This is a genomic window from Amycolatopsis albidoflavus (assembly GCF_039525725.1).
GTDB lineage: Bacteria > Actinomycetota > Actinomycetes > Mycobacteriales > Pseudonocardiaceae > Amycolatopsis > Amycolatopsis albidoflava.
Window position 1 is genome coordinate 247,917 of the sequence record NZ_BAAAHV010000005.1, and the last position, 115,343, is coordinate 363,259.

108 protein-coding genes (1 of these 108 only partly in view) are annotated in these 115,343 nt (G+C 70.0%); 58 read left to right on the plus strand and 50 right to left on the minus strand.

The window, feature by feature from the left end; translation table 11 throughout:
- Positions 1-127: 127 nt before the first annotated feature.
- A complete protein-coding gene (locus ABD156_RS05655; protein WP_344267418.1) occupies positions 128-2,224 on the minus strand; it encodes a S9 family peptidase in 2,097 nt (698 codons plus the stop codon).
- Positions 2,225-2,245: 21 nt separating this feature from the next.
- Positions 2,246-3,100 carry a PPK2 family polyphosphate kinase gene (locus tag ABD156_RS05660; protein ID WP_344267420.1) on the minus strand — a complete coding sequence of 285 codons (855 nt, stop codon included), beginning with the start codon at positions 3,098-3,100 and terminating at the stop codon, positions 2,246-2,248.
- A gap of 183 nt (positions 3,101-3,283) precedes the next feature.
- Between ABD156_RS05660 and rocD the strand changes: the two genes are divergently transcribed.
- Positions 3,284-4,522, plus strand: coding sequence for an ornithine--oxo-acid transaminase (gene rocD, locus ABD156_RS05665; RefSeq protein WP_344267422.1), 1,239 nt, complete (start codon positions 3,284-3,286; stop codon positions 4,520-4,522).
- 60 nt (positions 4,523-4,582) lie between these two features.
- Here the strand turns inward: rocD and ABD156_RS05670 are convergent, their stop codons facing one another.
- Genes ABD156_RS05670 through ABD156_RS05680 form a run of 3 tightly spaced genes read right to left on the minus strand, consistent with a single transcriptional unit; the run spans position 4,583 to position 7,629 of the window.
- Positions 4,583-6,061, minus strand: coding sequence for a hypothetical protein (locus tag ABD156_RS05670; RefSeq protein ID WP_344267424.1), 1,479 nt, complete (start codon positions 6,059-6,061; stop codon positions 4,583-4,585).
- A 51-nt stretch (positions 6,062-6,112) separates the two neighbouring features.
- Entirely contained in the window at positions 6,113-6,463 is a 351-nt protein-coding gene (locus tag ABD156_RS05675; protein WP_344267426.1) for a hypothetical protein, read from the minus strand.
- 35 nt (positions 6,464-6,498) lie between these two features.
- On the minus strand, positions 6,499-7,629 hold the full coding sequence (locus tag ABD156_RS05680; protein WP_344267428.1) for a serine hydrolase domain-containing protein: 1,131 nt from the start codon (positions 7,627-7,629) through the stop codon (positions 6,499-6,501).
- Positions 7,630-7,706: 77 nt separating this feature from the next.
- Here ABD156_RS05680 and ABD156_RS05685 point away from each other — a divergent pair, with 77 nt between their 5' ends.
- The gene (locus ABD156_RS05685; RefSeq protein ID WP_344267430.1) at positions 7,707-8,288 is read left to right on the plus strand and encodes a phosphatase PAP2 family protein; all 582 of its coding nucleotides are present in this window, start codon (positions 7,707-7,709) and stop codon (positions 8,286-8,288) included.
- Here ABD156_RS05685 and zapE read toward each other — a convergent pair.
- Positions 8,230-9,273, minus strand: a complete 1,044-nt coding sequence (gene zapE, locus ABD156_RS05690) for a cell division protein ZapE (protein WP_043838301.1) — start codon at positions 9,271-9,273, stop codon at positions 8,230-8,232. The two genes, ABD156_RS05685 and zapE, sit on opposite strands and share 59 nt — an antisense overlap.
- 799 nt (positions 9,274-10,072) lie before the next feature.
- Here zapE and ABD156_RS05695 point away from each other — a divergent pair.
- The 7 genes from ABD156_RS05695 (at position 10,073) to ABD156_RS05725 (ending at position 15,397) form a co-directional block, all read left to right on the plus strand.
- Positions 10,073-10,528, plus strand: coding sequence for an Asp23/Gls24 family envelope stress response protein (locus ABD156_RS05695; RefSeq protein ID WP_344267433.1), 456 nt, complete (start codon positions 10,073-10,075; stop codon positions 10,526-10,528).
- A 391-nt stretch (positions 10,529-10,919) separates the two neighbouring features.
- Positions 10,920-11,096, plus strand: coding sequence for a hypothetical protein (locus ABD156_RS05700; protein ID WP_009075692.1), 177 nt, complete (start codon positions 10,920-10,922; stop codon positions 11,094-11,096).
- Positions 11,093-11,479 carry an Asp23/Gls24 family envelope stress response protein gene (locus tag ABD156_RS05705; RefSeq protein ID WP_344267437.1) on the plus strand — a complete coding sequence of 129 codons (387 nt, stop codon included), beginning with the start codon at positions 11,093-11,095 and terminating at the stop codon, positions 11,477-11,479. Before ABD156_RS05700 ends, ABD156_RS05705 begins: the two co-directional genes overlap by 4 nt.
- Positions 11,479-12,012, plus strand: a complete 534-nt coding sequence (locus ABD156_RS05710) for a DUF6286 domain-containing protein (RefSeq protein ID WP_344267439.1) — start codon at positions 11,479-11,481, stop codon at positions 12,010-12,012. Before ABD156_RS05705 ends, ABD156_RS05710 begins: the two co-directional genes overlap by 1 nt.
- A complete protein-coding gene (locus ABD156_RS05715; RefSeq protein ID WP_344267441.1) occupies positions 12,012-12,611 on the plus strand; it encodes an Asp23/Gls24 family envelope stress response protein in 600 nt (199 codons plus the stop codon). Before ABD156_RS05710 ends, ABD156_RS05715 begins: the two co-directional genes overlap by 1 nt.
- Before the next feature lie 26 nt (positions 12,612-12,637).
- Positions 12,638-13,711: an ATP-dependent DNA ligase gene (locus ABD156_RS05720; RefSeq protein ID WP_344267443.1), complete on the plus strand. Its 1,074-nt coding sequence runs from the start codon at positions 12,638-12,640 to the stop codon at positions 13,709-13,711.
- A gap of 117 nt (positions 13,712-13,828) precedes the next feature.
- Positions 13,829-15,397 (plus strand): alpha/beta hydrolase, encoded by a 1,569-nt coding sequence (locus tag ABD156_RS05725; RefSeq protein WP_344267445.1) that lies wholly within the window; start codon positions 13,829-13,831, stop codon positions 15,395-15,397.
- A 359-nt stretch (positions 15,398-15,756) separates the two neighbouring features.
- On the opposite strand, the gene ABD156_RS05730 is transcribed toward ABD156_RS05725, so the two are convergent.
- Both ABD156_RS05730 and ABD156_RS05735 read right to left on the minus strand, forming a co-directional pair.
- Entirely contained in the window at positions 15,757-16,344 is a 588-nt protein-coding gene (locus tag ABD156_RS05730) for a TetR/AcrR family transcriptional regulator (protein ID WP_344267447.1), read from the minus strand.
- Between the two features lie 73 nt (positions 16,345-16,417).
- Positions 16,418-16,657 (minus strand): DUF2630 family protein, encoded by a 240-nt coding sequence (locus tag ABD156_RS05735; protein ID WP_182890496.1) that lies wholly within the window; start codon positions 16,655-16,657, stop codon positions 16,418-16,420.
- 87 nt (positions 16,658-16,744) lie between these two features.
- Between ABD156_RS05735 and trxA the strand changes: the two genes are divergently transcribed.
- A complete protein-coding gene (gene trxA / locus ABD156_RS05740; RefSeq protein WP_344267449.1) occupies positions 16,745-17,116 on the plus strand; it encodes a thioredoxin in 372 nt (123 codons plus the stop codon).
- A 78-nt stretch (positions 17,117-17,194) separates the two neighbouring features.
- On the opposite strand, the gene ABD156_RS05745 is transcribed toward trxA, so the two are convergent.
- Positions 17,195-18,124 carry a proline dehydrogenase family protein gene (locus tag ABD156_RS05745; RefSeq protein ID WP_344267451.1) on the minus strand — a complete coding sequence of 310 codons (930 nt, stop codon included), beginning with the start codon at positions 18,122-18,124 and terminating at the stop codon, positions 17,195-17,197.
- 15 nt (positions 18,125-18,139) lie between these two features.
- Positions 18,140-19,768, minus strand: a complete 1,629-nt coding sequence (gene pruA, locus ABD156_RS05750; RefSeq protein WP_344267453.1) for an L-glutamate gamma-semialdehyde dehydrogenase — start codon at positions 19,766-19,768, stop codon at positions 18,140-18,142.
- 117 nt (positions 19,769-19,885) lie between these two features.
- Here pruA and ABD156_RS05755 point away from each other — a divergent pair, with 117 nt between their 5' ends.
- Both ABD156_RS05755 and ABD156_RS05760 read left to right on the plus strand, forming a co-directional pair.
- Positions 19,886-21,478 (plus strand): PucR family transcriptional regulator, encoded by a 1,593-nt coding sequence (locus ABD156_RS05755; protein WP_344267455.1) that lies wholly within the window; start codon positions 19,886-19,888, stop codon positions 21,476-21,478.
- A 41-nt stretch (positions 21,479-21,519) separates the two neighbouring features.
- The gene (locus ABD156_RS05760) at positions 21,520-22,176 is read left to right on the plus strand and encodes a maleylpyruvate isomerase N-terminal domain-containing protein (RefSeq protein WP_344267457.1); all 657 of its coding nucleotides are present in this window, start codon (positions 21,520-21,522) and stop codon (positions 22,174-22,176) included.
- Here the strand turns inward: ABD156_RS05760 and ABD156_RS05765 are convergent.
- From ABD156_RS05765 to ABD156_RS05775, 3 genes are all read right to left on the minus strand, one after another.
- Positions 22,173-23,168 (minus strand): MsnO8 family LLM class oxidoreductase, encoded by a 996-nt coding sequence (locus tag ABD156_RS05765; protein ID WP_344268494.1) that lies wholly within the window; start codon positions 23,166-23,168, stop codon positions 22,173-22,175. The genes ABD156_RS05760 and ABD156_RS05765 overlap by 4 nt on opposite strands.
- A 476-nt stretch (positions 23,169-23,644) precedes the next feature.
- Positions 23,645-24,037, minus strand: coding sequence for a DUF6221 family protein (locus ABD156_RS05770; protein ID WP_116206681.1), 393 nt, complete (start codon positions 24,035-24,037; stop codon positions 23,645-23,647).
- A 192-nt stretch (positions 24,038-24,229) separates the two neighbouring features.
- Complete coding sequence (locus ABD156_RS05775; protein WP_344267461.1) at positions 24,230-25,252, minus strand: DNA polymerase domain-containing protein; 1,023 nt, start codon at positions 25,250-25,252, stop codon at positions 24,230-24,232.
- Between the two features lie 37 nt (positions 25,253-25,289).
- On the opposite strand from ABD156_RS05775, the gene ABD156_RS05780 reads away from it, so the two are divergent.
- The 10 genes from ABD156_RS05780 (at position 25,290) to ABD156_RS05825 (ending at position 33,530) form a co-directional block, all read left to right on the plus strand.
- Positions 25,290-25,964 (plus strand): TVP38/TMEM64 family protein, encoded by a 675-nt coding sequence (locus ABD156_RS05780; protein ID WP_344267463.1) that lies wholly within the window; start codon positions 25,290-25,292, stop codon positions 25,962-25,964.
- Positions 25,965-26,081: 117 nt separating this feature from the next.
- The gene (locus ABD156_RS05785; protein WP_344268497.1) at positions 26,082-27,728 is read left to right on the plus strand and encodes a serine/threonine-protein kinase; all 1,647 of its coding nucleotides are present in this window, start codon (positions 26,082-26,084) and stop codon (positions 27,726-27,728) included.
- A gap of 70 nt (positions 27,729-27,798) precedes the next feature.
- A complete protein-coding gene (locus ABD156_RS05790; RefSeq protein ID WP_344267465.1) occupies positions 27,799-28,104 on the plus strand; it encodes a hypothetical protein in 306 nt (101 codons plus the stop codon).
- A gap of 19 nt (positions 28,105-28,123) precedes the next feature.
- Positions 28,124-28,552 (plus strand): peptide-methionine (R)-S-oxide reductase MsrB, encoded by a 429-nt coding sequence (gene msrB, locus ABD156_RS05795; RefSeq protein WP_344267467.1) that lies wholly within the window; start codon positions 28,124-28,126, stop codon positions 28,550-28,552.
- A gap of 111 nt (positions 28,553-28,663) precedes the next feature.
- Positions 28,664-29,593 (plus strand): TIGR04222 domain-containing membrane protein, encoded by a 930-nt coding sequence (locus ABD156_RS05800; RefSeq protein WP_344267469.1) that lies wholly within the window; start codon positions 28,664-28,666, stop codon positions 29,591-29,593.
- A 98-nt stretch (positions 29,594-29,691) separates the two neighbouring features.
- A complete protein-coding gene (locus tag ABD156_RS05805) occupies positions 29,692-30,639 on the plus strand; it encodes a TIGR04222 domain-containing membrane protein (protein WP_344267471.1) in 948 nt (315 codons plus the stop codon).
- Positions 30,640-30,699: 60 nt separating this feature from the next.
- Entirely contained in the window at positions 30,700-31,530 is an 831-nt protein-coding gene (locus ABD156_RS05810; RefSeq protein ID WP_344267473.1) for a TIGR04222 domain-containing membrane protein, read from the plus strand.
- On the plus strand, positions 31,523-32,326 hold the full coding sequence (locus ABD156_RS05815) for an MbnB/TglH/ChrH family RiPP precursor modification enzyme (protein WP_344267475.1): 804 nt from the start codon (positions 31,523-31,525) through the stop codon (positions 32,324-32,326). Before ABD156_RS05810 ends, ABD156_RS05815 begins: the two co-directional genes overlap by 8 nt.
- A complete protein-coding gene (locus ABD156_RS05820) occupies positions 32,323-32,649 on the plus strand; it encodes an SCO6045 C-terminal-like domain-containing protein (RefSeq protein WP_344267477.1) in 327 nt (108 codons plus the stop codon). The genes ABD156_RS05815 and ABD156_RS05820 overlap by 4 nt, the downstream gene beginning before the upstream one ends.
- Before the next feature lie 101 nt (positions 32,650-32,750).
- Positions 32,751-33,530 (plus strand): TIGR04222 domain-containing membrane protein, encoded by a 780-nt coding sequence (locus ABD156_RS05825; protein ID WP_344267478.1) that lies wholly within the window; start codon positions 32,751-32,753, stop codon positions 33,528-33,530.
- 366 nt (positions 33,531-33,896) lie between these two features.
- Here the strand turns inward: ABD156_RS05825 and ABD156_RS05830 are convergent, their stop codons facing one another.
- Genes ABD156_RS05830 through hemE form a run of 4 tightly spaced genes read right to left on the minus strand, consistent with a single transcriptional unit; the run spans position 33,897 to position 38,498 of the window.
- Positions 33,897-35,264, minus strand: coding sequence for a CoA transferase (locus ABD156_RS05830; RefSeq protein ID WP_344267480.1), 1,368 nt, complete (start codon positions 35,262-35,264; stop codon positions 33,897-33,899).
- Between the two features lie 6 nt (positions 35,265-35,270).
- Positions 35,271-35,963, minus strand: a complete 693-nt coding sequence (gene hemQ, locus ABD156_RS05835) for a hydrogen peroxide-dependent heme synthase (protein ID WP_101434650.1) — start codon at positions 35,961-35,963, stop codon at positions 35,271-35,273.
- A gap of 46 nt (positions 35,964-36,009) precedes the next feature.
- Positions 36,010-37,419, minus strand: a complete 1,410-nt coding sequence (gene hemG, locus ABD156_RS05840; RefSeq protein WP_344267484.1) for a protoporphyrinogen oxidase — start codon at positions 37,417-37,419, stop codon at positions 36,010-36,012.
- Positions 37,416-38,498 carry a uroporphyrinogen decarboxylase gene (gene hemE / locus ABD156_RS05845; protein WP_344267486.1) on the minus strand — a complete coding sequence of 361 codons (1,083 nt, stop codon included), beginning with the start codon at positions 38,496-38,498 and terminating at the stop codon, positions 37,416-37,418. Before hemE ends, hemG begins: the two co-directional genes overlap by 4 nt.
- A 605-nt stretch (positions 38,499-39,103) precedes the next feature.
- Here hemE and ABD156_RS05850 point away from each other — a divergent pair.
- The 3 genes from ABD156_RS05850 (at position 39,104) to ABD156_RS05860 (ending at position 42,403) form a co-directional block, all read left to right on the plus strand.
- Positions 39,104-39,667: a DUF3000 domain-containing protein gene (locus tag ABD156_RS05850; protein WP_344267488.1), complete on the plus strand. Its 564-nt coding sequence runs from the start codon at positions 39,104-39,106 to the stop codon at positions 39,665-39,667.
- Between the two features lie 673 nt (positions 39,668-40,340).
- Positions 40,341-41,057: a response regulator transcription factor gene (locus tag ABD156_RS05855; RefSeq protein ID WP_033291604.1), complete on the plus strand. Its 717-nt coding sequence runs from the start codon at positions 40,341-40,343 to the stop codon at positions 41,055-41,057.
- A gap of 71 nt (positions 41,058-41,128) precedes the next feature.
- Entirely contained in the window at positions 41,129-42,403 is a 1,275-nt protein-coding gene (locus ABD156_RS05860; protein ID WP_344267492.1) for an HRDC domain-containing protein, read from the plus strand.
- 251 nt (positions 42,404-42,654) lie between these two features.
- Here the strand turns inward: ABD156_RS05860 and ABD156_RS05865 are convergent, their stop codons facing one another.
- Entirely contained in the window at positions 42,655-43,419 is a 765-nt protein-coding gene (locus ABD156_RS05865) for an IclR family transcriptional regulator (RefSeq protein WP_344267493.1), read from the minus strand.
- Between the two features lie 51 nt (positions 43,420-43,470).
- Here ABD156_RS05865 and ABD156_RS05870 point away from each other — a divergent pair, with 51 nt between their 5' ends.
- Genes ABD156_RS05870 through ABD156_RS05880 form a run of 3 tightly spaced genes read left to right on the plus strand, consistent with a single transcriptional unit; the run spans position 43,471 to position 46,371 of the window.
- Positions 43,471-44,253, plus strand: coding sequence for an SDR family NAD(P)-dependent oxidoreductase (locus ABD156_RS05870; protein WP_344267495.1), 783 nt, complete (start codon positions 43,471-43,473; stop codon positions 44,251-44,253).
- Between the two features lie 37 nt (positions 44,254-44,290).
- Positions 44,291-45,403 carry an NAD/NADP-dependent octopine/nopaline dehydrogenase family protein gene (locus ABD156_RS05875; protein WP_344267497.1) on the plus strand — a complete coding sequence of 371 codons (1,113 nt, stop codon included), beginning with the start codon at positions 44,291-44,293 and terminating at the stop codon, positions 45,401-45,403.
- Positions 45,400-46,371 (plus strand): 3-hydroxyacyl-CoA dehydrogenase NAD-binding domain-containing protein, encoded by a 972-nt coding sequence (locus ABD156_RS05880; RefSeq protein WP_344267499.1) that lies wholly within the window; start codon positions 45,400-45,402, stop codon positions 46,369-46,371. The genes ABD156_RS05875 and ABD156_RS05880 overlap by 4 nt, the downstream gene beginning before the upstream one ends.
- Before the next feature lie 37 nt (positions 46,372-46,408).
- On the opposite strand, the gene ABD156_RS05885 is transcribed toward ABD156_RS05880, so the two are convergent.
- Both ABD156_RS05885 and ABD156_RS05890 read right to left on the minus strand, forming a co-directional pair.
- A complete protein-coding gene (locus ABD156_RS05885) occupies positions 46,409-47,464 on the minus strand; it encodes a tetratricopeptide repeat protein (protein ID WP_344267501.1) in 1,056 nt (351 codons plus the stop codon).
- 25 nt (positions 47,465-47,489) lie between these two features.
- A complete protein-coding gene (locus ABD156_RS05890; RefSeq protein ID WP_344267503.1) occupies positions 47,490-48,551 on the minus strand; it encodes a tetratricopeptide repeat protein in 1,062 nt (353 codons plus the stop codon).
- A gap of 206 nt (positions 48,552-48,757) precedes the next feature.
- Between ABD156_RS05890 and ABD156_RS05895 the strand changes: the two genes are divergently transcribed.
- The 3 genes from ABD156_RS05895 to ABD156_RS05905 all read left to right on the plus strand — a co-directional run bounded on the left by ABD156_RS05895 (position 48,758) and on the right by ABD156_RS05905 (position 53,876).
- Positions 48,758-50,011, plus strand: coding sequence for a thiolase family protein (locus ABD156_RS05895; protein ID WP_344268499.1), 1,254 nt, complete (start codon positions 48,758-48,760; stop codon positions 50,009-50,011).
- The gene (locus ABD156_RS05900) at positions 50,011-52,119 is read left to right on the plus strand and encodes a 3-hydroxyacyl-CoA dehydrogenase NAD-binding domain-containing protein (protein ID WP_344267505.1); all 2,109 of its coding nucleotides are present in this window, start codon (positions 50,011-50,013) and stop codon (positions 52,117-52,119) included. Before ABD156_RS05895 ends, ABD156_RS05900 begins: the two co-directional genes overlap by 1 nt.
- Positions 52,120-52,262: 143 nt before the next feature.
- Positions 52,263-53,876, plus strand: coding sequence for a PHP domain-containing protein (locus ABD156_RS05905; protein ID WP_344267507.1), 1,614 nt, complete (start codon positions 52,263-52,265; stop codon positions 53,874-53,876).
- Positions 53,877-53,922: 46 nt separating this feature from the next.
- Here ABD156_RS05905 and ABD156_RS05910 read toward each other — a convergent pair whose 3' ends face one another.
- The 5 genes from ABD156_RS05910 to ABD156_RS05930 are packed head-to-tail and all read right to left on the minus strand — an operon-like array spanning position 53,923 to position 57,988.
- Entirely contained in the window at positions 53,923-54,324 is a 402-nt protein-coding gene (locus ABD156_RS05910) for a PIN domain-containing protein (RefSeq protein ID WP_344267509.1), read from the minus strand.
- On the minus strand, positions 54,321-54,608 hold the full coding sequence (locus tag ABD156_RS05915) for a type II toxin-antitoxin system Phd/YefM family antitoxin (protein WP_344267511.1): 288 nt from the start codon (positions 54,606-54,608) through the stop codon (positions 54,321-54,323). Before ABD156_RS05915 ends, ABD156_RS05910 begins: the two co-directional genes overlap by 4 nt.
- Positions 54,609-54,651: 43 nt before the next feature.
- Positions 54,652-55,776 (minus strand): sensor histidine kinase, encoded by a 1,125-nt coding sequence (locus ABD156_RS05920; protein WP_344267513.1) that lies wholly within the window; start codon positions 55,774-55,776, stop codon positions 54,652-54,654.
- A complete protein-coding gene (locus tag ABD156_RS05925; RefSeq protein WP_344267515.1) occupies positions 55,773-56,444 on the minus strand; it encodes a response regulator transcription factor in 672 nt (223 codons plus the stop codon). Before ABD156_RS05925 ends, ABD156_RS05920 begins: the two co-directional genes overlap by 4 nt.
- A 59-nt stretch (positions 56,445-56,503) precedes the next feature.
- A complete protein-coding gene (locus ABD156_RS05930) occupies positions 56,504-57,988 on the minus strand; it encodes a PucR family transcriptional regulator (protein WP_344267517.1) in 1,485 nt (494 codons plus the stop codon).
- A 107-nt stretch (positions 57,989-58,095) separates the two neighbouring features.
- Between ABD156_RS05930 and ABD156_RS05935 the strand changes: the two genes are divergently transcribed.
- From ABD156_RS05935 to ABD156_RS05955, 5 genes are read left to right on the plus strand one after another with little or no spacing between them, the layout of a single operon-like run.
- Positions 58,096-59,556 (plus strand): sodium:solute symporter family protein, encoded by a 1,461-nt coding sequence (locus tag ABD156_RS05935; RefSeq protein ID WP_344267519.1) that lies wholly within the window; start codon positions 58,096-58,098, stop codon positions 59,554-59,556.
- Positions 59,553-60,506: an agmatinase gene (gene speB, locus ABD156_RS05940; protein WP_067579433.1), complete on the plus strand. Its 954-nt coding sequence runs from the start codon at positions 59,553-59,555 to the stop codon at positions 60,504-60,506. Before ABD156_RS05935 ends, speB begins: the two co-directional genes overlap by 4 nt.
- A complete protein-coding gene (locus ABD156_RS05945; RefSeq protein WP_344267522.1) occupies positions 60,503-62,146 on the plus strand; it encodes a thiamine pyrophosphate-binding protein in 1,644 nt (547 codons plus the stop codon). Before speB ends, ABD156_RS05945 begins: the two co-directional genes overlap by 4 nt.
- Positions 62,143-63,549, plus strand: coding sequence for an aminobutyraldehyde dehydrogenase (locus tag ABD156_RS05950; RefSeq protein ID WP_344267524.1), 1,407 nt, complete (start codon positions 62,143-62,145; stop codon positions 63,547-63,549). Before ABD156_RS05945 ends, ABD156_RS05950 begins: the two co-directional genes overlap by 4 nt.
- The gene (locus ABD156_RS05955) at positions 63,549-64,997 is read left to right on the plus strand and encodes a purine-cytosine permease family protein (RefSeq protein ID WP_344267526.1); all 1,449 of its coding nucleotides are present in this window, start codon (positions 63,549-63,551) and stop codon (positions 64,995-64,997) included. Before ABD156_RS05950 ends, ABD156_RS05955 begins: the two co-directional genes overlap by 1 nt.
- Here the strand turns inward: ABD156_RS05955 and ABD156_RS05960 are convergent.
- Positions 64,963-65,826 carry a LysR family transcriptional regulator gene (locus ABD156_RS05960; protein ID WP_344267528.1) on the minus strand — a complete coding sequence of 288 codons (864 nt, stop codon included), beginning with the start codon at positions 65,824-65,826 and terminating at the stop codon, positions 64,963-64,965. The genes ABD156_RS05955 and ABD156_RS05960 overlap by 35 nt on opposite strands.
- Before the next feature lie 55 nt (positions 65,827-65,881).
- Positions 65,882-66,508 (minus strand): cupin domain-containing protein, encoded by a 627-nt coding sequence (locus ABD156_RS05965; RefSeq protein WP_344267530.1) that lies wholly within the window; start codon positions 66,506-66,508, stop codon positions 65,882-65,884.
- 179 nt (positions 66,509-66,687) lie between these two features.
- Between ABD156_RS05965 and ABD156_RS05970 the strand changes: the two genes are divergently transcribed.
- Positions 66,688-67,323, plus strand: a complete 636-nt coding sequence (locus ABD156_RS05970; RefSeq protein ID WP_344267532.1) for a hypothetical protein — start codon at positions 66,688-66,690, stop codon at positions 67,321-67,323.
- Positions 67,324-67,719: 396 nt separating this feature from the next.
- Here ABD156_RS05970 and dxs read toward each other — a convergent pair whose 3' ends face one another.
- A complete protein-coding gene (gene dxs, locus ABD156_RS05975; RefSeq protein ID WP_344267534.1) occupies positions 67,720-69,636 on the minus strand; it encodes a 1-deoxy-D-xylulose-5-phosphate synthase in 1,917 nt (638 codons plus the stop codon).
- Between the two features lie 209 nt (positions 69,637-69,845).
- On the opposite strand from dxs, the gene ABD156_RS05980 reads away from it, so the two are divergent.
- The 4 genes from ABD156_RS05980 to ABD156_RS05995 all read left to right on the plus strand — a co-directional run bounded on the left by ABD156_RS05980 (position 69,846) and on the right by ABD156_RS05995 (position 75,417).
- Positions 69,846-71,315, plus strand: coding sequence for an aldehyde dehydrogenase family protein (locus ABD156_RS05980; protein WP_344267536.1), 1,470 nt, complete (start codon positions 69,846-69,848; stop codon positions 71,313-71,315).
- A gap of 31 nt (positions 71,316-71,346) precedes the next feature.
- Positions 71,347-72,873: an APC family permease gene (locus tag ABD156_RS05985; RefSeq protein ID WP_344267538.1), complete on the plus strand. Its 1,527-nt coding sequence runs from the start codon at positions 71,347-71,349 to the stop codon at positions 72,871-72,873.
- Positions 72,870-74,423 carry a GMC family oxidoreductase gene (locus ABD156_RS05990; RefSeq protein ID WP_344267540.1) on the plus strand — a complete coding sequence of 518 codons (1,554 nt, stop codon included), beginning with the start codon at positions 72,870-72,872 and terminating at the stop codon, positions 74,421-74,423. The genes ABD156_RS05985 and ABD156_RS05990 overlap by 4 nt, the downstream gene beginning before the upstream one ends.
- Before the next feature lie 574 nt (positions 74,424-74,997).
- Positions 74,998-75,417, plus strand: coding sequence for a hypothetical protein (locus ABD156_RS05995; RefSeq protein WP_344267542.1), 420 nt, complete (start codon positions 74,998-75,000; stop codon positions 75,415-75,417).
- Between the two features lies 1 nt (position 75,418).
- Here the strand turns inward: ABD156_RS05995 and ABD156_RS06000 are convergent, their stop codons facing one another.
- Complete coding sequence (locus ABD156_RS06000; RefSeq protein ID WP_344267544.1) at positions 75,419-76,609, minus strand: class I SAM-dependent RNA methyltransferase; 1,191 nt, start codon at positions 76,607-76,609, stop codon at positions 75,419-75,421.
- Positions 76,606-78,654 (minus strand): APC family permease, encoded by a 2,049-nt coding sequence (locus ABD156_RS06005; RefSeq protein WP_344267546.1) that lies wholly within the window; start codon positions 78,652-78,654, stop codon positions 76,606-76,608. The genes ABD156_RS06000 and ABD156_RS06005 overlap by 4 nt, the downstream gene beginning before the upstream one ends.
- A gap of 96 nt (positions 78,655-78,750) precedes the next feature.
- On the opposite strand from ABD156_RS06005, the gene ABD156_RS06010 reads away from it, so the two are divergent.
- Both ABD156_RS06010 and ABD156_RS06015 read left to right on the plus strand, forming a co-directional pair.
- Positions 78,751-79,416 carry a potassium channel family protein gene (locus tag ABD156_RS06010; RefSeq protein WP_344267548.1) on the plus strand — a complete coding sequence of 222 codons (666 nt, stop codon included), beginning with the start codon at positions 78,751-78,753 and terminating at the stop codon, positions 79,414-79,416.
- Positions 79,416-80,072 carry a potassium channel family protein gene (locus ABD156_RS06015; protein WP_344267550.1) on the plus strand — a complete coding sequence of 219 codons (657 nt, stop codon included), beginning with the start codon at positions 79,416-79,418 and terminating at the stop codon, positions 80,070-80,072. The genes ABD156_RS06010 and ABD156_RS06015 overlap by 1 nt, the downstream gene beginning before the upstream one ends.
- Positions 80,073-80,129: 57 nt before the next feature.
- Here the strand turns inward: ABD156_RS06015 and ABD156_RS06020 are convergent, their stop codons facing one another.
- Positions 80,130-80,798: a DUF3159 domain-containing protein gene (locus ABD156_RS06020; protein ID WP_344268501.1), complete on the minus strand. Its 669-nt coding sequence runs from the start codon at positions 80,796-80,798 to the stop codon at positions 80,130-80,132.
- A gap of 87 nt (positions 80,799-80,885) precedes the next feature.
- The gene (locus tag ABD156_RS06025; RefSeq protein WP_009075573.1) at positions 80,886-81,266 is read right to left on the minus strand and encodes an OB-fold nucleic acid binding domain-containing protein; all 381 of its coding nucleotides are present in this window, start codon (positions 81,264-81,266) and stop codon (positions 80,886-80,888) included.
- Between the two features lie 104 nt (positions 81,267-81,370).
- On the opposite strand from ABD156_RS06025, the gene ABD156_RS06030 reads away from it, so the two are divergent.
- Entirely contained in the window at positions 81,371-82,084 is a 714-nt protein-coding gene (locus ABD156_RS06030; protein WP_344267555.1) for an alpha/beta hydrolase, read from the plus strand.
- A gap of 275 nt (positions 82,085-82,359) precedes the next feature.
- On the opposite strand, the gene ABD156_RS06035 is transcribed toward ABD156_RS06030, so the two are convergent.
- Both ABD156_RS06035 and dut read right to left on the minus strand, forming a co-directional pair.
- Positions 82,360-83,025 (minus strand): DUF3710 domain-containing protein, encoded by a 666-nt coding sequence (locus ABD156_RS06035; protein ID WP_344267557.1) that lies wholly within the window; start codon positions 83,023-83,025, stop codon positions 82,360-82,362.
- Positions 83,025-83,528, minus strand: a complete 504-nt coding sequence (gene dut, locus ABD156_RS06040) for a dUTP diphosphatase (RefSeq protein ID WP_344267559.1) — start codon at positions 83,526-83,528, stop codon at positions 83,025-83,027. The genes ABD156_RS06035 and dut overlap by 1 nt, the downstream gene beginning before the upstream one ends.
- 24 nt (positions 83,529-83,552) lie before the next feature.
- Here dut and ABD156_RS06045 point away from each other — a divergent pair, with 24 nt between their 5' ends.
- Complete coding sequence (locus ABD156_RS06045; RefSeq protein WP_344267561.1) at positions 83,553-84,035, plus strand: DUF3093 domain-containing protein; 483 nt, start codon at positions 83,553-83,555, stop codon at positions 84,033-84,035.
- A 396-nt stretch (positions 84,036-84,431) separates the two neighbouring features.
- Here ABD156_RS06045 and ABD156_RS06050 read toward each other — a convergent pair whose 3' ends face one another.
- On the minus strand, positions 84,432-84,740 hold the full coding sequence (locus ABD156_RS06050; RefSeq protein WP_013224476.1) for a DUF4193 domain-containing protein: 309 nt from the start codon (positions 84,738-84,740) through the stop codon (positions 84,432-84,434).
- Positions 84,741-85,249: 509 nt separating this feature from the next.
- On the opposite strand from ABD156_RS06050, the gene cei reads away from it, so the two are divergent.
- Complete coding sequence (gene cei, locus ABD156_RS06055; RefSeq protein WP_344267572.1) at positions 85,250-85,933, plus strand: envelope integrity protein Cei; 684 nt, start codon at positions 85,250-85,252, stop codon at positions 85,931-85,933.
- Between the two features lie 38 nt (positions 85,934-85,971).
- On the opposite strand, the gene ABD156_RS06060 is transcribed toward cei, so the two are convergent.
- Positions 85,972-86,808 carry an inositol monophosphatase family protein gene (locus tag ABD156_RS06060; RefSeq protein WP_344267574.1) on the minus strand — a complete coding sequence of 279 codons (837 nt, stop codon included), beginning with the start codon at positions 86,806-86,808 and terminating at the stop codon, positions 85,972-85,974.
- 64 nt (positions 86,809-86,872) lie between these two features.
- Here ABD156_RS06060 and ppgK point away from each other — a divergent pair, with 64 nt between their 5' ends.
- The 7 genes from ppgK to ABD156_RS06095 all read left to right on the plus strand — a co-directional run bounded on the left by ppgK (position 86,873) and on the right by ABD156_RS06095 (position 96,767).
- Complete coding sequence (gene ppgK / locus ABD156_RS06065) at positions 86,873-87,634, plus strand: polyphosphate--glucose phosphotransferase (protein ID WP_344267576.1); 762 nt, start codon at positions 86,873-86,875, stop codon at positions 87,632-87,634.
- Positions 87,635-87,857: 223 nt separating this feature from the next.
- Positions 87,858-89,291 carry an RNA polymerase sigma factor gene (locus ABD156_RS06070; protein ID WP_344267578.1) on the plus strand — a complete coding sequence of 478 codons (1,434 nt, stop codon included), beginning with the start codon at positions 87,858-87,860 and terminating at the stop codon, positions 89,289-89,291.
- 614 nt (positions 89,292-89,905) lie between these two features.
- On the plus strand, positions 89,906-90,883 hold the full coding sequence (locus tag ABD156_RS06075) for an ABC transporter permease (protein ID WP_116205697.1): 978 nt from the start codon (positions 89,906-89,908) through the stop codon (positions 90,881-90,883).
- A complete protein-coding gene (locus ABD156_RS06080; protein WP_344267580.1) occupies positions 90,883-91,893 on the plus strand; it encodes an ABC transporter permease in 1,011 nt (336 codons plus the stop codon). Before ABD156_RS06075 ends, ABD156_RS06080 begins: the two co-directional genes overlap by 1 nt.
- Positions 91,890-94,022: an ABC transporter ATP-binding protein gene (locus tag ABD156_RS06085; protein ID WP_344267582.1), complete on the plus strand. Its 2,133-nt coding sequence runs from the start codon at positions 91,890-91,892 to the stop codon at positions 94,020-94,022. The genes ABD156_RS06080 and ABD156_RS06085 overlap by 4 nt, the downstream gene beginning before the upstream one ends.
- A 40-nt stretch (positions 94,023-94,062) precedes the next feature.
- A complete protein-coding gene (locus ABD156_RS06090) occupies positions 94,063-95,751 on the plus strand; it encodes an ABC transporter family substrate-binding protein (RefSeq protein ID WP_344267584.1) in 1,689 nt (562 codons plus the stop codon).
- 80 nt (positions 95,752-95,831) lie between these two features.
- Positions 95,832-96,767 (plus strand): DUF3592 domain-containing protein, encoded by a 936-nt coding sequence (locus tag ABD156_RS06095; protein WP_344267586.1) that lies wholly within the window; start codon positions 95,832-95,834, stop codon positions 96,765-96,767.
- Here ABD156_RS06095 and ABD156_RS06100 read toward each other — a convergent pair.
- Genes ABD156_RS06100 through ABD156_RS06115 form a run of 4 tightly spaced genes read right to left on the minus strand, consistent with a single transcriptional unit; the run spans position 96,750 to position 98,909 of the window.
- On the minus strand, positions 96,750-97,730 hold the full coding sequence (locus ABD156_RS06100) for a phosphotransferase family protein (protein ID WP_344267588.1): 981 nt from the start codon (positions 97,728-97,730) through the stop codon (positions 96,750-96,752). The two genes, ABD156_RS06095 and ABD156_RS06100, sit on opposite strands and share 18 nt — an antisense overlap.
- A gap of 21 nt (positions 97,731-97,751) precedes the next feature.
- Positions 97,752-98,129, minus strand: coding sequence for a hypothetical protein (locus ABD156_RS06105; RefSeq protein ID WP_344267590.1), 378 nt, complete (start codon positions 98,127-98,129; stop codon positions 97,752-97,754).
- Positions 98,130-98,139: 10 nt separating this feature from the next.
- Entirely contained in the window at positions 98,140-98,343 is a 204-nt protein-coding gene (locus ABD156_RS06110; protein ID WP_344267592.1) for a hypothetical protein, read from the minus strand.
- Positions 98,340-98,909, minus strand: a complete 570-nt coding sequence (locus tag ABD156_RS06115) for a hypothetical protein (protein WP_344267594.1) — start codon at positions 98,907-98,909, stop codon at positions 98,340-98,342. The genes ABD156_RS06110 and ABD156_RS06115 overlap by 4 nt, the downstream gene beginning before the upstream one ends.
- 124 nt (positions 98,910-99,033) lie before the next feature.
- Between ABD156_RS06115 and ABD156_RS06120 the strand changes: the two genes are divergently transcribed.
- From ABD156_RS06120 to ABD156_RS06130, 3 genes are read left to right on the plus strand one after another with little or no spacing between them, the layout of a single operon-like run.
- Positions 99,034-100,224 (plus strand): sensor histidine kinase, encoded by a 1,191-nt coding sequence (locus ABD156_RS06120; protein ID WP_377928221.1) that lies wholly within the window; start codon positions 99,034-99,036, stop codon positions 100,222-100,224.
- Entirely contained in the window at positions 100,221-100,874 is a 654-nt protein-coding gene (locus tag ABD156_RS06125) for a response regulator (protein ID WP_344267598.1), read from the plus strand. The genes ABD156_RS06120 and ABD156_RS06125 overlap by 4 nt, the downstream gene beginning before the upstream one ends.
- Positions 100,875-100,914: 40 nt before the next feature.
- A complete protein-coding gene (locus tag ABD156_RS06130) occupies positions 100,915-102,348 on the plus strand; it encodes an APC family permease (protein WP_344267600.1) in 1,434 nt (477 codons plus the stop codon).
- A gap of 76 nt (positions 102,349-102,424) precedes the next feature.
- Here the strand turns inward: ABD156_RS06130 and ABD156_RS06135 are convergent, their stop codons facing one another.
- Positions 102,425-103,573: an MFS transporter gene (locus ABD156_RS06135; RefSeq protein WP_344267602.1), complete on the minus strand. Its 1,149-nt coding sequence runs from the start codon at positions 103,571-103,573 to the stop codon at positions 102,425-102,427.
- Positions 103,574-103,727: 154 nt separating this feature from the next.
- Positions 103,728-104,477 (minus strand): NAD(P)-dependent oxidoreductase, encoded by a 750-nt coding sequence (locus ABD156_RS06140; protein WP_344267604.1) that lies wholly within the window; start codon positions 104,475-104,477, stop codon positions 103,728-103,730.
- Between ABD156_RS06140 and ABD156_RS06145 the strand changes: the two genes are divergently transcribed.
- The gene (locus tag ABD156_RS06145) at positions 104,441-104,848 is read left to right on the plus strand and encodes a winged helix-turn-helix transcriptional regulator (protein WP_344267606.1); all 408 of its coding nucleotides are present in this window, start codon (positions 104,441-104,443) and stop codon (positions 104,846-104,848) included. The genes ABD156_RS06140 and ABD156_RS06145 overlap by 37 nt on opposite strands.
- On the opposite strand, the gene ABD156_RS06150 is transcribed toward ABD156_RS06145, so the two are convergent.
- From ABD156_RS06150 to ABD156_RS06160, 3 genes are all read right to left on the minus strand, one after another.
- Positions 104,815-105,573, minus strand: coding sequence for a DUF6885 family protein (locus tag ABD156_RS06150; protein WP_344267608.1), 759 nt, complete (start codon positions 105,571-105,573; stop codon positions 104,815-104,817). The genes ABD156_RS06145 and ABD156_RS06150 overlap by 34 nt on opposite strands.
- Positions 105,561-106,913 carry a type I glutamate--ammonia ligase gene (locus tag ABD156_RS06155; protein ID WP_344267610.1) on the minus strand — a complete coding sequence of 451 codons (1,353 nt, stop codon included), beginning with the start codon at positions 106,911-106,913 and terminating at the stop codon, positions 105,561-105,563. Before ABD156_RS06155 ends, ABD156_RS06150 begins: the two co-directional genes overlap by 13 nt.
- Positions 106,914-106,977: 64 nt before the next feature.
- Complete coding sequence (locus tag ABD156_RS06160) at positions 106,978-107,778, minus strand: EamA family transporter (protein WP_344268504.1); 801 nt, start codon at positions 107,776-107,778, stop codon at positions 106,978-106,980.
- Positions 107,779-108,119: 341 nt separating this feature from the next.
- Between ABD156_RS06160 and ABD156_RS06165 the strand changes: the two genes are divergently transcribed.
- The gene (locus ABD156_RS06165; protein ID WP_037358805.1) at positions 108,120-108,299 is read left to right on the plus strand and encodes a DUF7455 domain-containing protein; all 180 of its coding nucleotides are present in this window, start codon (positions 108,120-108,122) and stop codon (positions 108,297-108,299) included.
- Between the two features lie 581 nt (positions 108,300-108,880).
- Here the strand turns inward: ABD156_RS06165 and ABD156_RS06170 are convergent.
- The 5 genes from ABD156_RS06170 to ABD156_RS06190 form a co-directional block, all read right to left on the minus strand.
- Positions 108,881-110,050 (minus strand): ROK family protein, encoded by a 1,170-nt coding sequence (locus tag ABD156_RS06170; protein WP_344267615.1) that lies wholly within the window; start codon positions 110,048-110,050, stop codon positions 108,881-108,883.
- A gap of 22 nt (positions 110,051-110,072) precedes the next feature.
- Positions 110,073-111,506, minus strand: coding sequence for a sugar ABC transporter permease (locus ABD156_RS06175; RefSeq protein WP_344267617.1), 1,434 nt, complete (start codon positions 111,504-111,506; stop codon positions 110,073-110,075).
- A gap of 17 nt (positions 111,507-111,523) precedes the next feature.
- On the minus strand, positions 111,524-112,297 hold the full coding sequence (locus ABD156_RS06180) for an ATP-binding cassette domain-containing protein (protein WP_116205952.1): 774 nt from the start codon (positions 112,295-112,297) through the stop codon (positions 111,524-111,526).
- A 96-nt stretch (positions 112,298-112,393) separates the two neighbouring features.
- Entirely contained in the window at positions 112,394-113,530 is a 1,137-nt protein-coding gene (locus ABD156_RS06185) for a sugar ABC transporter substrate-binding protein (RefSeq protein ID WP_344267620.1), read from the minus strand.
- A 351-nt stretch (positions 113,531-113,881) separates the two neighbouring features.
- Positions 113,882-115,343 carry the 3' portion of a DEAD/DEAH box helicase gene (locus ABD156_RS06190; protein WP_344268507.1) on the minus strand. Its footprint extends 284 nt past the window's final position, so 1,462 of the gene's 1,746 nt are visible here — the last part of the coding sequence; its start codon lies beyond the right edge, outside the window; it ends in the stop codon at positions 113,882-113,884.

A 115,343-nucleotide genomic window follows, 5' to 3' on the forward strand; every position in this document is an offset into this window, starting at 1 on the left:
CACGGCCCCCCGGGCCGGGCGCGCTGCTCCTCGACACGCCGACTTAAAGGCGATCCCGCCGCGACGGCGGAGCCGGCGCCATCAAACACAGTTCGCGGGCCGAGCCAGCGCAATCAAACCCGCGCCATCAACCCCTCGCCGCCATCAAACGCTCATGAATCCACTCAACCTGCATCCGCATGAGATTCTCCGCGACCTCCTCAGCCTGCGGCGTCATATGCGTCGCCCCCGCGAGCGGCAGAAAGCCATGCGCGCGCCCCTTCGCCAGCAGCGCCGACGAAAGCCGAAGTGCATGCGCCGGAAAGACATTGTCGTCAGCCAAACCGTGCACGATCAGCAGCGCTCGCTCGAGCGAACCCGCCCCCGCGATGAGCGAATTGTGCTCGTAGCTTTCCGGTTCGTCGTCCGGCTTTCCGAGGTAGCGCTCGGTGTAGTGGGTGTCATACAGCGACCAGTCGGTGACCGGTGCGCCCGCGACCGCCGCGTGGAACACGTCCGGCCGTCGCAGTACGGCGAGCGCGGACAGGTAGCCGCCGTAGGACCAGCCGCGGATCGCGACCCGCTGCAGGTCCAGCTCGGGGTGCGCCTCGGCGGCCGCGTGCAGGGCGTCGACCTGGTCGGCCAGCGTGACGTCGGCGAGCTTGCCGGCGATCTCCTTCTCCCACGCCGGTCCGCGGCCGGGCGACCCGCGACCGTCCACGACCAGCACGGCGAAACCCTGGTCGGCGAGCCACTGCGGCGTCAGGAAAGCGTTGCGGCTCTGGAGAACCCGCTGCGCGTGCGGGCCGCCGTACGGGTCGAGCAGCACCGGCAGCTTGCCCTCATCGGGCTCGTATCCGCGCGGCAGCACCAAAGCCCCGCGCAGCTGGCGTTCGCCGAGGGTGAGCCAGGTCAGGTTCGGCACGACCTCCGGGTCCACAGTGGACGATTCGATCGAACCGACCTCGATGCCGTCCCGCAGCACGGTCACCTTCGGCCCGCTGTGGTCGAGGCTCCACGAGGAAAGCACCGTGAGCGCCGCGCTGCCCGAACCGACGTGCACACCGTCCGTTGTGGACAGTCGGCTCACCGTGTCGCCTTCGGTGCGGTACAGGTGGATCTGCGTCGGGTCGTTTTCCGAAGCGGTGAAGAGGATTTCCTCGCCGACGTGCAGCACCATCCGAAGCTGCGTCCCCGGCGGCGTGACCGGCTTGCCGTCGACCAAGAGCCGGTGATCGCCGTCAGCCGAGCTTTCCACCACCAGCTTGCCGTCCGCGGTCCACGCGGGAACGCCCTGGAAGATCTCGACCCAATGCTCGTCAGTCTCGGTGTGCACCTCGGCGACCGAGCCGTCCGCCGGGTCCAGCGCGAGCACGGTGAGCTTCTTCTGGTCTCGCGGCTGCACGGCCAGCAGCGGCTGTCCGGCCGCCGACCAGTGCACGGTGACCAGGTACTCCCAGTCGCCTTGCGCCACGTCGACGCGGCTGCCGTCCAGGCCCAACACAGCCAGCGACACCACGGCGTTCGGCGAGCCGGCCGACGGATACGCGACAACGTTCGCCGGCTGCTGCGGGTTCGCCGGGTCGCCGATCGTCCAGCGCGGCACCGGTCCGCGGTCCGCGCGCTCCACGATCACACTGCGCCCGTCCGGCGCCCACCAGTAGCCGCGCGTGCGGTCCATCTCCTCGCCCGCGATGAATTCCGCGAGGCCCCAGGTGACGTCCTCGTTGTCCTCGCCGACGAGCACGCGGTCCTCGCCGGTCGCCAGCTCGATGACGTGCAGCCGCCGCTCGCGCACGTACGCGACGTGCGTGCCGGTCGGGTTCGGTCGCGGGTCGATCACGGACCCGTCGACCAGGATGCGCGTCTCGCCGCTCGCGAGGTCGAGCGTGTACAGCTTCCCCGACAGCGTGAAGGTGACGACGGTGAACGCGTCGTCGACGCCGAAGGCCACTACGCCGCCGCCGGTCTCCCGGGCCCGCTCGCGCCGCGCCCGCTCCTCCGGCGGCAGGTCCTCGTCGCCGGACACCAGCTCGGCGGCGTCGATCAGCTTCGTCTCCTCGCCGGTCGCGAGGTCGAACGACCACAGGCTGTGCCGCGGATCGGTGCCGGTGGCGCTGCGCAGGAACAGCACCCGCGAACCGTCCGGGGCGACCCGGAACTGCTTGGGCGCGCCGAGAGTGAACCGCTGGGTGCGGGCTTGCTGGCGGAGGAACGGAACGTCGTCGAGTGCGAAATCGGTCACGGCCAGCACTCTTTCAGATCATCAGCCGGGCATGCCAACACCCTGCAGCGCGGCCCGCTGCTCGTCGACGTCGTAGGCGGGCTCCGGGAACTGCGGGTCCATCTCGGTCAGCGTCTCGACCAGCAGCTCGGCGACTGCCCAGTTCCGGTACCACTTGCGATCGGCAGGCACCACGTACCAGGGAGCGTGCTCGGTCGACGTGCGCTTCAACACGTCGGCGTACGCCTTTTGGTAAGCAGGCCACTGGCGGCGCGCTTCGATGTCCGACGGGTCGAACTTCCACCGCTTCTCCGGCCGGTCCAGCCGCGCGGTGAGCCGGTTGAGCTGTTCCTCCGGCGAAATGTGCAGGAACACCTTCACGATGGCGGTGCCGGTGTCGGTCAGCTCCTTTTCGAACGCGTTGATCTGCGCGTAGCGCTGCCGTCGCTCTGCGGCAGGGAGCTGTCCGAGGACTCGCGGCACCAGGATGTCCTCGTAGTGCGACCGGTCGAACACGCCGAGGTGACCCGGCGTCGGGAGCTTCTTGCGGATGCGCCACAGGAAATCGTGCTTGCGCTCGGCGGCCGTCGGCTTCTTGAACCCGGAGTACTGCACGCCCATCGGGTTCACCAGGCCGAGCACGTGGCCGACGGTGCCGCCCTTGCCGGACGTGTCCATGCCCTGCAACACCAACAGGACACTGCGCGCGCCACCGCCGATGCCCTCCGCGTACAGCGCTTCCTGCAACCCGGCGAGCTGTTCCCCGGCGGACTCGAGCTTCTTGCCGCCCTTCGCCTTCTTTTCCGGCCCCACGGGCGACGAAGCCGGGTCCGGCAGCTCGTCGCCCGCCCGGAGCGCGTCGCGGACCCGGTTTCCGTTCTGCTGCTTCTTCGCCATCCCGGGACGATAACCGCACCGGCCGCCGATCCCGGGGACTTCTCCGCCGGAGCGGGCGGGTGTCATCCGGTCGAGCGAGCCGCGCAGCGAATCGCCGGGCAGACCCCCGATTGCGCAACGAACGACGAGGGAAAGCAACGTTTCCCGGCTGAACTCCCCGCGAACGGCCTCTAGCCTGAACGCATGACAGCGTCCGTCCAGCCTGCCGGCACCGCGCGTCCCGCCTCCTCCGACGCCTTCATCGCGCTCGACGAGCAATGGAGCACGCACAACTACCATCCGCTGCCGGTCGTGATCGCCGAAGCCGAGGGCGCTTCGGTGACCGACGTGGCCGGCAAGTCCTATCTGGACTTCCTGGCCGGCTACTCCGCGCTCAACTTCGGCCACCGCAACCCCGAGCTCATCGCCGCCGCGACCGAGCAGCTGGGCCGCGTCACGCTCACCTCCCGCGCGTTCCACCACGACCAGCTCGGCCTGTTCTGCCGCGAGCTGGCCGAGCTGACCGGCACCGAAATGGTGCTGCCGATGAACTCCGGGGCCGAGGCCGTGGAGTCCGCGGTGAAGGTCGCGCGCAAGTGGGCGTACCAGGTCAAGGGCGTTCCGGCGGGCACGGCGGAAATCGTGGTCGCGGCGTCGAACTTCCACGGCCGCACCACGACCATCGTCTCGTTCTCCGACGACGAAACCGCGCGCGCCGACTACGGGCCCTTCACGCCGGGCTTCGTCCAGGTGCCGTACGGCGACGCTGAAGCGTTGAAGGCGGCCATCACGCCGCGCACCGCAGCAGTGCTGATGGAGCCGATTCAGGGCGAGGCAGGCGTCGTCGTGCCGCCTGAAGGGTTCTTCGCCGCGGTGCGACGGCTGTGCGACGAGAACAACGTGCTGATGATCGCTGACGAGATCCAGTCCGGTCTCGCGCGCACCGGCACCGTGCTGGCGCTGGAGCACGAAGGCGTCCGCGCGGACCTGTACACGCTGGGCAAGGCTCTCGGCGGCGGCATCGTCCCGGTGTCCGCAGTGGTCGGCAGCCGGGACGTCCTGGGCGTGCTGAAGCCGGGCGAACACGGCTCGACCTTCGGCGGCAACCCGCTCGCATGTGCCGTCGGCCGCGCTGTGGTGCGGATGCTGCAGACCGGCGAGTATCAGAAGCGGTCCACTGAACTAGGCGCGCACCTGCACGAGCGGCTGGCGAAGCTGGTCGGCGACGGCGTCTCGGAGGTACGCGGACGCGGCCTGTGGGCGGGCGTCGACATCGCACCCGGCGGTCCGACCGGCCGGGCGGCGTCCGAGGCGCTGGCCGGGTTGGGCGTGCTGTGCAAGGAAACGCACGACCGCACGCTGCGCGTCGCGCCTCCGCTGGTGATCACCGAGGCCGAACTGGACCGCGGAGTCGACGCGATCGCTCAGGTCGTGCGCGGCTGACCTGCTCGGCTGGATTTGCTCAGCTGGCCTGCTCGGTGGCCGCCGTTTTCCGGGCGGCGGTCACCGGGTGGGCATCACCGCGACGGTCGATCCGTCCGGCGAGGCGGTCACGTCGATGCCGCGGCCGTACTCGTCCTGGACGGACGTGCTGAGGCTCCAGGTGCCGTCGTTCTCCCGCAGCGCCACCGAAACCTTGTCGCGCGGGAAGCCGGGCATGCGCTCGTCCACTTTCGCGAGGATCGCGGGCAGCGCCTTCGCCGACAGCTCCGACAACCTGAACAGCGGCGCGCCCGGATCCGGCTGAATCGGCGAGGGCCGGTGTTCGACGAGACGTCCGCGATGCCAGTCGTAGTCGTCCGAAGTGCCCGGGCCGGGGCCGGGCACCTGGAACTCGACGTGGTCGGTGCGGATGATCGCTTCGTACGCCTCCGGACGGCCGCTCAGCTTGATCAGCAGCGCGGCGACCTCCCGGAAACCGTTCTCCGTGAACGCATCCGTGGTGAGCGCCGGAACGCCCTTCGCGTCCGCGACCAGCTCGCGGCTGCTGTCCTTGCCCGACCGGACGGTCATCGTGATCCCGACGTCCTCGCGGCTGATGCGCACGAGCGCGTCCGCCGGGTCTCCGCCGAACCGCGCGACGAGGCCGGGTATCGCCGCGAAATTGACCTCGCTCGCGGCGAACTGCTTCGCTCGGGGGCTCACGCTGGTCGAGTCGCGCTTGACGGTGCCGCCGCGATAGCTGAGGTACGCACCGGTAATTGTGGCGCGCAACTGGTCCGATTCCACTGTCAGGTCTTCGAAACGCTCGCTCTCGGCGGACAGTTTCGCCACGCCAGCGGCTAAATCGTCCGCGGTGAACAGATCCGGCGGGGAGAGCAGCTGGCCGAGGACGTCGTCACGGATCGGCACGAGCAACGCCGCTGCGACAACGAGCGCACTGACTGCTGTCATCGCCAGCCGCCCGGCAGTATTCCCCAGCCGCGCTTCAGGTTCCGGCGTCCGCTCCTCGCCGATGACTCCGACTTGCCACGGCCGCTCAGCCCATTCTCGCGGCGGGTCAGCGTCCACTATGACCACCCCGGGATACCGCGGGCTGTGCTTGACCACGACGACCGCGCCCGGCTGGTACGCGCCGGAACGGAGTGGATGGATCAGCTCCCGGGCGGTCGCCCTATACGCAGTCTCATTCGGCGGCGCGACGACCAGCTGCAGCTCGGTGACGTACGCGTCGTCGATCTGCGTCCCGGTCGTTTTCAGGCGCTCGACCTTGGCGAGCGCGCGGTCGCCGTGCTGCTGGACGAAACGCATGCCCTGCGGGGAGGCGGTCCCGCGCAGTGAGCGGGCGGTGCTGCCGAGCGTCAGCACCAGAATGGTGAGACCGAGGCCGATCGACGCGGCGGCGAGATACCAGCCGTAGCCGAGGACGAACCCGCCGATGATGCCCGCGATCGCGAGCCCGAGCGGCAGCACGTACACCAGCCGCAGGAACCGGATCAGCCGGATCGCCGGAGACCGCCGCGGTTCTGGTGAATTGAGCACAATCGGTGTGTTTACTGCACTCCGGGCGAAGCCACCAGACAGGGCGCCCATTCAGGCCGACGTCACCTCGACGCCGCTCAGCCCGGTGTTGTCCTGCTGCTGCCCGTCGCCGCCCGGCACGGTGGGGATGTCGCCGGTGCTGAGGCCGGAGAGGTAAAGCCCGGCCTCGGCACCGGCTTCCGCGGACTGCCGTTTGCGGCGCGCCGTTTCGATCCTCGTCACCACGACCTCGCGGGCGCCGCCGGGCAGCCGCACCACGGCGTTCGCGCCGACCTGGACGGTGCCGTCGGTGACTGTGCCGGTGACCACGACCCCGCGCGTCGGGATCTGGTAGATCTCGGAGATCCGGAAGCGGAACGGGCCGGACGGGGTTTCAGCCGAGCGGCGCGAGAACAGCGACATGGGACAAGCATCGCATCACGGCCGTTGCCCGGCTCTCACCGGCTGGCAGCCGCGTGGACGGCCGCGGCCAGCCGGTCGTGTTCCGGATAGGACCAGGTCGCGGAGAACTGCCGTCGCGTGTACCCGAAAGCGAGGCCGCCGCGCGGGTCTGCGAAGGACTCGGAACCGGCGGATCCGTTGTGCCCGAACGCATTCGCGCTGAGGAACGGATACCGCAGCCCCTTCGCCTGAAACCCGAGCGCGTACTGGCCCGCGTCCCCGGTCACCAGGTCGCGGCCGGTCGAATGGAGCATGGCGAACTCGCCGAGCGTGCCGGGTTCGAGCAGCGGCGGACGTCCGTCCAAACCGGACACGGCAGCCGCGTACAGCCCGGCCAGCCCGCGTGCGCTGCCGACGCCACCAGCGGAAACCTGGCCGAGCGCCCGCACCCGCCGGGTGTTGGCGAACGCCACCTGATCGAGCGGCGGCGTCGAGTCGAGCCCGTAGCCGATGCCGCCCAGACTGTGCGGGCTCGGAACGTACGCCTGGAACGCCGCCAGCTCCTCCGCGCTCGCCTCCCCCGCCAGCACCTCGCGGTAGCGGTGTTCTTCCTGCTCGGGAAGTCCGAGGTACAGATCGAGGCCGTACGGCTCTCGCACCCGCTCCTCGAAGTGCTCCTGCACCGACCGCCCGGTGACCCGCCGGACCACCTCGGCAACGATCGATAACCCGGCGAATCCGCTGTAGCCGTATGCAGATCCCGGCCGCCAGAACGGCCGCTGCCCAGCCAAACGTTGAGCAATCACCCGGTCGTCCGCGAGTTCCCCGGCGGACAGCCCGCCGTCCGCCCCGATCACGCCGGAACGGTGGCTCAGCACGTCCCGCACCGTGATCCCGCCCTTGCCCGCGGCGGCGAACTCCGGCCAGCGGCGCGCGACCGGCTCGTCCAGGTCCAGAATGCCGTCCTGCACGAGCAGCGCCGCCACCAGTGTCGTCGCGCCCTTGGTCGAGGAGTACACGCCGGTCAGCGTCTCGCCCGTGACGTTGCCCGCCCAGAGGTCGACTACCAGCCGCCCGCGCACACGGACCGCCAACTGCACGCCCGTCGCCTCGGCCGCCACGGCGAACTCGTCGCGGACCGTCTCGAAGCCGTCCGCGACAGTCCCGTGGATTTCGATGTCCCCCATTGGTTCTCGTCCCTCCGATCGTCCGTTGTCGAAAGGAGGACCCGCGCGCCGCCGCGAATGTGACTAGGCTTCGCACCGTGACCGCCAGGCGGACTCTCGCCCTCTTCGCCGCGCTCTGCGCACTCGCCACCCTCGTGCTGGGACTGCTCGTCGCGCCCTACGCACCGGGCACTGTGGACCAATGGGCCGACAGGTCCGCCTCGACGCTGAGCCCGGGCTTGCTCGACACACTGGTGCTGCCCACCGAGCCGTACGTGCTCATCCCCGCCGTCGCCGTCATCGTCGGAATCTGCCTCTATCAACGGAACCGGCGAGACGCAGTGCTAGCGGTAGCAGGCCCGTTTCTCGCCATCGCCCTCAACAGCTGGGCCTTGAAACCCGTGTTCGACCGCTGGAAAGGCGGCACACTCGTCTACCCGAGCGGCCACACCGTCAGCCTGGTGGCGGTGCTGACCGTCGTAGTGCTGCTGGTCCGCTTCAAGGCAGTCGCCGTCGCAGTGGGCGCGGTGCTGGTCGTTTGCGCGGCCGTCGGCATGATCGGCCTCGGCTACCACTACCTCACGGACATCGCCGGCGGCGTCTGCTTCGCCGCCGCCGTGGTCACCGCGCTGCGGGCGGCGCTGTCACCGCGTCGCGCGCCAGAGCCGTCAACCGGCTGATCGCGCGCAGATACTTCTTGCGGTAGCCGCCGTTCAGCATCTCCTCGCCGAACAGCTCGGGCAGCGGCACGCCGGACACGACCACCGGGATCGCCCGGTCGTACAGCCGGTCCGCCAGCGCGACCAGCCGGAGCCCGACCATCTGGTCCGGCACCGGCGTCACGTGCTTGAGGTGCACCCGCCGCACGCCGTCGAGCAGCTTCCCGTACCGCGAGGGGTGCAGCCGCTCGAGATGCGTCATCAACGCACTGAATTCGTCCACAGTGGACCCTTCGTGCGCGGCCGCGGAGGCGTCGATCTCGTCGTCCCCGACCGGCGGCGGCGCATCCGGCAGCCCGCGGTGCCGGTAGTCCGGCCCGTCGACCCGCACGACGCCGAACCTGCGCGACAACGCCTGGATCTCGCGCAGGAAGTCCTCCGCCGCGAACCGCCCCTCGCCGAGCTTGTCCGGCAGGGTGTTGGAGGTCGCCGCGACGTAGACGCCCGCGTCGGTCAGTTCCTGCAGCAACCGGCTGACCAACGTGGTGTCGCCGGGATCGTCGAGTTCGAATTCGTCGATCGCCAGCAGCCGATGCTCGGACAGCCGCGCGACCGCGTTGGCGAACCCCAGCGCGCCGACGAGGTGGGTCAGCTCGACGAACGTCCCGTACGCCTTGGGCCCCGGAGTCTCGTGCCAGGTCGAGGCGAGCAGGTGGGTCTTGCCGACGCCGAACCCGCCGTCGAGGTAGAGCCCCATCGGCCCGTCCGGAATAGCCGCCCCGCCGCCGAACAGCGACCGCAACCGAGACTTCTTGGCCTTCGCCGCGCCGATCCGCGAAGCGAACGCAGAACACGCCTCGACGGCGGCCGCCTGGCTGGGCTCGTCCGGGTTGGGAAGGTAAGTGGAAAACCGAGCCTCGCCGAACCGCGGCGGCGGCACGAGGGACGCGATCAGCTCGTCGGCCCCAAGCTCGGGAAACCGGTCGGTCAGCGCAGCTGCGGGCATGGTCGAGGAGCCTATCCGGCCCGCGCTGGTGGGTCCGGCTCGCCTCAGCGTCGCCAGCCACGGCAAATCCCCCGGTCGGAGCCGCTTTCGCCCGGGCACGGGACGGGCGAGCCGGGGCACGTGTGGTGACTGTCACCGGGCTGCGGCGCTGGTCTGGCGCTGCGCCACCGAGCCGAGACGCTGGCATTGGCCCGGCACCAGCGGCGAAGTGGCTGACCCGGTCACCGAGGCACTGGCCCGAACTGCGTCAGGACTGAACCGGTGCCGCGGCACCGGCCCCACCGGCATCGAGGCTCAACCGGTCACCGAGGCACTGGCCCGAACTGCATCGGGACTCAACCGGTGCTGCGGCACTGGCCCGAACTGCATCGAGGCTGAATCGGTACCGCGCCGCTGGCCCGAGCGGCGTCACCGGTCCTGCGCAATTGGGCCGAGCGTGGCCGATGATCGGCGCGCGGACTAGCAGCATTGGCATCGGGCAGCCATCGAGCGGCGACTGGGACCGCGGCCGCCGGTCGAGTCCGGCACTTTGCGGCACGGACTGCCGGCGGTGCGCACCGTCGACCGGCCGTCGGTGAGCCCGCCGATGGCAAGCGCACCGACGGCTGGCCGCGACGACCTTCGCGGCTCGAAGGTTCAACCGTCGCGTCGTTGGCCATCTGTCGACTCACCCGTTCGAGGGATGCCGCGTGAGTTTTCGCCCGGTCGGGAGGTCCTTTGTGCGAGCACGTCTCCGGCGCCGCGAGCCGCTCGCGGCGACACTGGACGCGCCATGTCCGCATACAGGGAGCGAGGAACCATGCCGACCCCGAACCGGCCCGATGTACCCACTGCTGTTCCGTCTGCCGCACTCTCGTCGGTCGAGCAGACGGACACCGCTGGGCGCACCACGATTTCGTCGCTGGTCGTGCAAAAGATCGCGGCGCTTTCGGCGCGCGAGGTCGCCGGAGTGCACGCGCTCGGCGGCGGTGTCTCGCGGGCGATCGGGGCGATCCGGGACCGGATCCCGGGTTCGGGCGCGACCTCCACCGCGGGCGTCTCCGTCGAGGTCGGCGAGAAGCAGGCCGCGATCGACCTCGATGTCGTCGTCGAATACGGCGCGCGGATCGCGGAGGTCGCCCGCGACGTCCGGCGCAACGTCATCACCGCGGTCGAGCAGATCACCGCGCTCGAGGTGATCGAGGTCAACATCTCGGTCAACGACATCCACCTGCCCGGCGAGGAGGACGAACCCGAGTCGAGCCGAGTCGAGTGACCGGGTGATCGCCGGTGTCTCGGCCGGTGCCTGGTTGTCCCGCGACCTCGACACCGCGTCGGTTCGGGAGGCACAGGCACGCCAACCCAGCGCGGCGGGCAAGGCGTCCCGGGTCACGTCTGCTGGGCACCAGCGCCGCGGCGCTCCGGACGGAATGCCTCGGACCGCAGGGCACCGACGCCAGCCGGGTCAGGCCGGAGTTCCGCGGAAAGGCCCAGCGGCAACTCCGGAAATCCCGAAGCGCCGGGTAACTGCGGCCGCACCGGACCGGAACGGGCCCGAACGCACCCGCTGGCAGCACGCCGCACCAGGTGAGAACCCCAGCACCGCAGTACGTCAGATCAGGCAGCAACCCAACGCACCGCAGCACGCAATCCCAGGAGGGCGCACGTTGAACGCAACGCAGACCGGGATCCTCGCCGGGCTGATTCTCGGCCTGGCGGCCACTCAGGGGTTCACCGCGTTTCTGGTGACCTTCGCGGTCGGCATCATCGGGCTCGTGGTCGGCCGGGTCCTCGACGGCGAACTCGACCTCGGCGACCTGTTCGGGAAGGGCCGAGACAAGTGACCCGGGCGGTCGAGGCAGGGCCGTCCCGCAGCGACCTTCCGGAGCCCGCCGAGCGCGGTTCGCTGACCATCGCCCAGGCCGTCGTGCGCAAGGTCGCGCAGCACGCCGCCGACCAGGTGCCCGGGACGATGTTCACCGAGCGCCGCGTCGCGGGGGTCAGCACCGGGACTTCCGGTGCGTCCGCGAAGGTCGGCGGATCGGACAACGACGTCGAACTGTCCCTCGATCTCGCGCTGCGCTATCCGGCTCCGGTGCGGGAAGTGACCGGGCAGGTGCGCGCCAAGGTCGTCGAAGAGGTCGAACGCATCACCTCCTATCACGTGCGTTCGGTCGCGGTGACGGTCACCGCGCTGCTGCCGGACGTGCCGCCGAGGGTGCGATGATGCGCGTCCTCGTCCGTCTTCTGTCCGCTCTGCTCGGTCTGGCCGTCGCAGCCGGCGGCGCGCTGCTGGCACTCGAAGTCGGGTGGGCTTGGTGGCAGCCCGGCAAGGCGCCGCTTCTCGTGCCGTGGCAGCGGTGGAAAACCGAAATCGCCGACCTGGACTGGTCCAGCACGCCGGTGCGGATCGCCGCCGGAATCGCGGTGCTCGCCGGGCTGGTGCTTCTGTTGCTGGCGCTCGGTGCCGGCGACCGTGCGGTGCGGATGACCGATCCCGCCGACGGCATCACGGTGAGCACCTCGCCGCGGGCGCTCGCGCGATTGGTCGGACTGGCGGTGCGCGCGGAGGACAACGTGCGCGGCGCGTCCGTGACGGCCAGCTCCCGCAGGGTGCGCGTGCGCGCGACGAGCCGCCTGGAAAACGAAGAACAGCTGCGACCGCGACTGTTGGAGACCGTCTCCGCGGTGCTGGACGATCTCCCGCTGCAGCGCCGTCCGAAGGTGTCTGTGGTCGTCGACTCTCCGAAGGACCGGTGATGAGTGCTTCCGCGGCGCGTCGCGCGCAAGGTCGTTCGCACGGTGCCGAGCGCACGCTGACCTCCCTGGTCGGTGTGCTCGGACTGCTGGCCGGTGCCGGTGCGCTGGTGGTCGGCATGGGGTGGCTCGGACAGTTCCGCGGGCACCGGCCGGTGCTCGACCCGATCGCGGTCGGCTGGCTCGGCGACCACGCGCTGTACGCGCGGATCGGCGCGGTCGTGCTCGGGGTGCTGCTGCTGGTGTTCGGGCTGTGGTGGTTTTTCCGTTCGCTGCGCCCGGAACGCCGTCCGGACCTGAAGCTCGACGAGACGATCGGCTCGGAGCTGACCGTCACGGCCGGAGCGCTGGCCGGGGCCGTGCAAGCGGACGTGGAGAGCGTTGACGGGGTCACCCGGGCTCGCGTCCGCTCGGTGGGCACGGTGGCTGAACCGGCGTTGCGGATCACGGTCTGGCTGGCGGAGGGCACGGAAGTCCGGCGGGTATGGGAAGACCTCGACTCATACGTGCTGACCCGGGCCAGGGAATCGCTCGGCGTCGAGACGCTGCCGACCGCGGTGCGGCTCGAACTCGACACGGCCGGCTCGGCACGCGTGCACTGATCCCGCGTTTCGCCCAGAATGCCCGCATGGCCCTCCCTGTGCAGGCACCGATCAAGCCCATGCTGGCGAAGCCGGCGAAAGCGATCCCCGATTCCGGCGGCCTGCTGTTCGAGCCGAAGTGGGACGGCTTCCGCTGCCTGGTGTTCCGCGACGGCGACGAGATCACCCTGCAGTCGCGCGCGGAGAAGCCGCTGAACCGGTACTTCCCGGAGGTTCTCGCCGCACTGCGGGAATCCTTGCCGGAGCGGGTCGTGCTCGACGGCGAACTGGTGGTGGCCCGCGACGGCAAGCTCGATTTCGACGCGCTGACCGAGCGCATCCACCCGGCGGAGAGCCGCGTGCAGCTGCTCGCCGAGCAGTCGCCCGCGCAGTTCGTGGCTTTCGACGTGCTCGCGCTGGGCGACGAGTCGTTTGTGGACGAGCCGACGTCGGCGCGCCGCGAACGGCTCGAGGCGCTGCCGGGCATCGCGCTGACGCCGGCGACGACGGATCCGGAGACCGCGCGGCGCTGGTTCGAGCTGTTCGAGGGAGCCGGGCTGGACGGCGTGATCGGCAAGCCGCTGGACGAGCCGTACTCGCCGGGCAAACGGGTTTTGTCCAAGTACAAGCATTCCCGCACCGCGGACTGCGTGCTGGCGGGCCTGCGCTGGCACGTGGACGGCGAACCGGGCGAGGCGGTCGGCTCGTTCCTGCTGGGGCTGTACGACGAGAACGGGCTGCTGCACCACGTCGGCGTGGTCGGTTCGTTCCCGGTCGCGCGTCGCCGCGAGCTGGCGCAGGAGCTGGCCCCGCTGATCTCCGACGGCGAAGGACACCCGTGGCTGGGCGACGCGGTCCGCGAGGGCCAGCGGATCCCGGGCGGCATCACGCGCTGGCGGTCGAAGGAACAGCCGTGGGTGCCGTTGCGGCTGGAGCGCGTGGTGGAGGTTTCGTACGAGCACACGGAGGGCGGCTATCCGTCGCGCTTCCGGCACACCGCCCAGTTCGCGCGCTGGCGGCCGGACCGCGAGCCGTCGTCGTGCGGCTACGCGCAGCTGGACGAACCCGCGCGCTACGACCTGTCGGCGGTGTTCCGGGGCGAGGTCGTGCGGACCCGCTGACCGGGCCGCCCGGGCCGGCGCGGACCGGACACGCCGCAGGACCCGCTCACTGGCTTCCCACACCAGGCGTGCCAAGCTCGTCCGAGAGTTCCGCCGAGCAGACGTGAGGACCAGCCCGTGCACCGCCGTTGCCCCAGCCGTTCCCGTTCGCGCGCCCGGCTGGTGGCGGCGACGCTGGGAGTGCTCCTGCTGGCCGGCTGCACCAGCGGGCCCTCCGTGCGGCCCGCGGTGATCGACAACGACGGGCGCGCCACCACCGCGCCGCCCCCGAGCGCTGCCGCGGTGCCGCTGCCGCCGCTGGCCGAGCCCAAGAAGTCCACTTTGCGATGGGCCAACTGCGACGCGGACACCCGGCAGCGGATGGCCGCTCCCGCGCTGCCCGATTCGCTGCACGTCAGCTGTGCGCGCCTGACTTCCCCGCTCGACGCGCCCGACGACTCGCAGCACCTGCTCGCCCGCATCCTCGTGCTCAAGGCAGGCGACGGCCCGATCCCGCTCGTGGTGGTCAACGACGTCGGCGGCGAGCCGGGGTCGCTGTTCGCCGCGCGCCTGGCGGCGAAACTGCCGCCGGAGTTCCTCAAGAAGTTCTCGCTGATCGGCGTGGACCGGCGCGGCACCGGGCTGTCCGGCGGGGTGCAGTGCGTACCGCTGGAGGTGCGGTCCGACCTGCTGGGCGCGGACCCGGCAGAGGGCGGCCTCGGCGAGGTGCTCGACGCGGCTCGCCGGGCCGGTCAGCAGTGCGCGCTCGATCTCGACACCGCGCAGACCGCGCTGGACAGCTGGCGCACCGCCGGAGACCTCGACCAGTTGCGCAAACAGCTGGGACTGGACCGGCTGAACGCGCTCGGCCGCGGCGACGGTTCGAAGGTGCTTTCGGAGTACGCGGTGCGTTATCCGGCGCAGGTGGGCCGCATGGTGCTGGACGGCATCCCGGACCCGGGCGCGGATCGTGCGGCCGTGCTCGACGCGGTGGCCGCTGGAGCCCAGGCGACGTTCGACGCCTTCTCCGCCGACTGCGCCGCCCGCAACTGCCCGATGGGCGATGCGAAAGCCGCCCTGAAGACGGTGACCGACCGGCTCCGTACGTCCCCTGTGGACACTGACGACGGCGTGACGATGAGCCCGGGCGTGGCGACCTACGCGGTGTACCAAGGACTCGCCGACCGTGCGAACTGGCCCGCCCTCGCCGACGCGCTGAACGCCGCGAAGAACGGCGACATCACCGCGCTGGCCGGCTTCGCGAATCCGATCGTCGCGGACGTCCGCGGACGCACGTCGCGCATCGGCGGCACCATCGCGACCCGCTGCAACGACTCGACCACCCGGCTGCCCGCCGATCAGCTCGACCGCGCCGCGGCGGGAATGCGCGCGAAATACCCGCAGTTCGGCGCGGCGGTCGCGCAAGAACTCGCCTGGTGCGGCGCCTGGCCGGTCCGCCGAGAGGCGCTGCCTCCCGCGGGCGCGCCGGGCGCCCCGCCCATCCTGGTGGCCGCCACCGCCACCGACCCGGTGACGCCGCAGATCGGCACCACCCGGGCCGCGGACCAGATGCCCAGCGCCGTGACCGTCACGTGGCAGGGTGTCGCGCACGGCGCGGTCGGCCAGTCTCCCTGCGTCACCTCCGCCGCGCAATCCTTCCTGATCGACGGCAAGATCCCGGACAACGGCACGCTCTGCCCGGCCTAGGGATCGACCGCGCTTCCTCCCGCGCCTCGCGGTTTCCGCGGCGACACAGCGGCTGAGCGATGCCAGCTGGCCGAGACAGCGCCGCCATCCGACGCGCGGCATCCGGCCGAATCGTTCGCCCCGCTGTGGTCTGAGGTGGCGGGACCGGGGCTGCCCCGCCGAAGTCGTTTCGAACACCCCACCAGTATCTCGAACACTTGTTCGAGAAAGCATCACTCGACCCGGCGGGATCAACTCACCCACACGAGACGGAAGATCTCACCGCGAGTGCCGAAAACCCCGGCAGCGCACCAAATTCCGCCACTCGCGCCCAGGAACGCACCCACGCGCAGGGAGCCAGGCAAGATTTCCAGGCTGTCCTAACGGGACACTGCAGGACTCGCAGCCGCCCAAGCCGCCTCGATCATCCGGAAAACCTCGTCCACCGCGGCTTCCGGATCAGCCGCCTCGCGAGCTACCGAATAGGCGTCGACCACGAACCGGGCGATCGCGCGGCAGGCCGTCGGAGTCCGCCCGAGCCCGGGATCGGCCGCCATCGCCGCCGCCAGCGACTCCGCGTGCCGCAGCCGCATCGATTCCTCGTACTCGCGCAGCGCGGGCGACCCGTCGATCATCCGCCAGACCGGCGCGACACTGTCCGCCGTGCAATGCCGCACCAGCGCCTGGATCTCGCCCCGCAGCGCCGGGATCAGCGGCTCCGCGGGCTCCCGCCCCTCGACCGCTCCCCGGAGGTTCTCCTCGAAGTTCGAGTCCTGCTCGAAGACCAGCGCTTCCTTCGAGGCGAAATGCGAGAAGACCGTGGTCACCGCGACGTCGGCCTCGGCCGCGATGTCCCGGATGCCCACCTCGTCGTACCCGCGTTCGAGGAACAGCCGAAGCGCGGTGTCGGCGATCTTCCGGCGGGTCGCAGCCTTCTTGCGCTCGCGCCGCCCGGACGGCTCAGTCATCCGCGGATGCTATCAGCCACAAAACCTGGCCGATTACCAAAAGCTAACAGTTAGCTTTTAATCGCGGCAACGGCTACTGCCGGTACCCCTCGACCTCGCCCACCGACCGCACCGAAGCCTCGTCCGGATCGTCGTCGAACTCGACCCGCGCCCGCCGCTGCCGCAGCAGATCCCAGCACTGGTCCAGCTCCTCCTCGGCCCGGCGCAGCCGCTCCCGGTCGTCCGAGGACAACCCGACCCCGATCGCCCGGTCGCGCAGCTCTTTCTCCTCCGCGATCAGCTCGTCGATCCGCCCCAAGATCCCGTCAGCCACATCAACCTCCAAGACAGCGTCGGACACCCACCAGGACGCTACCGCGCCGCGGGGAATTCCCCACCCGGCTCGTTCGTTGAACCACCCATGAGCACAGTGGAACTGACCGCGGACAACTTCGACCAGACCGTGACCGACAACGAGTTCGTGCTGATCGACTTCTGGGCAAGCTGGTGCGGCCCGTGCCGCCAGTTCGCACCGGTGTTCGAGAAGGCGTCGGAAAAGCACGGCGACATCACCTTCACCAAGGTGGACACGGAAGCCGAGCAGCAGCTCGCCGCGGCGTTCAACATCCGCTCGATCCCGACGCTCGCCGTGATCCGCGACAAGACCCTGATCTACTCCCAGCCCGGCGCCCTTCCGGAAGCCGCGCTGGAGGACCTCATCCGCCAGGCCCGCGAGGTCGACATGGACGAGGTGCGCAAGGCCGCCGCCGCGCAAGAAGCCGAGCAGGCCTGAGCCCAGCCACCACAGGCGCACTACCCGGGGAAACACGAAGGCCCGGCACCCACCAGGGTGCCGGGCCTTCGCGATGGTTCAGGACCGGGTGACGAGCCCGCGCAGGAAGAACGCGAGGTTCGCCGGCCGCTCGGCCAGCCGTCGCATGAAGTAGCCGTACCACTCGTCGCCGCAGGGCACGTACACGCGCATCGTCTCGCCTTCGCCGGCGAGCCGCTTCTGCTCCTCGGGCCGGATGCCGTACAGCATCTGGTACTCGTGGTCGCCGGTCGTGCGCCCGGCGTCGGCCGCGAGCTTGCCCGCGATCGCGATCATCCGCGGGTCGTGCGAGGCCACCATCGGGTAGCCCTTGCCCTCCATCAGCACGCGCAGGCAGCGCACATAGGACTTGTCCACTTCGGACTTGTCCTGGAACGCCACCGATTCCGGCTCGGCGTAAGCGCCCTTGCACAGCCGCACGCGCGATCCGGGACCGGACAGCTCGCGGCAGTCCTGCTCGGTGCGGTGCAGGTAGGCCTGCAGCACCGCGCCGACCCACGGGTACTCGGCGCGCAGCTCGCGGAGAATGCCGAGCGTCGAGTCCGTAGTGGTGTGGTCCTCCATGTCGAGCGTCACCGTCGCGCCGACCGCGTCCGCCGCCGCGCAAATCTTCCGCGCGTTCTCGAGCGCGACGCCCTCGCCGTCGCCCGGCAGGAACTGCCCGACAGCGGACAGCTTCACCGAGACGTCCGCTCCCTTGGCGAGGCCCTGTTCGGACAGCGCGGTCAGCAACTCCTCGTACGCTTGCACGGTGGCGGTGGCCTGTGAGGCGTCAGTGATGTCTTCGCCGAGGTGGTCGATGGTGATCTTCCGGCCGTCGGCGGCCAGTTCCCGTGCGGCGCGCACGGCGTCGGCGGTAGCCGAGCCGGACACGAACCGGCGCACTACGGACCGGGTGACCGGTACCGCTTCGATCAGCGCACGCATCCGCCGCGAACGAGCGGCGGCGAGCAACGGGGCACGCAGCATGGCGGTGTCTCCTTCTCAGCCCTGGTGCGGGTAGCGCACGGAGGTCGGCGGCACGAACGTCTCCTTGATCGAGCGCGGGCTCGTCCAGCGGAGCAGGTTGAAGACCGAACCGGCCTTGTCGTTCGTGCCGGAGGCGCGCGCCCCGCCGAACGGCTGCTGGCCGACGACGGCGCCGGTCGGCTTGTCGTTGACGTAGAAGTTGCCCGCGGCGAACCGCAGCGCCTGAGACGCCTTCGCGACAGCCGTGCGGTCGTTGGCGATGACGGCGCCGGTCAGGGCGTACGAAGCGGTCTCGTCCACCAGCTGCAGCACGGAGTCGAACTCAGCATCCTCGTACACGTAGACCGACAGGATCGGCCCGAAGTACTCGGTGCTGAAGATCTCGTGCTTCGGGTTCGTCGACACGAGGACGGTCGGCTGCACGAAGTAACCGACACTGTCGTCCGCCGTACCGCCGACGAGGATCTCGACCTCGCTGTCGTTCTTAACGCGCTCGAAGAGCGAGGCGTGCTTGTCGAAGGCGCGACGGTCGATCACCGCACCGCCGAAGTGCGACAGGTCGGTGACGTCGCCGTAGCTGAGCGCGGCGGTCTCGGAAGCAAGGCCATCCTTCAGCTGCTCCCAGAGGCTGCGCGGGACGTACGCACGCGAAGCGGCGGAGCACTTCTGGCCCTGGTACTCGAAGGCACCGCGGACAAGCGCAGTGCGAAGCACGTCGATGTCGGCAGACGGGTGCGCGAGCACGAAGTCCTTGCCGCCGGTCTCGCCGACGAGACGCGGGTAGCTGCGGTAGCCAGCGATGTTCGCGCCGACAGTGCCCCACAGGTGCTGGAAGGTCGCGGTGGAACCGGTGAAGTGGATGCCCGCCAGGTCGCGGTGCGTCAGCGCGACCTCGGAGACGGCCTTGCCGTCGCCCGGCAGCAGGTTGATCACGCCCGGCGGCATGCCGGCTTCTTCGAGCAGCCGCATGGTCAGGTGCGCGGCGAAGCTCTGCGTCGGCGACGGCTTCCACAGCACGGTGTTGCCCATCAGGGCGGGCGCGGTGGGCAGGTTGCCGGCGATGGCCGTGAAGTTGAACGGCGTGATCGCGTACACGAAGCCCTCGAGCGGACGGTGCTCCATCCGGTTCCACACGCCCGGCGAGCTGACCGGCTGCTGGTCGAGGATGCTGCGGCCGAACTCGACGTTGAAGCGCCAGAAGTCGGCGAGCTCGCACGCGGAGTCGATCTCGGCCTGCGTAGCCGTCTTCGACTGACCGAGCATGGTGGCCGCGTTCAGCGTCGCGCGCCACGGGCCGGTCAGCAGGTCGGCGGCGCGCAGCAGGATGGCCGCACGGTCGTCGTAGGACAGCGCGCGCCACTCCGGAGCGGCCTTCGCGGCGGCAGCGATCGCGTCGCTCGCGTCCTGCTTCGTGGCGCTCTGGATGGTGCCGAGGACGTGGCCGTGGTTGTGCGGCTGGACGACGTCGATCTTCTCGCCGCCGCCGGCGCGCTGCTCGCCGCCGACGGTGACCGTCAGGTCGACGGGACCGGCCTGACCCAGTTTCTTCAGCGCACCCTCCAGCTCGGCGCGCTCGGCGCTGCCCGGCGCGTACGTCAGCACCGGCTCGTTCTTCGGGGCGGGGGTCTGGGTCACGGCGTCCACGGCGGCTCCCTCGTTGGTTTACTCGTCGGTTGCCCGAAAGATAACGCTGCGCGGCGTTCAGGGGTTTGTTCAAGCGGCTAGAATCGCCCATATGGTTTTGTCCGATCGGCCTACGCGATGACGACCGCTGAGCCCTTCGCCGGCGCCTCGCTGCGGCACGTGCTCGCGACCCTCGGCGAACCGCTCGTGCGGGTGCTCGTCGCGCCGCGCGGACTGGGCGTTCCGGTGCAGGACGTGGTGATCCTCGACCCCGAGGACCCGCCCGAACCCCACCCCGGCGACCTGGTCCTGGTGATCGGCGCGCGGGGCCGGTCGGCGGCCGCGGCGATCCGGGCGGCCGGGCGCGCGGGAGCGGCCGCGGTGGCGGTGAAGGGCGAAGGCGGCACAGACGTCGCGGCGGACGCTGGCGTCGCACTGCTGACCGTCGGCGCGGAAGCACGGTGGGAGCAGGTCGAGGCGCTGGCGCGCGGGGTCGTCGACGCGGCCCGGGCGGGCGGCGAGGCGGAAACCGGCGAGGTGCTCGGCGACCTGTTCGCGCTGGCCCAGACGGTCGCGACGCTCACCGGCGGCCTGGTCAGCATTGAGGACACCGCGAGCCGCGTGCTGGCGTATTCACGAGCCGGGGACGAGGTCGACGAACTGCGGCGGTTGTCGATCTTGGGCCGTGAAGGGCCGGAACGGTATCTCGCGATCCTCCGCGAATGGGGCGTCTACCAGCGTCTGCGGGCCGGCGAAGGAATCGTGCGCGTGGACGAGCGCCCGGAGCTGGGGATTCGCCGTCGCATCGCCGCCGGGATCCACGCGGGATCACAGCCGCTCGGCACGATCTGGGTGCAGGAAGGCGCGCAACCGCTGACCGAACAAGCCGAGGTCGCGCTGCTCGGCGCGAGCCGAACCCTTGCCCCGCAACTAATCCGCGCACGAACCCTGCCCGATCCGCAACTGCGCCTGCGCGAGGATTTGCTGGCCGGATTGCTGGAAGGACGAGTAGACGCCGAATCCGTCGCGGACGACATCGGTGCCGATCCGGCACGTCCAGCACAGGTATTGGCGTTCACGCTCTCCCGGCAGGAGTCCGCCGCCGCTTCGAACCGGTTGCTGCGCCGAGCGGAACTGGTGCACCTGATCGCCGTGCACACAGCGGCCTATCGGAGGACCGCACTCGTGAGCGTGCTCGGCGGGCGGGTGTACGCGTTGCTTCCGGATCTGCCGGAGCACTCGGATGCCCCAGTGCTGGCGTTGGCGAAGGAAATCGTTGGTGCAGCGCGGAAACACCTTGACGCACCCGTCCGCGCCGCACTCGGCGGGATCGTCCCGAGGCTGTCCGACGCAGCGCTGTCGCGCGGCGACGCCGACCGGGTGTTGATGGCGATGACGCGCGGTCATTGGCCGTCCGACGTCGCGTCGCTGGCCGACGTCCGGGCCGATGTGCTGTTGTCGGAAGTGTTGTCCTACTTGGGAGATCAGCCCCGCCTGCGCGATCCCCGGCTCGCGGAACTGCGCGCCCACGACGCCGACCACGGCGACATTCTGGTGCCCGCGGTGCTGGCGTATCTGAACGCTTTCGGCGACGTCCGCACGGCCGCGCGCTCGTTGAACATCCACCCCAACACCGTCCGCTACCGGGTGCGGCGGGCGTCGGAGGTGTCCGGGATCGACCTGACCGATCCGGCGCAACGGCTGCTCACCGAGTTGTTGCTGCGACTGTAAAACGGGATGCCGAGGAGGTTCGTGATCGCTAAAGTGCCTTCGTGGACCTCTTCTTCCGCTCCTGGAACGCACTTCAGAACGCCGTGAAATCGCTCGAAGGCGGGCAGTGGCTGGCCCCGTCGGGCTGCACCGGCTGGGTGGTGCAGGACCTGGTGTTCCACCTGGTCATCGACGCGCAGGACATCCTGATCACGCTCGCGACCCCCTCCGAAGCCGAGCCGACGCACACCGCCGCCCAATACTGGGAAATCGGCACCGACCTGCCGACTGGCATGGATGAAGAAGGCCTGTTCACCCGCCGCGCGGCGGTGAGCTACGGGACCACAGCCTGGCTGGCACACCACTTCGACGACCTGGCCCAGGCAGCCGGGCGCGCCGCGAAGCTGGCAGACCCGGCGTCGAAGGTCGAAACCCGCGACTACGTGCTGACGGTCGCGGACTATTTCGAGACCTACGTCGTGGAAGCCACGCTGCACCACCTCGACCTGGTCAGGCATCTGTCCGGAGTGGACGGTCCAGACGCGGAATGCCTGGCAGCGACCCGCCGGACAGTGGAAGCCGCGCTGGGTTCGCCGCTGCCGTCGTCGCTGGACGACCAAAGCGCGCTCCTCGTGGCGACCGGCCGCCGCGCCGCGACCGACGACGAAAAGGCGGCGCTCGGGCCGTTGGCGGAGAAGCTGCCGATCGTCCTCGGTTAGGCCGAAAGCCGTTCCGCCGCAGTCAACTGAGCAAGCGCGGCAAACGATTCGACGCGCGCAGCTGGGTCGTAAGTGCTGGTGCTGATGAGCAACTCGTCCGCTCCCGTCGCGGCGACCAGGTCATCAAGACGCGCGCCGACCTCGTCCGGAGTGCCGCTGATCTGCCCGGCCAGAGTGTCGTCGAGCCGTCGGCGTTCCCGGTCAGTCATCGGCAGCGCGAGAATCTCGTCCGCGGGCGAAAGCGGCGGGAACACGCCATGGCTGCGCGAGTACACAGTGGACCAAGCCTCGGGCACCAACAGCCGCCGAGCTTCCGCTGCGGTGTCCGCCACCGCGACCGCTGTCGACACGACGACATAGGGATCGTCCACATCGGACCGGAATGCTTCGCGGTAGCGAGAAATCGCCTCCACCATCGCACACTGACCATGCGCCGGCGCGATCACCAACGGCAGCCCCAGCGCCGCGGCGAGCTCCGCGCCCGCACCAGTCGCGAGCAGAAACACCGGCACCGACAGCCCCTCGGCCGGGATCGCGTGCACCCCGTCGTGCTCGCCACGGAAGAACGCGAGAAGCTCGCGGACCTGGCCGTCGAAGCCGTCGGCCGCGTCCTTGCCCTGCCCGAGCGCCCGGCGCACCGGCTCGATGAACCCCACCGACCGCCCGATCCCGAGGTCGATCCGCTCCGGGAACAAGGACTCCAGAATCCCGAACTGCTCCGCAACCACGAGCGGACGGTGATTGGGCAGCATCACCCCGCCGGACCCGACCCGAATCCGAGAAGTCGCCGACGCCACGGCTGACGCGAGCACCGCAGGCGCGGACCCGGCGACCCCAGGCACGCCGTGATGCTCGGAAACCCAAAACCGGTGGTAGCCAAGCGCTTCGATGTCGCGCGCGAACGCGACGGTGTCCCGGATCGCCTGCGCGGTCCCCCGCCCTCGCCGCACGGGCGACCGGTCCAGCACGGAAATCGGAACGTCCACGCTCAGGCCAACGCCGTCCGCTCAGCCCGAATTCCCGCCCCCACCGTCCGTGAGGGCCACCTTCACGGACTCAGAGTCCCTCGGGGTTCCCCTCACGGACAAGCATTCCCTCAAGGAGCCCCTCACGGAATCAGATTCCCTCAAGGAGCCCTTCACAGCCCCAAGACCCCGCCACCGCGACGCACCCAATGTGGCGTTGGGTGCATCCCACGCACCCAATGTGGCGTTCGGTGCGCCACATGCACCCAATGCCACATTGGGGCGCAAGCCCCAACCACCCACCCAACCGCACCGATGCACCCAACCATCGAGGCACCCACACCACCCCCGCACCCCGATACGAAGCCAAAAACGCGGACGGCGGGTGCTTGTCAAGGCATCTTTCCCGCCTTGACAAGCACCCGCCGTCCGTCGTAACAATCAGCTTCGGGGTGCCCCACGCAACCACCGTGCGCAATGTCGCCGCCAGGCGACGAGCCGCCCTACGGCCTCCACCGCTCGCTGTAATCCGGATGCTCCGCATACGGCAACGCCAGCAACCGCAACGTCAAACACCAATTAGACCCAGCCTCGTCCGCAGGCACATGACAGGTCTCACACCAATACTCACTGCCGTACAACGGAAACCCGGGCACCTTCTCCGACACCGTGGTCCGATGGGCGAGCATGATCCGCCGAGTCGCCTCGATCTCGTTGATCATCTGATTGACCACGTCAAGCTCAAGATCGCCGAGCGAACGGACCCGCTCCTCCAGCCCGACCTTGGCCTCTCCGCGGTTCAGCGGCTCGCCGGCCTTGCCCTTCTGCACCGCCTGCATGATCAGCGCCTGCCGCTGTCCGACGCGCGCGGCGAGGAACGCGATCAGGTCGTCCACGACGTCTCCCTCCTCCGAGGCCTGGCCCCCTACGGCCCCGGCAATAGTCGCACCTCGACCCCGGCGCGTTACCAGTCAGCAGCGCGCCCCATGGTAATCGACCTCGGAAAAATCGGTACGACCTGCGGAAACATCACAGAAATTCCCCGCAATGTTGATCACCCAGAGTGATCACACCCGGCAATCGGACGATCACGCCTGGTCGGATCGGGCCTTGCTCGGCTGCACCCGCTTCGGTTCGCCGGGCATCTTGGGATAGTCCGGCGGATACGGCAGCTCCGCGCCGCCAAGGTCGCGGTCGTCGCGCTCGTACCACTCCAGCAGCGTCTCCAGGCCGAACGCCGTCTCGTCCATCGGCGCGTGCAGGTCGCCGTGCTTGGCGAGGAAGTCGGGCACGGTCAGCACGTCGAAGTCGTCCGGGTCGACGTCGGCCAGCAAATCCCAGGTCAGCGGCGTCGAGACGGTCGCGCGCGGGGTGCCGCGCACCGACCAGGACGACGCGACCGTCCGGTCCCGCGCCGCCTGGTTGTAGTCGAGGAAGACGCGACCGCCGCGTTCCTCCTTCCACCAGGACACCGTCGCCTTGTCCGGGATCCGCCGTTCGACCTCGCGGCCGAGCGCGATCACCGCGTGCCGCACCGCGATGAAGTCCCATTCCGGGCGGATCCGCACGAGGACGTGGACGCCGCGGCCGCCGGAGGTCTTCGGGTAGCCGGTGAGCCCGGCGTCGGCGAGCACCTCGCGGACCACGCCGGCGACCTCGACCGCGTCGGCGAACCCGGCGCGCTCCGGCGGGTCGACGTCGATCCGCAGTTCGTCCGGGTGGTCGACGTCGGAACGGCGCACCGGCCACGGGTGAAAGTCGAAGGTGCCGAGGTTGGCCGCCCAGGCGAACACCGCGGGCTCGGTCGGGCAGACCTCGTCGGCGGTGCGGCCGGACGGGAAGGCGATCCGCGCGGTTTCCAGCCAGTCCGGCGCGCCCTTGGGCACGCGCTTGGCGTAGAACCACTCGCCGGTGACTCCGTCGACGTAGCGTTTCAACGTGGTCGGCCGCTCGCCGATCGCCCGCAGCAACGGCTCGGCCACGGCGAGGTAGTACTCGACGACTTGCCGCTTCGTGATGCCGCGTTCGGGGAAATAGACCTTGTCCGGGCTCGACACCCGGACGGTGCGCTCCCCCACCTGGTATTCGACCGGATCGCCGTTTTTGGCCATGCGGCCACCGTAGCCGCGAGTGCCGTACCGTGGCGGGGTGTCCGGGAGAACCAAGCTGATCGTCGCCCTGGTCGTGCTAGCTCTTCTCGGCGCCGCCGCGCTGTGGCTGCCGATCCCGGGTCCGGCGCAGTTGCGCACGTGGGCCGCGGCGACCGGATCGATGACTCCGCTGGTACTCCTCGTGGCTTACTCGTTGCTCACCGTCGCGCCGATTCCGCGCACCGTGTTCAATCTGGCCGCCGGGTTGCTCGTCGGGAGCGTCGCGGGAGTGCTGATCGCGTTGGCGGCCACCACGATCGCCGCCGCGCTGGCGTACGGGCTGGCCCGGCTGCTCGGCCGGGACTTGATCCTCCGGCACCTGCACCGCGCGCCGGTGCGGGCCGTCAACGACCGGCTGTCCGACGGCGGCGTGCTCGCCATCACATCGCTGCGGTTGATCCCGGTCGTCCCGTTTTCGGTGATGAACTACTTGTGCGGCGTTTCGTCCGTGAAACTCCTTCCGTACCTTGCCGGAACGGCGCTCGGGAGCGTCCCCGGGACCATCGCGGTGGTGGTTTTCGCGGACGCGCTGACCGGCGACACGCCGCCCGCTCTGCTGGCCTGCTACGCGGTCTTCGCGGCGCTCGGCGCGGCAGGATTGGTGCGAGTGCTGAGGAAGCGCGTCCCAGCCGCCGAGCCGGAGGCTCCCGTGCCGTCGGCACCGGCTGGCTGACGGCGGGCAGGTACTTCCGACCGCTACACTCGTCCGGGTGCGCGAGGGGCATCCGTGCTGCGCACGAACACGATCACGGGACTTTCGTCAGGAGCGGGCGTCATCGACACCGGGCAGCTGATCGCGGGGCACTACCGCCTTGTCGAGCACATTGGTAGCGGTGCCATGGGCGTGGTGTGGCGTGCCGTCGACGTGCGCCTGGAGCGGTCCGTGGCGATCAAGCAGATCCTGCCGCAGCCGGGCGTCTCCGAGGCCGAACGCGACAACATGCGCCAGCGCGCCATGCGCGAGGCGAAGAACGCCGCCCGCTTCCAGCACCCCAACGCGATCGTCGTGTTCGACGTCGCCGAGCACGGCGGCGACCCGTGTCTCGTCATGGAGTACCTCAACGGCCCGAGCCTGTCCGCGGTGCTGTCCGACCAGGGCACGCTGCCGGTCGGCCAGGTCGCACGGATCGGCGAGCAGGTCGCCGCGGCGCTCGTGGCCGCGCACCGCGCCGGGATCGTGCACCGGGACGTCAAGCCCGGCAACATCCTGATCGACGAAACCGGCACCGCGAAGATCACCGACTTCGGCATCTCCCGCGCGGCCGGCGACATGACGCTCACCCAGACCGGCCTCATCGGCGGCACCCCGGCGTACCTCGCGCCTGAGCTGGCTCGCGGCGCCGACCCAGTGCCCAGCTCGGACGTCTTCGCCCTCGGCGCGACGCTGTACCAGGCGATCGAGGGACAGACGCCGTACGGCAACACCACGAACCAGCTCGCGCTGCTGTACGCGGCGGCGAACGGCCAGGTCAACCCGCCGACGCAGGCCGGTCCGGCAACCGCGTTGCTGATGAGCCTGCTGCGCAGCGAGGCTTCCGAGCGGCCGAGCATGGCCGAGGCACGCGAGCGGCTGGCGTCGCTGGCGACCGGGGAACCTGCCGCGCCGCAGCAGTTGCTGTCGGGGAATCGCGGTCCGGGGAGCAACGGGTCCCGGCCGCCGTGGGCACGTTCCGGCGCTCCGGCGGCTGCTGCCGCGGCTGCGCCCAAGGCTCCGTCGAATCCGCCGCGGACGCCGACTGCGGCGTTCATGCCGATGAACGCGCCTTCGCGTCCCGCTCCCCCGCCGAACACGCCGCCGCGTGCGCAGCCTGCGGTGCGGCCTTCGCCTACTGCTGCTGCGCCGAACTACTCCGGTGCCGGGTCGGGGGCGCGGGTTTCGCCTGCTGCGGCGCGGAAGAAGAAGCTGGCGTTCCTCGTCGGCGGGGCTGCGGCGGTTGTCGTGGTGGCGTTGGTGGTGTTCCTGGTGCTGAGCAACAGCCGGGGCACGAGCGGGGGTTCGAATGCGCAGCCGCCGGGCAACCAGCCGCCCGCGAGCCAGACCGCTTCGCCCAGCAACGCGCCCAGCAGCTCCGCCAGCCCCGCGGGTCTGGGCAAAACCCCGTCGGAAGGCAAGATCACCGATTACGGTGCGGCTGGCCGCTTTCTCACCGACAGTTATTATCCGGCCCCCGGCCAAGGCTGGAACTTGCTGACGCCTGCGGCGCAAGCGGTCTACGGCTCGCAAGAGGCTTACGCGGCCTATTGGGCGGACGACGACAGCCACAAGGTTCAGGGGTACCGGAGCGCTCGCGCTCTGGGCTCCCCCAACCCCGACGGCTCGCTGGATCTGACGATGGAACTCAACGGCGTTCGCCGTCCCTATCACATCGTCATCATCGGCGGGCAGATGCGCATCGACAGCAACACCAAGGTGGATGCTCCGGCCTCGGGCACCTAGCGAGTTCCTCCGCGCAGTGACACTCGCCGCAGAGGTGGGTCCGGCGGGGCGAATAGCCTACCGTTGAGGCATGGCCGAGAACGGAGCTCTGCCGCCGGGCTGGAATCCTCGGTTCCACGAGGATCTGGTCGGGCTGGATCCGTACGACCCGGAGGCCCGTGCGTTCGCCGCTCATCTCGACCGGATGGAGCGCACCGGGCCGACTTTCACCGTCGAGGCGTGCCTGGACCAGGTCGCCGACTTCGCCGAGTCCAGCAGCCGCACCGGCGGGCTCCGCTACTGGGTGTCCGCGCTGGTCGTGGTGCTGATCGTGCTCGGGCTGCTGGTCACCGCCTGGGACATCGCGCTGCACACGGTCGCTTTTCTCTCCAGGTAACGTGGGAAGGGTGAAAGGTATGAAACCCGTCGTCGGCACCACTCCCCGCGTGGTGAAGTCCGACCAGGAATGGCGGGAGCAGCTGGGCCCCGAGGAGTACGCGGTGCTCCGGCAAGCCGGCACCGAACGGCCGTTCACCGGCGAGTACACCGACACCAAGACCACCGGCGTGTACGAGTGCCGGGCTTGCGGCGCGGAGCTGTTCCGCAGCGACACGAAGTTCGAAAGCCACTGCGGCTGGCCGTCGTTCTACGACCCGGCGGACTCGGACGCGGTGCTGCTTCGCGAGGACCGCACCATGGGCATGCGGCGCATCGAGGTGCTGTGCGCCTCGTGCCACAGCCACCTCGGGCACGTGTTCGAGGGCGAGGGCTACGCGACCCCCACGGACCAGCGCTACTGCATCAACTCGATTTCCCTGAAGCTCGTCGAGGAATCCGGCGACTGACGCTCGGGTCCCCCAAGACCGCCCTTCCCGTCCCGGGGAGGGCGGTTTTTCGTCCGGCGGCAACCCCGGCGGGGCAGGTAGCGTGGATTGTTCATCCGGAGGGGGTCCGTGATGGAGTGGACGATCGAACGCGCGATGCCGGCCGCGCTGATCCTGGTGCTGGCGCTGGTCTGCTGGTGGCTCGGGCTGCGCACCGCCGCCCGGTTGCGCCGCGGCAGGCATCCCGAAACCCGGCTGACGTCCGCGGCACAGGTCGCGTTGCTGACGAATGGCCCGATCCGAGTCGCCGAAACGACGGTCACCTCGATGCTGGAGCGGGAGCAGCTGCGGGCGGATTCCGTGGGACGGCTGTATCGCACGCCGACCGAACCGTCCGACGATCTGAGCCGGGAAGCCGCTGAGCTGGCCGGCACAGGGGTCGGGATCGCGACGGTGTTGCGCGGTCTCGTCTGGGGCGATGCGGTCCGCGAGCTGGTCGACGACCTGACCAAGCGCGGTCTGCTCGTCGACGGCCAAGCGCTGCAACGGGCGTGGAAGTGGACCGCGATCGAAGAGGCGGTGCTCACGGCGGCCGGGGTGGCCGCGTTCGTCGGCGGACTGAACGGCTTTGTGCTGATTTCGCTTCTGCTGCCGGGGTGGTTCGCGGTCGCCGCGCTGTCCCGTCGCCGGGCTGCCCGGTGGACCCGGCCGACCGATGCCGGACGCGAGGCTGCTGAAGCGGCGTGGCCGGACCAGAGCCTCATCAGCGGCTTGACGGGCAGCGTCGCGGTCGGCGGGCTTTCGAACCATCCGGATCGCGAACTGCGGGTCGCGCTGCTCCGCGGGCTCCCCGCGACCCGGCAGGCACGGGCGGCTGTCGCGGGTACCGGCGTCACGGGCGGGTTCGCCGGAGCAGGCGGGTACTGGACCGCGGGAGCGGGTTGCGGGTCCGGCTGCGGCGGGGTGGGCTGCGGGTCCGGGTGCGGCGGTTCGGGATGCGGGTCCGGCTGCGGCAGCGGGTGCGGAGGAGGCGGCGGGGGCTGCGGCGGCGGGAACACCTGAGCCGGGAACGAATCGGACATCAGCCGCGTCAGTTCTGCCGACAGCCTCCGGCATCGGGCCGGTTAGGGTTCCGGCAACGCGGAAAAGAGGGGGAAACCGTGGACGAACCGTGGGGCATTTCCGGCCCGCAATTCCTGCTGATCTACGGCCTGGCGCTGGCCGTCGTGCTGCTGGTGCAGCTGAGCTGGCCGTCGATCGCGCGGTCCCGGCGGCGGAACGCGCCCGTCGCCGTCGAGGCGCCGCTGCGCCCGGACGTCTACCAGCTCGCCTACCTGGCCGGCGGCTCGGACCGCACGGTCGACACCGCGATCGCGACGCTGCTAGAGCAAGAACTGCTGCGCGTGAGCAGCAAAGGCAAGCTGAGCGCGATCGGCAAGCGACCGGCTCGCAAGAGGCTGGAACGCGCGGTGCACGACGCCGCGCAGGGCGGCACGGCGACCGTTGCCACAGTGCGCAGGTTGCCGGTGGTCCGGGCGGAAGTGGACAAGATCCGCGAAGACCTCGAGCGGCGCGGGCTGGTGACCGTCGGCGACGGACTGGACCGCTTCCGCATCGGCGTTGTGGCGGTGTACGCGGCACTGTTGCTGATCGGCATCGTGCGCGCGGTCAACGGAGCGCAGCTGGACCGGCCGATCGGCGGCCTGATCGGGCTGCTCTTCGTGGCTGGGATTCTGACGCTGATCGCTTACACGTCCCGAAAGGGCACGCAGACGTCCCGGGCGACGGACGCGGGCCACGCGATCGTGGTGCGGGCTCGCGAAGACGCGAAAGCCGCGCAGGAGCGGCCTGAGGAGTTCGCCTCCACAAGCGGCAACGGCGGCGGAGCAGTGCTCGTCGGGGCCGCGGCGGTGGTCGCGCTCGGCGGGATCGCGCTGTATCCGGACGACGAGATGAGCACGGCGCTGCTCAGCGGCGGCGGGGGCGGCTGGACCGGAGGCGGCGGCTCGAGCGGCGGATCGTCGTGCAGCAGTGGTTCCTCGTGCAGCAGCGGGTCTTCGTGCGGCGGAGGCAGCAGTTGCGGCGGCGGGGGCGGCTGCGGCGGATAGACGCAACGAACCGCGCGGTCCGGGCGTCAGCAGGGTATCCGGACCGAGGAGGGAGACGTCGTGCACGAACCGTGGGGGATCTCCGGCCCGCAGTTCCTGGCGATCTACGGAGCGGCGCTGGCCTTGACGCTGGCGGTGCAACTGGCCTGGCCGCGAGTCGGGCCGAAAGCACCTGCGGACGTGCACCGGCCGCTCGACGTCTATCAAGTCGCCTACCTCGCTGGCGGGCACCACCGCACAGTCGACACGGCGATCGCGGCGCTGCTCGAACGCGGGTTGCTGCGGGTCGACACCAAGGGCCAGCTCACCGCTGTCTCCGGAGCGCCGACGGGGCCGGTTGAACAGGCGGTCTACGAGGCCGTGCGGAGTCGGCCCCGGACGGCCGCGACGCTGCGTACGGCGGAAGCGGTTTCCGCGCCGGTGCGGAGCATCGGGAACGACCTCCGCCAGCGCGGTCTGGTCGCGGTCGCTTCCGCTCGCTTCGCGACGGGCGTGGTTCTCGTTTACGTCGCCGTGCTCCTGGTCGGTCTGGCGCGCTGGGCGAACGGCTCTGCGCTGCACCGGCCGACAGGCGGGCTGACGGTGCTGCTGGCGGTCACCGCGATTCTCCTGGTACTGGCGGTGACCAGCCGCAAGCGGCCGAAAGTCCAGCTGACCAAGGCCGGGCGAGCGATAGTCGCCGCGGTGCGGACCGATCCGGCGGCCCGGCGGGCACAGTCCGGCGCGCTGCTCGCCGGGGCTGCTTCCCTGGTCGCGCTGGGCGGGTTCGCGCTGTATCCGGACCATGCGACAAGCTTGGCGCTGAAAAGCGGCGCGGGAAGCTCGTCCGGCGGCGGATCGTCCTGCGGCGGTAGCGGCGGATGCGGAGGCGGAGGTGGGTGCGGTGGCTGACCGGCTGGGGATCGGCATCGGCTGGCGGCCGGAACTGGACCTGTCGATCGCGCGGCTGCCGGGCGTCGACTGGGTCGAGGTGGTCGCGGAGAACCTGCACGCCCCGCATCTGCCGGAAAGCCTGCTGGCGCTGAAGGATCGCGGGATGCCGGTGCTGCCGCACGCGGTGTCGCTGTCGCTGGGCGGGGCCGAGCCGCTGGACACCGCGCGGGTGGAGCATCTGGCCGAGCTGGCGCGGGTCCTCGACGCGCCGTTGGCCAGCGACCACGTGTGCTTCGTCCGCGCGGGCGGGCTCGATTCCGGGCATCTGATGCCGCTGCCGCGCACTCGCGAGGCGCTGGACGTGCTGGTGGACAACGTCCGGCTCGCTCAGTCCATTGTGGACGTGCCGTTGGCGCTGGAGAACATCGCCGCGCTGCTGGAATGGCCGGAAAACGAGCTGACCGAGGAACAATTCCTCACCGAGCTGACCGAACGGACCGGCTGCCTGCTGATCATCGACGTCGCGAATCTGTACGCGAACGCGCGCAACGTGGGCACCGATCCAGTGGCGTTCCTGGACGGGATTCCGTGGGAGCGGCTGGCGTACGTGCACATGGCGGGCGGCGTGGAGCGCGACGGGGTTTATCACGACACGCACGCGCATCCGGTGCTGCCGGAGGTGCTGGATCTGCTCTCCGAACTGCGTCGGCGCACGGACCCGCCGGGTGTTCTTCTGGAGCGCGACGACGACTACCCCACCGATTCCGAACTCGCTGCCGAACTGGTCGCGTTGCGGACCGCGGTGACCCTGTGAGCCGGGAAGAACTGGCTGCTCGGCAGGCTGCGTTGCTGGACAGCCTGTTGACCGGGTCGGAGGCGCCGTCCGGCTTCGATGCCTCGCGGTTGCGCATCGAGGCCGACGTGCTGCTCGCCAAGCGGCGGCGGCTGGTGGCGTACCTGCGACCAGACCTGCCTGAGGCGCTGGGCTCGCGGTATCGGCCGTTGTTCGACGCCTACGCGGCGGAGCGTCCGAAGACGACTTCGATCCGGGCGCGCGAGTATGCCGACGCGTTCGCGGAGTGGCTCGTCGCCCGCGGTGACCTGCCCAAACCCCGGCGCAGATGGTTTCGCCGCTGAGCCCGTTCCGTTTTTGTCGGTGGTGGTAGTTACGCTGGCGACATGTCTGGTTACGGCGGTGTTGTCCAATCTCTGCCGGACCGGGAGGGAGGGAACCTGTCGTGAACGGATTCTGGGCTGCCTTGAGCCCGATCTATCTCGTCTACGCGGCCACCGCCGTGGGCGTGTTGAGCATTCTGGCCATGGGCAAGAACAACCTGGCCACGCAGGCGTCCGCGCCGGAGTCGGCCGCCGTGCCGCGCGATGCCTACGACGTCGCGTACTTGGCCGACGGACGGCCTCGGGTGGTGGAAACCGCGATCGCGGCACTGCTCTCGCGCGGCCAGCTGCAGGTCGGGCCGCTGGGCGAGGTCGCCGCCGCCGGTCCGCCACCGGCGTCGCCGCCGGTCGAGCAAGCCGTGCACCAGGCGGCCGGTCGAGGTCTCCTGGCGTCGTGGATCGCGCGGTCCTCGGCGGTCAAGGTTGCGATACGGACGCTCGAAACCGATCTGGTCCAGCGGCGGCTGGTCAGCCGGCGCAGGCCGTTGACGAGCCTCGGGTCCACGCTGACCGCGATCGCGGTGCTCGTGCTGGCGATCGGCGTGGCCCGGCTGGTCTACGACGTCGGCCGGTCTCACCTGAACGTCATGGTGCTGCTTGTTTTCATCGAGACCGGGCTGACGCTCTGGCTCTGTCTGGTCGGCAGTCAGCGGATCACCAAGACGTTCGGCGAGCGGACGGTCAAGTCGCTGCCGCCGACGACCGCTGGGGCGACGGTGCTCGCCCAGGCCGAACAGCAGGGTGCTGGGGGCCGTAATTCAGGACCGGCCGAGCTTGTCGCGTTGGGCGGGCTGGCGGCTTATCCGGACAAGCGGATCGCGGGAGGGCTTATGCCGATTTAGCCGGTGTGGCGCGAGCGGTGTTGGCTGGTGGGATTCGCGAGGCTGGTGACCGGCGCGGTGCCTGCAGGACTGGCGGTGCTTGCAGATCGGCGCGGTGCTCGCAGGCCGGGACGCTCGCAGACCGGGTGATTGCGGGATCGGCAGCGCTCACGGGACTGGCTGAACGCACGAAACCGCCGCGGCGCTGGCGGGCCAGGGCATCCGCGGACCTGCCTGCGCGCACGAGACCGGCGGTGCCCACCGGGCCGGTGCGGCTCCCACCGTCCGGTGGCAACTCGCTGAACTGGTTGCGCTCACCGGACTCGCACGGCGCTCACGAAACGGCTGCGCTCGCGGGACCGACAGCGCCCGCGAAACCAGCTGTGCTCACGGAACTGGCTGCGGCACGACCGGCGACCACACCGGGGTGTCCGCGCCAGGCTTGTGCGACGGGTGGTCCCAATGCGGCTGCGCACCTGGCAGCTCTCCGGCCATCCGTACCCGGGTCATCTGGCCGAAGTCGCTGTCGACCGTCTCGAGCACGTCCGTGTAGTCCACTTCGGACGGTTCCGGGTCCTTGCGGCCCAAGGAATCCAGCCACCGTCCGGTGCCGGCGAGGGAGAGGCGGGCGTGCCAGCTGCCGCCGTCGGTGACCGTGCGGCGGATGGCCGTCATGATCGCGGCGGCGGTCAGCCAGCCGGTCGCGTGGTCGAGGGCCTGCGCGGGCAGCGGCGCCGGAGCGTCGGTGGCGTACTCCTCGGCGATGCCGGACGACATCTGCACGAGGCTGTCGAAGCCGCGGCGGCGGGCCCACGGGCCGGTCCAGCCGTACGCCGAGAGGTCCGCCACCACGAGGCCGGGGCGCAGTTCGGCGAGTTGTTCCGGGCCGAGGCCGATCCGGGCGAGTGCACCGGGGCGGAACGACTGGACCAGGACGTCCGCGCGGGCGATGAGCTTCTTCAGCTTCGCGCGGCCGCCCTCGGTGTCGAGCGCGACGAAGGCGGAGCGTTTGCCTTGGCCGGTGTCCATGGTCAGCATGGGGATCCGCGGCAGGTGCGCGGCGCCGACGTGCAGCACGTTCGCGCCGTGCGCCGCTAACACGCGGCCTGCGACGGGGCCGGCGAGCACGTGCGTCAGCTCCAGGACGCGGACGCCGCCCATCGGGCGGTCCGAGTCGAACAGCGTGCGCTTTGGCGCGTCGCCGATTCGGTCCAGCTCGACCAGTGGCAGCTCCGCGACGGCCTGGCCTTGGGGATGCGCCAGCCAGTCCTCACGCGAGCGCATCAACGCTGCCGCGCCGCCCGCGGTCACCACGGCGGATTCGACCTCTGCCATGGATTTCGCGGCCACGGTCTTCGTCACCGCTTCGCGGGTCGCCGGGACGCCGAGCGCCCAGCAGACCGCCGCTTCATGCCGTGAGGTGTTGCAGTGCAGCTTGATCCAGCCGTCGGCGGCGCGGTAGTCGCCCGCGATGGGGCCCCATGGGCTCGGCGCGGGCTCGCCGTCGATACGCAGCAGCTGCTCGCTGCGGAACGCGGCCGCGGCGTGCCGGGTGTCGACCGACACGGTGCCGGGGTCGATGCCGCGCAGGCGAAGCAGTTCGCCGGCGGACAGTGTGGCCGCGGCGATGCTGGCGGTCGCCATGGCGGGGACCCGGAAGTGCCCGGGCAGCACGGATTCGTCGCCGGTCAAGGACACGGCGGGCAGCGGTTCCCCGGCGAGCGACTGCCAGGCCCCGGCGAGTACGTCCTGCACCGGCGGTTACGGCAGAGCCGCGACGAGCTCGGCGGGCGGCACCTTCGTGCCGGTGTAGAACGGGATCTCGACGCGCACGTGGCGACGGGCCTCGGTGTTGCGCAGGTGGCGCATCAGGTCGACGATCCGGTGCAGTTCGTCGGCCTCGAAGGCGAGGATCCACTCGTAGTCGCCGAGCGCGAAGGACGCGACGGTGTTGGCACGCACGTCCGGATAGTCCCGCGCCTCCTTGCCGTGGTCCGCCAGCATCTTGCGGCGTTCCTCGTCGGGCAGCAGGTACCAGTCGTAAGACCGGACGAACGGGTACACGCAGATGTACTTGCGCGCCTCCTCGCCGGCCAGGAACGCGGGCACGTGGCTCTTGTTGAACTCGGCGGGCCGGTGCAGCGCGGTCTGGCTCCAGACCGGCGTGGACGCGCGGCCGAGCGGCGTGCGCCGGAAGCCGGTGTAGGCGGCCTGGACCTGCTCGATCTCCTCGGCGTGCCACCAGATCATGTAGTCCGCGTCGGCACGGAGGCCGGACACGTCGTACACGCCCCGGACGACGACGCCCTTGGCCTCGAGCCCGTCGAGGTACTCGGCCGTCTCACGGCCCGCGGCGCCGCGGTCCTCCCCCAACTTCCCCGGTTCGATCCGGAAGACCGACCACGTGGTGTAGCGGATCGTGTCGTTGAGTTCGTTGTAATTCAGCCGCGCCATAGCTCCATCCTGGCACTGCCCGCACGGCGATCGCCATGGGGCTCCGTCACACGAAGAGCTGCTCCGCGATCCGCCGGGCGGCGGCATCGGCCGTGGCCACGCAGGCCGGCAGGCCGACGCCGTGCAGCGTGGCGCCCGCCACGGCCAAGCCTGGGATGTCCGCCACCGCGGCCTCGATCCGCGTGACCCGCTCCAGGTGCCCGGTGCCGTATTGCGGGAGGCCGCCGCCCCAGCGCGTCACCAGGGTGTCGATCGGCTTCGCGGTGACCCCGGCGAGCCGGGCCAGATCCGCGCGGACCGCCGCGACCAGCGAATCGTCGTCGCCGTTCAACGCGCCGGGCTCGCCGAACCGGCCGACCGAACCGCGCACCAGCACCGGGCCGGGGCCGCCGAAGTGCGCCCACTTGTTCGACGAGAACGTGAACGCCTTCGACGCGTACGGCACGCCTTCCGCGTCCCGCTCCCCCGCGCCGATGAGGATTCCGGACGCGTCGGGCAGCTCAGTGCCCGGCGGGAACGCGAACGCGACGACCGCCATCGACGCCAGTTCGACCTCGCCGAACGCGGTCGAAGCCGCCGGGACGACGCCGTCGAGCAACTTCCGCGCGGCCGGGGCGGGCACCGCGAGCAGCACGGCGTCCGCGTCAACGGGACTGTCTGCGGGCGCGTGCGCAGGGGCGGCGGCACCGAACTCCAGACGCCAGCCGGACGGCGTCCGCGTGAGCGCGCGGATCGTCGACGAAGTGCGCAGTTCAGCTCCGGAGAGCTCCAGCAGCCGGTCGAGCAATCCTCGCAAGCCTCCGGTGAGACTGCCGAAAACCGGTGCGGTGCCCGGTGTTTTCGGCAGCAGCGAGGAAGCAGCCTCGGTGAGCGAACCCGCGCCGCCTTCGATCGCGTTGGCCAAGCCGGGCATCGTCGCGCGGAGGCCCAGACCGTCGGCCCCGCCCGCGTACACGCCGCCCAGCAGCGGGTCGACCAGCCGGTCCACCAGCTCGTCTCCGAACCGCGTGCGCAGCAGCGGCCCGAGCGGCAGGTCACCGTCGCCCAGCTCGACTGGGCCGAGCGAATGTTCCTTCTCGACCGCGCGCAGCCCGTCTTCAGACAGCACGCCCGCGACGGAATCCGCGGACGCCGGGACTCCCATCACGGTGCCGGGCGGCAGACTCTGCACCGAACCGCCCGCGTGGATTTTGGCGCGCGCCTTCGTCGGATGCACCAGGCGATCGGCGAGACCGACCTCCTCGACCAGCGAAACCATCTCGGGCCGCCGGGCGAGGAACGCTTCGGCTCCGACGTCGTAGCTGACTCCGCCGACCTCCGCCGTGCGCAGTTTCCCGCCGATCGCGGCCGTGCTCTCGAAAACACTGATCGTGACCCGGTCGCCGAGCAGTCGGCGCAACCGGTACGCCGCGGCCAGCCCGGAGATCCCGCCGCCGACGACCGCGACGTGTTTCACAGCGAGTGCACCAGGTCGACGACGCGCTTCAGCACCTCCGGGTCCACCCCCGGCAGAACGCCGTGGCCGAGGTTGAACACGTGCCCGCGAGCCGCGCGGCCCTCCTCGACGATCCGGCGCACCTCGGCCTCCAGGACCGGCCACGACGCGTACAGCAGCGCCGGGTCGAGGTTGCCCTGCACCGACACCTTGCCGCCGAGCCGGCGGACCGCGACGTCGAGCGGGATCCGCCAGTCGACGCCGACGACGTCCGCGCCCGCCTCGCGCATCGCGCCGAGCAGCTCCCCGGTGCCGACGCCGAAGTGGATCCGCGGCACCTCGTACTCGCCGGCCACCGCCAGCACCCGGGCCGAATGCGGCAGCACGAACTCGCGGTAGTCGCGCTCGGACAGCGCACCGGCCCACGAGTCGAACAGCTGCACCGCGTCGACGCCCGCGTCAAGCTGGGCGCGCAGGAACGTCGCGGCGATGTTGGCCAAGCGCGCGGCGAGGTCGTGCCAGACCTCGGGCTGCGAGTGCATCAAGGCCTTGGTGTGCTCGTGGTTGCGGCTCGGGCCGCCCTCGATCAGGTAGCTGGCCAGCGTGAACGGCGCTCCGGCGAACCCGATCAGCGGCGTCTCGCCGAGCCGGTCCACCAGCAGCCGGACGCCCTCGGCGACCTTCGCGACCTGCTCCGGTTCGAGCTTCGGCAGCGCGCGCACCGCGTCCGCGTCGCGGATCGGCGAGGCCACGACCGGGCCGGTGCCGGGGACGATGTCGATGTCGAGGCCGGCTGCCTTGAGCGGGACCACGATGTCGCTGAACAGGATCGCCGCGTCGACGCCGAGCCTGCGGACCGGCTGCATCGTGATCTCCGCGAGCATCTCCGGGTCGAAGCACGCGTCGAGCATCGGGACGCCCTCGCGCAGCGCGCGGTACTCCGGCAGCGAACGGCCGGCCTGGCGCATGAACCACACCGGGACGTGCGCGGGCCGCTCGCCGCGCGCGGCGGCGAGGAAAGCCGAGCCGGGCAGGGCGCGACGGGGCGAAACGGACGGAGCGCCGACGGGCGCGGACGAAACCTGAGGCACGACCCCCATGGTCCCACGCGGGTCCGACAGTCCTGGGCCGCCCCGTGCCCAATGAGCCCCGACGCCTCCGCCGGTGACCGTGTCCGCCGCGGGATCCCGCGCGCCTCGGCACCGGATTCGGCAACTCCAGCCCAGCCTCAATGCTGTATCCGCCGCATTCGATGCACTTGGCATGGCATTCACTGCGTGTGAGGAACGAATGTGGTGTTCGCTGCGCCGCACGCATTCAACGTGGTGGTGGGCGCGCCTCGGGTGGGGTTGGGTGCGTGCCGTGCGTCCAAAGCAGCGTTCAGGCATCCGGCGCACCCCATCTGATGCGCTGTCGGCTGCGTGCGAAGCAACCGACGTGGCGTTCCCCGCACTCCAGCGCGGCATTCGGTGCGAGCGAGGCAACCAATGCGGCATTGGCGACGTCTTCACCACCGACACGCCACGACCAGCCCGGCCGCTGCGCAACGACCCACACTCGCCGCGCAGGACCTCGCCGACGGCGCAGCGGGAGCGGCCACGGCAGGAGGGACGGAGGGCGCCCGGAGCCGTCCGCCGGGTCGCGGGTGGGTCTCGCTCGGCGCGCCTGCGTCCGCAACGGGGCGTCGCCGCCCTACAGTCGGTGCGTGACCGCGATGACGCCAGTGCCCGATCTCTTCCGCGAAGCCGTCGCGGCGCTGCAAGCCGTCCGGCCGCGCCCGGAGATCCGCCTGGAGACGATGCGCGCGCCGCAGCGGCTCGCGCCGTGGTCGTACGCGTTGAGCTGCGAGGTCTCCGGACCCGCCGACGTCGAGGCGTCCGGCAGGCTGGTTCTGCTGCACGATCCGGAGGGCCAAGAAGGCTGGGACGGCGTGATGCGGCTGGTCATGTACGTGCGCGCCGAACTCGACCGGGAACTCGCCACGGACCCGTTCCTGCCCGCGGTCGGCTGGTCGTGGCTCACCGACGCGCTGGAAGCCTCCGGCGCTTCGTGGAAGGCGCTCGGCGGCACGGTCACTGAGACGTCCTCAGCTCGCTTCGGCGACATCTCCGGCCCGGCCCGCACCGACGACCTCGAACTGCGCGCCTCCTGGACCCCGACCGACGCCGCGCTCGGCCCGCACGGGCTCGCGTTCTGCCAGGTGATGGCGAGCGTCGTGGGGCTGCCGCCGGTGGGCGTCACGCTGTTCGAGCAGCGCCAGAGCTCCTGATTTCCCAAGTTCACCCGGTCGGGCAGCCTCTTCGCGGTGCCTGCACGCGCACGAACGCGCCTTCCCGGGCGGATTCGCGCCCGCCCAGCTCTCCGCCGGGATCTTCGGCGGGGCTTCGCCGGCGCCCGCCGCCGACCGTCCATCGTGGACCGCGGCGGCCGCTGCTCCGGATGCCGCACGTTCGTGGCCGGGCGCGATCACAGGCAGTGAACCCCCGGTAACCAGCCTCGACGCGGTTCCGAGCCCCTTTTCAGCACCTCCGCCACGACGCCGACGGCCGGGCCGAGCGCGCGGCAAAACGTGAAAGAAAATGATCTTGCCCCGGCCGAGGCGCATTTCCGGGTCCGGGCCGCCGGGGCGGCGGCCCGGCTCCGCCAGCACCCGCAGGTGCACGGGCCATCTGCACGCCCGTTTCAATGCCGGTAACTCAGGTGCATCGCGGCCGGGTCGCCAGTCGTTAACAAGACTCCGATCGTTAGTCCGATCGTGTTACAACGACCTCGCTGAGTGACGAACTGTTTCGGATAGATACCCATTCGATCCCCCCGCAACGGCGTCCGGACGGCTACAGTGCCTGGGACGACACCACTTTCGGTCTAAAGCTGGCGCGGCTGAACGGCCGAAGGTCCCGGTGCCGGTCGGGGGGCACGACCGACTCCAGGGAGGTAGTGACGTGGCTACCGTCGGCTTATCTCAGGCCGTCCGATCCACGCCAGCCGGTGCTTTGCCGGCGAGCATGGTTCCGCACCCGCGGGAAGAGCTTTTTTCCGTGTTGGTGGTCGATGACCACCCGCTGTTGAGGGAGGCAATCGCAGCACGACTCGCACAGATGGGTGCGGGCACTGTCCACGAGGCCGCCACGGTGGCCGAGGCGAGGGCGCGAGCACAGGCCACCGGCCCGTGCGACCTGGCGATCCTCGATCTCGGACTGCCGGACGGCAGCGGCATCGAGCTGGTTACGGAACTCCGTAGCCACGGCTGGCCGCGCGTGGTGGTCCTGGCATCCTCCGACGACCCGTACGCGGTGCGCTCCGCGTTCCAGGCCGGAGCTCAGGCGTACCTGCTGAAGTCGGCGTCGCCGGTGGTAGTCACCGACGGCGTGCGCCGGGTTCTCGAAGGCGGCGTCTACGCGGATCCGAGCGTGGCTCCGGTCCTGGCGACCGGCACGCGAGTGGCGGGCACCGACAACACCCCGCGCGAGCTGTCGGCTCGCGAGGTGGAGGTGCTCCAGCTCGTCGCGGACGGGCAGTCGAACAAGGAGATCGGGGAGGAGCTTTCCCTCTCCGCGCTCACCGTCAAGTCCCACCTGTCCCGCATCGGGCGCAAGCTCGGCACGGGCGACCGGGCGCAGATGGTCGCGCTGGCGATGCGAGCCGGCGTGATCCGCTGACGACGACGAACCACGTCCCTGCGGGGCGGGCGGACCAGGCGCGGTCCGCTCGTCCCGTAGGGTCGTCGGACATGGGAACTGCACAGGCGGACGGAGCCCGGACCGGAGACGAGACCACCGAGAACTCCGGTGCCTCCGGAACGCCGGTGCTGCTCCGCGAACCGGCCGAAGGCACCCCTCCGGTGGTGACCGATCCCGTCGCGCTCGCCGAGGCGTGCGCGCGGCTCGCCGCGGGCACGGGAGCCGTCGCCGTCGACACCGAACGGGCGTCGGGCTACCGGTACTGGCCGAAGGCCTATCTCGTCCAGCTGCGCCGCGAAGGCTCCGGCACGGTGCTGATCGACCCGATCGCGCTCGCCGACGACCTCGCCCCGCTGCGGGACGTCCTCAACGACACCGAATGGGTGCTGCACGCCGCGTCCCAGGACCTGCCGTGCCTGGCGGAACTGGACCTGCGGCCGCTGTCGCTGTTCGACACCGAGCTGGCCGGACGGCTGGCGGGGTACGAACGCGTCGCGCTGGGCACGCTCGTGGAGCTGCTGCTCGGGTACACGCTCGAAAAGGGGCACAGCGCCGCGGACTGGTCGAAGCGGCCGCTGCCGATCGACTGGCTCAACTACGCGGCTCTCGACGTCGAGCTGCTCAACGAACTGCGCGCGAAGCTCGAAGCCGAGCTGGCGGCGCAGGGCAAGCTGGAGTGGGCGCAGCAGGAGTTCGAGGCGGTCCGCACCGCTCCCCCGCCCGCGCCGCGCGCCGAACCGTGGCGCCGGACGTCCGGGGTGCACAAGATCCGCAGCCCGCGCGGCCTCGCCGCGGTGCGGGAGATGTGGCAGGCCCGCGACGAACTGGCCCGCAAGCGCGACCGCGCGCCGAGCCGGATCCTGCCGGACAGCGCGATCGTCAACGCGGTGACCTCAGACCCGAAGACAGTCGAGGAACTGCAGGCGCTGCCAGTGTTCAGCGGACGCGTACAGCGCAAGTACACCGCCAGCTGGCTACGGCACCTGCAGGCAGCGAAAGCGCTGCCGGCGAGCGAACTGCCAAGCCCGAGCCAGCCCAACGACGGCCCGCCGCCGGTGAACCGCTGGGCCGACAAAGACCCCGACGCCGCCGCCCGCCTGGCCGCAGCCCGAGCCGCACTGGCCGCGATCGCCGAAGACCGCAAACTGCCGGTAGAAAACCTGCTGCTGCCAGATCTCGTCCGCCGCACCTGCTGGCGCCCCCCGGCTGACCTCGCGGAAGACGCAGTGGCGAACGCCCTACGGGCAGGCGGGGCACGCCCGTGGCAGGTCGAGCTGACCGTGGCAGCCCTGAGCAAGGCCTTGCACAGCACCGCTTCCGAATAACGGCCGGTTGGTCTAGACCTCAAGTCGAGGTTTAAACCTCCGGACACGAGCCCACGACTTCCGCAACCAGACCCAGCCCTGACCGCTCACTCGCCCACCACGCGGGATCGCGCCGGCGTTTGGGGGCTGCCCGGCGTGACAGGCCGAAGGCCCCTCACGCCGGGCAGCCCCCAAACGCCGGCTAAAAGCGATCCCGCACGCGGCGGCGGAGCCGACGCCAAAAAACACAGCTGGTGACCTACCCCGCCAAATCAACCCCGCCGACGAACCGACCTGCGATAACCAAGCGACCGCCCCACCCCCGTAGCCGTCGTAACCACCGCAGGCACCAGATGCGCCACCGACGTCGTCTCCCGACGCCCCACAACCGCGACCGCCGCAGTAACCCGGCCGGAAGCATCGCGGATCGGCGCGGCAACGGCTACTGCGTCGTCGGCAAGCTGACGATCCGCGACGCAATAACCAGTACGGGCAATCTCAGCGAGTTCGCCGCGCAAGGTCTCCGGGTCAGTCGTGGTGTGCTGAGTTTCCGCCGCAATCGGGCTAGTCAGCGCAGATTCGCGAGTATCGGCGGCAGCGTGCGCGAGCAGCACCCGACCGGTCGCGGTGGTACTCGCGGGCAGACGGCTGCCAGTCGTGGTGAGGATTCCTACCGAACGGTGTCCGGCCAGCCGGGCCAGGAACACGACGTCAGTTCCGTCCAGCACCGAGAGGTGCACGTTCTCGCCAGTCGCGTCGAACAGGTCGCCCAGATACGGCAGAGCGATGTCGCGAATCGAGGCCCGGGCCAGCGAGAGCGAGCCGAGCTCCCACAGTTTCAGGCCGAGGTGGTAGCCGCCACGATCATCACGGGCGAGCGCACCCCATTCGGTCAGTTCGCCGACCATGCGGTGCGCAGTGCTCAACGGCAGGCCCGCGGCCTGGGCGATCTCGGTCAGCGAGAGCACCGGCGTCTGCGCGCTGAAGCAGTCCAGCACCGACAGCAGCCGCGCCGCCGCGGTGGGTCTCGCTTCCATGTGGCGGAAGTCTGATTGAGGCCGGACCGCGACGCAAGCGACACTGCGCACGTGGGTCGGCCAAGCGAAGAACACAGCGAGTCGGTTTTGATCACGGGCGCGGGATCGGGCCTCGGGCTGGGAGCGGGGTTGACGCTCGCGGCGCGTGGGCACCGGGTGTTCGCCACGGTCGAACGGGACGATCAGGTCGAACCGACGCGGGCGGCGTTCGCCGAGCGCGGGCTCGCCGCGGAGGTCTCCCGGCTTGATCTGCTCGACCCGGCTGATCGTGAAGCGGCTGCGGGGCTCGACGCGTCGGTTCTGCTCAACAACGCCGGATTCGGTGCCGAAGGACCGCTCCTGCGCACGGATTCCGCGGTGGTGCGGAAAACGTTCGAGGTCAACGTCTTCGGCACGCTCGAGTTGACGCGGCTGGTCGCCGACCGGCTCGTCGCGGCCGGGCGTGGCGGGCGGATCGTGTTCGTCACGTCGGTGGCGGGGCTGTTCGTCGCTCCCGGCGGGGGTGCGTACGGGGCCAGCAAGTTCGCCCTCGAAGCCATGGCGCAGGCGGTCCGGCGGGAGTTGCGACCGCACGGAATCGAGGTACGGGTCGTCGAACCTGGGCCGTTTTCCACTGGGTTCAACGAAAAACTCGTGGAGAACGCGCCTGCTTCGGAACACGACTTTTCGGATTTCCTCGCCATGCAGCGCGATCCGGCCCCGGCGGTCGAGACGATCGCGCGGGTCGCGGTCGAATCCGGGCCGTACCGGACGATCGTCCCGGGCGAGTTCGGCGGGATCGTGCGCGAGCAGCAAGATCAGTTGTGGGGCGAGACCGACCTTGTCGACCCGTGAGAAAGTGCGACAGCACATCAGTACTAGACAGGAGCACATGACAGTGAAGATCGCGGTTCTCGGGGGCGGGCACGGTTCCTGGGCCACGGTGGCGGAACTCGCCGAGCACGGCCACGAAGTGCGCTGGTGGCGGCGGAACGCCGAGGCGTTGGAAGCGTTGCGCGCGACCGGGGCGGTGGGCGTCCGGGATTACCGGGGTTCCCGTTCGGTGCCGGTGGGCGACGGCGCCGGGGAGATCAACCCGGTGGCGGATCTCGCCGAGGCGGTGCGCGGCGCGGCTCTGATCGTGATCCCGCTGCCGTCGACCACGCACGACGACCTGGCTCCCCGGCTCGCCCCGCTGCTGACCGAGGGCCAGGTGGTTTTCCTGCCGCCGGGCACGTTCGGTTCGATGGTGTTCGCCAAGGCCGTCGCCGCGGCGGGCGGGAGTCCGGAGATCGCGTTCGCCGAAGCCGGGACGCTGCCGTATCTCGCGCGTCGGCACGGCGACGCCGAAGTGGTGATCAGCGGGTACGCGACCCGGCTGCCGACCGGGGTTTTCCCGTTGCGGCTGGCGGAAAGCGCGTTCAAGACGCTGCGCGAGGCGTACCCGAGCATCGAGGACGCGGGCGACGGGCTCAGCGGAGCGCTGATGAACGCGGGCCCGATCATCCATCCGCCGCTGATCACGATGAACGCCGGTCCGCTGGAGCATTTCGCCGCCTGGGACATCCACAACGAGGGCACGCAGCCGTCGATCCGCAGCGTCACCGACGCGCTCGACGCCGAGCGGGTCGCGCTGCGCGAGGCGTTCGGCTATGGCGCGCCGCACTTCCCGCTGGCCGATCACTACGCCACCGACGGCGAGGAGTGGATGTACGGCCGCGCGGCGCACGAGCGGCTGACCGACAGCGGCGACTGGCGCGAGAAGATCGACCTCCACACGCACCGCTACATGGTCGAAGACACCCGGCTCGGGCTGTCGCTGCTGGTGTCCGCGGGCCGGTGGGCCGGGGTGCCGACGCCGGTCGCGGAAGGCCTGCTGGCTTTGGGTTCCGCGATCACCGGCCGCGATTTCTACGCTGAAGGACGGACGTTCGAGAACCTCGGCCTGGCCGATCTCGACCGCGCCGGGCTGACCAAGCTGCTGCAGGACGGAGTCCAGTCGTGATCGCGATCGTCGGCGCCGGGCGGATGGGCGAGGGCATCGCGCTGGCCTTCCTCGCGGCGGGCCATCCGGTGTTGCTCGCGGACGTCAAAGACCGCACCGAGGAAGAACGCCAGCTCCGGCGCGACGAGGTCCGCAAGCGCCTCGCCGACCGGCTGCGCGCGATGTCCGGCCACGCCGACGCGCTGGAAAGCCTGACGCTGGGCGACCGTTCGGCGAAGGAACTCGCCGACGCGACCGTGGTGTTCGAGGCCGTGCCGGAGGTCATGGACGTCAAGCGCGAGGTGTTCGGCTGGCTCGGCTCGCAGGTGCCGGCGTCGGCGGTGCTGGCCTCGACGACGTCGACCTTCCTGGTCACGCAGATCGCGGAACTCGCCGACCGGCCGGAGCGCGTCGTCAACGCGCACTGGCTCAACCCGGCCGAGCTGATGCCGCTGGTCGAGGTCAGCCGGAGCGACGACACCGACCCGGCCGCGGTCGAGCGGCTCGTGGAACTGCTGCGCGAAATCGGCAAGGTGCCGGTGGTCTGCGGGCCCGCCGCCGGGTACATCGTGCCGCGGCTGCAGGCGCTGCTGATGAACGAGGCTGCGCGGATGGTCGAGGAAGGGGTGGCCGGCGCCGCCGAGATCGACCTCGCGGTGCGCGCGGGTCTCGGCCCGCGGTTTTCGGTGCTGGGCCCGCTGGAATTCATCGACTGGGGCGGCGGGGACATCCTGTACTACGCCTCGCGCTACCTGACCGGCGAACTCGGCGAGCGGTTCCAGGCGCCCGCGATCGTCGAGGAGAACATGACCGGCCAGCGGCGAGGTCTCCAGGACGGAGCCGGGTTCTACCGCTTCGACCCGGCCGAGGTGCCGAACTACCGGGCAGCGCGGATCCGGGAGTTCGAGGAGATTTTCCGGCTGCGGGAACCGCAGTTGCGGGACGGGACGCCGGTTCCGGTGCGGCCGGAAGACGATTCGACGGAGTGATTTTCGGTTGGCGGCCGCGGGTTCAGGCCCGCGGCCGTCAGCACTCCGCAAGCCATCCGGCCGCCTGGGCGACGCGCGGATGGGCTTCGCCGAGGATTGCTTTGAGCCCGGCTGTCACGGATTCCAGCTCCGCCGCCGCACCCGCTCGGTCGCCGCGTCGGGCGGCGACTCGGGCCAGCGTCGCGCGGAGGCCGAGCACCATCGGATGTCCCGCTGGCCAGGCACCAGCGGCCAGCACCGCCCGCGCCGATTGCTTGGCTCCGTCCAGATCGCCGCTTTCCACGCAGGCTCGCGCGAGCGTGGTGCGGAGGGTCAGCGCACCTCGGCCTCGCGCTTCGCCCAGTGCCTGGCGGAGCAGGTCGGCTGCCTCGGGCGCTTGCCCGGCCAGCAGGAGAACGGTTGCCAGAGACTCGCCCAGCTCTGGCCGCTTCTCGAACAGCTCGCGCAGCGGAGCGATCGCCGCCTCCGGATCTCCGATTTCGGCTCGCACCACCAAGAGGAGCGCGTCTCGTTGCTCGTCGGTCTCACCGAACGCGTCCTCGGCTGACAGCAGTTGTTCGGCCGTCTCGTACCGGGCCAGCGCGCGCAGCATGACGACCTTCCGGCGTCGTCCGGCTCTCGTCCGGGCGTGCGCCGGGCCGAGTTCGGCGGTGCAGTAGTCGACGTGCGCGTCCAGCACCGCGAGCGCGTCTTCGTACTGCGCTGCCACGCCGTAGGCTTCCGCGAGGAGCAGCTGGGTTTTGAACGTCCCCGGCTGGCGCGCGCCCCAGGTTGCCTCGAACACCTCCGCGGTGCGTTCCAGCAGCGGGATCGCCTCCGCCGGACGGGCCTGCGAAGTCTGGCAGTACGCCAGATTCGCCCACGCGGCAAGGGTGTCCGGCCCACGCGGACCGAATTCTTCCGTCAACGCGGGCACGAGATCCGCGTAGTGCCGCTCCCCTGCCGCCCAGTCCTCGTTCTTGAGCAGCAACTGGCCCAGCAGGAGCCGCCGACGCAGGTTCGGCGCGCTCTTCGGGTTACGCGCCTTCGCGAGGGCGGCCTGCAGTGCGGCGATCTCGTCGACCGGCTCTGGCTTCGTGCGGAAGAGTCCCACCTGGACAGTCTGCCCGCCCGGCGATTCAGTCCTTCTTAAGCCACCCAGAAACCTCGACGACATCCGGATGCTTCGGACCAAACGCCTCCGTCAACCCCGCCGCGACCGCCGCCAGTTCACGATCTGCCTCGGCATCCCGGCCGCGTTCCCGGGCCACCCGCGCCAATGTCGCCCGGGCGCCGAGCTTCAGCGGGTGTCCGTCCGGCAGACCGTCGGCCGCCGCGATCTCTCCGGCCAGGGTTTCCGCCGCGTCGAGCTGGCCGCTTTCCAGGTACGCGCGGGCCAATTCCGCGGCCGGGCCCCACTGCTGCGCCGCCGGTTGCGCGGACAGCACGGCGCGGTACAGCTCCGCCGCTTCCGCGGGTTCTCCGGCTCGCAGCAGCACCGCGGCGAGCACCTCGATGAACTCTGGCGTGCGGTACTGCTCGGCGAGTTCCCTCACCTTGTACTGGACCGTCTTCGCCTCGCCGCCTTCCGCCCGGATCAGCAAGCCGACCGCGCGGGCGCTATCGCGTTCGTAGTCGTCTCGCGGCTTACGGGACAGGCCGGAGTTCAAAGAGCCAGCCTCGTCGTATCGGCCGAGCGTCCGCAGCACGCTCACCTTCCGGCGCGCGCCCGCGATGGTCAGCTCGTGGTACTCGCCGAACTTGTCCACGCACGCGTTCAGGTGCCGGCTGAGCACGTCCAGCGCCTCGTCGTACTCCCCGGAAACCGAGTACATCTCCGACAGCACCAGCTGCGCCTGCATGGTGGCCGGGTCATCTGGGCTGACGGCTTCGTAGATGTCCACTGTGGACTCCATCAGGTGCACCGCGTCCTCGATCTGGCCCAGCGCGGCCTTCGCCATCGCCAGGTTCAGCCAAGCGCCGAGCGTGCCCGGATGCTGATCGCCCGCGACGCGCACCTGGGCGTCGGCGAGTTCGGTGTAGTGCTCCTCCGCCGCGGGCCAGTCGCCGGTTTCCACCAGGAGGATGCCGATCCGGTGGCGCATCGCGAGGCTCTCCGGGGATTCCGGATCCGCGGCTTTCGCCAGTTTTTTGCGCAGTTTCGCGATTTCGGCTGCCGGGTTCGCCCGGAAAAGCGCCATTGCCGTCCCCCGTCCGGTTGGTGCGTTCCCGCCAGTGTGCCCCATGCCACAAGACCCCGGGAGTGTGCCGTCTCCCACTCGACCGGGCCACTGCACTGGTTACCCACGGGTAACAAGGGCTAGGGTGCGGGACAGGAACACTCTCTACTTCAGGAGCATTCGTGGCCGCACCAGCAACGCCGCCGCTCGCGCCCACCGCGCGAGGGGTGCGCAATGTCGTCTTCGTCGAAGGGGTACGCACGCCCTTCGGCAAGGCGGGCGACAAGGGCATGTACGCCGGGACCCGGGCGGACGACCTCGTCGTCAACGCCATCCGCGAGCTGCTGCGGCGGCATCCGGAGCTGCCGCCCGAGCGCGTGGACGAGGTGGCGATCGCCGCGACGACGCAGATCGGCGACCAGGGCCTGACCATCGGCCGCACCGCCGCGCTGCTCGCCGGGCTGCCGAAGTCCGTGCCGGGCTTCGCGATCGACCGGATGTGCGCGGGCGCGATGACCGCGGTGACCACCACCGCGAGCGGCATCGGCTTCGGCGCGTACGACATCGCCATCGCCGGCGGCGTCGAGCACATGGGCCGCCACCCGATGGGCGAGGGCGTCGACCCGAACCCGCGGATCGTCGCGGACAAGCTGGTCGACCCGACCGCGCTCGTGATGGGCCAGACCGCGGAGAACCTGCACGACCGCTTCCCGGAGATCACCAAGGAGCGCACGGACGCGTTCGCCGCGCGCAGCCAGGAGCGCTACGCCGAGGCTGTGAAGACCGGCAAGATCGGTCCCGAGCTGGTTCCGGTGGCGACGAAGTCCAAAGTCCAATCAGCGGAGCGCAGCTCCTCCGTTGAGGGCGGCGGCGGGGGCATGGATGGACTCGGGTGGGGTCTCGCGACCGAGGACGAGCCGCCGCGTCCGGGCACCACCGTCGAGCAGCTGGCGAAGCTGAAGACGCCGTTCCGCCCGCACGGCCGGATCACCGCGGGCAACGCGGCCGGTCTCAACGACGGCGCCACCGCGGCGATCCTCGCCGACGAGGACACCGCGCGCGAGCTGGGCCTTCCGGTCGGGATGCGGCTGGTCGGCTACTCGTTCGCGGGCGTCGAGCCGGAGGTCATGGGCATCGGCCCGGTGCCGGCCACCGAGAAGCTGTTCCAGCGCACCGGTCTGTCCATTGAGGACATCGGCCTGTTCGAGATCAACGAGGCGTTCGCGGTGCAGGTGCTCGCGTTCCTCGACCACTTCGGCATCGCCGACGACGACCCCCGGGTCAACCAGTGGGGCGGCGCGATCGCGTGCGGGCACCCGCTGGCCTCGTCCGGCGTGCGGCTGATGACGCAGCTGTCGCGCCAGTTCGCCGAGCGCCCGGACGTGCGCTACGGCCTCACCACGATGTGCATCGGCATCGGCATGGGCGGCACCGTGATCTGGGAAAACCCGGCCTACAACGGCTCTGAGGGGGCGAAGTAATGACTTTCACCGCTGAAGAGGCGAAGGCCGCGTTCCCGGACGAGGTCGTGACGAACGCGGTCACGAACCTGGTCAAGGTGCCCGGGCTGGACAAGCCGGTCGCGCTCATCACCTTGGACAACGGCCACGACCACACCCGGCCGAACACCTTCGGCCCGCAGGGTCTCGTCGCGCTGAACGCCGCGCTGGACAAGGCGTTCGCCGCCGAGCCCGCAGCGATCGCGGTCACCGGCAAGCCGTTCATTTTCGCGGTCGGCGCGGACCTTTCCGGCGTCGAGGCGGTGTCGGACCCGAAGCTGGCGCGGGAGATCGCGCAGACCGGGCACGACGTGTTCCGCCGGCTCACCGAGTCGAAGATCCCGACGTTCGGGTTCGTCAACGGCGCGGTGATGGGCGGCGGGCTCGAGCTCGCGCTGTCCTGCCACTACCGGACGCTGTCGGAGAACACCGCGGCGATCGCGTTCCCCGAGGTGTTCCTCGGCCTGTTCCCGGGCTGGGGCGGCACGCAGCTGCTGCCGAACCTGATCGGCCCGGACGCCGCCGTCACCGTGATCATCGAGAACGCGTTGGCGCAGAACAAGATGCTGAACGTGCGCAAGGCCGCCGAACTCGGCATCGTCGACGAGGTCTTCGGCTCCGCGGACTACCTGGAGCAGTCGCTGCTGTGGCTGGCCAAGGTCGTCAACGGCGAAATCACCCCGGCCCGTCGCGAAATCGACCGCGGTGCGGAGTGGGACGCGGCCGTCGCGCGCGCCAAGTCCATCGTGGACGGTCGCACACACGGTGCTTCGCCGGGCGCGACCAAGGCTGTCGAGCTGCTGGAGCTGGCGCGGGAGAACGATCTCGACCGCGGTTACGCGGCGGAGACCGACGGGCTCGCCGAGCTGCTGATGTCGGACGTGCTGCGGGCCGGGCTGTACTCGTTCAACCTGGTCAACAAGCGGGCCAAGCGGCCGGCCGGCGCGCCGGACAAGTCGTTGGCGCGCAAGGTGAACAAGGTCGGCATCGTCGGCGCGGGCCTGATGGCCAGCCAGCTGGCGCTGCTGTTCGTGCGCCGCCTCAAGGTGCCGGTGGTGCTCACCGACGTCGACCAGGCGCGCGTCGACAAGGGCGTGGGCTACGTCCACGAGGAGATCGACAAGCTGCTGGCCAAGAAGCGCGTGTCGCCGGACGGCGCGAACCGGCTCAAGGCTTTGGTGACCGGTTCGCTCGACAAGGCCGCGTTCTCCGACGCGGACTTCGTGATCGAGGCCGTTTTCGAAGAGCTGGGCGTGAAGCAGCAGGTGTTCGCCGAGCTTGAGCAGCACGTCTCCCCCGAGACGATCCTGGCCACGAACACCTCGTCGCTGTCGATCACCGCGATGGCCTCGAAGCTGCAGCACCCGGAGCGCGTGGTCGGCTTCCACTTCTTCAACCCGGTGGCCGTGCTGCCGCTGCTGGAGATCGTGCGCGGCGAGAAGACCGACGACGCGGCGCTGGCGACCGCGTTCTCGGTCGGCAAGCAGCTGAAGAAGTCGAGCGTGCTGGTGAAGGACGCGACGGCGTTCGTCGTGAACCGGCTGCTGCTGCGCTTCCTCGGCGAGGTGCTGGTGGCGGTGGACGAGGGCACGCCGTTCGACGTGGCCGACTCCGCGCTGGAGCCGCTCGGCCTGCCGATGTCGCCGCTGAACCTGATGCAGCTCGTCGGCCCGGCGATCGCGCTGCACGTCGGCGAAACGCTGCACGGCTCGTTCCCGGACCGCTTCACCGTGAGCGAGAACCTGGACAAGTTCGTGAAGGCGGGCAAGAAGGGCGTGTGGACCTGGGACGCGACGGGCACGCCGTCGGTCGACCCGGAGGTCGCCGCCTTGTGGACGCAGGGCGACCAGCCGTCCACCGCCGAGCAGGTCCGCGACCGCGCGCTGAACGCGATCGCCGAAGAGGTCCGGATCATGCTCGACGAGGGCGTCGTCGCGGAGGCCCAGGACATCGACCTGTGCCTGATCCTCGGCGCGGGCTGGCCGTTCTGGCTGGGCGGCATCACGCCGTACCTCGACCGGGCGGGCGTCTCGGAGCGGGTCAACGGCAAGCCGTTCCTCTCCCAGGGCGTCGCTTCGGTTCCGGCGTAACGCCTTGGCGGAGCCGCCCTGTCCCGCGGGGCGGCTCCGCCGTGAACCCGGACACACCGAGTACTTCGTGACCTTCCGGGCACCAGCCGTTCACCACTGCCCCATAGCGTCCTGCCGAATCGTTCGAGCAGGTCAGGAGCAGGATGAACACCACGGACCCGGGCGGCGTCGGCCGTCGCGGATTCTTCAAGCGCGCGGGGCTCGTCGGCGCCGTCGCGGCCGGGGCCCCGGTGCTGGCCTCGGGCCAGGCCGACGCCATGGACCTCGATCTGGGGCTTGACCTCGGGATTGATCTCGACTGGCTGTTCGGCCGCCGCTACCAGTGGGTCGTCGGCGATCACCACACGCACAGCCAGTACTCGTACGACGCGATGTACACCATCGACCGGATCGCGGCCGGCGCGCGCGAGCACGGCGCGAAGTGGATCGTCTTCACCGACCACGGGCACGCGACGCACGAGAAGTCGTCCGTGGAGCCGACCAGCCGCGACGTGCTCGCCGCGCAGCGGAGGCACCCGGATCTGCTGCTGTGGCAAGGCATGGAGTGGAACGTGCCGGGCGCGGAGCACGCCACGCTGTTCTTCCAGGCCGGGCGCGACCAGGCGAACGTGCTGCGCGAATTCGAGCGCGGTTTCGACTGGCGGCTGACCGGGTCCGAATCCTCCAGCCCGGAGCACGAAGCGCTGGCGCTCAAGGGTTTGCGGTGGCTCGCCGAGCAGGAGCGCACACGCCGGATCCACGCGCCGGTCGTGCTGATCAACCATCCGCTGCGCAACGGCCGCGTTTCGCCGCACGAACTGCGCAACTACCGCGACACCGCGCCAGGCATCGTGATCGGCATGGAAGGCGCACCGGGTGCGCAGGCCGACGGATTCCCGAAGCCGCAAGGCAATGGCGGCGCTCGCGGCGGCTACGGCAACAACCCCGGCGGCGACTCGTGGCCCGGGTTCCCGACCGAGGCGTACCGCACGTTCGGCGGCTGGGACTGGACCACCGCGAAGGTCGGCGGGCTGTGGGATTCCCTGCTGGCCGAAGGAAAACCGTGGTGGATCACCACGAACTCCGACTCGCATTACAACCGCGGCGACCAGCTGGTGCGCCCGTCGGTGCCGGACGGCTGGTACGAGCAAACCGGCAAGTACCCGGACCCGGTCGACAGCGGGGTGCCGCAGTTGTCCGCGCCGTACGCGGATTTCTACCCCGGCGAGTTCAGCCGCACGGTGGTCGGCGTGCGTCGGCCGGGCTTCGAGGGCGTGCTGGAGGGTCTGCGTGCGGGCCGGATTTGGCTGTCTCACGGCGGTTTGGTGCAGCAGCTGGAAGTCGGCGTGCTCGGCGGCGGCGACTGCGCGACCTTCGGCGGACGGCTGCGCGTACGGCGTGGCTCGACCGTGACGGTCGTCGTTTCCGCGGTGACTGCCTACCGGCCGAACGGGTCGGGTTCGGTGCCGCGACTGGGCCGGCTGGACCTGATCGCGGGCCCGGTCACCGGCTCGGCGGCGGATCGCGACGCGATGACTGCGCCGGGTACGCGGGTGGTGGAGTCTTTCACGCCTTCGCGCGGCTATGCGGGACGGCGGGTGATGTTCAAGCACACGTTCCGCAACGTGCGGGAGCCGTTCTACGTCCGGGTGCGCGGGACGGACGGGAAGCGGCACGTCGCTGGCGGGATCGAACCGGCGATGGACGTGATCGGGCAGGCGAATCCGTACGAAGACCTGTGGCTGTACGGGAATCCGACGTTCGTGGACGTCCACTGAGGACAGCCTCACCCGGCAGGCGCGGTTTCGGCCGCGCCTGCCGGGCTCAGATCTCGATGACGGAAACCAGCCGATCCAGCCCCACGAAGTCCTTCAGGTTCCTGGTCAGCAGCGGAATCTGCTGCGCCGCCGCGGTCGCCGCGATCTGCAGGTCCATCCGGCGAGGCCGCGGATCCCGCCCGAACCGCCGGACCAGCGCCGCACCCGTGCCGTACATCTTGGCCTCGTCGACGCCGAACGGCAGCACGGTGAATTGATCGAGAGCGCGGCGGTAGCGCTCGACCCGTTCCGCGAGCCGGATGGGATCGTCGGTGGCGAGACCGTAGGCCAGTTCCGCGATGGTCACCGAACTGACCGCGGGCACCGCGGCCGCGTACGAGCCGAGGTCGAGCCGTTCGAGATCGATGACCACCGAGGTGTCGAGCAGCACCCGGGACGGAGCGGTCACTGGTCTTCGCCGGGCTCGCCAAGGCGGTCCGGCCCGAAGACCGCGTCGTCGGCTTCCCGCTCGCGACGCCATTCAGCGCTGTCCATCGGCGGCAGCCCGCGGAACGCTTCCTGGATCTCGCCGAGCGTCCGGTCTCGCCGCGGCTCCTCCGGGACGCGGTGCGGCACCAAGTCGGCTACCGGCTTCCCGTTGCGAGTCACCACGAACGACTCGCCTGCCGCAACACGTCGCATGATCTCCGCGTTGTCGTTGCGCAGCTCTCGCTGGCCGATTGCGTACCCCATAGCCAGGATTGTAGCACCTTTTCGATAAGGTGCTACGGTTGTGCTACACCGTTGGCAGCCGCACCGTCACCGCCAGTCCGCCTCCCACCACCGGCTCCGCGGACACCGTCCCGCCGTGGGCCTGCACAGCCGCGCGCACGATCGACAGCCCCAGGCCCGCTCCCGAACGCGCCGTCCGGGCCACCCCGGCGCGGCGGAACGGCTGGAACAGCTCCGGCACCGCCGCCGGGTCGAGCAGTCCGCCCGACGAGCGCACCCGCAGGACCGACCACTGCGCGCCCGGCTCGGTCGTCACCTCGATCCAGCCGCCGTCGACGTTGTGCCGCACCGCGTTCTCGACCAGGTTTCCCGCGATCCGTTCCAGCAAAGCGGAATCCCCGATCGCCGGAGACGGTTGCATCGCGAAATCCGCGCGCAGGCCCCGTTGTTCGGCTTCGCCGCGAACGGCCGACCAAGCCCGCTCCACGAGCACCGTCAGGTCCACCAGTTCCCGCGTCACGAGACCGGCTCCGTCGGTGCGGGCCAGCAGCAGCAACGAATTCACCAGCTGACCCGCCCGGTTCGTCGCGTCCAGGACCACCCCGGCCATCCGGCGGAACTCGGCCTCGTCGGCGTGTTCGTCGGACAGCGTGACGTCCAGTTCCGTGCGGATCACCGACAGCGGGGTGCGCAGTTCGTGGCTCGCGTTGGCCACGAAATGGCGCTGCGAGTCGAACGCGTCCTGGAGCCGGTCGAGCATGGCGTCGAAAGTCCGCGCCAGCTCGGCGAGCTCGTCGCGCGAGCGGATCTCGCCGATGCGCTCCCCCATCGACTCGATCGACAGCCGTTGCGCGGTCCCGGTGATCTCGCGCAGCGGACGCAGCACGCGGGAAGTGAACGTCCAGGCCAGGATCGCCGCCGCGGCCACCACGAAGCAGAACGCCAGCGATCCGAAGATCAGCACCCGGGTGACGGCGTGCGTGCGCAGATGCTGCGCGAGCGTGGACGCGTCCACGTCGATGCCGTCGACCCGGACGATGGTGCCCGGCGGCATGTGCGGCACGGCGTCGACCGCGTCGCCGACGAGCGTCCACGCGAGCCACAGCAGCAACAGCCCCGCCGCGGCGACCAGGACGGTCGCCAGGACGGTGACGCGCACCCGCAGGCTGCGGGCGCCGGGAAGCTTCACTCGGAACCGGCGACCGACACCCGGTAGCCCGAGCCGACCACGGTCTCGATGATGCCCGGTTCGCCGAGCTTCTTGCGCAAGGTCATGACGGTGACCCGGACGGTCGTGGTGAACGGGTCGGCGTTCTCGTCCCAGACCCGCTCCAGCAGTTCCTCGCTGCTGACCACGGATCCGGCCGCGGACAGCAGCACCTCGAGCACGCCGAACTCCTTGCGGGTCAGCTCGACCGGCCCGCTCGCGCGCCGGACGGTGCGCTTCGCCGGGTCCAGCTCGACGTCGCCCGCGGTGAGCAGCGGCGGCGCGGCGGGCGTCGCGCGGCGGCCCAGCGCCCGCACCCGCGCGACCAGCTCGGGGAAGGCGAACGGCTTGGCGAGATAGTCGTCCGCGCCCAGCGACAGCCCGTCCACCCGGTCGGACACCGAACTGCTCGCGGTCAGCATCAGCACCCGCGTCAGCTCGCCGGACGTCACGATCTCGCGGCACAGGTCGTCGCCGGACATCCCGGGCAGGTCGCGGTCGAGCAGCACCACGTCGTACCGCGTGACGGACGACTTCTCGTGCCCGTCGTCGCCTGTGAGCGCGATGTCGACGGCCATGCCCTCCCGCCGCAGCCCGCGGGCGATCGCGTCGGCCAACGGCTCTTCGTCTTCGACTACCAGAACTCGCACTCGACCACAATCCCATAGTTTCCTGAGAGCACCTGAGAGACCTGAATGGACACTCGCCTTCACCCCCACCGCAACGCGAACCACAGCCGCATCCGCGTTTCCGGATCGGCCAGGTCGACGTCCAGCGCCCGTTCCACCTGTCCGATCCGGTGCCGCACGCTGTTGCGGTGCACGCCGAGTTCCGTCGCGGTCCGGTCCCAGCTGCCGTGATGCGCCAGCCAGGTCCGCAAGGTCGGCACCAATTCGCGGCCGTGCGCGTGGTCCAGTTCGCGGAGCGGGGCCAGCAGACGCTCGGCGAACGCACCCGCCGCCGCGGGCGGGATCAGTTCGTCGAAACCGAGCGGATCGGCACTCGCAGCCAGCGGACGGGCCAGCGCGCGGGCACGGGCGAGCAGCAGTTCGGTTTCCGCGACGGCTGCGGGCAGGTTCGCGGCCGGGTGCGGCGGACTCGCTACCGCCAGCCAGCCGTGTTCGAGGAGGCCGTCCAGGTCGCCGAGTTCGCTCGCGATGGCGTAGAACCGCGGACCGGGCAGGACCTGGACCAGCGGGGTGTCCAGCCGGGCGCGCAGCCAGTCCGGGCGCCGCGACAAGGCGTCCGGGCCGCGTCGGTGGGCGATTCCGGCGACGAGGCGGGCCTGATCGCTGCCGAGCACTCCGGCGAGCGCGTCCGAGCCGGGGCCGCCGAGCAGCAACGCGGTGGCCGCGGCACCGAGTTCCGCGCTGTCCGATCCGGCGCGGCCGACGAGCCCCAGCAGCGCCGCGCCGACGGCCAGGATCGCCCGGTCTCCGCTGTCGAACCGCCGCGCCCGGCCGACGACGACCAGGTGCGCGGCGGTCGCCTGCGGGTACACCGGCTGCGCGACGACGTGCGTGCCGTCGGGCAATTCGGTGGAGGCAATGCGGATTCCGCTGCGGGAGCGCAGGGTCGCGAGCAGTTCCTTCACCGGCGATGGCAAGGGCTGCGGCGCGTCGTAGCCGGCCGCCAGCACGTCTCCGGCGCCGACCATCGCGACCCACCCGCGCAATCGCCCGGCGAGCGCGGCGACCAACTCCCCCAGCCCGCCGCCCGCTGCTCGGGTCAACGCTTCGCGGCCTTCCGCCAGCCGTCGTTCTTCGTGCCGACCGGCCTCGGCGAGCGCGACTGCGACAGCGCGGTTGATGGCCAGGAACGGCGTCGCGGGCGGAACGACCAGAAGTGGCAGGCCATGTTCCGCACAGGCGTCACGCAGCGAGGAGGGCAGGGTTTCCGAGACCGTCGGGGTGAGGCCGAAGCCGAGCGCGGTGACGCCCGCGTCGCGCAGCCCCCGGACGTAGCGGTCGGCGTCCTTCGGCAGGTTCACGCCCGCGGTCAGCACGAGTTCGGCGCCCACCAGATACGGCGCGGGGTCGGCCAGTTCGCTCACGTGCGCCCATCGCACCGGCTGGTCCAGCGCGCCCGGGCGCAGCGTTTCGGGCACCACGTCGAGCGCCAGCTCCGGGTTGCCCGCGACGGTGCGTAGTGGAACTGTCACCTCTGCGGGCAACAGCACGTCGTGGTGGGTCATTTCGGCCAATCTTCCGCGAAGTCCTGGATACATCGTCCCATGCCGCCGCGGGGTCGCCCGACCCTACGGTGTCCCGCAAGAACCCCACCCCGTTTCAAGGAGGACCCGTGGGCGGCGACTATGCGGTGATCGCGCTGTACATCGCGGGCATGATCGGGGTCGGCTGGATCGGCCTCCGGCTGGCCAAGACCAAATCCGACTACCTGGTCGCCGGACGGCGGCTCGGCTGGTTCATGTACTCCGGCACGATGTCGGCCGTCGTGCTCGGCGGCGCGTCGACCGTCGGCGGCGTGAAGCTCGGCTACACCTACGGCATCTCCGGCGCGTGGCTGGTGATCACGATCGGCGTCGGGATCCTGGTGCTGCACGCGGTTTTCGCGCGGCGGCTGGTGAAACTGCGCGTCTACACCGTCGGCGAGATGCTCGACCTGCGCTACGGCGGCCGCGCGAGCGCGGTGTCCGGCGTGGTGATGTGGGGCTACACGCTGATGCTCACGGTCACCTCGACGCTGGCGTTCGCGTCGATCTTCAAGGTGCTGTTCTCGATCCCGAGCTGGGCCGGGATCGCGATCGGCGGGTCGATCGTGGTGCTCTACTCGGTGCTCGGCGGCATGTGGTCGATCACGCTGACCGACATCGCGCAGTTCGTGATCAAGACGATCGGCATCCTGTTCGTGCTGCTGCCGGTCGCGCTCGTCTCGGCGGGCGGCTTCAGCGGGATGGCCGAGAAGCTCGACGCGTCGTACTTCGAGTTCACCTCGATCGGCGGCGAGACGATCCTGACGTACTTCCTGATCTACACCTTCGGGCTGCTGATCGGACAGGACATCTGGCAGCGCGTGTTCACCGCGCGCACCCCGCGCGTCGCGACCGGCGGCGGCGTCATCTCCGGCGTCTACTGCCTCGTCTACGGCATCGCGGGCGCGCTGATCGGTACGGCGGCGAAGGTGCTGTACCCGGACCTCGGCAGTGCACAGGACGCCTTCGCCACCATCGCCGAACGGCTGCTGCCCACCGGCGTACGCGGTCTCGTGCTCGCTGCCGCGCTGTCGGCGCTGATGTCGACTTCGAGCGGCGCGCTGATCGCGTGTGCCACGACGACGACTTCGGACCTGTTCCGCAAGATCGGCCTTAAGAGCGGCGAGGTCTTGCGTAACCGAGTGACGACACTTGTGCTGGGCATCGTGGCCATCGGTATCGCAATGCTCGTGGACGACGTCGTCAACGCGCTCACCATCGCGTACGACATCCTCGTCGGCGGGCTGCTCGTCACGATCATCGGCGCGCTGTTCTGGAAGCGCGGCACTCGCGAAGGCGCGTACGCGTCGATGGTGGCCGGCACGGTGTCTGTGATCGCCTTCATGATCATCGACGGGGTTGCGGCCAACAGTCCGATCTATTGGGGTCTCGGCGTCAGCCTTGTCGTATACATCGGCGTCAGCCTCGCGACACCGCGTACGCCAGACAGCATTCTTTCCGTGTGGACAGAACGTCTTCACGGCTCCGAAAACCACGCTGCCGCTGAAGATCTCAGCGCATCCGAAACCCGACAGGAGTTGCCCCAGTGAGTGAACAGCGTCCGGTCGGCCCGCTCGACTCGTCGCAGATCCCGCGCTTCGCCGGCTTCGCGACCTTCGCGCGGCTGCCGCGGATCGACGAAGTACCGAGCGCCGACGTAGCCGTGGTGGGCGTGCCGTTCGACTCCGGCGTGTCCTACCGCCCCGGCGCGCGGTTCGGTCCTTCGGCGCTGCGCGAGGCGAGCCGGCTGCTGCGGCCGTACCACCCGGGCCTGGACGTTTCGCCGTTCGCCGAGAAGCAGGTCGTCGACGCCGGCGACATCGCGGTCAACCCGTTCCACATCGGCGAAGCGATCGAGAAGCTGCAGCAGGAAGCCGAAGCGCTTACTGCGGGCGAGACGAAGCTGGTGACTGTCGGCGGAGACCACACCATCGCGCTCCCGCTGCTGCGCGCGGCCGCGAAGAAGCACGGTCCCGTTGCGCTGCTTCACTTCGACGCCCACCTCGACACCTGGGACACCTACTTCGGCGAGCCGTACACGCACGGCACGCCGTTCCGTCGCGCGGTCGAAGAAGGCATCCTCGACACCAGCGCCGTGTCGCACGTGGGCACGCGCGGGCCGCTGTACGGCAAGCGCGACCTCGAAGAGGACCGTCGCCTCGGCTTCGGCATCGTCACCTCCGGCGACGTACTGCGCCGCGGCATCGACGAGACCGTGGACGCGCTTCGCCAGCGCATCGGCGACCGTCCGCTGTACGTGTCCGTCGACATCGACGTGCTCGACCCCGCGCACGCACCCGGCACCGGCACTCCCGAAGCAGGCGGCATGACCAGCCGCGAGCTGCTGGAGATCCTGCGCGGCCTTCGCGGGCTCAACCTGGTCGGCGCGGACGTCGTGGAGCTGGCCCCGGCCTACGACCACGCCGAAATCACCGCTGTCGCCGCTTCGCACGTCGCCTACGACCTGGTCAGCCTGCTGGCGCTGGGACGCGACGCATGACCCGGATCGGCGGCGACGTTGTCGTAGAGACGCTGCGGGCGCTCGGTGCGGACACCGTGTTCGGCCTGCCTGGACAGCACGCGCTCGGCCTGTTCGAGGCGCTGCGCCGGGCGGACGACCTGCGAGTGGTCAGCTCGCGGGTGGAGAACAACCTCGCCTTCGCCGCGGACGGCCACGCGCGCGCCCGGCTCGCCGCCGATCCGCACGGCCCGGTGCCGGTCACGCCGATGATCGTGTCGACCGGCCCCGGCGCGCTGCTCACGCTGGCCTCGCTGCAGGAATCGCGCGCGGCCTCGGTGCCGGTGCTCGGGATCTCCAGCCAGATCCCGGTCGCCGGGCTCGGCGGCGGACGGCACGGCTACCTGCACGAATTGCCGGACCAGCAGGCCAGCTTCCGCGATGTCGTCAAGTCGGTGCACGTGGTCCGCTCGATCAGCCAGATTCCGACCGCGCTGCGCGAGGCGTGGGAATCCGCCGCGACCGCGCCGTACGGGCCGGTGTGGGTGGAAATCCCGCAGGATGTGCTGCTCGCCGCGGCGAACCTGCCGCAGTTGACCAGCGTGACCGCGGCTCCGGCGCCGCTCGAACCGTTGCCGGAGCTGGTGGCGGAGGCGGCGAAACTCCTTGACGCGGCGAAGAATCCGGTGATTCTCGCCGGTGGCGGCGCGCTGCGTTCGGGGGCGCACGACGAGCTGCGCCAGCTCGCCGAAACCCTGCGCGCGCCGGTGGTGTCGACGTTCGGCGGCAAGGGCGTTTTCGCCTGGGACCACGAGCTGTCCGCGCAATCGTGGATGGAAGACTGGCACACCACGGAATTCCTCTCCGCCGCCGACGTCCTGCTGGTGCTCGGCTCCGGGCTGGGCGAGCTGTCCAGCAACTACCGCGAGTTCGCGCCGCGCGGACAGGTCGTGCAGGTGGAAGCGGATCTGGGGAAACTGGAGTCGAACTATCCCGCGCTCGGGCTGCACGCCGACGTCCGCCGCACCCTCCGCGCGCTGCTCGAACAGCTCACCCCGCGTACTCCGGACGGCCGCGCCGAAGCGGCGACGAAGGATCTGCTCGCGCGCGTCCAGTCCAGGTTGGACAGTCAGCCGCTCGCTGCCGAGCGGAAGCTGCTCGACGACGTCCGCGCCGCACTCCCCGAAGGCACGCAAACGTTCTGGGACATGACAATCGCGGCCTACTGGGCGTGGTCAGTGTGGAATCCGGACGGCTCGCCGATCCACACCGCGCAGGGCGCGGGCGGCCTCGGCTACGGCCTGCCCGGCGCGCTCGGCGCCGCCGCGGCAGGCGTGCGGTCGCTGGCGGTATCCGGCGACGGCGGCGCGATGTACGGACTCGCCGAGCTGGCCACCGCGGTACAGCACCAGCTCGACGTGACCTGGCTGATCGTCGACGACGGCGGCTACGGCATCCTGCGCGAATACCTCACCGGCGCGTTCGGCCAGACCACCGCGACCGAACTGCCGCGCCCGGATTTCGTCGCGCTGGCCGAATCGTTCGGCATCCCCGCCCGAAAGACCACTGTGGACACTGTCCGTACCGACCTCGCCGACGCGCTGCGCACCCCCGGCCCGTCCGTCGTCGTGCTTCCCGCGCTGCTGAAGATGTTCGCCCCAACCCATTTGGAGCACTCGTGACTCACCTCCGCAACTTCGTCGGCGGCGCTTTGGTCGACATGCCCGACACCGACGCGACCCTCGAGCTGACCGACCCGGCCACCGGCAAGGTCTTCGGCACGAGTGTCCTTTCCGGACGGAACGAAATCGACCTCGCGATGGAGTCCGCGGCGCGCGCGTTCCAGTCGTGGCGGCGGAGCACGCCCGCGCAGCGCCAGGAAGCCCTGCTCAAGATCGCCGACGCGCTGGAAGCCCGCGCGGAGGAATTCGCCGACGCCGAGGTCCGCGAGACCGGCAAGGTCCGCTCGGTCATGCTGGACGAGGAAATCCCGGAGTGCGTGAGCACGCTGCGGTTCTTCGCCGGCGCGGCGCGGCAGCTCGAAGGCACCGGTGCGGGCGAGTACCTGGCCGGGCACACGTCGGTGATCCGCCGCGAGCCGATCGGCGTGTGCGCGCAGATCGCGCCGTGGAACTACCCGCTGATGATGGCCGTGTGGAAGATCGGCCCGGCGCTCGCCGCGGGCAACACCGTGGTGCTCAAGCCCGCGGAAACCACGCCGTCCACCGCCGTGCTGCTGGCCGAAACCGCGGCGGAATTCCTGCCGCCGGGCGTGTTCAACGTCCTGTGCGGCGACCGCGAAACCGGCCGCGCGCTGGTCCGGCATCCGAACACCGACCTGGTGTCCATCACCGGCTCGACGCGCGCTGGCATCGACGTGGCCACGGTCGCCGCGGCCGATCTCAAGCGGACCCACCTGGAGCTGGGCGGCAACGCTCCCCTGCTGGTCTTCCCGGACACCGACGTCGCCGACACCGCCGAGCGGATCGCCGACGCCGCGTTCTACAACGCCGGACAGGACTGCACCGCGGGCAGCCGAGTGCTGGTGCACCAGAGCATCCACGACGATTTCGTTGCCGCGCTGACGAAAGCCGCCGCCACCCGCCGACCGGACGTCGACTACGGCCCGCTCAACAGCCGTGCCCAGCTCGACCGCGTGCTCGGCCTGCTGGAGCGGCTGCCGTCGCACGCCCGCGTCGAAACCGGCGGCACCGCGACCGGACCGGGCTTCCAGCTCGCGCCGACCGTCGTGTCCGGCCTCCGCCAGGACGACGAACTGGTCCAAGAGGAAGTCTTCGCGCCGGTGATCACCGTCCAGTCGTTCGCCGGCGAGACCGAAGCCCTGGAGCTGGCCAACGGTGTCCCGTACGGCCTGGCTTCTTCGGTGTGGACGAACGACGTCGCCCGCGTCGCCCGGGTGTCGCGCGATCTCGATTTCGGCTGCGTGTGGGTGAATACGCACGGCCCGCTGACCGCCGAGATGCCGCACGGCGGGTTCGGCCATTCCGGGCACGGCAAGGACCTCTCGGCGTATTCGTTCGCCGAGTACACCCGCGTCAAGCACGTGATGACGAGGTTCGAGTAATGAGCGACAAAGTCACCGAGGTCGAACAGCACGGCATCGCGCCGATCCCGGTCGCCGAGCAGACGTCCCGGCCGCGCGACCTGTTCCGGCTCGCGTTCGGCGGGGCCAACACGTTCGCCACGATCATCCTCGGCACGCTGCCGATCGCGTACGGGCTGAGCTTCTGGGCGGCCCTCGCGGCGACCGTCGTGGGTGTGGTGCTCGGCGCGCTCGTGCTGTCCCCGATGGCTCTGTTCGGACCCATCACCCGGACCAACAACGCGGTTTCGTCCGGCGCGCACTTCGGCGTGGTCGGCCGGTGCGTCGGTTCGTTCCTGTCGCTGCTCACCGCGATCACCTTCTTCGCGATCTCGGTGTGGGTGAGCGGCGACGCGGTAGCCGGTGCGGCACAACGGCTTTTCGGCATAGACGGCGGCCCGGTCCTGCGCGCGGTCGCGTACGGCGTGATCGCGATCGCCGTCCTCGTGGTGTGCATTTACGGCTACCGCTTCATGCTGCTGGTCAACCGCGTCGCGGTGACCCTGGGCACGCTCATCATGCTGGTCGGGATTTTCGCCTACGGCGGCTCGTTCGACCCGTCGTTCACCGGCAGCGGCAACTTCGCGCTCGGCACGTTCTGGCCGACGTGGATCCTCGCCGTGCTGACCGTGATGGCGAACCCGATCTCGTTCGGCGCGTTCCTCGGCGACTGGTCGCGCTACATCCCCGCGACCCACTCGCGCCGCTCGCTGCTGGCCGCGCCCTTCCTCGCGCAACTGGCGACGCTGCTGCCGTTCGGCTTCGGCATCGCGACCGCGACCCTGGTCGCCGACCCGGCCGACTACGTCACCGGCCTGACCGCGATTTCCCCGCTCTGGTACGCGATCCCGCTGATCGTGGTCGCCCTGATCGGCGGATTGTCCACCGGCACCACCGCGTTGTACGGCACCGGCTTGGACTTCAGCTCGATCTTCCCGCGCCTGTCCCGGGTTCGGGCGACGCTGTTGATCGGGACGCTGAGCGTGCTGTTCATCTTCGTCGGGAATTTCGTGCTCGACATGGTGTCCAGCATCAACGCGTTCGCGACGCTGATCGTGCTGTGCACGTCGCCGTGGATGGTGATCATGATGATCGGCTACGTGCAACGCCGCGGCTACTACGACCCGGCCGACCTGCAGGTGTTCAACGAAGGCCGCACCGGCGGGCGGTACTGGTTCCACCGGGGCGTCAACTGGCGCGCGATGGCGGCCTGGATCCCGGCTACCGCGCTGGGCCTGCTGTGCGCGAATACGCCGATGATCACCGGACCGCTGGCCGGGATCGCGGGCGGGGTGGACATCAGCCTGGTGGTGACGCTGTGCACGGCCGCGGTGGCGTATCCGGTGCTGGTGAAGGTGTTTCCGGAACCCCGGGAGGTCTTCGGGCCTTCGTCGGCTATCGCCGCGGAAGCGGTGCCTGCCGAAGCGTGAGCGGCGGGCGGCTCCACTGGGCCGACAGGATCGCGTCCGCCAACGCCGCTGCCGAACCCCGCGCCGTCCCCCGGTGGCTCAGCACGAACGTCACCGTTCCCGGATCGGGCAGGCCGGCTATCGGGACCAGCCCGTCCGGGACCACGGACGCCGCGAACAGGCCAACGCCGAGCCCTGCTTCGAGCGCGACCCGCAGCCCGTTGAGCCGTTCGCTGACACAGCCGATCCGCCACTGGACGCCGTTTCGGCGCAACGCGTTCAGCGCACGAGCCCGGGTGACGCTCGGCTCCGGATAAAGGACCAGCGGCAACGGCTCGCCCGGGAGCAATTCCAGCCCGGGCGAGCCGACCCACACGAGCGGATCCCGCCGCACGCCCTGCCCGGAGTCGCGTTTGGCGAGCACCAGGTCGAGGTCTCCGTCGGCGAGCCGCGAATGCAGCACCTCGCTCAACTCGACCGACAGTTCGAGGTCGATTCCCGGATGTGCGCCGCGAAACCGGCCGAGGACGTCCGCGGCGTGGCCGAGCAGGAAGTCCTCGCACACCCCGAACCGGACCCGCCCGCGCGGGCCCGGCCGGGAGAAATACCGCAGTGCGCGGTCCTGCTGGTCGAGGATGCCGCGAGCGAAGCCGGTCATCGTCTCGCCGTCGCCGGTGAGCCGCACGCTGTGCGTGTCGCGCTCGAACAGCACGCTGCCGAGCGCCGTCTCGAGGCGGCGGACGTGCTGGCTCACCGTCGACTGCCCGAGATCCAGCCTGCGGGCGGCTTCGGAGAACCCGCCCGCCTCGGCCACGGCGAGAAAAGTGCGCAGCAGCACCGGATCGATCACTATTCCGGAGTACCACTCTCGGTGCGCGACCGTGTACCAGGTGTGGGCACTGCCACTACCGGCGGCGGGTGATCACCACCGGCTTGAGATCCTTCGGGATCGCGGCGAACGCGGACACCGGAACCCCGAACGAGGCCGCGAGAATCTCGCGCGGCAGCGAGTTCAGCGTCCCGACGATGCCGATGTCGTCGTTCGGCTCCCCGGTGCTGGTGTTGAACATGACGAGCACGTCCAGGCCCTCGGTGGTGCTGGAATTCGCGAAATAGTGGAAGAATCCCTGCGGGGCGAAAACGAGTTCCCCGGCTTTCGCGCTGAACACCTCATTGTGGTAACTGCCGTCCTCGTGCGTGCCGAGAATACTCCAGTCCGCTTTGCCGGAAATAATGTAGTTCAACTCCCACGCGGACGGGTGCCAATGCGGTTCGCGCACCCCGCCCGGGTCGAGGTGCACCAGGTACACCGAACCTTGCTGACCGGCCAGCACCGGGAAATTCTTCTCGTGAGCACCACGCAAAGTCCCGCCGTCGTGGACAGCCGGCGCGGATTTGGCGAGCGGGAAAAGGTACGGCTGCTTCGGTGTAGCAGCCGTACTCGCCTGCGCGGTTCCGGCCACCCCGAGCGCGGTCGCCGCGGCGATTCCCGCGCCCGCCCCGAGTGCACCCCGCCTGCTGATTTCCGACATTCTTTCCGCCTTTCCCAGAAACCGAGGAAGATCTGCTGCCTCTGATTCTTCCAAGAATGCGAAACCCGGAAAGGGCCCCGCGCGGATCACAGCTATCGCGCACCGCGATGAGCAAACCCGGCCCGGACCGCGCGCCGCTGTGGGACGATCCTCGAAACCCCCTGTCCTGGAGGCGATTCGTGACGTTCGCAGTCGGCATCTTCGACCTGTTCAGCTTCGCCGTGCCCGGCGCGGTCCAGTTGTCGCTGCTGGTCTACGTGCTCGACCGGCTGGGCGTGGTGCACGTCGCCGCACTGACTTCCGCACCGGGCGCACTGCTGGTCGCCGGTGCCGTGGTGGCCAGCTACCTGCTCGGACACCTCTTCCACCCGCTGGCCGCACAACTGAACCGCTTCCGCCCCCGGCGCGACGCGGAGGAAGCCCGCCAGGAGTTCATCGCCGGAGTTCCGCAGGCGCGCGACCGTGCGTACGTCCGGGCCAACCCGGCGCTGCTCGTCGCCGCGGCTGAACTGCACGACAAGGACGCCGCGGGAGAGATCGTCCGGATGCGCGCGCAGTCGGTGATGCTGCGCAACATCGCTTTCGCGTTCACGATGGCCACGGTCGTCGCACTCGTCCAGACCGCGACCGGACCACACCGGGTGATCGCCGCCGGGGCTGCCGCACTCTCGCTGCTGGGCGCGGTCGGGGCGCTGGGCAGCGGGCGGAAGGTCTGGCACATGTCGCGGATCAAGACGCTGGAGATTTGTTACTGGATCCCGGACATCGACGAGACGTTCGCCGCCGAAACCCCGGTAGTTGGCACCGAAAAATGAGCACGGCAGGTTCCCCGTTTCCGGGAACCCGCCGAACCCGCCGTTCAAGCGCTCCTGTGCGCAGTTCCTTGCGCCCAGCCCATTCGACTCCGTTCGAGCGGAAGGCTTCCGCGCCGCGGTCTCCTGTGCGTCCGAGCCCTGCCGTCCCGAAGCTCCGCTCAAGCACGAAGCATCCCCGCCCCGCCCGCCTCCGATCGGGCACGCGGCTTCCCTCGCCGCCTTCCCCCGCATCGGAGCCCAGCCGTCCCGAAGCCCACTCCGCTCAAGCGCGAAGCATCCCCGTCCGGCCGCCTCAACTCAGGCGCACGGCTTCCCGGCCGTCTCTTCTACGTCCGAGCCCGGCCGTCCCCAAGCCAGCTCCGCTCAAGCGCGAAAGCTTGCCCCGCTCGATGCCGCTCAAGCGCGCGGCTTCTCCCCCGCCGTCTCCTCCACATCGGAGCCCAGCCGTCCCGAAGCCCACTCCGTGATCCGGCGCGCCACGTCCTGGGCGGTCAGGCCGATCCGGTCGAGCACCTCGGCGCGGGTTCCGTGGTCGTGGAACGCCTGGGGCACCGCGAGATCGCGCAGCGGGACGTCGCATTCGGCATCCCGCAGCACCGCCGCCAGGGCTGAGCCGAAGCCGCCGTGGCGGCCGCTGTCTTCGACTGTCACCACGAGTTTGTGCTGTTCCGCCAGCGCGACCAGCTCGGCGGGCACCGGGACTACCCAGCGCGGGTCCGCGACTGTCACGCCGATGCCTTGGTCCGCCAAGCGGTCCGCGGCCGACAGTGCCAGCTGCGCGAACGGACCCACCGCGACGAGCAGCACGTCCGTCGAACCTGACGGGCGGCGCAGCAGGTCGACGGTGCCGATCCGTTCGACCGCGGGTACGTCCGGGCCGACGCTGCCCTTCGAGAATCGCAGGGCGGTCGGGCCGTCTTGGACCGCGACTGCCTCGCGCAGTTCCTCGCGCAGGGTTCCCGGGTCGCGCGGCGCGGCCACGCGCATGCCCGGCACCATGCCCAGCAGCGACAGGTCCCACATGCCGTGGTGGCTCGGGCCGTCCGGTCCGGTAATGCCTGCGCGGTCCAGCACGAACGTCACCGGCTGGCGGTGCAGCGCGACGTCCATCAGCACCTGGTCGAACGCCCGGTTCAGGAACGTCGAGTACAGCGCGACGACCGGATGGCAACCGCCCATCGCGAGGCCGGCGGCGGACGTCACGGCGTGCTGTTCGGCGATGCCGACGTCGAACCAGCGGTCCGGGAAGCGCTCGGAGAACTTCTCCAGCCCGGTCGAGCGCAGCATCGCGGCGGTGATCGCCACGACGTCCTCGCGCTCCTCGCCGATCTTCGCCAGCTCATCGCCGAACACGCCGGTCCAGCTGGGACCCTTCACCGGCGGCAGGCCGGTCTCCGGGTCGATCGGGTCGGTCTGGTGCATCTGGTCGGCCTGGTGGTTCACCGCGGGCGCGTAGCCGTGGCCCTTCTCGGTGACCACGTGCACGATCACCGAACCGCCGAACGCCCGCGCGCTTTGGAACGCCTTCTCCAGCGCGACCAGGTCATGGCCGTCGACCGGGCCGAGGTACTTCAGGCCGAGGTCGGAGAACATCACCTGCGGGCTCAGCGCGTCCTTGATGCCCGCCTTGGCCGCGTGCAGCGCGGCGTAGATCGGCTTGCCCACCACCGGGGTGCTGCGCAGCAGCTCGCGCCCGCCGTCCAGCAGCCGCTCGTAGCCCGGCTGCAGCCGCAGCGACGCCAGGTGGTCGGCCATCCCGCCGATGGTCGGCGAGTACGACCGGCCGTTGTCGTTCACCACGATCACGACCGGACGGTCCTTGCGCCCGGCGATGTTGTTGAGCGCTTCCCAGCACATGCCGCCGGTGAGCGCGCCGTCGCCGACCACCGCGATCGCGTGCCTGCGCGGGCCGCCGGACAGCTCGAACGCCTTCGCCATTCCGTCCACATAGGACAGTGCGGTGGACGCGTGGCTGTTCTCGACCAGGTCGTGCTCGCTCTCGCCGCGGCACGGGTACCCGGTGGGCCCGCCCTGCTGGCGAAGCAGGTCGAAGTCGACGTGCCGCCCGGTGACGATCTTGTGCACGTACGCCTGGTGCCCGACGTCCCACACGATCGCGTCGCGCGGCGAGTCGAACACCCGGTGCAGCGCCAGCGTCAGCTCGACGACGCCCAGGTTGGGGCCAAGGTGCCCGCCGCTGCGGCGGACCTTGTCCACGAGGAAGTCCCTGATCTCGGCCGCCAGCTCGCCGAGGTCCTCGACGCTCATGCGCTTCAGATCCGCCGGTCCGTGCACCGAGTCCAGCATGGTCACCGCTCCACCTCGCCCGTTTCTTCCTCCGCCGGTTCCGGCCAGTCTACGGACGCGCGCCACCTCGGTCCGGCCGCCCGCGTCCCGGATCACAGCTTCGGGGAGAACGCAACTCCACGAGCGGGGAAGATCACCAGCCCGGTCAGTCAAGTCGCGGTCACCCGGCGTGGCCGTGATAATCCCGGACGGACCCCCGAGCTCGAGAGGACCCCATGGCGGACTTGTACATCGGCGGCGAATGGGTGGACGCGCGCGCAGGCGGGCGACGCGAGATCCGGTGTCCCGCGGACGGCAGCCTGGTCGCCGAGGTCGCCGAAGCGACCGCGGAGGACACCGAGGCCGCTATCGCCGCGGCGCGCAGGGCATTCGACACCGGCCCGTGGCCCGGCACCCCGGCCGGCGAACGCGGCAACCTGCTGCTGCGCGCGGCCGACCTGCTCGACCGCGACGCGGAGGAATTCGCCCGCGCCGAATCGCTCGACACCGGCAAACGCCTGGTCGAGAGCCGCTACGACATGAGCGACATCGCGGCTTGCCTGCGCTATTTCGGCAAGCTCGCGGGCAACGACGCGGGCCGCGTCGTGGACACCGGCAGCGCGGATTCGTTCAGCCGGATCGTGCACGAGCCGGTCGGCGTGTGCGGGCTCATCACCCCGTGGAACTACCCGCTGCTGCAGACGGTGTGGAAGATCGCCCCGGCGCTGGCCGCGGGCAACACGTTCGTGCTCAAACCGAGCGAGCTGACGCCGCACACCTCGATCCTGTTCATGCGACTGCTCGCCGAGGCCGGGCTGCCCGGCGGCGTCGCGAACCTGGTGCTGGGAGCGGGCCCGGCGGCCGGAGCCCCGCTGTCGGAGCACCCGGACGTCGACCTCGTGTCGTTCACCGGCGGGCTGGCCACCGGACGGGTGATCGCAGCGAACGCCGCGGCGACGGTGAAGAAGGTCGCGCTCGAACTCGGCGGCAAGAACCCGAACGTCGTGTTCGCCGACGCGGACTTCGAGACCGCCGTCGACTACGCGCTCACCGCGGTGTTCCTGCACTCCGGGCAGGTGTGCTCGGCCGGCGCGCGGCTGATCGTCCAGCGCGAATGGCACGACGAGTTCGTCGACGAGCTGGTGCGCCGCGCGGAGCGGATCCGCCTCGGCGGGCCGTTCGACGAGAACGCCGAGACCGGGCCGCTCATCTCCGCCGCGCACCGCGAGAAGGTGGAGCGCTACGTCGCGACCGCCATCGAGGAGGGCGCTGTCCTGCGCACCGGCGGCAAGCGTCCGGACGACCCGGCGCTGCAGGACGGCTTCTACTACCTGCCGACGATCCTCGACAACGTCCAGCAGGGCAGCACCGCGGTCGTCGAGGAATCCTTCGGCCCGGTGCTGACCGTGGAGACGTTCACCGACGAGGACGACGCCGTCCGCATCGCCAACGACACCCACTACGGCCTGGCCGGCGGAGTGTTCACTCAGGACGCCGCCCGCGCCCAGCGCGTGGCGAACCGGCTCCGGCACGGCACGGTGTGGATCAACGACTACCACCCGTACCTGCCGCAGGCCGAATGGGGCGGCTACAAGCAGTCCGGTTTCGGCCGCGAGCTGGGCCCGACCGGACTGGCCGAGTACACCGAGGTCAAGCACATCCACCAGAACCTGAAGCCCGGTCCCCAGCACTGGTTCTCCGGCTGATCCCCCTCCCCCACCGAAAGGAACAGTGCCCTTGAGCGACACCGGCGATCGCGAACTCGGCGAATTCGGCTACACCAACCAGCTCAAGAGAACGCTCGGCAGTTTCCACACCTTCGCTGCCGGCATCAGCTACATCTCGGTGCTGACCGGGGTGTTCCAGCTGTCCTATCTCGGCCTCTCCGAGGGCGGCCCGGCCTATTGGTGGTCCTGGCCCGCGGTGTTCGTCGGGCAGCTGATGGTGGCTCTCTGCTTCGCCGAACTGGCCGCGCAGTACCCGGTCGCCGGGTCGGTCTACAACTGGGCGAAGAAGCTCAGCAACCCGCACATCGCGTGGATGGCCGGCTGGATGATGCTGCTGGCCTCGATCGTCTCGATCTCCGCGACCGCGCTCGCCTACCAGCGGACGCTGCCGCAGATCACGTCGTTCTTCCAGTTCATCGGCGACGGCACGGGCACCAGCGACGCGGCCAACGGCGTGCTGCTGGCCACCGTGCTGATCGTGTTCACGACGCTGGTCAACGCGTTCGGCGTGAAGCTGATGGCCCGGATCAACAGCGCGGGCGTGTTCGTCGAGCTGCTGTTCGCCGTGCTGCTGGTGGTGTTCCTGGCGTTCCACTTCGTCCGCGGCCCGTCAGTGGTGACCCAGACGAACGGCACCGAAGCCGGGCATTCGTCCGGCTACCTCGGCGCGTTCCTGATCGCCGGCATCGCCTCCTCCTATGTGATGTACGGCTTCGACACCGCCGCCTCGCTCGGCGAGGAATCGCTGAACCCGCACCGCAACGCGCCGAAGGCGATCCTGCGCGCGCTGGTGGCCTCCTTCGTGCTGGGCGGGCTGATCATCCTGTTCGCGCTCATGGCCGTGGGCAACATCAACGCGCCGGAACTCGGCACGGTCGGCCTGCAGTACGTGCTCACCGACGCGCTCGGCCCGGCGATCGGCCGGGTGTTCCTGTTCGTCGTGTTCATCGCGATCACCGTGTGCGTGCTGGCGGTGCACACCGCGGCGATCCGGATCGCGTTCGCGATGGCGCGGGACAACGCGCTGCCCGGCGGCCGGAAACTGGCGCGGGTCAACAAAACGACCGGCACCCCGGTGCTGCCCGCGATCGTGATCGGCGTGCTCGCGGTCGCGCTGCTGGTGCTGAACATCAACTCCACGCAGATCTTCTCGGCCGTCACCAGCCTCGCGATCATCCTGATCTACCTGTCCTACCTCCTCGTGACCGTGCCGATGCTGATCCGCCGGCTGCGCGGACGCTGGCCGCGCGAGGACGCCCCGGCGGGCCGGTTCTCCCTCGGCCGCTGGGGCCTTCCGGTGAACGTGCTCGCGGTGCTGTGGGGCGGCGCGATGACGGTCAACCTGGCCTGGCCCCGCAACGAGATCTACAACGCGACCGCGCCCTTCCACTGGTATCTGAAGTGGATTTCGGTGCTGTTCGTCGGCGTCTTCGCGGCCGGCGGCTTCGCCTATTACTGGTTCGTGCAACGGCACAAGGTCGGGGTGCTGGCGGACCACGCCGCCGCCCCCGCGCCCGATGAGGAGGTTTCCCGGTGAGCGCAAGCGAGTTCGACTACGTGGTGGTCGGCGGCGGCACGGCAGGATCGGTGGTGGCCGCCCGGCTGTCCGAGGACCCGGACGTGACCGTCTGCCTCCTCGAGGCCGGACCGTCCGACACGGACGTGCCGGAGGTGCTGGAACTGACCCAGTGGATGGGCCTGCTGGAATCCGGCTACGACTGGGACTACCTGGTGGAGCCGCAGGAGGCGGGCAACTCCTACCTGCGCCAGGCCCGGGCCAAGGTGCTCGGCGGCTGCTCCTCGCACAACTCGTGCATCGCGTTCTGGGCCCCGGCCGAGGATCTCGACGAATGGGCCTCGATCGGCCTGCCCGGCTGGTCGGCCGCCGACGTTTTCCCGCTGTACAAACGACTCGAGACCAACGACGGCCCCGGCGAGCACCACGGCCGCTCCGGCCCGGTCACCATCCGGTCGGTCCCGCCCCGCGACCCGGCGGGCGCGGCGCTGCTGTCCGCGTGCGACCAGGCGGGCATCCCGACGACGGAGTTCAACTCCGGCACGACGGTCACCCACGGCGCGAACTGGTTCCAGATCAACGCCCGCGAGGACGGCACCCGGTCCTCGGCATCGGTGTCCTATCTGCACCCGATCATGGGCAAGCGGCCGAACCTGGAGATCCGCACCGGCGCGCGGGCGAAGCGGCTGCTGTTCGACGGCCGCCGCTGCACCGGCGTCGAGGTGCTGGACCCGGACCTGATCCACCACAGCACGATCACCGCGCGCCGCGAGGTGGTGGTCAGCTCCGGCGCGATCGACACGCCGAAACTGCTGATGCTCTCCGGCATCGGGCCCGCCGAGCACCTGCGCGAGGTCGGCGTCGAGGTGCTCGTGGACTCGCCGGGCGTCGGCTCGAACCTCGAGGACCACCCCGAGGGCCTGGTGATGTGGGACGCCCTGCAGCCGATGGTCACCGAATCCACGCAGTGGTGGGAAATCGGCATCTTCACGATGACCGAGGACGGCCTGGACCGCCCGGACCTGATGTTCCACTACGGTTCGGTCCCGTTCGACATGAACACCGTCCGGCACGGCTACCCGACGACGGAGAACGGCTTCTGCCTCACGCCGAACGTGACGCGCAGCCGATCGCGGGGCACCGTGCGGCTGCGCACCCGCGACTTCCGCGACAAGCCCCGTGTGGACCCGCGCTACTTCACCGACGAGTACGACATGCGCGTGATGACCTACGGCGTGAAGCTCGCCCGCGAGATCGCCGCCCAGCCCGCTCTCGACGAGTGGGCCGGCGTGGAACTCGCGCCGGGCCGGGACTGCAAGACCGACGACGAAATCGCCGATTACCTCCGCAAGACGCACAACACCGTGTACCACCCGGCGTGCACGGCCCGGATGGGCGCGGACGGCGACCCGGAGGCGGTCCTGGACGCCCGCCTGCGCGTCCGCGGCGTCGAAGGCCTGCGAGTGGCCGACGCTTCGGTGATGCCGTTCCTCGTCACGGTGAACCCGTGCATCACGACGATGGCGATCGGTGAGAAGTGCGCGGACATGCTCAAGGAAGACCGGAGCTGATCTTCGGGCGGGTGGTTGTGTTCCGGCGGGCACAGCCACCCGCTCGCTCCGGCCGACCGGATCGGTTCGCCCGCCGGATCTCAGCCGGGCGCCGGGCCGCCGTCGGCCCGTCGCCAGAACACGCGCCGTTGCCAGCACTTCGCGCAGAATCATGTGCCACCCCTCGCTTCGTCCTCCGGCCGTTGCCGGAGAGCGCACCTCCTCGATGCACATAAGGTCAGTCGCCAGCGAGCGCGTGAAGGTTCTCGAGTAATCGAACCGTTACCAAAAGTCACCATCGTCAGCTCTGACCGGCCTTGCTCAGGGTGCGGATTTCGTTGCGGGACAAGCAATCGAGCACCTGCCCCGCACCGAGCCGGGTCCACACCCGGGCAATCCGCGGCCAGCGCCGGAAAACCGCGCGCGACCGGCGAAGGCGAGAACCGCGGACCCATCACGCCGCGAGTGCGGACACACAGCAAGCAACCGGTGCCTTACCCGCGCCAAGCCGAGCCCCACCCAGCCAGCACCGGCGGAACCGGGATCGCGAAGGCAAACCGCGGCCAGGAGACGCTCCGGACGTAGACTTCCTTGTGTGGCAGGCAATCGGGCGCTCGCGTGGGCCGGGGCGATCGCCGCGGTGGGCGGTGGCGTCGGGCTTGCCCTGCCGACCGCGCACTACCTGCCGTCGCATCTGCCGCTGGGCGCTCTGGAACCCGACCTGGACCTCGGCCTCCGGCTGGTCTGCGCCGGGGCGTTGGCACTCGCGTTCGCTCTCGCGATCCTGACCCTGCGCCGACGCCAAGCCGAGCCCCTGGCCTTCGCCTCCCTGACCGGCATCGCGGTAGCGGGAATCCTGCTGCACTACCTCGTGATCACGCTCCCCGGCGTGAACCGGCTCGCCCCGTCCGCCGCTGTACAGCCAGCGGTCGGGGCGTGGGTGCTGCTGGCCTCCGGCCTGGTCCTCGCCGCGACCGGATTCGCCGCGGCAGCCGCCGCTCAGCGAGCCCGATAGGTCACTGCAGCAGCGCGACACACTCCACGTGGTGCGTCATCGGGAACGCGTCGAATGCCCGCAGATCCGTCAGCGAATACCCGTGCTCGGAGAAGAACTGCACGTCCCGCGCCAACGCCGCCGGGTCGCAAGCCACGTAGACGATCCGATCCGGCTCGCCGGCCGCGATCGCGTTGACGACCTCTCGGCCCGCCCCCTTGCGCGGCGGGTCGAGCACCACGACGTCGACCGGCGTCGGCGCGTCCCCGATGAGGTGTTCCACGCGCCCGGAACGCCAGCTGACCTGCGGCAGGTCGGAAAGATTGCGCTCGCCGTCGGTCACCGCGCGCCGTCCGGATTCGATCGCCAGCACCTGCCCGTCCGGGCCGACCTGTTCGGCCAGCACCGAAGCGAACAGCCCGACCCCGGCGTACAGGTCCCAGGCGATCCCGCCGCGCGGCGCGTCCGCCCAGTCCCGCACGAGTCCCGCGAGCGTGTCGGCGGCGCGCGGGTGGACCTGCCAGAATCCGTGCGCGTCGAGCCGCCAGTCCCGCCCGGCCGCGTGCTGGATCGCCATGCCGCCGGACAGCTGCTTGCCCTGCGTGCGCCCGCGCACCGTGACGAGTTCGCGCAGGTGGAGGTGGTTGTCGCCGTCGCTGGTCGTTTCCAGTTCGACGCCCGGCCGCCAGCGCTTGCTCAGCGCGGCGTCGAGCGAACCCGGCACCGCGATCGGGCAGTCGTCGATCGGGATGACGCGGTGGCTGTGGTGCGCGCGCAGCCCGGCCTGGCCGTCGCGCCCGGCGACCAGCCGCACCCGGCTGCGCCAGCCGAGCGGGCTGTCGTCGAGCGCTTCCACGACCACCTCGCGCTCGATCCCGGCGAGCCGCTGCAGCTGTTCGGCCACCACCGCGGCCTTCAGCTCACGCTGGTAGGCCGGTTCGGCGTGCTGCCAGTCGCAACCTCCGCAGCCGCCCGGCGCGGCGAGCGGGCACGGCGGCGTCACCCGATGCTCGGACCCGCTGAGCACCTCGATCGCATCGGCCCGGCAGAACGAACCGCCTTTGTCTTCAGTCACTTCCGCCCGGACGCGTTCGCCCGGCAGCGCGTGCCGCACGAAGAGCACTCGTCCGTCCACACGCGACACGCAGTGCCCGCCGTGCGCGACCGGACCTACTTCCAGTTCCAGTACGCGGCCTAGCCAGCTGTCGCTCATTCCGATGATTCCTTTGTCGCAGGGGCTGGCTTCTTGGCGTCCGCCGGGCGAGCGGTGCCGGGGGTGAATCCGCGCCGGACGTCACCAGCGGACGGACGGGCCTTGCGCATCCGCGCGGCCGCCTTCTGCGACGACTCCAGCTGCCACGGCACGCTCGCTACGACCACGCCTGGCTGGAACAGCAACCGTCCCTTGAGCCGCAACGCGCTCTGGTTGTGCAGTACCTGCTCCCACCAGTGCCCCACGACGTACTCGGGAATGAACACAGTGACCACGTCGCGCGGGTTGGCACCGCGCACGCGCTTCACGTAATCCAGCACCGGCTTCGTGATTTCCCGGTACGGCGATTCGACGACCTTCAGCGGCACCTTGAACTTGTGCGCTTCCCATTCCTGGGTCAGCGCGCGCGTGTCGGCGTCGTCCACATTGACCGTGACGGCTTCGAGCACGTCCGGGCGCATCGCCTTGGCGTAGGCCAGCGCGCGCAGCGTCGGCCGGTGCAGTTTGGACACCAGCACGATCGCGTGGTTGCGCGAGGGCAGCACGGTCGGCGCGTCGCCCATGTCCTTGAGCTCTTCCGACACCCGGTCGTAGTGCTTCCGGATCGCCGTCATCAGCGCGAAAATCGCCACCATCGCGGCGATCGCGATCCACGCGCCGAGCAGGAACTTGGTGATCAGCACGATCACCAGCACGACGCCGGTCATGGTCAGGCCGACCGCGTTCACCGTCTGCGAACGGCGCATCCGCCGCCGCGCCGCCGGGTCGGTCTCCTTGGCCAGCAACCGGTTCCAGTGCCGGATCATGCCCGCCTGGCTCACCGTGAACGACACGAACACGCCCACGATGTACAGCTGGATCAGCCGGGTGACCTCCGCGTCGAACGCGATGATCAGCACGAGCGCGAAGGCCGCGAGGAACAGGATGCCGTTGGAGAACGCGAGCCGGTCGCCTCGGGTGTGCAGCTGCCGCGGCAGGTAGCGGTCCTGGGCGAGGATCGAGCCGAGCACCGGGAAGCCGTTGAACGCGGTGTTCGCGGCCAGCAGCAGGATGATGCCGGTGGAGAACGAGATGTAGTAGAACGCGGGCGGGAAGCTCTCGAACACCGCGTGCGCGATCTGCGCGACGATCGTCTTCTGCTCGTAGCCCGCGGGCGCGCCGGCCAGCTGCCGCGCCGGGTCCTCGGCGAAGTTCACCTTCGTAACGACCGCGAGCGTGATGATCCCGACGAGCATCGTCACCGCGAGCACGCCCATCAGCAGCAGAGTGGTGGCCGCGTTCTTCGACTTTGGCTTGCGGAACGCCGGAACGCCGTTGCTGATCGCCTCGACCCCGGTCAGCGCCGCCGCGCCGGACGAGAACGACCGCAGGATCAGGAACACGAACGCGACGCCCGCCCAGCTGCCTTCCTCGTGCAGCGTGAAGCCCGCGCTCTCGGCGCGCATCTCGGTGCCGGTGAAGGTCTGGAACAGCCCCCAGACGACCATGATCAGGATGCCGGCGATGAAGCCGTAAGTGGGAATGGCGAACGCTTTGCCCGATTCGCGCACCCCGCGGAGGTTGAGCGCGGTCAGCACGGCGACGATCACCACCGCGGTGATCACCTTGTGGTTGGCCACCCACGGGATCGCCGAGCCGATGTTGGCGACACCGGACGAAGTGGACACCGCGACGGTCAGCACGTAGTCGACCAGCAGCGCGCTCGCCACCGTCAGGCCGAACTTCCCGCCGAGGTTGGTGGTCGCGACCTCGTAGTCGCCGCCGCCGCTCGGATACGCGTGCACGTTCTGCCGGTACGACGCCACGACGACGAGCATGACCAGCGCGACCGCGACCCCGATCCACGGCGCGAAGGCGTACGCGGACAGGCCGGCGACGCTCAGCGTCAGGAAGATCTCCTCCGGCGCGTAGGCCACGCTGGACAGCGCGTCGGAGGCGAAAATGGGCAGCGCGATGCGCTTGGGCAACAGCGTGTGGGAAAGACGGTCGCTGCGGAACGGACGCCCTAGGACCAGCCGTTTCAACACGGTCGGGAACTTCGACACCACGAGAGCGTAACCGGGTGGGCGCAAGGTAGGTTCGGCGCTGGTGTCCGAGGGTACCCACGACCGGGTCATCCCCACCCTGCGAGGAGGCTAAGCGTGCACGTGGTGATCATGGGATGCGGCCGCGTCGGCGCGTCTCTGGCCGCGGCGCTGGAGCGGCTCGGCCACGACGTGGCCGTCATCGACAAGAACCAGCAGGCGTTCCGCAGGCTGGGCAGCGACTTCCACGGCCAGCAGGTCGTCGGGGCGGGTTTCGACCGCCGGGTGCTCGTCGAGGCCGGGATCGAGCGAGCGGGCGCCTTCGCGGCCGTGTCGAGCGGCGACAATTCCAACATCATCTCCGCGCGGGTCGCGCGCGAGAACTTCGGCATCGAGCACGTGGTCGCGCGGATCTACGACCACAAGCGCGCCGCGGTGTACGAACGGCTGGGCATCCCGACCGTCGCGACCGTTCCGTGGACGACCGACCGGTTCCTGCGCACCCTGCTGCCCGACGGCGTCGCCTCCGCGTGGCGCGACCCGTCCGGCAACGTCGCGCTGCTGCAGCTTCCGCTGCACGAGGGCTGGGTCGGCCGCAGCGTGCGCGAGCTGCAGGAGACCACCGGCGCGCGGGTGGCGTTCATCATGCGCTTCGGCACCCCGGTGCTGCCGGATGCGAAGACCGTCGTGCAGGCCGACGACGACGTGTGGGTGGCGGCGCGCTCGGGCACCGTCGGAGACGTGACGAGCCTGGCCGCTCGCGCCCCCGAGGAGGAGAACTGATGCGGGTCGCGATCGCGGGCGCGGGAGCCGTCGGGCAGTCCATCGCCGCCGAGCTCATCGACGGCAATCACCAGGTGATGCTGATCGAGCGCGACGCCGACCAGTTCGAGCCGGAATCCGTTCCGCAGGCCGACTGGGTGCTGGGCGACGCGTGCGAGGTGTCGATCCTCGAGGAGTCCGGAATCGAACGCTGCGACGTCGTGATCGCGGCGAGCGGCGACGACAAGGCGAACCTCGTGGTGTCGCTGCTGGCGAAGACGGAGTTCGCGGTGCGCCGCGTGGTGGCGCGGGTGAACAACCCGGCCAACGAGTGGCTGTTCACCGACGCGTGGGGCGTCGACGTGGCCGTGTCGACCCCGCGGATGCTCGCCGCGATGGTCGAGGAGGCGGTGAGCGTCGGCGATCTGGTGCGGCTCATGACGTTCCGGCAGGGGCAGGCGAACCTGGTGGAACTCACCCTGCCGGAGGAGACGCCGCTGGCGGGCAAGCCGGTGAGCGAGCTGGCGCTGCCGCGCGACGCGGCGCTGGTGACCATCCTGCGCGGCGACCGGGTGATCGTGCCCCAGCCGGAGGACCCGCTGGAGGCGGGCGACGAGCTGCTGTTCGTCGCGACCTCGGACGTCGAACCGGAGATCCGCTCGGCGCTCGGCTACTGAGACGGACGAAAAAAGGGGCGGGCCCGCGATGGGCCCGCCCCTTTCTGCCGCGTCGGATCAGGTCTCCGGGGTCGGCGTCTGCGCGTACTTCTCCCGCAGCCGCGCCTCCACCTGCGCGTCGGTTTCCGGCTCCGGCTCTTCCTCGGCGAGCGCCTTCAGCCGTTTGTCGGAGCGGCGCACCGCCCAGACGACCACCAGCAGCCCGATCGCGTACAGCGGGTAGCCCATCGCGATCTTGGCGAACGCGAGCCAGCCGGTCTGGTTGCCGTCGTACAGCCAGCGCTGCACCACGAACCGGGCGGCGAAGATGACGGCCATCGCGAGCGTCGCGACGTCGTAGCCGTAGCGGGACGGCTTGTCCTTGCGCCAGGCGGTGCCGTTGCCGTTGAGCGCGTTCCAGACGACGCCCGCCAGCGGCCAGCGCACCAGCACCGAGATCACGAACACGGCGCAGTAGGCGAGGCTCGCCCAGATGCCGAAGAGGAAGAACCCCTTCGCGGACCCGGTGCGGAACGCGATGAACGCCGCGATCGCGACGCCGAAGAAGCCCGAGATGGCCGGCTGCAGCGGCTCCTTGCGCACGACGCGCAGGACGGTGATCGCCACCGCGCTGCCGATCGAGCCCCAGATCGCCACGGTGAGCCCGAAAAGCGCGTTCAGGAGCACGAACACGATGACCGGCACCGAGGAGTAGAACAGGCCGGAAACCCCGCCCATCTGCTCCATCAGCGTCGGCTGCCGCTCTTCGTCGCCCCCGTTTCCGGGCGCGTCCTTCTCGTCGCGGGGAGCAGCGGGTTCAGTCACGAGCGTTGATCACCCTACCGGGCTCTGGAGTTCGTAATACGGGTTGTAGAGCACCTTCTGCCCGTCCCGTTCGGCCATCCGGCCGCGGACCTTGACGGTGCGGCCGGGCTCGATGCCGGGAATCCGGCGCCTGCCCAGCCAGATTAGCGTCACGCCCTGCGTGCCGTCGAACAGCTCCGCCTGCAGCGAGGCGGGCCCGTCGGTCGGCGACAGCTCGACGCTGCGCAGCCTGCCGAGCACCGTCACCTCTTCGCCGGACCGGCAGTCACAGGCGCGCTGCGCGCCTTCGGCACCCGACCTCTCGGACATCTCGTCGGCGTCGAGGTCCTCGACGTCGCTGGTCAGCTTGCGAACCAACCGGCTGAAGTAGCCGCCGTCCTTGGCGGACATGGTGTGCTCCTGTGCTCCGGGGCCCCCGACTTCGTTCGGCCCGTGCGTGTTCCAGCGTAGCTGTGGTCCCAGTCAGGGAAACGGGTTTGGGGCAAGATCGCAACGTGACGTCCGCAATCCGTATCCCGGCCGCCGTCCTGCTGCCCGGCACCGGCTCTGACGAGGTCTTCGTGCGCTCGGTGTTCGGAGGGCCGCTGGCCGCGCTGGGAGTGCCGCTGATCACGCCCGCGCCGGTCGCCGGGGCCGGTCTCGCGGAGGCGTTTTTGGCCGAACTGGACGGTCTCGCTGACCGGTACGGGACGGTGCTGGTGGGCGGGATTTCGTTCGGGGCGCATCTCGCGGCGGAGTGGGCGGTGGCGAATCCCGGGCGTTGCGGGGGGCTGCTGGCGGCGCTCCCGGCTTGGAATGGGGAATCCGGATCAGCACCCGCGGCGCTGGCTGCGAGCGTTACAGCGGATCTGGTGGCTGATGTGGGGGTGGAGGGGGCTTTGGCGGCGGCTGTCGCGGGGAGTCCGGGGTGGCTTGGGGAGGAGTTGGGGCGGGCTTGGCGGCGGCATGGAAGCGGGCTGGAGGCTGGGTTGAGGGTTGCTGCCGGGAGGAGTGCGCCGACGTTGCAGGAGTTGCGGGGGGTGGGGGTTCCGGCTGGGGTCGGGGGGTGTGCGGATGATCCGGTTCATCCTGCGGGGGTCGCTCGGGGGTGGGCTGGGGCGTTGCCTCGGGGGGTTTACGGGGAGACGTCGCTTGAGGTGGTTGGGCGGGATCGGGAGGCGTTGGGGAGGGTGACGGTTTTGGCGTTTTTGCGGGGGTTGCGGGGGTGAGCGGCTCGTCGCCTGGCGGCGACATTGGCCCGTCTTTGGTTGCGTGGGGCACCCCGAAGTTTGATTGTCCTGACGGTCTGGGGGTGCTTGTCAAGGCGGGAAAGATGCCTTGACAAGCACCCCCAGACCGCAGAGGAGGCTTCGTATCGGGGTTGGGGCAGGGCCGGGTGCCTCGATCGTTGGGTGCATTGGCTGGGGTTGGTGGGTCGTGAAAAAAGAACAGAGGCCCTCACGGGTGTGCTGTGAGGGCCTCTCTCTTGCTTGGGTTTTGCTGGTCAGCCTTGTTGTTCTGCGATGTGCTGGGCTACCGCGTCGGGGAGGGTGATGGGGAGGGGGGTGCGCACCGGCATGGGGGAGTTGCCTCGGTCTACGACGGTGCGGCGCACGATTGCTCGCAGGACCTCGGGGGCTTGCGAGGCAGTCGATTGCGGGCCGGCGATTACGCCGCGCAGCATCCAGCGTGGGCCGTCTACTCCGACGAAGCGCAGCGCTACGTCGCCGACGATCGCGGACAGTTCCATGCCCCATTCGCCTCGGCCTACGTTGACCTTCGCGCCGTCCGCGCGCAGCTGGTCGGCCAGTTCGTTGCTGACTTCCCGCCACAGGCCGCCGGATTTCGGGGCCGCGTAGGCGCTGACGGTGATTTGCCCGACTTCCGTCACGACGTGCACTGCTCGCACGCCGCCTTCCTCCGGGTCCATTTCGACCTGCACCTGCGAACCGTCCGGCACTGGGACGCGTACCGAGCCCAGGTCGATGCGCGGGATGCCGTCTTCCTCCGCTTCGGTGGCGTCGAACGGGCCGTCGGTTGTTTCCGAGAGCTGGTCCTCGGGTTCGAGCGCGTCGACGACGCCGTCAGCTTCGGCGCTTTCGCCGCGCTGGGAAGCGACGCCCCCGGTCTCGTCGTCGCCGGACCGGCGCTTGCGTCCGAAAATCCCCACTATCGTTCCGTTCCTTCCCCGGTGCCCGCGCCGGTGTCTCCGGCGCCGGGTGCCAGTGTGGCGTGCCCGCCGGTCGAGCCGTAACCTCCCGCGCCGCGTTCGGTCTCCTCGAGTTCGGCGACCTCGACGAATTCCGCGTGCTCCACGCGCTGGATCACCAGCTGCGCGATCCGGTCGCCGCGCGCCAGCACGATTTTCTCGCGCGGGTCATGATTGACGAGACAGACTTTGATCTCGCCGCGGTAGCCCGAGTCGATCGTGCCGGGAGTGTTGACCACCGACAATCCGACGCGCGCCGCGAGCCCCGAGCGAGGGTGCACGAACCCGGCGTACCCGGAAGGCAGCGCGATCGCGACCCCGGTGCCGACGACCCCGCGCTCGCCGGGTCCGAGCACGATATCCGAGGTGGTGACGAGATCGGCCCCGGCGTCGCCGGGCCGGGCATAGGCGGGCGGCGGGACTTCGGGGTCGAGCCGCTGAAGGAGGACCTGAACGCTGGACATGGGCGGCGAGACTACCCTTGATGCGTGGCTGACCGCGTGAACACCGCCGCGACGGGCGTCGTCGCACACTCCGAACGGCTCTACCTCCCATGGTGGGGCTGGCCGTTGCCGATGGCCGGAGCGATCCTGCTGGGCGTCGAAGTCCACCTCGGCTACCCGTCGATCCCGATGTGGATCCCGCTCGCGATCGCCGTGCCCGTCATGGCCGCGCTGCTGCTCTCGATGGGCAGGGCCAAAGTCAAGATCACCGCGGGCGACGACCCCGAACTCTGGCTCGGCGACGCCCACCTGCCCCTGCGCTACGTCGGCGAAATCACCGTCGTGGAAAAAGACGCCAAACGCCACGCCCTAGGCCGCGACGGCGACCCCGCCGCCTTCGTCCTGCACCGCGGCTGGGTAGGCCCCGCAGTCCGCATCACGCTGACAGACCCCTCAGACCCCACCCCGTACTGGCTCTTCAGCACCCGCAAACCAAAACGGGTCGTCGAACTTCTCCGCGGCGCCTGAGCCTGACCCCAGGTCCGTGAGGGGAACCCTCACGGACTCAGAGTCCCTCAGGGTTCCCCTCACGGACCTAGCAGCACCAGCGCACCCCAAGCTCCAAGCACCCAGCCCGCGCCCCGCACCCCGATACGAAGCCGCCCTGCGGTTCGGGGGTGCTTGTCAAGGCATCTTTCCCGCCTTGACAAGCACCCCCGAACCGTCAGCACAATCGGGCTTCGGGGTGTGGGGCGCCCCAAGCGGCAATGTCGCCGCCAGGCGACGAGCCGAACGCGAGCACCCCCGAACACGAGTAAGGGGGCCGACCAACAGGCCGACCCCCGTGCTTACCCGGTCATCCCAAGACCGCGAAAACGCTGACCCCGTGAATCTCCCCTAGATCTCCCCGAGAAAATCCCCAGGTCAGGCGCAATCGCGGCAGATCAGCCGTCCGCCGTTGTCCTCGGCGAGCCTGCTCCGGTGGTGCACCAGGAAGCAGACCGAGCAGGTGAACTCGTCCGCCTGCTTGGGCACGACCTTCACGGTCATGTCTTCCCCGGAGAGCCCGGAGAGGTCCGCGCCGGGAAGTTCGAAGTTTTCCGCGGTCGCGTCCTCGTCGACGTCGACGACGCCGGACTGGTTCTCGTTGCGCCGGGCCTTCAGCTCCTCCAACGAGTCTTCGGCCAGCTCGTCGGCTTCGCTGCGGCGCGGAGCGTCGTAGTCGGTAGCCATGGTGTCCCTCACCCCTGCGATTCAGCGTGTCGTCCTGCACCGGTTCCGGAGGCGCCCGATACCGGTCGTGCCGCTGGTCAACGTTCCAGCGCCCCTGTTTGTGCCCGGCCTGCGAGTGACCCAGGTCTCAACCTGGTTGACCTCGTCCGGCGGCCGGAGCCCGGGAAGGGTAGCTCACCGCCGGGCGCGCCTCGCACCGAGTCGGACATTGCCGCTCCAGCGTCACCCGGGAGGGGGAACGCGCAGGTGAGACGGCTGTCCTCCGTTCGGGTTGCCCCGGCGTCGCGAACGTCACCTCGCGGTCGTGTCCGTTTGCTCCCGCCGAGCCGTCCGTGGTGCGATCGCCACGGAGGGGCATTACGCGGAACGGGTGAAGGTGACCCGCGACACCGCGCGCCGCGGCGAGCGCCTAGGCTCACCGGCTACCACGCCGGTGCGTACGCTGGCGATTACCGCGAGGCGCGGCGGGGTTACCGCGGCCGGTTCTGCGAGGGGAAGGGACGGGGCAGGTGGCGTCGGGGAACGGGTCGGGGAACCGTGGTGCGCGGCCTTATCGCAAGCACCGTCCGCTGCCCGCGTTGATCGTGATCGGCGTGCTCGCGCTCGGCGCGGTGTTCGTCTGGGTCAACGCCGTCGTGGGCCGCGGCGACGTCGACGAGGCGGTGCGCTGCAATCCCGAGCCCAAAGCCCCGCCGGGAATCACCTACACCTCGGTGCCGCACAACGGCCTCGACGACCGCTCGCCCATGCCGCCGGACAAGGTCGCGCTGAAGGTGCTCAACGCGAGCAGCACGCGCGGGCAGGGCAGCATCGCCACCAACGCGCTGCGCGACCTCGGCTTCACCGCCATCGGCGACCCCGGCAACGACCCGGCCTACCCCAAGGGCGACGCACGCTGCCGCGGCCAGATCCGCTACGGCGACAACGGAGCCGCCGCGGCCCGCACGGTCAGCCTGGTGATCCCCTGCGCGGAGCTGGTCCACGACACCCGCAAGGACGCCACCGTCGACCTCGCCACCGGCAAGCTGTTCACCGACATCCAGCCGCGCCCCGAGGCGGTCAAGATCCTCAAGCAGCTCACCGCCTGGTCGCAATCGCACCAGGGCGGCGGCAGCAGCGAGCAGTCCGCCGGCCCCGGCGCGCCGGTGATCGACCAGACGCTCCTGGCCTCGGCCCGCGCCGTCACCTGCTGACCTCGTCCGCGAACGAGATCAGCAGGCACGACCCGCGGTCACACCTCCGCCGCACCGCCCGCGGCCAGCGCCGCGCGCAGGTCCGCCGCGATCCCCGGCGACGCCGCGAACGTCGAGTCCTCCCCCAGCTCCGCCGCCTCGCCCGGCAGCAGCACCGTCGCGCCCGCCTCCCGCGCCACCAACGCCCCGGCCGCCCAGTCCCAGCGGTGCAGGCCGTGCTCGAAAAATCCGTCCAGCCAACCGGCCGCGACAGCGCACAGGTCCAGCGAAGCCGCTCCCCCGCGGCGGATGTCGCGCACGCGCCCGACCAGATCCGCCGTCAGCTTGCCCTGCCGGACCCGGCGGTCCTGCGCGTACGAGAACCCCATCCCGACGAGCGCCAGGTCCAGCCGGTCCGCCTTCGACACCGACAGCCGGTCGCCGTCGAGCCACGAACCGCCGCCGCGCACAGCCGTCCAGCGCCGCCCGCTCACCGGCTCCACGACCGCTCCCGCGACCGACACCCCGTCGATCTGCGCGGCGATCGACACCGCGAAGGCCGGCAAGCCGTACAGGAAGTTGACCGTCCCGTCGATCGGGTCGACCACCCAGGTCACCCCGCCCGCGGCGTCGTTGCCAGAGCCGCCGCCCTCCTCCCCCAGCACCGGTTCCCCGGGCCGGATCCGCGCCAGCCGCGCGCGGACCAGTTCCTCCGACTCCCGGTCCACCGCGGTCACCACGTCGGTCTCCGCCGACTTCGTGTCCACCGCGACCTCGCCGCCGGACCGCATCCGCGCCCAGGCCGTCCGGACCAGGTGCGCGGCCTCGACCGCGACCTGCTCGGCGGTGTCCTTCAGGTCGTTCAGCATCGCCTCGTCAACTCCCACGCCCGCCATGTCACCACATCCGGTTAAAGTCTCCGCAGCAGACTTCTGAATCGTGCGAGAAGGGACCACGTCAGTGACGGCGACCCGAGGTTTCGGAATCGACATCGGCGGCAGCGGGATCAAAGGCGCGCTGGTCGATTTGGAACAGGGACAGCTCATCGGGGACCGGCACCGGATCGAAACGCCGCAGCCGTCGACGCCGGACGCGGTGGCGGACGTCGTCGCCGAGATCGTCCGCGCGGCGGAGTGGGACGGCCCGGTCGGCGTCACGCTCCCCGCGGTCGTGAAGAAGGGCACCGCGCACACCGCGGCCAACATCGACCGCAAGTGGATCGGCACGGACGCCGAGGCGCTCTTCGCGAAGCGGCTCGGCAAGGGCGTCGAGGAAGTCACGATGCTCAACGACGCCGACGCCGCGGGCCTCGCCGAGATCCGCTTCGGCGACGCGGCCGCGCGCGCCGGCGTGACCGCGCTGCTCACCTTCGGCACCGGCATCGGCAGCGCGCTGTTCCACGACGGCAAGCTCGTGCCCAACACCGAATTCGGCCATCTGGAGGTCGACGGCCACGACGCGGAGAAGCGCGCCGCCGCTTCGGTGAAGGACAACGAGGGCCTGTCGTACCCGCAGTGGGCCAAGCGGGTGCACCGGTACCTCTCGGTGCTGGAGAACCTGATCTGGCCGGACCTGTTCATCGTCGGCGGCGGCGTCAGCAAGAAGGCCGAGAAGTGGGTGCCGCTGCTGGACATCCGCACGCCGGTGGTCGTCGCGTCGCTGCAGAACAACGCGGGCATCGTCGGGGCCGCCGCGGCCGCCGCGGAGGGCGCCGGGCACTGAGCCGGAAGGCCCGCGCCGGGTCTCGGACCGGTCACCGGGAGGCGCCGGGCAGGGGGCCGGAGGGTGATCGCTTCGCGACGCAGTGGGCCGACGTCGTTACAATGGAACACGGCGCAGGAGCTGCGGAGGTAAAACCGCAGGCCGAGGCGTGTTCCCCGAATGTGAGGCAGCTGAGGTGGCGACATCTCGGCTCGTCATGATCGACCGCTGCGAAAGGGCGTAAGTGGCAGCCGCAAGAACCGCAACCCGAGGCGGGACGAAGACAGCGACCGAAGCCGGCGAGCCGGCCGACGAGGCAGCCACCGGAGCGGCGAAGTCCCCGGCGCGCAAGACCGCCGCGAAGCCGGCGGGCGCGAAGAAGACTCCGGCCAAGAAGGCTCCGGCGAAGAAGGCCGCCGCGAAGGGCGCGAAGACCGACGACGGCGATCCCGACGGCCCGGTCGACCTCGACGAGGCCGAACTCGACAGCCCGGACCTGTCCGATCTCGAAGAGGTCGAGGTCGACGTCGTCGACGAGACGGTCAACGACGAGACCGACGACGATGACGACGACTCCGACGACACGGACGAGGCCGAAACGGCCGAGGGTCCCGCGGGCGCGCCGGCGTCCACCGCCGCGCGCCGCCGCGCCGCCGCGGCGGACAAGGGCGGCAAGTCCTCGGACAACCCGGACTTCGTGTGGGACGAGGAGGAGTCCGAGGCGCTGCGCCAGGCGCGCAAGGACGCCGAGCTCACCGCGTCGGCCGACTCCGTCCGCGCCTACCTCAAGCAGATCGGCAAGGTCGCGCTGCTGAACGCCGAGGAGGAGGTGGAGCTCGCCAAGCGGATCGAGGCCGGGCTCTACGCCGCCGAGCGCGTGCGCACCGCCGAGGAGGAGGGCGAGAAGCTCGTCACCCAGATGCGCCGCGACCTCAAGTGGATCGTGCGCGACGGCGAGCGGGCCAAGAACCACCTGCTGGAGGCGAACCTCCGGCTCGTGGTGTCGCTGGCCAAGCGCTACACCGGCCGCGGCATGGCGTTCCTGGACCTGATCCAGGAGGGCAACCTCGGCCTGATCCGCGCGGTGGAGAAGTTCGACTACACCAAGGGCTACAAGTTCTCCACGTACGCCACGTGGTGGATCCGCCAGGCGATCACCCGCGCCATGGCCGACCAGGCCCGCACCATCCGCATCCCGGTGCACATGGTGGAGGTCATCAACAAGCTCGGCCGCATACAGCGCGAACTCCTGCAGGACCTCGGCCGCGAGCCGACGCCCGAGGAGCTCGCCAAGGAAATGGACATCTCGCCGGAGAAGGTCCTGGAGATCCAGCAGTACGCGCGCGAGCCGATCTCGCTGGACCAGACCATCGGCGACGAGGGCGATTCGCAGCTCGGCGACTTCATCGAAGACTCCGAAGCGGTCGTCGCGGTGGACGCGGTGTCGTTCACGCTGCTGCAGGACCAGCTCCAGTCGGTGCTGCAGACGCTGTCCGAGCGCGAGGCGGGCGTGGTCCGGCTGCGCTTCGGCCTCACCGACGGCCAGCCGCGCACCCTCGACGAGATCGGCCAGGTCTACGGGGTCACGCGCGAGCGGATCCGGCAGATCGAGTCGAAGACGATGTCGAAGCTGCGTCACCCGTCGCGCTCGCAGGTGCTGCGAGACTACCTGGACTGAGCTTCTCCGTTCCGCGAGAAACCCCGCCCCGCACTACGCGGCGGCGGGGTTTTTCGCGTTTACCGACAACAACGCGCAGGGCGACGGCCTGGCATTTCCGCGAAATCCTTCCTTCGCCGGACCACAGTGGACGCCGGCCGGTCCGGAAAACCCGGCGACGCGGGATCCCGATGCGAATTACGCTGCGGCACAACCGGAATCCGCGGACCGGATCCCGATAAGGAACGTGCATCCGAACGTGCGCCCCGGCGCCGCCGCCGAGCAGCGGACGTTCCGTTCCGGTCCGTTTCCCGTTCACAACCGTTCACCCGGAACCCCCGGAACCGTTCCGGAATACTCATCGCCGGTGCACAGGCGCGCACCCACCGCGACACTGGGACGCGAACAAGGGGCTAAAGTCGGTTGTTCTCCGTCGATGCGCGGAAATCGTGATTGTTTGGTTGCCTGAAAACGAAGATCGCAAGAGCTGATCGCCATTAGGCTGCGCCCACAACGAGCGTCAGTATTGGAAGGCAGCACCGCCCAGTGTTTTCGACGAAAACTCAATCGCGAGCGAGCCAGGGAAGCCCGGCGGCTTGGAGCGGATCCTCCGGCCCCGGTGAAGCGAGGCAACTGTGATCGGGTTCCTCCTCCGCAGACTCGTCAACTACATCGCCCTGTGCCTCGTCGCGACCTTCGCGGCGTTCTCCTTGGCGTCACTGTCCTTCAGCCCGCTGGACGCGCTCAAACTGCGCAACCCGCCCGCCCCGCAGGCGACCATCGACGCGAAGGCCGCCGAGCTGCACCTGGACCAGGCGATCCCGCACCGGTTCTTCACCTGGCTGGGCGGCGTCATCCAGGGCGACTTCGGCCGCACCGTCGCCGATCAGGCGATCACCGACGAGCTGTTCCGCCGCGCGGGCGTGAGCCTGCGGCTGTTCCTGCTCGGCATCACGATCGGCATCATCATCGGCGTGCTCGTCGGCGTGGTCAGCGCGATCCGGCAGTACAAGATCAGCGACTACCTCGCCACCACGTTCTCCTTTGTGGTGCTGTCGACGCCGGTGTTCGTGATCGCCACGATCCTCAAGGCGGGCGCGCAGTCGGTCAACGACAACCTGCTCGACGGGTACCAGTTCTTCATCGTGCAGGGCGAAGGCGGCGCGATCGACGGCGGTTTCGGCGACGTCCTGCTCGACCGGCTGCAGCACATCATCGTGCCGACCCTGGCGATCGTGCTGACCCAGGTCGCCTACTACAGCCGCTATCAGCGTTCGGCGATGCTCGACGTGCTCGGCTCGGACTTCCTGCGCACCGCGCAGGCCAAGGGCCTCACGCGGCGGCGCGCGCTGTTCAAGCACGGCCTGCGCACCGCGCTGATCCCGATGGCGACGCTGTTCGCGTTCGGCTTCGGCCTGCTCATCACCGGCGGCGTCTTCACCGAGAAGATCTTCGGCTGGTACGGCATGGGCGACTGGCTGGTGACCGGCATCCAGAAGCAGGACACCAACATCGTCACCACCGTGACCCTGTTCATCGCGATCTGCGTGCTGCTCGCCGGCTGGCTCGCGGACGTGCTCTACGCCGCGCTCGACCCGAGGGTGAGGATCTGATGGCCGCCCCATTGAACGAGGCCGACCTCGCCGACTCGGCCGTCGCCGCCACCGAAACGGAGACCGAGCGGCAGAGCGGGAAGTCCTCCAGCCGCGGCAAGCTCGTCGCCCGCCGGTTCTTCCGCAACAAGCTGGCCCTCGCCGGGCTGGTCGTGATCCTCCTGTTCTACGTGCTGGCGTTCACCTACAGCTGGTATTCGCCGTGGGGCTACGACGAACTGGACCCGACCTCGACGCTGATGCCGCCGGACGGCACGCACTGGTTCGGCACCAACCAGATCGGCGGCGACATGTTCGCGCAGACCATGCGCGGGCTGCAGAAGTCGCTCACCATCGGCCTGCTGGCCGCGCTGTTCTCCACCGGCGTGGCCTCGATCGTCGGCTCCGCGGCCGGGTACTTCGGCGGCTGGACCGACCGGGTGTCGATGTGGGTCGTCGACCTGCTGCTGATCCTGCCGCCGTTCCTGATCATCTCGATCCTGTCGCCCGCTTTCCGCGGCAAGACCTGGCTGATCCTGGTCGGCCTGATCGCGCTGTTCCAGTGGATGATCACCGCCCGCATCGTCCGCGGCATGACGCTGACGCTGCGCGAACGCGAGTTCGTGAAGGCCGCCAAGTTCATGGGCCAGTCCCCGTGGCGGATCATCTTCAAGCACATCGTGCCGAACATGGCGTCGCTGCTGATCATCGACGCGACGATCAACGTCGGCGTCGCGATCATCATGGAAACGTCGCTGTCGTTCTTCGGCTTCGGCGTGCAGGCGCCGGACGTTTCGCTGGGCACGCTGATCTCGGCGGGCTCCGACGCGGTCCGCACGTTCCCGTGGCTGTTCTACATCCCGGCCGGCTTCCTGGTGTTCACCGTGCTCGCGGTGAACTTCGTCGGCGACGGCCTGCGCGACGCGCTCGACCCGTCGTCCAGCCGTTCGCGGCGCAAGGAACGCAAGCGGATCCAGGAAAACACCGCGAAAACCTCCTCTTCGACGCAGACCGTGGGAGCAGAAGCATGAGCGCCGCACTCGAACTGAGCGCGGAAACGGGCAAGCCCACCGGCACCGTGCTCGAGGTCTCCGACCTCGAAGTGTCCTTCCCCTCCGAATCCGGCCGCGTGCACGCGGTACGCGGCCTGAACTACCAGGTCGCGGCCGGCGAGGTGCTCGGCATCGTCGGCGAGTCCGGTTCGGGCAAGTCGGTGTCGTCGCTGGCGGTCATGGGGCTGCTCCCGCCGCAGGCGCGGGTGTCGGGCTCGATCCGGTTCCAGGACAGCGAATTGATCGGCAAGTCCGACACCGACCTGTCGAAGATCCGCGGCAAGAAGATCTCGATGGTCTTCCAGGACCCGCTGTCCGCGCTGACCCCGGTGTACACCGTCGGGGCGCAGATCGCGGAAGCGCTTCTGGTGCACGGCAAGGGCACGGTCACCAAGCAGCAGGCGAACAACCGCGCGGTCGAACTGCTCGATCTGGTCGGCATTCCGAACGCGGCGGCGCGGGCGAAGGCGTTCCCGCACGAGTTCTCCGGCGGCATGCGCCAGCGCGCGGTGATCGCCATCGCGATCGCCAACGACCCGGACCTGATCATCGCCGACGAGCCGACCACCGCGCTCGACGTGACGGTGCAGGCTCAGGTGCTGGAGGTGCTGAAGACCGCGCAGGAGGTCACCGGCGCCGGCATCGTGATCATCACGCACGACCTCGGCGTGGTCGCCGGGTTCGCCGACCGGCTGATGGTGATGTACGCCGGGCGCGCGGTCGAGCAGGGTCCGGTCGACACGATCTACGCCCAGCCGCGGATGCCGTACACGCTGGGCCTGCTCGGTTCGATCCCCCGCGTCGACGCGCGGGAGAAGCAGCCGCTGGTGCCGATCGAGGGCCAGCCGCCGTCGCTGGTGAACCTGCCGCAGGGCTGCCCGTTCGCGCCGCGCTGCCCGCTGGCGATCGACGCCTGCCGCACGGCCGAACCGGAACTGTTCACGATCACGCCGGGCAACCCGAACGCGCCGGTCGACACGACGCACCGGGCCGCCTGCATCCGCACCGAGGAACTCGGCCGTCCGGAAGCGGACGCCGCCGAGGTCTACGGCGCCGAGGTGATCGAGGAGGCCGCGGTCGCTTCGGTGCCGCGCGCCCAGCGCTCGACCGTGCTCGACGTGCAGGACCTGCAGAAGCACTACGCGGTCAGCAAGGGCACCGTTTTCAAGCGCAAGGTCGGCACGGTGCGCGCGGTCGACGGGATCACCTTCGACATCGTCGAGGGCGAAACCCTGGGCCTGGTCGGCGAATCCGGCTGCGGCAAGTCGACCACGCTGATGGAGATCCTCGAACTGGCCGCCCCGGCGCACGGTTCCGTCGCGGTGCTCGGCAAGGACGTCGGGAAGCTCTCGGGCAAGGACCGCAAGTCGATCCGCCGCGACCTTCAGGTGGTCTTCCAGGACCCGATGGCCGCGCTCGACCCCCGGCTGCCGATCGGCGACATCATCGCCGAGCCGATGGTCACGCACGGGTTCTCGAAGGAGCGCATCGCGCAGCGGGTGCCGGAACTGCTCGGGCTGGTCGGCCTGCGCCCAGAGCACGCCGACCGGTATCCGGCGGAGTTCTCCGGCGGGCAGCGCCAGCGCATCGGCATCGCGCGGGCGCTCGCGCTGGAGCCGAAGCTGATCGTGCTCGACGAGCCGGTGTCCGCGCTCGACGTGTCGATCCAGGCCGGCGTGATCAACCTGCTGGACGAGCTGAAGGCCAAGCTGGGCCTGTCGTACCTGTTCGTGGCGCACGACCTGTCCGTGGTCCGGCACATCGCCGACCGGGTGGCGGTGATGTACCTCGGCAAGATCGTGGAGATCGGCGACGTCCGCACGGTTTTCGAGGCGCCGCAGCATCCCTACACGCAGGCGCTGCTGTCCGCGATCCCGATCCCGGACCCGGCCAAGGAGCGCGAGCGCGGCCGGATCATCCTCACCGGCGACCTGCCCAGCCCGGCGAATCCGCCGTCGGGCTGCCGGTTCCGCACCCGGTGTTTCGTCTTCTCCCAACTGTCCGAACAGGACAAGAAGAAGTGCGTCGACGTCGAGCCCCCGCGCGAATCCCGCGCGCAGGACCACGACGTGGCGTGCCACTACGCCAAAACCCGCGAAGTTGTGTAGCCACAATCCGTTGGCACACCGAAAGAAGGAAGGTAAACACATGCGACGGAGAATGGCCGCACTCGTGGCCCCCGTTGCCGCTCTGGGGCTTCTGCTCGCCGCTTGCGGCGGGGGCAGCGGCGGCGGCAGCAATCTTCAGGACACCGGCTCGACGGGCGTCAAGACCGCCGACATCAACGAGCAGCCGCTGGACAAGCTGAAGGACGGCGGCGACTTCAAGTGGCCGGTCGACCAGCTGCCGGACAACTGGAACTACTACCAGGTCGACGGCACGGTCCTGGACGGCGCCAGCATGTTCGGCGCGATCCTGCCCTACCCGTTCCCGCAGAACGCGGACGCGACGGTCGGCCTGGACAAGAACTACCTGACCTCGGCCGAGATCGTCAGCCAGGACCCGCAGGTCATCGAGTACAAGATCAACCCGAAGGCCAAGTGGAGCAACGGGCGCCAGTTCTCCTGGGAAGACTTCGCCGCCATGGCGAAGGCGCTGACCGGCAAGGACGCCGCCTACCAGGTCTCCAGCACCACCGGCTACGAGGACATCGCCAAGGTCGAGAAGGGCACTGACGACCTCGACGTCAAGATCACCTTCTCGAAGAAGTTCGCGGAGTGGAAGTCGCTGTTCTCGCCGCTGTACCCGAAGGAGGCGATGGCCGACGCCAACACCTTCAACAAGGGCTGGGCGCAGAAGGCGCAGATCACCGCGGGTCCGTTCAAGATCAAGAGCGTCGACTACACCGCCAAGACCGCGGTGTTCGAGCGCGACCCGAACTGGTGGGGCGACAAGCCGAAGCTGGACACCGTGACCTACAAGGTCGTGGACCGTCCCGCGCTGGCTGACGCGTTCGCCAACGGGCAGATCGACTACTACCCGCTGAACAACGACATCAACGCGTTCAAGCGGGCCCAGGCGGACCCGAACGCGGTCGTGCGCCAGTCTGCTTACCCCGACTACACGCACATGACGCTGAACGGCGCCTCGTCCTCGATCCTCGCGGACAAGGACCTGCGGCTGGCGATCATGCGCGGCGTCGACACGGTGACCATCGCGAAGTCGATCCTCGGCCAGATGCAGAAGGACACCACGCCGATCGGCAACCACCTGTACCTCAAGGGTTCGAAGACCTACGAGGACAACAGCGGCCCGTACAAGTTCGACGCGAACGCGGCCAAGGCGGAGCTGGACAAGCTGGGCTGGAAGCAGTCCGGCGACCTGCGCGCCAAGGACGGCAAGCAGCTGAAGCTGCGCCTGGTGATCCCGTCGGGCACCCCGATCAGCCAGCAGACCGGCCAGATCCTGCAGTCGCAGCTGAAGGCGATCGGCGTGGGCGTCGACATCGTGGCGGTTCCGTCGACCGAGTTCTTCAAGAACTACGTGAACGTCGGCAACTTCGACCTCACGCTGTTCCGCTGGATCTCGAACTCGTTCCCGATCGGCGGCAGCAAGGGCATCTACTACCTGGACCCGAAGAACATCAACCAGAACTACGGCCGCATCGGCAGCGACAAGGAAAACCAGCTGCTCGACGCCGCGGCGCAGGAACTGGACGACACCAAGCGGGCCGCGGACATCAACGCCGCGGACAAGGAGATCTGGGCGCTCGGCCACCAGCTCCCGATCTTCCAGTCGGTCGGCGCCTTCGCCGTCCGCAAGACCGTGGGCAACTTCGGTTCGCCGGGCTACGCGAACAACCCGTACGACTACCCCAAGATCGGGTTCGTGAAGTAATCCTCCCCTAGCGGGAATCGAAGGAGCGGCGCGGACTCCCCGCGCCGCTCCTTCCTTTTTGGACAGTTAAGGTGATCTCTGTGCGGAAGTTCCTGCGGCTGCGGCCGGTGCGGCACATTCTCGTGACGAGCGCGGTCGTGTTCGTCGTTTGCGCGGTGGTGTTCGTGGTGCAGCTGCTGGAGTTCAACAGCACCCGGCCGCGGCTGCAGGGCCTCACGGTGAACGCGACCGGAATCGTCTCGCGAGTCGACGACGCCACTGTCACGGTGCGATTCCCGGTGCCGAACCAGCCGGAAGCGAGTGCGGCGGTCGAGCTGGACACCACTCCCCCTCCGCTGGGTACGAAGGTTCCGGTGCGCTACGACCCGTCGGCTCCGTCCCGCGCGGTCACGACCGGTGCTTCGGCGTTGGTGACTGCCGACCGCGCGTCGACGTACGCGACGGTCACTGTGGTCGCAGTGCTCGCGGTGCTGGCGGTGAACGGGTTCTTGCTCTTCACGCGCTTTGTGCAACCGTCGCGACGCAAGGCTGGCTCCTCGGTGCCGATGCGGCGGGTGAAGGTACAGCGCGGCTTGCTGACGCGGTCGTGGCTGGAAACCGACACGGCGACGCCCCGATGGATCCCGGTGTACTTCTCGCCGACGCTGATCGGCCTGCCGTCGCCCTCGCGCGTCGAGGTGCTGGGCGATCTGCGCACGGACCGCCATGTCGCCGTTCGCATCGACGGCGAGGTGCTGTACCCGGCTGGTTCAGTACGCACTGGAGAGCCTCGCGGTCGCCGTCTGGACAACCCTTCCGCGCCGGACGAAGAACGTACGCTCGCCGCGGCCACGCCGGTTCGCCTCGCGCGTCAGTTCCGTGCCGATCTGCCGGTGCTCGCCGTCGCCCCCGTCGTAGGCGCGTTCTGGGCGCTGGTCGACGGCAGCGGCTTCGCCGGATGGCTGACCGTCAGCGTGCTGATCGCCGCCTTCGGCTTCTGGTGGGCCGCCCTGCGCGGCTCAGACCCCTCGCTCTGACTCCAGCGCCGCCAGAATCTCCGCCAAGTCAGCGTACGTCTCGTCTGTCTGCTTCTCCTTGAGCCGCTGCCGCTCCAATCGCACCGCGCCGAGGTGCCGGGCCTCGTAGTACAACGCTCGCCGCCGCGCCGACGGGGACTCGTCGGGCCGTCCGTAGGTGTCCCAGAACCAATCCCGTTTCGAGCCCGTTTTCACCGAGGCCATCCGGATCGTCCAGTCCGCCGCCGGGTCGCCCCACCAGCTGCGGTCGTGGTCGAACACTCCGACGATCTCCAGCTCCGGCGTCAGCATCACGTTCACGTGCCACAGATCCCCGTGCATCAGGCGCGGTTCGGTGATCTCGTCGAGCAGCGCGGCGTCGCGCTTCGCCCAAGCGGCCATCGTGCGCAGGTCCGACCCGTCGAGGCCGAGGTCTTCGACGTCTGCCGCGTTGTCCTCGAAGTAAGAGACGAGTGCTTCGCTCCAGGTCGCGAAATGCGGCCCGGCCACGACGCCGAAACCGGGGCCGCGCACGTCGTGGATGGCGCGGGTGATGTCGCCGAGTTGGCGGAAGTACGGCGCCCGCTCCTCCGGCTCGAAACCAGAAAGGATTTCCGGGCCGGGTTCTCCGGGAAGCACGGCCTGCAGCACGTAATCGCGGCCGATGACCTGGTGCGTGAAGTCGGCCGCGAGCGTGCGCGGCATCAGCGGCGCGATCGGCGCGAAGTACGGCGCGGCAAGGTATTCGTTGCGCATGAACTGGTGCTCGATCCGCGTCTGCCGCGCCGGTTCCGGGGCGACGCGCAGGATCGCCGGGCCGTCGGCCAGCTCCACCCGGTAGGTGTTGTTGTACCCGCCCCAGCCGATTTCGACGGCGGACCGCACGTCGCTGCCGAGCGCGCGGCGGCAGAGCAGTTCGATCTGCTCGGCGGTGAGGGCTTGCTGGAACGCGTCCGAGGGCCGGTCTTTCGGCTGGAAGTCCACCCGGGCATCCTGCCACTCCGCTCAGGACAGCACGAATCCTTTACGGCTCAGCGAATCCTCGATCCGCAGCCGTTCGAGGTCCCGGTCGGCACCCTCGCGCAAGCCGTCGAGCCGGTGTTCGACGCCGATCTCGCGACAGGCGGTGACGAGCAGCTCGTCGTACGCCTGCCGGGTGCCGATCCTTCGCGCGGCAGGCGTTCCAGCGGGAAGCTGCGCGAGCGTCCGGCGTACCCGGCGCAGGTCGGCGGCCACCTGCTCTACCGGCGGTTCGGACGGCACGGGAGCGGCGCGTCGCCGACGAAGCCAGCGGCAGAGCGCGGGAAGGCGGAGGGCAACCCAGAACAACGCCGAGGGCGCCACGCTGACCACGGCGAACAGCAGAACCGGACCGGCCGCCACCCTGCCGAGTTTAGCCGCGTCGGCGTTTGCGCGCCCGGTTCGAGAACAGCACCGCCACACCCGCCCCGAGCAGGACGATGCTGGCGATGACGTGCAGCTGCGGCGGCAGCACGTGCAACTGGACGAACCAGCTCGGGTGCTCCGCCCCGGCAAGCCGGTTGATCAGCCCGCCCGCGCCCTGGGCCACCAGCAGAATTCCCAGCAGCTCGATCATCGCGACGCCTCCCGCTTCGGCGCGGAGGAGCCGAAAATCCCCTGCCACAGCGGTCCGAAGACGAACCACAGGCCGGTGAGCGTCCCGAGCCGCGGCAACCAGCCCCACAACGGTTCGGCGTGGCCCGAGTTGCCGACCACCGCGATCGCCAGCAGCAACAGTCCGGCGCTGATCGCGCACGCCAGTACGCATTTGCCCCATTCGCGCCATTCCTTGCGGGTCTTCGCGCGGCCGTACAGCTTCTCCGGCCGCGGCCCGCCGGCGAACCGGTGCGCGAACCGGACGTCGGCCCACTCGACCATCGACGGCCCGAACACCACCGAGAAGCCCAGATACACCGCGGCGAGCCCGTGCGTCAGGTTCGGCACCGCGCCGTTCATCAGGTCGATCACCGTGATCACCAGCAGCACCAGGTCGACCACCGGCACCAGCGCCAGCAGCACCGTGCTGGCCTTCTGCTTGCGCAGCGCGTACCGGGTCAGCAGCCCGGCCGCGATGAAGACCCAGAACCCGACCTCGCACGCCACGATGGCGGCGGTCATCGGGCTGTTCAGAAGCTCGTCCATGGGTCCACTTTCGCGGGCACACGGCCGCGGGCGCGTCAGCGGTCGGCACGATCGGGGAGTCATCATTTCGTAGGACGACCGGGCCGCCGCGGTGTGCTGTCATGGTCGGGTGCGCTTGCGAGACCTGCGCTCGGCCCTCCCCCGGCCGCGCGAACTGCCGCAGTGGCAGCAGAACGGCCTCGTCGCGCTCGCCGTCCTCGCCGGCGGCACGATGCTGTACCTCATCGACGTCCACCGGTTGCAGGGAGACAGCGACCCGTATCCGCTCTGGATCCGTTTCGCCGAACTCGGCGCGATGTGTCTCGCCCTGTTCCTGCGCCGGACAGTGCCGTGGGGGCTGCTGATCGCCACCGGCATCGTCGGGGTCGACGTCGTGCTGGGCCTGTCGTTGCCGATCGCCGTCGCGTACACGGATTTCCTCTACACCGCGGTGCTGCACGGCTCCCGCCGCACGGCCCGGGTGCTGGTCGGAGTGACCGCCGCCGCCACGCTCGCGGTGCTGTTCGTCTTCGTCGCCATAGCGGGCTGGCGAGCGGCTGCGTTCGGCGTGTTCGGCATGCTGTCGTTCCTGCTGGTCCCGGTGTGGTGGGGCGCGAATGTGCGCCAGCAGAGCGACATCGCGGCGACCGAACGCGCCAACGCCGAGCAACTCGCGACGATCTCCGCGCTGGACCGAAAGGCGGCGGTGGCCGCCGAACGCGCGAGGATGGCCCGCGACCTGCACGACGTCGTCGCCGGGCATCTGTCGGCCATCGCCATTCAGTCGGAGGCGGCGCTGTCCATGGCCGACGATCCGAAGACCGCGCAGACCGTGCTCGTCGCGGTGCGGGAGAACAGCGTGCGCGCGCTGGAAGAAATGCGCGCGATGATCGGGCTGTTGCGCTCGGAGGCCGCAGTGTCCTCGGAGGACGAGGTGACCGCTCCGGCGCGGCTGGCCGAACTGGCGAGGCTGGTGGAATCGGCGCGGGCAGCGGGCATGCCGGTTACTGTGGATTCCACTGTGGACGAAGAACTCGCGTTGCCGACGGCGGTCGACCTCACCGCCTACCGGATCGCGCAAGAGGCGCTGACCAACGCGGTCAAACACGCGCCGGGCAGGCAGACGACGGTGCGGCTGCGGGTGGCCGACGGCACGCTGACTGTCGAGATCGGCAATGAACTGCCCGGCGCGCCGACCCAGGCCGACAGCGGCGGGCACGGCTTGCTCAGCATGCGCGAGCGCGCGCACGCCGTCGGCGGCACCCTGCGGGCAGGTCCGTCCGGGCCGCGCTGGCTCGTGCACGCCGAACTTCCCCTTGCCGGAGAGGCACCATGACCATCCGAGTCCTCGTCGCCGACGACCATGGCGCCATCCGCGCCGGGCTCGCGCTCATCCTCGGCAACGCCGAGGGCATCGAGGTGGTCGGCGAAGCGGCCGACGGCGAGGTCGCGCTGCGCCAGGCCCGCGCGCTGCGACCGGACGTCGTCCTGATGGACGTCCGGATGCCCGGCACCGACGGGATCACCGCCACCCGCCAGCTGATCGCCGAGGGGCTTGCCGAAGTCCTGGTCCTCACCACCTTCGACCTCGACGAGTACGTGCACGCCGCGCTGCGCGCCGGAGCCGCCGGGTTCCTGCTGAAGTCGGTGGAGGCGCCCCGGCTGATCGAGGCGGTCCGGCTCGTCGCGGCCGGCGAGGGCGTGCTCGCCCCGCAGGTCACCAAACGGCTGATCGCCGCCTTCGCCAGCACCCCGGCCGGGCCGTCGCCCGCGCCGACGGGGCTGACGGACCTCACCGAACGCGAGCGCGAGGTGCTGGGATGCCTTGGTGCCGGGCTCTCGAACGCCGAAATCGGCACCAGGCTGTACATCGGCGAGGCGACGGTGAAGACGCACGTTTCCCGGGTGCTGGCCAAGCTCGGCCTGCGTTCGCGCGTCCAGGCGGCGATCCTGGCCCAGGACCACGGCCTCACACCACCCGGATAGCCGATCTGCGCGTCCGGCCGTCACCTTCTAACGTTCCCCCATGGGTGTGCGGAGAACTCTCGACGTCGACGAAGTCCTCAAGAGGCAGGAATCCGGCGAGCTGAAGCGGCGGCTCAGGGGACGCGACCTGATCGGCTTCGGCGTCGGCATCATCATCGGCACCGGGATCTTCACCCTCGCCGGGGTCGAGGCCAAGACGCACGCCGGGCCGTCGGTGACGCTGTCGTTCGTGATCGGCGCGGTGGTCGCCGGCCTCGCCGCGCTCTGCTACGCCGAGCTGGCGTCCAGCGTGCCGACCGCGGGCAGCGCCTACACCTACGCCTTCGCCACCCTCGGCGAGATCTTCGCCTGGATCATCGGCTGGGACCTGCTGCTGGAGTTCGCGCTCGGCGCGGCCGTGGTGTCGCGCAGCTGGTCCGGCTATCTCGCGAACCTGCTCGGGCTGTCGCCGGACTGGTTCGGCGAGGACGCGAAGGTCAACGTCGGCGCGGTGCTGATCATCGCGGTGCTGACGGTCGTGGCCGTGGTCGGCATCAAGGAGTCCTCGTGGCTCACGAACGTGCTGGTGCTCGTCAAGGTCGCGGTGTGCGTGCTGATCCTCGCCGTGGGCGTGTTCTTCGTGAAGGGCTCGAACCTCACCCCGTTCGTGCCGCCCGCGCAGCCGCCGTCGAGCAGCGCGAACGCGTTGCACCAGCCAGTGGTCCAGGCCGCGCTCGGGCTCGAGCAGTCGGTGTACGGCATCGCCGGCATGGTCACCGCCGCGGCCGTCGTGTTCTTCGCCTACACCGGTTTCGAAGCGCTCGCCAACCTCGGCGAGGAGACCATCAACCCGCGCAAGGACCTCCGCGTCGGCATCCTCGGTGCGCTGGCCGTGTGCGCGGTGCTCTACATCGGGGTGTCGATCGTGCTCACCGGCATGGTCCACTACACCGACATCGACTCCGGCGCGCCGCTCGCGGACGCGTTCGACCGGGTCGGCCAGCACTGGGTCGGCGCGCTGATCTCGCTCGGCGCGGTCACCGGGCTGACGTCGGTGATGATGGTCGAACTGGTCACGATCGGCCGGATCGGCTTCGCGATGGGCCGCGACGGCCTGCTGCCGAAGGCCATCGGCACGGCGCACCCGCGCTGGGGCACGCCGCACCGGATGACCATCGGCGGGGCCGCGCTGATCGCCGTGCTGGCGGCTTTCGTGCCGATCTCGGCGCTGGCCGACATGGTCAGCATCGGCGCGCTGTCGGCGATGATCATCGTCGCGGTCGCGGTGCCGGTGCTGCGCAAACGCCGCCCGGACCTGAAGCGCCCGTTCACCGTGCCGTTCTCGCCGGTGCTGCCGATCATCGCCGCGGTGGCGTGCTTCTACCTGATGCTGAACCTCGACGTGATGACCTGGATCCGGTTCGCCGCTTGGCTCGTGATCGGCCTGCTGATCTACTTCTTCTACGGCCGCAAGCACTCCCGCTTCGCGAAGTAGCTTCAGGCCGCCCTTCAGCACCGCGCCCGCGCCCGCTCGTCCTCGTCGAGCGGGCGCCCGCTGGTCCCCGGCGGCTTCAGGAAGCTGGTGCCCCAGGCGAGCACGGCGGCGACGCAGGCCAAGGCGAAGCCGGTGATGATCGTGGCGGAAAGGGAGAAGCTGCCGGCAACCGCGCCCCCGACCGCCGAACCGAGCGCGATGCCGAGATTGGCCGAGGACGCGGGCAACGCCTGCGCGAGCTGGGCGCCGGCCCGGCGAGATCCACCACGCGGTACTGCACCACCGGCGCCGTCCCCATGCCGAACACGCCCAGCGCGAGCAGCACCACCGCGACCAGTGCCGCGACCGTGCCCACGACGTACAGCAGGAGCAGGGAGATCGCGAGCCCGCCGGTGCCGAGGATCAGCGCACGCGGAGCGTTGGCATCGGCGAGCCGGCCGCCGCCGAACGAGCCCACCGCGGTCGCCACGCCGTAGGCGAGCAGGAACACGCTGATCAGCGTGCTCGGGATACCGGTGACCTGCTCCAGGTATGGCGCGACATAGGTCAGCGCGGCGAAGAGCGCCGCGAACGCGAGAGCGATCACCACCAGCACGGCGAGCACCCGCGGAGCGAACGCGTGCCTGGCTTGGTCGCCGAGACCGCCGCCGCTCGAAGGCACCTGGGGAACCAGGACCAGTATGGCGGCGAAGGTCAGCGCGGACAGCACCGCGATCCCGACGAACGCTCCCCGCCAGCCCAGCGCTTGACCGGCCAGCGTGCCTAGCGGAACGCCCAGCGCGGCCGACACGGTGGTTCCGGAGATGACCGCCGAGATCGCCCGGCCCGCCCGTTCCGGCGGAACGATCGAGGTGCCGACTTCGAACGCGGCGGCGATGAACAGCCCGCCCGCCGCGCCTCCGAGCGCCCGTGCCGCGATCAGCAGGCTGTAGTCGGCGCTCAGCACCAGAACCAGGTTCGCCGCGGCGAATCCGGCCGTCGAGCCGGCCAGGATCGTCCGCTTGCCGAGCCTGACCGTCAGCGCGGTCAGGAGCGGCCCGCCCAGCGCGACGCCGAGCGCTTGCGCGGTCACCAGCATCCCGGCTGATTGGAGGGAGACGCCGAGGTCGGCGGCGACCAGGTTCAGCACGCCCGGAACCAGCAGCTCGGTGACGCCCATGACGAAAGTGCCGAGGAACAGGACGGTCAGGATCAGTTTCGCCCGGTTCGGGCTCGAGGCGGTCACCGGGCGACCGACCCGTCCGGCGTGCGGCCGACAGGGAGTTCGGCGGTGAAGTCCGAGTGCGTCGTCATGTGCGGTCCGGCATCTTTTCGCAACTAATTGGTTGCGATAGTATGGCAACCACTTAGTTGCGTCAATCCGGACCGCCCCGCGCCCGCTACCGCGTCCCGGCGACGCCGAGATGCACGCGGAGGTGCCGCGGATTCTCGATCTCGTCGAGCAAGGCCACGGCGAAATCGGCGTACGAGATCTTGACCGAGAGGTCGCCGTGCTCGCCGATTTCGTAGCGGCCGGTGCGCTCGCCGTCGTGGTCGAAGTCGCCGACCGGGCTGACGTACACCCAGTCCAGCCCGGAGCCTTCGGCGCGCAGCACCTCGAGCCCCGCCGCGTGCGCCAGGCAGAATGGCCGGAACCCGGCCGGAATCGAGTCCAGCACCGGGGTTCCGTCGGCGGCGGGCAGCAGCGTGGACAGCCCGACCGCGACCAGCCGCTTTACCCCGGCCTGCGGCAACCCGGCGGCGAGAGCGCGTGCGGCACCGGTGAAGAACGCGTCCGGGTCGGTTCCTTCCCCGTAGACCGCGGCCGCGTTGACGGCCGCGTCATGTCCAGCGGCGAGGGCCGCGACGTCTGCTGGGTTGGTGACATCGCCAGCGACGACGTCGGCCAAATCGCGGTAGCGCGCGGGATCTCGGACCACAGCGGTGACTTCGTGTCCGCGCCGCCGCGCCTCGGCGACGGCCTGCCGTCCGGCCCGGCCGCCCGCGCCGAAGATGACGATCTTGCTCATCGTGGGAATACCTCCTGGAGTGTCGATGCTCTGGAAGGTAGCCAGGAGGCCGGTTCCCTCCGGGATACTGCGAGGAGAGCGCGATGACCGTTCGGCAGCCGTTGGAGCCATTGGAGCCATTGCCTCCTGACCTGTTCGAGGAGCTGTGCCCGTCCGCGATGGCGCCGTTCCGCTTCGGAGACAAGTGGTCCGCGCTGGTGATCCGCTGCCTGGAGGAGGGGCCGCGGCGGTTCTCCGAACTGCGGGTGCCGTTGCGTCGCGTCACGCCGAAGGTGCTGACCCAGACCCTGCGCGGCCTCGAACGTTCCGGGCTGGTGTCCCGCACGGCGCATGCCGATCCGGCGTCGGGAGTGGAGTACGCGCTGACGCCGCTGGGCCGCAGCCTGCTGGAGCCGATGCGGGTGGTGTACGGCTGGGTCGCGGAGCACTGGGAGGAACTGCTGGACGCGCAGGAGCGCTACAACGCGCCGCCGCTGCGCAACCCGGCGTAGGAAACCGCCTGCGCCAACGCCTCCGCGTGCCCGGCGTCCGCCACCAGCAGCACCGATTCCAGCCCCGCCGCGACCCATTCCACCGGCTGGTCGTGCACGCCTTCGTCGCCCAGTTCGCGGTAAGTGTCCACAACGGACAGCAGCGTTCCCTCCGCGCCGAGCCGCACTCCGGCGATCAGCACGTGGTGGGGCGCGGGCGGCCGCCACCGGTTCGTCCACAGTGGAGGGATGCCGGTGTCGAGATAGTCCAGCAGCGCGCGTTCCGGCGTGTCCGGCGCGCCCAGTTCCGCCGGGTCGACCCGTGCCAGCACCGCCACGCGCGGCAACTCCCACAGGCCCAGCAGCAAATCCGAGACCGTCGAAGCGCTCCACTCCCCCGCTGCCGGAACCACCGCCAGCCTGTCCTCGGACAATGTCCGGATAGCTGCGGCCAATCCGGCCGCTGAAGTGCCCGCGGCCGTCTCGTCGAGAGGAATCGGAAGCCGGAACTCGTTGCGGGACAACGCACCTGCCGGGAGGCTGGCCGGCGCGCGCACCGTCCCCGCAGCGATCGCGACCTCGTCCTGGTCGGGCACCGCGATGTCCGCCGCGCGCAACGCCACCAGTGCGGTGAAGGCCGCCGCCAAGCCGTCCTTCTGCGGCAGTTCCGCCCGGGCTTCGGCGACCAGGCGCGCACCGCCGGGAAGCCAGTGGACGTCGGAAAGGCCCGTGTTCAGTACCGCCACAGATGCGCCGCCACGATCTCCTCGGGCGCCCGCTCGGCGGCCCACGCCGCGTCCGAGGCGCGCACCGCGCGGAACGCGCCGAGCAGCTCGTCCCCCAGCGCCCCGGACACGCGCGGATTCGCCAGCAGCGCGGTGTCCTGTTCGGACGGACTCGCCGGCAGCGGCAGCACGCCCGCGGTGTTCCGTTCCCCTTCGCTCCAGCCGCCCGGATCCTCCGCGATCGGCTCCGGCAGCACCGCCGAATCCTCGATCCCGGCCATTCCGGCGGCGAGCACGACCGCCAGCGCGAGATACGGGTTGGCCGACGCGTCCGACGTCTTCAGCTCGACGTTCGCGTGCTCCGTCCCGAGCAGCGCCGTGCCCGGGACGTACCGCAGCGGCGCTTCGCGGTTCTCCACTCCCCAAAACGCATAAGCGCCAGCGAAAAACCCCGGCCGCAACCGCATCGTCGACGGCACGCTCGGCGCCGTGATCGCGGTCAGCGCGGGCAAATCCCGCAGCAGCCCGCCAAGGTAGGCCGCGCCTTCGCCTTCCGGTACGCCGTCGCCGGCCAGAAGGTTTCGGCCCTTGCGACGGACGGAAGTGTGCAGATGCCAGCCGTTCCCGGCCGCGCCGAGGCCGATCATCGGCGCGAAACTCGCCACGAGGCCGTGTGCGTGCGCGGCCGCGTGGATCGTCTGGCGGGCCAGCAGCTGATCGTCCGCCGCGGACACCGGATCCGTGACCGCGAGCGACAGTTCCAGCTGTGCCACGCCGTATTCCGCGTGCAACTGGCCGATCTGCAGGCCGTTGGCGGCGAAATCATGCAGCAGCGCCGCGATGAACTCGTCCAGGCCGATCAGCGCGTGCGGGCTGTACGCGGGACCGCGATGCCCCGGCGCGGACACGACGTCCTCGCTGCCCGCCGGCGCGACGGAGAACTCCAGCTCGTACCCGGCGCGGAACTCGAGACCGCGCTGCGCCGCCTCGGCGACGTGGCGCTCCAGCACGGAACGCTGGCAGTACGGCCACGGCGATCCGTCCGCGGCGAGCTGCCGCACCGGCGCCCAGGCGAGCGCGGGCTGTCCGGCGAGCCGGCGGAGCCGTTCCACGACCGGCACGAGCCGGATGTCGCCGGACGGCGTGCCGAGGCCGGAATGGGCGTAGGTGATGGCGTCGTGGCTGTCGAAGACCGCGAACAGCGAGGTCGCGCCGACGCCGCGGACGGCCGCGTCGGCCAGTCCGCCGACCGGGACCACGCGCGAACGCGGGATGCCGTTGTTGTCCGCCCAGGCCAGGTGGACGCCACCGACCCCCGCCGCGGCCAGGTCCTTCGCCGCCGCCGACGCTGCCTTGGTCATGGCAACCTCCTCGGGCTCGGGATCAGTATCGCGGGCCGGGGCCGCCCGGGCCATCCGCGAGTCTTCACCCGGGCGGCTCAGTGACCGGTCCGTTGTCGTCCCGGCTGCGCAACGCCACGCCCGCGACGACGGCGAGCGTCCCGGCCGCTTCGACCGCACTGGGCACCTGCGCGAGCACCACGAACCCGACGACTCCCGCCGTCACCGGCAGCAACGCGAGCAGCACCGCGAACCGAGCCTGCCCGAGCCGGCGCAGGACCACTTGGTCGAGCGCGTACGGCACAACGGTCGACAGCACCCCGACGCCGATCCCGAGCAGCAGCATGCGTGGCGAACCCCACATTTCCCCGGTGCCGAACGCGAGCGGCGACAGCGCGACAGTCGCCACCACGAACCCGACCGCCAGCGAATCCAGCCCGTCCCCGCCGATCGCGACCCGCTTGCCGAGCACGATGTACCCCGCCCAGGCAGCCGCCGCGGCCAGCGCGAACACGACGCCGAGCGGACTGCCCGCGATCCGCACGTCCGCGATCGCGACCACGCCGAGGGCCACCAGGACCAGCGCGATCAGGTCCCGCCGCGTCCGCGACCCGACCGCGGCCACGACGACCGGCCCGACGAACTCCAGCGCGACCACCGTTCCCAGCGGCAGCCGTGCGATGGCCTCGTAAAAGACCACGTTCATCCCGGCGGTGACGACCCCGAAAGCCCCCGCGAGCAGCAGCCGCTTGCCCCGCCAGGCGGCCTTCGGCGGCCGCCGCCACACCAGCAGCACGACGGCCGCCCCGAGACAGCGCAGCCACGCGACCCCGGACGGCGTGGCGTGCCCGAAGAGGTCGACCGCGATGGCCGCACCGGCATACATCGAAATTCCGCTGAGAACGAACAAGACCGGTGCCGGAATCGCGTTCACGCGTTTCCTGGAGAGTGCGATGCCCACTCCCGCATGGTGCCTGACCACGGAAAACGCGCTGCTTCGGGTGGTCTGGTCCTACGGAGTGGAACATCGTTGCGGCAACCGGGCTAATTCGGCGTGACGCACCTCCCACCGGCGCGGGAACACTTGCGGGCCGCCAAACGTCTGCAAGAGTGGAAGCACGAACACCGCGGAGCCGGAAGCGATCCCCGCCGAAGGCATCGAGACCGAAGTGGGCGTAGCTGGATCGAGGCACCGGGCGACCGGTGCCGGGACGGAGGGAGACCCCCATGACAACACCGACGCTCACCCGCCCCGAATTGACCGCAGCCGACCGATGCGACCGGTGCGGAGCAGCAGCTCAGGTACGCGCTGTCCTCAGCTCCGGAGGCGAGCTGCTCTTCTGCGGGCACCACGCCCGCGAGCACGAGGCCAAGCTCAAGGAACTGGCCGCGGAGATCCAGAAGTAGATCGCTCACCGACAGATTCGACCCCGGAGGCGGCAGGCGCGACGTGCGCTTGCCGCCTTCGGCGTTTCCGGACGAGGTGATCGGGCGGGACGGGGCGGCGGGTTTCGCGCCCTCGGGTTTGTACGGCCTCGGTGCCTGCCGTTTGGGAGTGAGCCGCCCCCTCACAGGGATGCTTTCCCGCCCCTCAACCGAGCGAACAGCCTCCTGCTAGGTCCGTGAAGGAGTCCTTGAAGGAATCAGATTCCTTCAAGGAGCCCTTCACGGACCTCAGGCACCACAGGGCCCCACGAAGCTCGTCGCCTCCCGCTGACGTACGTGAGGGGAACCCTGAGGGACTCTGAGTCCCTCAGGGTTCCCCTCACGTACCTCCAAAAGCACCCGCACCCAGTGCACACACCCGAGCGGGGCACCCAGCCCCCTCCCGCACCCCGATACGAAGCCGAAATGCGGGCGGCGGGTGCTTGTCAAGGCATCTTTCCCGCCTTGACAAGCACCCGCCGCCCGTCATCACAATCAGGCTTCGGGGTGCCCACCCGCACCCGTCTACGCGGCGTTACCCCACGCCCGCAACGACCAAGGCCTCAAACCGTGTCCAGAACCACCTCGAACGCCACCTCAGCCGCCCCCAGCAGCTTCACATCCGCCCCCAAAGCCGAACTCACGATCCGAGTCCCCCCGACAGCCCGCGAAACCAAACTCCTCCGCCGAACGTCCTCAGCGATAGTCCGGATCACCGACTCCGGCAGCACAGTCAGCAAGTCCCCCAGCACCACCAACTCCGGCCCCAGCAGATTGACCACGTTGACCAGCCCCAGCGTGAGCCACTCCGCATACTCCTCGAGCCGGGCGGCAGCCGAGTCAGCATCCGATCCAAGCTCACGGAGCTCAACGAGAATCGCGCCACGAGGCGTGTCCTCAGGCAACCCCAACGCCCGGCACAGCGCCGCCTCGCCGATCTCGGTTTCCCAGCATCCCCGGCTCCCGCAATAACAAGCACGCCCGCCAGGCCGGATCGCCATATGCCCGATCTCGCCGACATACCCCGCGCCCCCACGCAGCGAAGACCCCTGCGAAATCACCCCGCCGCCAACGCCGACATCCGCGGACACGTAAACCGAATCCGAAGACCCCCGGGCCGCCCCGCGCAGATGCTCGGCGACCGCTCCCAGCTCGGCGTCGTTGGCCACCAGCACCGGAATCCGCAGCACCGCGGACAACCGGTCCCCGAGCGCCACATCGGTCCACCGCAGGTTCGGCGCCTCGTGCACCAGTCCGTCGGCCCGCCGGACGACCCCGGGCACCGACACCCCGACCGCCACCGGTTCCACGCCGAGATCCCCGGCCAGCACCCGGGTCGACTCGATCACGTGCGTGATGACTTCGTCCGCGGTGCGCGTCCGGGCGTGCAGATTCCAGCTGTTGCGCCCGAGGATCTGCCCGCCGAGCCCGACCAGCGCGATCGCCACGTGCTCGACCTGCAGGTCGACCGCGAGCACCACCGCGGCGTGCGGCTGCGGCAGGACCAGGAGCGAGGGGCGGCCCGCCCCTCGTCCCGGCCTCGGCACTTTCTCCTCGACCACTCCCGCCTCGGCGAGGCCGTCGACGAGGGTCTTGATGGTGCTCCGGTTGAGCCCCAGTTCGGTGGCCAGCGCAGCCCGCGTACTGGGCCCGCCGACGTGCAGCAGACGCAGCAGGGTCGTGCGGTTGTGCCGGCGCACCTCGTCCGGGCGGGCGACGGGCGGGCTGCTCACCGCGTCATCCTCCCATCAGCCCTCAGCGGGCCGATGCCTCAGCCCGCCGTCGCGAGAGCGCGTCGACGGTCGCGGCCAGCAAAAGCACCAGACCGGTGATGATGTTGACCACCGCCGCCTTCTGCTGGAGCAGGCCGAGCCCGTTGTTCACGATCGCCAGCACCGCGCCGCCGATGACCGCGTCCATGATCCGGCCCTTGCCGCCGAACAGCGAGGTGCCGCCGATGACCGCGGCTCCGACGGCGAACAGCAGCGTGTTCAAGCCGCCGGACTGGCCGCTGACCGACCCGACCTTCGACGAGTACACGATCGCGCCGATCGCCGCGAACGACGAGCTGATCACGAACACGCTGGTGCGCAGCTTCGGCACGTTGATGCCGGCCCGGCGCGCGGCTTCCTTGTTGCCGCCCACCGCGTACAGGTGCCGGCCGTACTTGGTGCGGTTGAGCACGTAGGTGCCCGCCACCAGGAGGACCAGGACGATCGGCACCACGTACGGCACGCCCGCGATCACGACGAGGTCGTTCGACGCCCGGTTGATCGTGAGCAGGTAGGTCGCGACCGCCGCGACGACCGCGATGGCGCCGACCTTCGCCAGCACGATCGGCGTCGGCTGGACCACCAGCCCGCGCTTCAGCCGCGAGAAGTGCTGTCCGAGCGCGAGCACCGCGTATCCGCCCGCCGCGACCACGAACAGCACCCAGCTGCCGACGACCGAGAGGTTGCCGTTGGCGACCGCGTTGAGCGTGTCGCTCGTGCTGATCGGCAGCGTGCCGCCCTCGCCGACGAACTGCAGGATCACGCCCTGCCACACGATGAACAGCGCCAGCGTGACGACGAAGGACGGCATCCCGATCTTCGACACCAGGAAACCGGTGATGCAGCCGATCGCGGTGCCGGTGCAGACCGCGATGAGCATTTCGACCCACGCGTTGACCGGGGCGCCGACCAGGATCACCACGATGCCGACCAGCGAAACCGCCGCCCCGGCCCAGATCTTCTGCAGCAGCGCGAGCACCACCGCGAGCACGAGCACCGCGAGGAACGTGATGAAGACGCCGGTTCCCATGGAGCCCAGCAAGTTTCCATTGTGGACATAGTGCAGCGCCATCAGCGACGCGCAGACGCCGGAAGCGGTGCCCGCGGACAGGTCGATCTCGCCCAGCAGCAGCACGAACACGATGCCCATCGCGATGATGGTCTGGCCCGCGCCCTGCTCCAGCAGGTTGGCGATGTTCCGCAGGGTGAAGAAGTCGCCGGACAGCGCGCTGAACAGGACGGCGAGCACGATCACGCCGAGCACGGCGGGAATCGAGCCGAGCTGCCCGTCCTTCATCCGCGCGAAGTAGTCCTTGATCGCCTCGCCGGTGGACATCGAGGTGGTGTCGATGCCGAAGTCGGCGATCGCCCCGGCGGGTGCGTCCGGCGTCTGCGGCTTCTCGGAAGTTTCGGTCATGGCAGGTTCTTTCTCGCTCACAGCGCGACAGCTTCGGGACGGGCCAGGCCGAGGTCGCCCGATCGGCCCGCGGTGATGAGTTCGACGACCTGGCTGTGCGTCACGTCCTTCGTCTGGACGTCCGCGACGAGCCTGCCGAGGTAGAGCACCGCGATCCGGTCCGCGACCTCGAACACGTCGGCCATGTTGTGGCTGATCAGCACCACGCCGAGGCCCTGTTCGGCCAGTCTGCGGACCAGGTCGAGCACCTGCTTGGTCTGCGCGACGCCGAGTGCGGCGGTCGGCTCGTCGAGGATGACCACTTTGCTGTTCCACAGCACGGATTTCGCGATCGCGACGGTCTGGCGCTGGCCTCCGGACAGCGAGGAAACCGGGGTGCGGACCGATTTCACCGTGCGCACGCCCAGCGACGCCAGCGTCTCGCGCGCGGCCTTCTCCATGCTGGCCTCGTCGAGCAGCCAGCTGCTGCCGCGCTCGCGGCCGAGGAACATGTTCTGCACGATGTCGAGGTTGTCGGCCAGCGCGAGGTCCTGGTACACGACCTCGATGCCGAGTTCGGCCGCGTCCTTGGGGCCGCGGATGTGCGCGTCCGCGCCGTTGAACCGGACGGATCCGGTGTCGTACGGGTGAATGCCCGCGATGCATTTGACCAAAGTGGACTTGCCGGCCCCGTTGTCGCCGACGAGCGCGGTCACTTCGCCCGCCCGCACGGCGAAGTCCACGTCGTGCAGGACGTGGACCGGGCCGAAGCTCTTGTTCAGGCCGGTGATGTCGAGAATGGGCTCGCTCATGGGATTCGCTTGTCTCTCGCGTGGATGCCGGGCCGGAACGCGTGTCGGGGGAACGCGTCCCGGCCCGGCTGCTCTTGGCGGGGAGGTGCTACGGCGTCAGGAGATGCCGTTTTCGGTGCACTTGGCGGCGAGGTCGCCGGTGCAGATGTCGGACGCCTTGACGTAGCCCTGCTGGACCACGGTCTTGATGTCCTTGATCGTGATCAGCTGCGGCTGCAGCAGCACCGACTTCAGGTCGCGGTTGTTCTTCGGGTCGTGCAGCTTGCCGGTGGCGATCGCGTCCGCGGCGGCTGTGTCGCCCTTGGCCAGCGCGGCCGCGAGCTTCGCGGTGTTCTCCGCCTCTTCCTTGATCGGCTTGAAGATCGTCAGCGTCTGGTCGCCGCGCAGGATCGCCTGCAGGCCGGCCGGGGTCGCGTCCTGGCCGGTGACCGGGACCTTCCCGTTGAGCCCGTTCTTCTTCAGCACGGTGATCACCGCGCCGGCCAGCTCGTCGTTCGCCGCCACGACGCCGTCGACCTTGCCGTTGACGCGGGTGAAGATCTGCTCGAAGGTGGTGCCGCCGACCTGGGCGTCCCAGTTGTCGATGGCCTGCTTCTGCACGCGGTTCAGCGCCTTCGAGTCGTACAGCGGCTGGAGGACCTTGTCGTGCCCGTTGGCGAACAGCGTCGCGTTGTTGTCCGTCGGCGCGCCCTCGATCTGGACGACGTTGGCTCCCGGCTTGCTCTTCAGCGCGTCCGCCAGACCCTGCGCCTGGATCTCGCCGACCTTCTCGTTGTCGAACGAGACGTAGTAGCCGGCCGAACCGCCGAGGCTCGGGCGGTCGTAGTCGATGACCGGGATGCCCGCGTTCTTGGCCTTGGCCTCGATCGCCGCGCCGACCGCGGGGTCGGACGGAGCGATGATCAGCACCTTGACGCCCGAGCTGATGAAGCCGTCGGCGAGGGTGGAGAACTTCTGGTTGTCGCCCTGGGCGTTCTGGATGTCGGCGCTGAAGCCCTGCGCGGAGAGCGCGGCCTGCAGCATCGGCTTGTCGAAGGCTTCCCACCGGGCCGAAGTGGCGGTCTCCGGCAGGATCACGCCGACCTTGCCGCTGGCGCCGCCGCCCGCCGGGGCGGAGGCGGAGCTCTTGCTGTCCCCCGAGTTGCCGGAGCCCGCGCTGTTGGCGCCGCACGCCGAAAGCGCCAGGCCGGCGCTCACCGTCGCGGCGAGGAGGGTAAGGGTTCTGGTGCGCATCCTCGTTCCTTCTCCGATCATGCTCGCGGGGTGATCGGAGAAGGTCCCCGGTGCACCGTCGCAGATATGTTGTGGCCGACAACATATGCCGCCGAGTGGCTCTGGGGAAGATGCCGGGATCGAGTAACCGACACCAAATGGACACAGTTCGGCAACACGGCCCTCATCTGGCGGCTCGGCTGACGGAGTGACCCCGGCCACGTACCGAGCGTAACGAGAACTTGTCCGGTCTTGTCCGGTCGAGAGGGCAGGAGTGCCCGATCGGGCGCCCTGGCCGAACCGGACACGCGGTTCTACCAGGTCAAGGAGCGTGCTCCCAGGGACGGAAACACGCGCGGGAATCCCGCTGGGCTACCAGGAGCGCAGCGTGACGATCCGCTCTTCGAGCTGCTCCACCGTCGCCATCGCGGTGGGCGGGCCGCCGCACTGGCGGCGCAGTTCGTTGTGGATCGCGCCGTGCGGCTTCTTCGTGCGGTGGTGGTACACGCCGACCAGCGCGTTCAGCTCCTTGCGCAGCGCGCCGAGCCGTTCGCTCACCGACTGCGACCGGACCGGCGGCGCGGCCGGTTCCTCGGTCTTCGGCTTGCGCCGCTTCTCGTCGGTGATCTGCTCTTCCTGCCGCTTGCGCAGCAGCGCGCGGACCTGGTCCGGCTCCAGCAGCCCGGGAAGGCCGAGGTACTCCTGCTCCTCGTCGGAGCCGGAGAAGACCGCGGTGCCGAACGAGTTGCCGTCGTAGATGACCTGGTCGAGCTCGGCCGAGGCGTGCAGCGAGGTGAACGCCTTCTCCTCCTCGCCCGGTTCGTCCTCGGTGCGGTTGGCCTGGGCGAGCAGTTCGTCGTCCCAGCCTTCCTTCTCCCGGTGCGGCTTGCCGAGCACGTGGTCGCGCTGCGCTTCCAGCTCGCTCGCCAGCTCCAGCAGCACCGGGACGCTCGGCAGGAAGATGCTCGCCGTCTCGCCCTTTTTCCGGGCCCGCACGTAGCGGCCGATGGCCTGTGCGAAGAACAGCGGGGTGGACGCGCTGGTCGCGTACACGCCGACGGCCAGCCGCGGGACGTCGACGCCCTCGGACACCATCCGGACCGCGACGATCCAGCGTTCCTTGGTCTCGGAGAACTCCTTGATCCGTCCGGACGCCTTCGGGTCGTCGGACAGCACCAGCGTCGGCGTTTCGCCGCAGATCCGTTCCAGGATCTTGGCGTAGGCGCGCGCGGTCTCCTGGTCGGTGGCGATCACCAGGCCGCCCGCGTCCGGAATTCCCTGCCGCACCTGGCTGAGCCGTGTGTCGGCGGCCTGCAGCACCGCCGGGATCCACTCGCCCGCCGGGTCGAGCGCCGTGCGCCAGGCGCGTGCGTTCTGCTCCGCGGTGAGCGGCTCGCCCAGCCGCGCGGTGAACTCCTCGCCCGCGCTCGTGCGCCACGACGCCTCACCCGAGTAGGCGAGGAAGACGACCGGCCGGACCACGCCGTCGGCGAGCGCGTCGGAGTAGCCGTAGGAATGGTCGGCCTTGCTGCGCTGGAACCCGCCGCCGTCCGGTTCGTAGGTGACGAACGGGATCGGCGAGTCGTCGCTGCGGAACGGCGTCCCGGTGAGCGCGAGGCGGCGCACCGCGGGCGTGAACGCCTCGCTGGTCGCGTCGCCCCAGGACTTCGCGTCGCCCGCGTGGTGGATCTCGTCGAGGATCACCAGGGTCTTGCGGTTCTCCGTGCGCACCCGGTGCAGCGTGGGGTGCGCGGCGACCTGCGCGTAGGTGACCGCGACGCCGCGGTAGTCCGACGACGTGACGCCGGTGGTGTTGCGGAAGTTCGAGTCGATC

Coding starts and splice junctions, on each gene's coding strand:
- ABD156_RS05980 (WP_344267536.1), top strand. CDS start 69,846: ATGGCGGACTTGTACATCGGCGGCGAATGGGTGGACGCGCGCGCAGGC.
- ABD156_RS05905 (WP_344267507.1), top strand. CDS start 52,263: ATGAACACCACGGACCCGGGCGGCGTCGGCCGTCGCGGATTCTTCAAG.
- ABD156_RS05745 (WP_344267451.1), bottom strand. CDS start 18,124: ATGCTGCGTGCCCCGTTGCTCGCCGCCGCTCGTTCGCGGCGGATGCGT.
- ABD156_RS06110 (WP_344267592.1), bottom strand. CDS start 98,343: ATGATCGAGCTGCTGGGAATTCTGCTGGTGGCCCAGGGCGCGGGCGGG.
- ABD156_RS06185 (WP_344267620.1), bottom strand. CDS start 113,530: ATGCGCACCAGAACCCTTACCCTCCTCGCCGCGACGGTGAGCGCCGGC.
- ABD156_RS06130 (WP_344267600.1), top strand. CDS start 100,915: ATGGGTGTGCGGAGAACTCTCGACGTCGACGAAGTCCTCAAGAGGCAG.
- dut (WP_344267559.1), bottom strand. CDS start 83,528: ATGTCCAGCGTTCAGGTCCTCCTTCAGCGGCTCGACCCCGAAGTCCCG.
- ABD156_RS05900 (WP_344267505.1), top strand. CDS start 50,011: ATGACTTTCACCGCTGAAGAGGCGAAGGCCGCGTTCCCGGACGAGGTC.
- ABD156_RS05720 (WP_344267443.1), top strand. CDS start 12,638: ATGGCCCTCCCTGTGCAGGCACCGATCAAGCCCATGCTGGCGAAGCCG.
- ABD156_RS06145 (WP_344267606.1), top strand. CDS start 104,441: ATGACCGTTCGGCAGCCGTTGGAGCCATTGGAGCCATTGCCTCCTGAC.
- ABD156_RS06155 (WP_344267610.1), bottom strand. CDS start 106,913: ATGACCAAGGCAGCGTCGGCGGCGGCGAAGGACCTGGCCGCGGCGGGG.
- ABD156_RS06160 (WP_344268504.1), bottom strand. CDS start 107,778: ATGTATGCCGGTGCGGCCATCGCGGTCGACCTCTTCGGGCACGCCACG.
- ABD156_RS05875 (WP_344267497.1), top strand. CDS start 44,291: ATGACAGTGAAGATCGCGGTTCTCGGGGGCGGGCACGGTTCCTGGGCC.
- ABD156_RS05865 (WP_344267493.1), bottom strand. CDS start 43,419: ATGGAAGCGAGACCCACCGCGGCGGCGCGGCTGCTGTCGGTGCTGGAC.
- ABD156_RS05965 (WP_344267530.1), bottom strand. CDS start 66,508: ATGTCGGAAATCAGCAGGCGGGGTGCACTCGGGGCGGGCGCGGGAATC.
- ABD156_RS06080 (WP_344267580.1), top strand. CDS start 90,883: ATGGCCGCCCCATTGAACGAGGCCGACCTCGCCGACTCGGCCGTCGCC.
- hemE (WP_344267486.1), bottom strand. CDS start 38,498: ATGGGGGTCGTGCCTCAGGTTTCGTCCGCGCCCGTCGGCGCTCCGTCC.
- ABD156_RS06050 (WP_013224476.1), bottom strand. CDS start 84,740: ATGGCTACCGACTACGACGCTCCGCGCCGCAGCGAAGCCGACGAGCTG.
- ABD156_RS05695 (WP_344267433.1), top strand. CDS start 10,073: ATGCCGACCCCGAACCGGCCCGATGTACCCACTGCTGTTCCGTCTGCC.
- ABD156_RS05800 (WP_344267469.1), top strand. CDS start 28,664: ATGGAGTGGACGATCGAACGCGCGATGCCGGCCGCGCTGATCCTGGTG.
- ABD156_RS06025 (WP_009075573.1), bottom strand. CDS start 81,266: ATGTCCGCCAAGGACGGCGGCTACTTCAGCCGGTTGGTTCGCAAGCTG.
- hemQ (WP_101434650.1), bottom strand. CDS start 35,963: ATGGCGCGGCTGAATTACAACGAACTCAACGACACGATCCGCTACACC.
- ABD156_RS06015 (WP_344267550.1), top strand. CDS start 79,416: ATGCGGGTCGCGATCGCGGGCGCGGGAGCCGTCGGGCAGTCCATCGCC.
- ABD156_RS06090 (WP_344267584.1), top strand. CDS start 94,063: ATGCGACGGAGAATGGCCGCACTCGTGGCCCCCGTTGCCGCTCTGGGG.
- rocD (WP_344267422.1), top strand. CDS start 3,284: ATGACAGCGTCCGTCCAGCCTGCCGGCACCGCGCGTCCCGCCTCCTCC.
- ABD156_RS05945 (WP_344267522.1), top strand. CDS start 60,503: ATGACCCGGATCGGCGGCGACGTTGTCGTAGAGACGCTGCGGGCGCTC.
- ABD156_RS06115 (WP_344267594.1), bottom strand. CDS start 98,909: ATGGACGAGCTTCTGAACAGCCCGATGACCGCCGCCATCGTGGCGTGC.
- ABD156_RS05955 (WP_344267526.1), top strand. CDS start 63,549: ATGAGCGACAAAGTCACCGAGGTCGAACAGCACGGCATCGCGCCGATC.
- ABD156_RS05715 (WP_344267441.1), top strand. CDS start 12,012: ATGAGTGCTTCCGCGGCGCGTCGCGCGCAAGGTCGTTCGCACGGTGCC.
- ABD156_RS06165 (WP_037358805.1), top strand. CDS start 108,120: ATGACAACACCGACGCTCACCCGCCCCGAATTGACCGCAGCCGACCGA.
- ABD156_RS05680 (WP_344267428.1), bottom strand. CDS start 7,629: ATGGGGGACATCGAAATCCACGGGACTGTCGCGGACGGCTTCGAGACG.
- ABD156_RS06125 (WP_344267598.1), top strand. CDS start 100,221: ATGACCATCCGAGTCCTCGTCGCCGACGACCATGGCGCCATCCGCGCC.
- ABD156_RS06180 (WP_116205952.1), bottom strand. CDS start 112,297: ATGAGCGAGCCCATTCTCGACATCACCGGCCTGAACAAGAGCTTCGGC.
- trxA (WP_344267449.1), top strand. CDS start 16,745: ATGAGCACAGTGGAACTGACCGCGGACAACTTCGACCAGACCGTGACC.
- ABD156_RS05710 (WP_344267439.1), top strand. CDS start 11,479: ATGCGCGTCCTCGTCCGTCTTCTGTCCGCTCTGCTCGGTCTGGCCGTC.
- ABD156_RS06085 (WP_344267582.1), top strand. CDS start 91,890: ATGAGCGCCGCACTCGAACTGAGCGCGGAAACGGGCAAGCCCACCGGC.
- ABD156_RS05860 (WP_344267492.1), top strand. CDS start 41,129: ATGGGAACTGCACAGGCGGACGGAGCCCGGACCGGAGACGAGACCACC.
- ABD156_RS05730 (WP_344267447.1), bottom strand. CDS start 16,344: ATGACTGAGCCGTCCGGGCGGCGCGAGCGCAAGAAGGCTGCGACCCGC.
- msrB (WP_344267467.1), top strand. CDS start 28,124: ATGAAACCCGTCGTCGGCACCACTCCCCGCGTGGTGAAGTCCGACCAG.
- ABD156_RS05675 (WP_344267426.1), bottom strand. CDS start 6,463: ATGTCGCTGTTCTCGCGCCGCTCGGCTGAAACCCCGTCCGGCCCGTTC.
- ABD156_RS05915 (WP_344267511.1), bottom strand. CDS start 54,608: ATGGGGTACGCAATCGGCCAGCGAGAGCTGCGCAACGACAACGCGGAG.
- ABD156_RS06140 (WP_344267604.1), bottom strand. CDS start 104,477: ATGGCTCCAATGGCTCCAACGGCTGCCGAACGGTCATCGCGCTCTCCT.
- ABD156_RS05930 (WP_344267517.1), bottom strand. CDS start 57,988: ATGACCCACCACGACGTGCTGTTGCCCGCAGAGGTGACAGTTCCACTA.
- ABD156_RS06000 (WP_344267544.1), bottom strand. CDS start 76,609: ATGAGCGACAGCTGGCTAGGCCGCGTACTGGAACTGGAAGTAGGTCCG.
- ABD156_RS05790 (WP_344267465.1), top strand. CDS start 27,799: ATGGCCGAGAACGGAGCTCTGCCGCCGGGCTGGAATCCTCGGTTCCAC.
- ABD156_RS05660 (WP_344267420.1), bottom strand. CDS start 3,100: ATGGCGAAGAAGCAGCAGAACGGAAACCGGGTCCGCGACGCGCTCCGG.
- ABD156_RS05755 (WP_344267455.1), top strand. CDS start 19,886: ATGACGACCGCTGAGCCCTTCGCCGGCGCCTCGCTGCGGCACGTGCTC.
- ABD156_RS06020 (WP_344268501.1), bottom strand. CDS start 80,798: ATGGAGCAGATGGGCGGGGTTTCCGGCCTGTTCTACTCCTCGGTGCCG.
- ABD156_RS05775 (WP_344267461.1), bottom strand. CDS start 25,252: ATGGCCAAAAACGGCGATCCGGTCGAATACCAGGTGGGGGAGCGCACC.
- zapE (WP_043838301.1), bottom strand. CDS start 9,273: ATGCCCGCAGCTGCGCTGACCGACCGGTTTCCCGAGCTTGGGGCCGAC.
- ABD156_RS06060 (WP_344267574.1), bottom strand. CDS start 86,808: ATGGCGGGCGTGGGAGTTGACGAGGCGATGCTGAACGACCTGAAGGAC.
- ABD156_RS05890 (WP_344267503.1), bottom strand. CDS start 48,551: ATGGCGCTTTTCCGGGCGAACCCGGCAGCCGAAATCGCGAAACTGCGC.
- ABD156_RS06175 (WP_344267617.1), bottom strand. CDS start 111,506: ATGACCGAAACTTCCGAGAAGCCGCAGACGCCGGACGCACCCGCCGGG.